Annotated in this window: 98 protein-coding genes; 41 read left to right on the plus strand and 57 right to left on the minus strand. The window is 65.9% G+C overall.

Going from position 1 to position 112,411, the window contains the following annotated elements:
* Nucleotides 1-57: 57 nt before the first annotated feature.
* Nucleotides 58-1,686 (minus strand): methyl-accepting chemotaxis protein, encoded by a 1,629-nt coding sequence (locus PSK12I2_RS0108850; RefSeq protein WP_027598111.1) that lies wholly within the window; start codon nt 1,684-1,686, stop codon nt 58-60.
* A gap of 188 nt (nt 1,687-1,874) precedes the next feature.
* Nucleotides 1,875-2,399, minus strand: a complete 525-nt coding sequence (gene gloA, locus PSK12I2_RS0108855) for a lactoylglutathione lyase (RefSeq protein WP_027598112.1) — start codon at nt 2,397-2,399, stop codon at nt 1,875-1,877.
* A gap of 246 nt (nt 2,400-2,645) precedes the next feature.
* On the opposite strand from gloA, the gene PSK12I2_RS0108860 reads away from it, so the two are divergent.
* Complete coding sequence (locus tag PSK12I2_RS0108860; protein ID WP_027598113.1) at nt 2,646-2,837, plus strand: CsbD family protein; 192 nt, start codon at nt 2,646-2,648, stop codon at nt 2,835-2,837.
* A 50-nt stretch (nt 2,838-2,887) separates the two neighbouring features.
* On the opposite strand, the gene PSK12I2_RS0108865 is transcribed toward PSK12I2_RS0108860, so the two are convergent.
* Nucleotides 2,888-3,619: a glutathione S-transferase gene (locus PSK12I2_RS0108865; protein ID WP_027598114.1), complete on the minus strand. Its 732-nt coding sequence runs from the start codon at nt 3,617-3,619 to the stop codon at nt 2,888-2,890.
* A 187-nt stretch (nt 3,620-3,806) separates the two neighbouring features.
* On the opposite strand from PSK12I2_RS0108865, the gene PSK12I2_RS0108870 reads away from it, so the two are divergent.
* The 4 genes from PSK12I2_RS0108870 (at nt 3,807) to PSK12I2_RS23875 (ending at nt 7,874) form a co-directional block, all read left to right on the plus strand.
* Entirely contained in the window at nt 3,807-4,883 is a 1,077-nt protein-coding gene (locus tag PSK12I2_RS0108870; protein WP_027598115.1) for a glycosyltransferase, read from the plus strand.
* On the plus strand, nt 4,876-5,928 hold the full coding sequence (locus tag PSK12I2_RS0108875; protein WP_256203960.1) for a hypothetical protein: 1,053 nt from the start codon (nt 4,876-4,878) through the stop codon (nt 5,926-5,928). Before PSK12I2_RS0108870 ends, PSK12I2_RS0108875 begins: the two co-directional genes overlap by 8 nt.
* The gene (locus PSK12I2_RS0108880; protein ID WP_027598117.1) at nt 5,925-6,767 is read left to right on the plus strand and encodes a glycosyltransferase family 2 protein; all 843 of its coding nucleotides are present in this window, start codon (nt 5,925-5,927) and stop codon (nt 6,765-6,767) included. The genes PSK12I2_RS0108875 and PSK12I2_RS0108880 overlap by 4 nt, the downstream gene beginning before the upstream one ends.
* A gap of 126 nt (nt 6,768-6,893) precedes the next feature.
* Entirely contained in the window at nt 6,894-7,874 is a 981-nt protein-coding gene (locus PSK12I2_RS23875; protein WP_044341143.1) for a YihY/virulence factor BrkB family protein, read from the plus strand.
* A gap of 221 nt (nt 7,875-8,095) precedes the next feature.
* On the opposite strand, the gene gpmA is transcribed toward PSK12I2_RS23875, so the two are convergent.
* The 5 genes from gpmA to PSK12I2_RS0108910 form a co-directional block, all read right to left on the minus strand.
* Complete coding sequence (gpmA, locus tag PSK12I2_RS0108890) at nt 8,096-8,842, minus strand: 2,3-diphosphoglycerate-dependent phosphoglycerate mutase (protein ID WP_027598118.1); 747 nt, start codon at nt 8,840-8,842, stop codon at nt 8,096-8,098.
* A 128-nt stretch (nt 8,843-8,970) separates the two neighbouring features.
* Nucleotides 8,971-9,198, minus strand: coding sequence for a hypothetical protein (locus tag PSK12I2_RS0108895; RefSeq protein WP_027598119.1), 228 nt, complete (start codon nt 9,196-9,198; stop codon nt 8,971-8,973).
* A 413-nt stretch (nt 9,199-9,611) separates the two neighbouring features.
* Nucleotides 9,612-10,976 carry a cytochrome c gene (locus PSK12I2_RS0108900; RefSeq protein ID WP_027598120.1) on the minus strand — a complete coding sequence of 455 codons (1,365 nt, stop codon included), beginning with the start codon at nt 10,974-10,976 and terminating at the stop codon, nt 9,612-9,614.
* An 11-nt stretch (nt 10,977-10,987) separates the two neighbouring features.
* On the minus strand, nt 10,988-12,775 hold the full coding sequence (locus tag PSK12I2_RS0108905) for a GMC family oxidoreductase (RefSeq protein ID WP_027598121.1): 1,788 nt from the start codon (nt 12,773-12,775) through the stop codon (nt 10,988-10,990).
* Nucleotides 12,775-13,506 (minus strand): gluconate 2-dehydrogenase subunit 3 family protein, encoded by a 732-nt coding sequence (locus PSK12I2_RS0108910; RefSeq protein WP_027598122.1) that lies wholly within the window; start codon nt 13,504-13,506, stop codon nt 12,775-12,777. Before PSK12I2_RS0108910 ends, PSK12I2_RS0108905 begins: the two co-directional genes overlap by 1 nt.
* A gap of 568 nt (nt 13,507-14,074) precedes the next feature.
* Here PSK12I2_RS0108910 and gabP point away from each other — a divergent pair.
* On the plus strand, nt 14,075-15,463 hold the full coding sequence (gene gabP, locus PSK12I2_RS0108915) for a GABA permease (RefSeq protein ID WP_007161434.1): 1,389 nt from the start codon (nt 14,075-14,077) through the stop codon (nt 15,461-15,463).
* Nucleotides 15,464-15,817: 354 nt separating this feature from the next.
* Nucleotides 15,818-16,027, plus strand: coding sequence for a DUF1127 domain-containing protein (locus PSK12I2_RS0108920; RefSeq protein ID WP_007161433.1), 210 nt, complete (start codon nt 15,818-15,820; stop codon nt 16,025-16,027).
* 124 nt (nt 16,028-16,151) lie between these two features.
* Here the strand turns inward: PSK12I2_RS0108920 and PSK12I2_RS0108925 are convergent, their stop codons facing one another.
* Nucleotides 16,152-16,379, minus strand: a complete 228-nt coding sequence (locus PSK12I2_RS0108925; RefSeq protein WP_027598123.1) for a hypothetical protein — start codon at nt 16,377-16,379, stop codon at nt 16,152-16,154.
* A 307-nt stretch (nt 16,380-16,686) separates the two neighbouring features.
* On the opposite strand from PSK12I2_RS0108925, the gene PSK12I2_RS0108930 reads away from it, so the two are divergent.
* From PSK12I2_RS0108930 to garD, 10 genes are all read left to right on the plus strand, one after another.
* Nucleotides 16,687-17,790 carry an efflux RND transporter periplasmic adaptor subunit gene (locus PSK12I2_RS0108930; protein ID WP_144945752.1) on the plus strand — a complete coding sequence of 368 codons (1,104 nt, stop codon included), beginning with the start codon at nt 16,687-16,689 and terminating at the stop codon, nt 17,788-17,790.
* Nucleotides 17,787-18,857, plus strand: a complete 1,071-nt coding sequence (locus PSK12I2_RS0108935) for an efflux RND transporter periplasmic adaptor subunit (RefSeq protein ID WP_027598125.1) — start codon at nt 17,787-17,789, stop codon at nt 18,855-18,857. Before PSK12I2_RS0108930 ends, PSK12I2_RS0108935 begins: the two co-directional genes overlap by 4 nt.
* Complete coding sequence (locus tag PSK12I2_RS0108940) at nt 18,854-21,904, plus strand: efflux RND transporter permease subunit (RefSeq protein WP_027598126.1); 3,051 nt, start codon at nt 18,854-18,856, stop codon at nt 21,902-21,904. Before PSK12I2_RS0108935 ends, PSK12I2_RS0108940 begins: the two co-directional genes overlap by 4 nt.
* Before the next feature lie 232 nt (nt 21,905-22,136).
* Nucleotides 22,137-23,078, plus strand: coding sequence for a LysR family transcriptional regulator (locus PSK12I2_RS0108945; RefSeq protein ID WP_027598127.1), 942 nt, complete (start codon nt 22,137-22,139; stop codon nt 23,076-23,078).
* Between the two features lie 118 nt (nt 23,079-23,196).
* The gene (locus PSK12I2_RS25055; protein ID WP_007161427.1) at nt 23,197-23,367 is read left to right on the plus strand and encodes a hypothetical protein; all 171 of its coding nucleotides are present in this window, start codon (nt 23,197-23,199) and stop codon (nt 23,365-23,367) included.
* A gap of 120 nt (nt 23,368-23,487) precedes the next feature.
* Nucleotides 23,488-25,299, plus strand: a complete 1,812-nt coding sequence (locus tag PSK12I2_RS0108955; RefSeq protein ID WP_027598128.1) for an aminopeptidase P family protein — start codon at nt 23,488-23,490, stop codon at nt 25,297-25,299.
* Entirely contained in the window at nt 25,296-26,336 is a 1,041-nt protein-coding gene (locus tag PSK12I2_RS0108960; protein WP_007161425.1) for a low specificity L-threonine aldolase, read from the plus strand. Before PSK12I2_RS0108955 ends, PSK12I2_RS0108960 begins: the two co-directional genes overlap by 4 nt.
* A gap of 263 nt (nt 26,337-26,599) precedes the next feature.
* The gene (locus PSK12I2_RS0108965; RefSeq protein WP_027598129.1) at nt 26,600-27,637 is read left to right on the plus strand and encodes a LacI family DNA-binding transcriptional regulator; all 1,038 of its coding nucleotides are present in this window, start codon (nt 26,600-26,602) and stop codon (nt 27,635-27,637) included.
* A gap of 166 nt (nt 27,638-27,803) precedes the next feature.
* Nucleotides 27,804-29,162: an MFS transporter gene (locus PSK12I2_RS0108970; RefSeq protein ID WP_007161423.1), complete on the plus strand. Its 1,359-nt coding sequence runs from the start codon at nt 27,804-27,806 to the stop codon at nt 29,160-29,162.
* Nucleotides 29,163-29,183: 21 nt separating this feature from the next.
* Nucleotides 29,184-30,740 carry a galactarate dehydratase gene (gene garD / locus PSK12I2_RS0108975; RefSeq protein WP_027598130.1) on the plus strand — a complete coding sequence of 519 codons (1,557 nt, stop codon included), beginning with the start codon at nt 29,184-29,186 and terminating at the stop codon, nt 30,738-30,740.
* 84 nt (nt 30,741-30,824) lie between these two features.
* Here garD and PSK12I2_RS0108980 read toward each other — a convergent pair whose 3' ends face one another.
* The 4 genes from PSK12I2_RS0108980 to rph all read right to left on the minus strand — a co-directional run bounded on the left by PSK12I2_RS0108980 (nt 30,825) and on the right by rph (nt 35,480).
* Complete coding sequence (locus tag PSK12I2_RS0108980) at nt 30,825-32,729, minus strand: acyltransferase family protein (RefSeq protein WP_027598131.1); 1,905 nt, start codon at nt 32,727-32,729, stop codon at nt 30,825-30,827.
* A 48-nt stretch (nt 32,730-32,777) separates the two neighbouring features.
* The gene (locus tag PSK12I2_RS0108985) at nt 32,778-34,076 is read right to left on the minus strand and encodes a membrane protein (RefSeq protein WP_042135246.1); all 1,299 of its coding nucleotides are present in this window, start codon (nt 34,074-34,076) and stop codon (nt 32,778-32,780) included.
* Nucleotides 34,077-34,382: 306 nt separating this feature from the next.
* Nucleotides 34,383-34,745 carry a DUF4870 domain-containing protein gene (locus tag PSK12I2_RS0108990; RefSeq protein WP_007161419.1) on the minus strand — a complete coding sequence of 121 codons (363 nt, stop codon included), beginning with the start codon at nt 34,743-34,745 and terminating at the stop codon, nt 34,383-34,385.
* A 12-nt stretch (nt 34,746-34,757) separates the two neighbouring features.
* On the minus strand, nt 34,758-35,480 hold the full coding sequence (gene rph / locus PSK12I2_RS0108995) for a ribonuclease PH (protein WP_017639344.1): 723 nt from the start codon (nt 35,478-35,480) through the stop codon (nt 34,758-34,760).
* A gap of 172 nt (nt 35,481-35,652) precedes the next feature.
* Between rph and PSK12I2_RS0109000 the strand changes: the two genes are divergently transcribed.
* From PSK12I2_RS0109000 to PSK12I2_RS0109020, 5 genes are all read left to right on the plus strand, one after another.
* Nucleotides 35,653-36,513, plus strand: coding sequence for a YicC/YloC family endoribonuclease (locus tag PSK12I2_RS0109000; RefSeq protein WP_027598133.1), 861 nt, complete (start codon nt 35,653-35,655; stop codon nt 36,511-36,513).
* A 10-nt stretch (nt 36,514-36,523) separates the two neighbouring features.
* Entirely contained in the window at nt 36,524-37,144 is a 621-nt protein-coding gene (gmk, locus tag PSK12I2_RS0109005) for a guanylate kinase (RefSeq protein WP_007161416.1), read from the plus strand.
* 588 nt (nt 37,145-37,732) lie between these two features.
* Nucleotides 37,733-38,227 carry a hypothetical protein gene (locus PSK12I2_RS0109010; RefSeq protein ID WP_139346894.1) on the plus strand — a complete coding sequence of 165 codons (495 nt, stop codon included), beginning with the start codon at nt 37,733-37,735 and terminating at the stop codon, nt 38,225-38,227.
* 12 nt (nt 38,228-38,239) lie between these two features.
* Nucleotides 38,240-38,845 (plus strand): hypothetical protein, encoded by a 606-nt coding sequence (locus tag PSK12I2_RS23880; protein ID WP_042135254.1) that lies wholly within the window; start codon nt 38,240-38,242, stop codon nt 38,843-38,845.
* Nucleotides 38,846-39,108: 263 nt separating this feature from the next.
* Nucleotides 39,109-40,161, plus strand: a complete 1,053-nt coding sequence (locus PSK12I2_RS0109020) for a hypothetical protein (RefSeq protein ID WP_027598135.1) — start codon at nt 39,109-39,111, stop codon at nt 40,159-40,161.
* A gap of 43 nt (nt 40,162-40,204) precedes the next feature.
* On the opposite strand, the gene PSK12I2_RS0109025 is transcribed toward PSK12I2_RS0109020, so the two are convergent.
* The 20 genes from PSK12I2_RS0109025 to PSK12I2_RS0109120 all read right to left on the minus strand — a co-directional run bounded on the left by PSK12I2_RS0109025 (nt 40,205) and on the right by PSK12I2_RS0109120 (nt 68,181).
* On the minus strand, nt 40,205-41,698 hold the full coding sequence (locus PSK12I2_RS0109025) for an aldehyde dehydrogenase (RefSeq protein ID WP_027598136.1): 1,494 nt from the start codon (nt 41,696-41,698) through the stop codon (nt 40,205-40,207).
* Between the two features lie 103 nt (nt 41,699-41,801).
* Complete coding sequence (locus tag PSK12I2_RS0109030) at nt 41,802-42,413, minus strand: hypothetical protein (RefSeq protein WP_027598137.1); 612 nt, start codon at nt 42,411-42,413, stop codon at nt 41,802-41,804.
* Between the two features lie 80 nt (nt 42,414-42,493).
* Nucleotides 42,494-43,864 (minus strand): exopolysaccharide Pel transporter PelG, encoded by a 1,371-nt coding sequence (gene pelG, locus PSK12I2_RS0109035; RefSeq protein WP_027598138.1) that lies wholly within the window; start codon nt 43,862-43,864, stop codon nt 42,494-42,496.
* Nucleotide 43,865: 1 nt separating this feature from the next.
* Nucleotides 43,866-45,389, minus strand: a complete 1,524-nt coding sequence (gene pelF, locus PSK12I2_RS0109040; RefSeq protein WP_007161412.1) for a GT4 family glycosyltransferase PelF — start codon at nt 45,387-45,389, stop codon at nt 43,866-43,868.
* Entirely contained in the window at nt 45,386-46,375 is a 990-nt protein-coding gene (locus PSK12I2_RS0109045) for a hypothetical protein (RefSeq protein ID WP_027598139.1), read from the minus strand. The genes pelF and PSK12I2_RS0109045 overlap by 4 nt, the downstream gene beginning before the upstream one ends.
* Nucleotides 46,353-47,726: a PelD GGDEF domain-containing protein gene (locus PSK12I2_RS0109050; RefSeq protein WP_037007624.1), complete on the minus strand. Its 1,374-nt coding sequence runs from the start codon at nt 47,724-47,726 to the stop codon at nt 46,353-46,355. Before PSK12I2_RS0109050 ends, PSK12I2_RS0109045 begins: the two co-directional genes overlap by 23 nt.
* Nucleotides 47,726-48,241 (minus strand): hypothetical protein, encoded by a 516-nt coding sequence (locus PSK12I2_RS0109055; RefSeq protein ID WP_027598141.1) that lies wholly within the window; start codon nt 48,239-48,241, stop codon nt 47,726-47,728. Before PSK12I2_RS0109055 ends, PSK12I2_RS0109050 begins: the two co-directional genes overlap by 1 nt.
* Nucleotides 48,242-48,263: 22 nt before the next feature.
* Entirely contained in the window at nt 48,264-51,860 is a 3,597-nt protein-coding gene (locus PSK12I2_RS0109060) for a tetratricopeptide repeat protein (RefSeq protein WP_027598142.1), read from the minus strand.
* Nucleotides 51,841-54,564: a bifunctional glycoside hydrolase 114/ polysaccharide deacetylase family protein gene (locus PSK12I2_RS0109065; protein WP_037007644.1), complete on the minus strand. Its 2,724-nt coding sequence runs from the start codon at nt 54,562-54,564 to the stop codon at nt 51,841-51,843. Before PSK12I2_RS0109065 ends, PSK12I2_RS0109060 begins: the two co-directional genes overlap by 20 nt.
* Nucleotides 54,565-54,925: 361 nt before the next feature.
* Nucleotides 54,926-56,038, minus strand: coding sequence for a polysaccharide biosynthesis/export family protein (locus tag PSK12I2_RS0109070; RefSeq protein ID WP_027598144.1), 1,113 nt, complete (start codon nt 56,036-56,038; stop codon nt 54,926-54,928).
* Nucleotides 56,039-56,321: 283 nt separating this feature from the next.
* A complete protein-coding gene (locus PSK12I2_RS0109075; RefSeq protein ID WP_027598145.1) occupies nt 56,322-57,356 on the minus strand; it encodes a glycoside hydrolase family 5 protein in 1,035 nt (344 codons plus the stop codon).
* 57 nt (nt 57,357-57,413) lie between these two features.
* The gene (locus PSK12I2_RS23885; protein ID WP_042135263.1) at nt 57,414-58,685 is read right to left on the minus strand and encodes a flippase; all 1,272 of its coding nucleotides are present in this window, start codon (nt 58,683-58,685) and stop codon (nt 57,414-57,416) included.
* A gap of 55 nt (nt 58,686-58,740) precedes the next feature.
* Nucleotides 58,741-60,018 carry a hypothetical protein gene (locus PSK12I2_RS0109085; protein ID WP_027598146.1) on the minus strand — a complete coding sequence of 426 codons (1,278 nt, stop codon included), beginning with the start codon at nt 60,016-60,018 and terminating at the stop codon, nt 58,741-58,743.
* 84 nt (nt 60,019-60,102) lie between these two features.
* Nucleotides 60,103-60,843 (minus strand): WecB/TagA/CpsF family glycosyltransferase, encoded by a 741-nt coding sequence (locus PSK12I2_RS0109090; RefSeq protein ID WP_027598147.1) that lies wholly within the window; start codon nt 60,841-60,843, stop codon nt 60,103-60,105.
* Complete coding sequence (locus PSK12I2_RS0109095; protein WP_027598148.1) at nt 60,836-61,711, minus strand: glycosyltransferase family 2 protein; 876 nt, start codon at nt 61,709-61,711, stop codon at nt 60,836-60,838. The genes PSK12I2_RS0109090 and PSK12I2_RS0109095 overlap by 8 nt, the downstream gene beginning before the upstream one ends.
* 200 nt (nt 61,712-61,911) lie before the next feature.
* Nucleotides 61,912-64,128: a polysaccharide biosynthesis tyrosine autokinase gene (locus tag PSK12I2_RS0109100; RefSeq protein ID WP_027598149.1), complete on the minus strand. Its 2,217-nt coding sequence runs from the start codon at nt 64,126-64,128 to the stop codon at nt 61,912-61,914.
* 15 nt (nt 64,129-64,143) lie between these two features.
* On the minus strand, nt 64,144-64,584 hold the full coding sequence (locus PSK12I2_RS0109105; protein WP_027598150.1) for a low molecular weight protein-tyrosine-phosphatase: 441 nt from the start codon (nt 64,582-64,584) through the stop codon (nt 64,144-64,146).
* A gap of 157 nt (nt 64,585-64,741) precedes the next feature.
* Nucleotides 64,742-66,151 carry an undecaprenyl-phosphate glucose phosphotransferase gene (locus tag PSK12I2_RS0109110; RefSeq protein ID WP_007161398.1) on the minus strand — a complete coding sequence of 470 codons (1,410 nt, stop codon included), beginning with the start codon at nt 66,149-66,151 and terminating at the stop codon, nt 64,742-64,744.
* A 470-nt stretch (nt 66,152-66,621) separates the two neighbouring features.
* Entirely contained in the window at nt 66,622-66,834 is a 213-nt protein-coding gene (locus tag PSK12I2_RS0109115; RefSeq protein WP_027598151.1) for a hypothetical protein, read from the minus strand.
* Between the two features lie 138 nt (nt 66,835-66,972).
* Entirely contained in the window at nt 66,973-68,181 is a 1,209-nt protein-coding gene (locus PSK12I2_RS0109120) for a methyltransferase (RefSeq protein ID WP_037007627.1), read from the minus strand.
* Nucleotides 68,182-68,479: 298 nt separating this feature from the next.
* Between PSK12I2_RS0109120 and PSK12I2_RS0109125 the strand changes: the two genes are divergently transcribed.
* Nucleotides 68,480-69,343 (plus strand): oxaloacetate decarboxylase, encoded by an 864-nt coding sequence (locus PSK12I2_RS0109125; RefSeq protein ID WP_027598153.1) that lies wholly within the window; start codon nt 68,480-68,482, stop codon nt 69,341-69,343.
* A 3-nt stretch (nt 69,344-69,346) separates the two neighbouring features.
* Here PSK12I2_RS0109125 and PSK12I2_RS0109130 read toward each other — a convergent pair whose 3' ends face one another.
* The 17 genes from PSK12I2_RS0109130 to PSK12I2_RS0109210 form a co-directional block, all read right to left on the minus strand.
* Nucleotides 69,347-70,546: a glycosyltransferase family 4 protein gene (locus tag PSK12I2_RS0109130; protein WP_027598154.1), complete on the minus strand. Its 1,200-nt coding sequence runs from the start codon at nt 70,544-70,546 to the stop codon at nt 69,347-69,349.
* Nucleotides 70,547-70,591: 45 nt separating this feature from the next.
* Nucleotides 70,592-70,906, minus strand: a complete 315-nt coding sequence (locus PSK12I2_RS0109135) for a hypothetical protein (protein WP_037007628.1) — start codon at nt 70,904-70,906, stop codon at nt 70,592-70,594.
* 37 nt (nt 70,907-70,943) lie between these two features.
* On the minus strand, nt 70,944-72,032 hold the full coding sequence (locus tag PSK12I2_RS0109140; RefSeq protein ID WP_027598156.1) for a glycosyltransferase family 1 protein: 1,089 nt from the start codon (nt 72,030-72,032) through the stop codon (nt 70,944-70,946).
* A 31-nt stretch (nt 72,033-72,063) separates the two neighbouring features.
* Nucleotides 72,064-73,311 carry a glycosyltransferase family 4 protein gene (locus tag PSK12I2_RS0109145; protein ID WP_027598157.1) on the minus strand — a complete coding sequence of 416 codons (1,248 nt, stop codon included), beginning with the start codon at nt 73,309-73,311 and terminating at the stop codon, nt 72,064-72,066.
* The gene (locus PSK12I2_RS0109150; RefSeq protein WP_027598158.1) at nt 73,308-74,306 is read right to left on the minus strand and encodes a glycosyltransferase; all 999 of its coding nucleotides are present in this window, start codon (nt 74,304-74,306) and stop codon (nt 73,308-73,310) included. Before PSK12I2_RS0109150 ends, PSK12I2_RS0109145 begins: the two co-directional genes overlap by 4 nt.
* Nucleotides 74,307-74,339: 33 nt before the next feature.
* The gene (gene rfaH / locus PSK12I2_RS0109155; protein ID WP_027598159.1) at nt 74,340-74,870 is read right to left on the minus strand and encodes a transcription/translation regulatory transformer protein RfaH; all 531 of its coding nucleotides are present in this window, start codon (nt 74,868-74,870) and stop codon (nt 74,340-74,342) included.
* Nucleotides 74,871-74,917: 47 nt separating this feature from the next.
* Nucleotides 74,918-77,131, minus strand: a complete 2,214-nt coding sequence (locus PSK12I2_RS0109160; protein WP_027598160.1) for a polysaccharide biosynthesis tyrosine autokinase — start codon at nt 77,129-77,131, stop codon at nt 74,918-74,920.
* 57 nt (nt 77,132-77,188) lie between these two features.
* A complete protein-coding gene (locus tag PSK12I2_RS0109165; protein ID WP_007161387.1) occupies nt 77,189-78,124 on the minus strand; it encodes a glycosyltransferase in 936 nt (311 codons plus the stop codon).
* A 1-nt stretch (nt 78,125) separates the two neighbouring features.
* Nucleotides 78,126-79,661, minus strand: coding sequence for a lipopolysaccharide biosynthesis protein (locus PSK12I2_RS0109170; RefSeq protein WP_007161386.1), 1,536 nt, complete (start codon nt 79,659-79,661; stop codon nt 78,126-78,128).
* Nucleotides 79,662-79,680: 19 nt separating this feature from the next.
* Complete coding sequence (locus tag PSK12I2_RS0109175; protein ID WP_007161385.1) at nt 79,681-80,853, minus strand: DegT/DnrJ/EryC1/StrS aminotransferase family protein; 1,173 nt, start codon at nt 80,851-80,853, stop codon at nt 79,681-79,683.
* Nucleotides 80,854-80,897: 44 nt separating this feature from the next.
* The gene (locus PSK12I2_RS0109180; protein WP_027598161.1) at nt 80,898-82,277 is read right to left on the minus strand and encodes a hypothetical protein; all 1,380 of its coding nucleotides are present in this window, start codon (nt 82,275-82,277) and stop codon (nt 80,898-80,900) included.
* Between the two features lie 990 nt (nt 82,278-83,267).
* The gene (locus PSK12I2_RS0109185) at nt 83,268-83,960 is read right to left on the minus strand and encodes an HAD family hydrolase (RefSeq protein ID WP_027598162.1); all 693 of its coding nucleotides are present in this window, start codon (nt 83,958-83,960) and stop codon (nt 83,268-83,270) included.
* A complete protein-coding gene (gene xerC / locus PSK12I2_RS0109190) occupies nt 83,957-84,850 on the minus strand; it encodes a tyrosine recombinase XerC (RefSeq protein WP_027598163.1) in 894 nt (297 codons plus the stop codon). Before xerC ends, PSK12I2_RS0109185 begins: the two co-directional genes overlap by 4 nt.
* A gap of 15 nt (nt 84,851-84,865) precedes the next feature.
* Nucleotides 84,866-85,552 carry a DUF484 family protein gene (locus PSK12I2_RS0109195; RefSeq protein WP_007161381.1) on the minus strand — a complete coding sequence of 229 codons (687 nt, stop codon included), beginning with the start codon at nt 85,550-85,552 and terminating at the stop codon, nt 84,866-84,868.
* Complete coding sequence (gene dapF, locus PSK12I2_RS0109200; RefSeq protein ID WP_007161380.1) at nt 85,549-86,379, minus strand: diaminopimelate epimerase; 831 nt, start codon at nt 86,377-86,379, stop codon at nt 85,549-85,551. Before dapF ends, PSK12I2_RS0109195 begins: the two co-directional genes overlap by 4 nt.
* Before the next feature lie 10 nt (nt 86,380-86,389).
* On the minus strand, nt 86,390-87,637 hold the full coding sequence (gene lysA, locus PSK12I2_RS0109205) for a diaminopimelate decarboxylase (RefSeq protein ID WP_027598164.1): 1,248 nt from the start codon (nt 87,635-87,637) through the stop codon (nt 86,390-86,392).
* A 9-nt stretch (nt 87,638-87,646) separates the two neighbouring features.
* Entirely contained in the window at nt 87,647-87,772 is a 126-nt protein-coding gene (locus PSK12I2_RS0109210) for a lipoprotein (RefSeq protein WP_007161378.1), read from the minus strand.
* A gap of 169 nt (nt 87,773-87,941) precedes the next feature.
* On the opposite strand from PSK12I2_RS0109210, the gene cyaY reads away from it, so the two are divergent.
* Together cyaY and rnk are read left to right on the plus strand one after the other, a co-directional pair.
* Nucleotides 87,942-88,271 carry an iron donor protein CyaY gene (gene cyaY, locus PSK12I2_RS0109215; protein ID WP_027598165.1) on the plus strand — a complete coding sequence of 110 codons (330 nt, stop codon included), beginning with the start codon at nt 87,942-87,944 and terminating at the stop codon, nt 88,269-88,271.
* 192 nt (nt 88,272-88,463) lie between these two features.
* On the plus strand, nt 88,464-88,847 hold the full coding sequence (gene rnk / locus PSK12I2_RS0109220) for a nucleoside diphosphate kinase regulator (RefSeq protein WP_027598166.1): 384 nt from the start codon (nt 88,464-88,466) through the stop codon (nt 88,845-88,847).
* Here the strand turns inward: rnk and PSK12I2_RS0109225 are convergent.
* Complete coding sequence (locus PSK12I2_RS0109225; RefSeq protein ID WP_027598167.1) at nt 88,844-89,122, minus strand: hypothetical protein; 279 nt, start codon at nt 89,120-89,122, stop codon at nt 88,844-88,846. The two genes, rnk and PSK12I2_RS0109225, sit on opposite strands and share 4 nt — an antisense overlap.
* Before the next feature lie 55 nt (nt 89,123-89,177).
* Here PSK12I2_RS0109225 and PSK12I2_RS0109230 point away from each other — a divergent pair, with 55 nt between their 5' ends.
* Together PSK12I2_RS0109230 and PSK12I2_RS0109235 are read left to right on the plus strand one after the other, a co-directional pair.
* Nucleotides 89,178-90,164, plus strand: a complete 987-nt coding sequence (locus PSK12I2_RS0109230; RefSeq protein ID WP_007161374.1) for a magnesium transporter CorA family protein — start codon at nt 89,178-89,180, stop codon at nt 90,162-90,164.
* A 36-nt stretch (nt 90,165-90,200) separates the two neighbouring features.
* On the plus strand, nt 90,201-91,076 hold the full coding sequence (locus PSK12I2_RS0109235; protein ID WP_027598168.1) for an NAD(P)-dependent oxidoreductase: 876 nt from the start codon (nt 90,201-90,203) through the stop codon (nt 91,074-91,076).
* A 160-nt stretch (nt 91,077-91,236) separates the two neighbouring features.
* On the opposite strand, the gene PSK12I2_RS0109240 is transcribed toward PSK12I2_RS0109235, so the two are convergent.
* Together PSK12I2_RS0109240 and argH are read right to left on the minus strand one after the other, a co-directional pair.
* Nucleotides 91,237-91,965 carry an endo alpha-1,4 polygalactosaminidase gene (locus PSK12I2_RS0109240; RefSeq protein ID WP_027598169.1) on the minus strand — a complete coding sequence of 243 codons (729 nt, stop codon included), beginning with the start codon at nt 91,963-91,965 and terminating at the stop codon, nt 91,237-91,239.
* A gap of 328 nt (nt 91,966-92,293) precedes the next feature.
* Nucleotides 92,294-93,688: an argininosuccinate lyase gene (argH, locus tag PSK12I2_RS0109245; RefSeq protein ID WP_027598170.1), complete on the minus strand. Its 1,395-nt coding sequence runs from the start codon at nt 93,686-93,688 to the stop codon at nt 92,294-92,296.
* Nucleotides 93,689-93,816: 128 nt separating this feature from the next.
* On the opposite strand from argH, the gene PSK12I2_RS0109250 reads away from it, so the two are divergent.
* The 8 genes from PSK12I2_RS0109250 (at nt 93,817) to PSK12I2_RS0109285 (ending at nt 100,980) form a co-directional block, all read left to right on the plus strand.
* Nucleotides 93,817-94,893 carry a sensor histidine kinase gene (locus tag PSK12I2_RS0109250; protein ID WP_007161370.1) on the plus strand — a complete coding sequence of 359 codons (1,077 nt, stop codon included), beginning with the start codon at nt 93,817-93,819 and terminating at the stop codon, nt 94,891-94,893.
* A 4-nt stretch (nt 94,894-94,897) separates the two neighbouring features.
* On the plus strand, nt 94,898-95,644 hold the full coding sequence (locus PSK12I2_RS0109255; RefSeq protein ID WP_007161369.1) for a LytTR family DNA-binding domain-containing protein: 747 nt from the start codon (nt 94,898-94,900) through the stop codon (nt 95,642-95,644).
* 93 nt (nt 95,645-95,737) lie between these two features.
* Nucleotides 95,738-96,676, plus strand: coding sequence for a hydroxymethylbilane synthase (gene hemC, locus PSK12I2_RS0109260; RefSeq protein WP_037007646.1), 939 nt, complete (start codon nt 95,738-95,740; stop codon nt 96,674-96,676).
* On the plus strand, nt 96,673-97,431 hold the full coding sequence (locus PSK12I2_RS0109265; RefSeq protein ID WP_027598172.1) for a uroporphyrinogen-III synthase: 759 nt from the start codon (nt 96,673-96,675) through the stop codon (nt 97,429-97,431). The genes hemC and PSK12I2_RS0109265 overlap by 4 nt, the downstream gene beginning before the upstream one ends.
* 17 nt (nt 97,432-97,448) lie before the next feature.
* A complete protein-coding gene (locus PSK12I2_RS0109270) occupies nt 97,449-98,615 on the plus strand; it encodes a uroporphyrinogen-III C-methyltransferase (RefSeq protein ID WP_042135286.1) in 1,167 nt (388 codons plus the stop codon).
* On the plus strand, nt 98,612-99,820 hold the full coding sequence (locus tag PSK12I2_RS0109275; protein WP_027598174.1) for a heme biosynthesis HemY N-terminal domain-containing protein: 1,209 nt from the start codon (nt 98,612-98,614) through the stop codon (nt 99,818-99,820). The genes PSK12I2_RS0109270 and PSK12I2_RS0109275 overlap by 4 nt, the downstream gene beginning before the upstream one ends.
* Before the next feature lie 88 nt (nt 99,821-99,908).
* Nucleotides 99,909-100,394, plus strand: coding sequence for a disulfide bond formation protein B (locus PSK12I2_RS0109280; RefSeq protein ID WP_027598175.1), 486 nt, complete (start codon nt 99,909-99,911; stop codon nt 100,392-100,394).
* A gap of 109 nt (nt 100,395-100,503) precedes the next feature.
* Entirely contained in the window at nt 100,504-100,980 is a 477-nt protein-coding gene (locus PSK12I2_RS0109285) for an Rsd/AlgQ family anti-sigma factor (RefSeq protein WP_007161363.1), read from the plus strand.
* Here the strand turns inward: PSK12I2_RS0109285 and PSK12I2_RS0109290 are convergent.
* Nucleotides 100,977-101,441: a TIGR02444 family protein gene (locus PSK12I2_RS0109290; protein ID WP_027598176.1), complete on the minus strand. Its 465-nt coding sequence runs from the start codon at nt 101,439-101,441 to the stop codon at nt 100,977-100,979. The two genes, PSK12I2_RS0109285 and PSK12I2_RS0109290, sit on opposite strands and share 4 nt — an antisense overlap.
* 47 nt (nt 101,442-101,488) lie before the next feature.
* On the opposite strand from PSK12I2_RS0109290, the gene PSK12I2_RS0109295 reads away from it, so the two are divergent.
* From PSK12I2_RS0109295 to PSK12I2_RS0109305, 3 genes are read left to right on the plus strand one after another with little or no spacing between them, the layout of a single operon-like run.
* A complete protein-coding gene (locus PSK12I2_RS0109295; protein ID WP_027598177.1) occupies nt 101,489-103,402 on the plus strand; it encodes an ATP-binding cassette domain-containing protein in 1,914 nt (637 codons plus the stop codon).
* Nucleotides 103,402-103,980 carry a mechanosensitive ion channel family protein gene (locus PSK12I2_RS0109300; RefSeq protein WP_027598178.1) on the plus strand — a complete coding sequence of 193 codons (579 nt, stop codon included), beginning with the start codon at nt 103,402-103,404 and terminating at the stop codon, nt 103,978-103,980. The genes PSK12I2_RS0109295 and PSK12I2_RS0109300 overlap by 1 nt, the downstream gene beginning before the upstream one ends.
* Before the next feature lie 4 nt (nt 103,981-103,984).
* Nucleotides 103,985-104,620, plus strand: a complete 636-nt coding sequence (locus tag PSK12I2_RS0109305) for a LysE family transporter (protein WP_027598179.1) — start codon at nt 103,985-103,987, stop codon at nt 104,618-104,620.
* A gap of 8 nt (nt 104,621-104,628) precedes the next feature.
* Here the strand turns inward: PSK12I2_RS0109305 and PSK12I2_RS0109310 are convergent, their stop codons facing one another.
* Nucleotides 104,629-105,393: an SDR family NAD(P)-dependent oxidoreductase gene (locus PSK12I2_RS0109310; protein ID WP_027598180.1), complete on the minus strand. Its 765-nt coding sequence runs from the start codon at nt 105,391-105,393 to the stop codon at nt 104,629-104,631.
* Between the two features lie 100 nt (nt 105,394-105,493).
* Here PSK12I2_RS0109310 and PSK12I2_RS0109315 point away from each other — a divergent pair, with 100 nt between their 5' ends.
* Complete coding sequence (locus tag PSK12I2_RS0109315) at nt 105,494-105,955, plus strand: YaiI/YqxD family protein (RefSeq protein WP_017639406.1); 462 nt, start codon at nt 105,494-105,496, stop codon at nt 105,953-105,955.
* A 9-nt stretch (nt 105,956-105,964) separates the two neighbouring features.
* On the opposite strand, the gene PSK12I2_RS0109320 is transcribed toward PSK12I2_RS0109315, so the two are convergent.
* The gene (locus PSK12I2_RS0109320) at nt 105,965-108,085 is read right to left on the minus strand and encodes a bifunctional diguanylate cyclase/phosphodiesterase (RefSeq protein ID WP_081347913.1); all 2,121 of its coding nucleotides are present in this window, start codon (nt 108,083-108,085) and stop codon (nt 105,965-105,967) included.
* Between the two features lie 118 nt (nt 108,086-108,203).
* Complete coding sequence (locus tag PSK12I2_RS0109325; RefSeq protein ID WP_027598182.1) at nt 108,204-108,758, minus strand: DedA family protein; 555 nt, start codon at nt 108,756-108,758, stop codon at nt 108,204-108,206.
* A gap of 263 nt (nt 108,759-109,021) precedes the next feature.
* Between PSK12I2_RS0109325 and hemB the strand changes: the two genes are divergently transcribed.
* Both hemB and ppk1 read left to right on the plus strand, forming a co-directional pair.
* Nucleotides 109,022-110,044 carry a porphobilinogen synthase gene (hemB, locus tag PSK12I2_RS0109330; RefSeq protein ID WP_007161353.1) on the plus strand — a complete coding sequence of 341 codons (1,023 nt, stop codon included), beginning with the start codon at nt 109,022-109,024 and terminating at the stop codon, nt 110,042-110,044.
* A gap of 9 nt (nt 110,045-110,053) precedes the next feature.
* Nucleotides 110,054-112,276, plus strand: a complete 2,223-nt coding sequence (ppk1, locus tag PSK12I2_RS0109335) for a polyphosphate kinase 1 (RefSeq protein ID WP_007161352.1) — start codon at nt 110,054-110,056, stop codon at nt 112,274-112,276.
* Nucleotides 112,277-112,411: the final 135 nt, after the last annotated feature.

Genomic DNA, 112,411 nt, shown 5'->3' on the forward strand with positions numbered 1-112,411 from the left:
GGGTAAAGCCGCCCCTCCCCCCGGGGCGCCTGTATCCGGGGGGAGGGGCGCGCCGGGTCAGACGCGGAAGCGCGCGGCCAGGCCGTGGATCTCGTGAGTCAGCGCGGCGAGTTGGCGACTGGAGGTCTCAATCTGGTCGGCGCCGCGCTTGGACACGCCCGCCAGCTCGCGGATGTTGATCAGGTTGCGATCCACCTCGCGCGCCACCTGGGCCTGTTCCTCGGCGGCGCTGGCGATGACCAGGTTGCGCTCGTTGATGTCGCCGATGGCGACAAAGATGTGCTCCAGGCTCTGGCCGGTGCGCTCGGTGGTTTCCAGGGTGGTGCCGGCCAGGGTATTGCTGCGCTGGATGGCGGTCACCGCCTGACCGGTGCCGGTCTGGATGTTGCCGATCATCTGCTCGATCTCCAGGGTCGACTGGCGGGTACGCTGCGCCAGGCTGCGCACCTCGTCGGCCACCACGGCGAAGCCACGACCGGCATCGCCGGCGCGGGCGGCTTCGATGGCCGCGTTGAGCGCCAGCAGGTTGGTCTGCTCGGAGACGGCGCGGATCACGTCCAGCACCTTGCCGATCTGGTTGGCCTGCTGCGCCAGGCTGGCGATGACGGTTTCGCTTTCCTTGACCGTGCTCTGCATGCTCTGCAATTCGCTGAGCACCTGGGCCACCTGGCCGCGACTGCCGGCGGCCAGGCGATCGGATTCGCGAGCGGTATCCGAGGTGGACGCGGCATTGCGCGCCACCTCTTCCACGGCGGCGGTCATCTCGGTCACCGCGGTCACGGCCTGTTCCAGTTCCTGTTGCTGCTGATTGAGGGTGCGATTGCTCTGGGCGGTGACCTGACCCAGTTCCTGGGCGGCGCCGTCGAGTCGTTCGGCGGTGCGATTGAGCTGGGCCAGGGTGTCGCGCTGGCGACTCTGCAGGGTGGCGAGACCGGCGAACAGCTGGCCGATCTCGTCATGGCTGCGCACCTCGATGCGGCGGGTCAGATCACCTTCGCTCATGGCGGCGAAGTGCTCGCCGGCTTCGTTGAGCGGGGCCAGCACGCGGCGGGCGATGAACCAGCCGGAGAGCACGGCCAGCAGCAGGGTCAGGCCGACCAGCAGCAGACTGCCGACCTGGGCCTGGGACACGCGGCTGTCGGAGGCGGCGAGCGTGGCGTCGATACGGCTGGTGATCTCGTCGGTAAAGGCCTGGCGGGTGTCGGCGAAGGCCGTACTGGCCCCTTTGGCACCGTCGCTGATCCGGATGTAGCCAGGCAGGTCGCCGGCGCGGCAGGCGGCGATCTGCCCTTCGACGATGGCCTTGTAGGCGTCGAAGGCCTTGAGCATGGCTTCGATCTGGCTGACCAGTTTGGGATCGCTGACGTTGGCCTGCATGTCGGTGATCAGCTTGCGGGCGATGTCCAGCCGCTCTAGGGCCAGCTTCACGCCTTTCTCGGCCTTGGCCGCATCGCCGTTGACGCGGTCGAGCATGGCGGTATGGGAGTTGGCGCTGGCGCGACTGATCCAGGTGGCGGCGTTGTTGACCCGGTCCAGCTGCTCCATCGTCAGGCTATCCAGGTCGCGGATCTGTTGGGCACTGGTCCGGGCGCTGATCCAGCCGTACAGGCAGGCGAGCAGCAGGCAGGCGACGAACAGGCTGAGGACGCTGTACATCCCGGTACGGATTCTTGTTGTTTTTTTCATGGTGGGCTCTCTGGCGACGTCGCTGGCTGGGGTGCGCAATACGACTTTGGTAAGGCTTTTCGCCAGCAGTACGCCAAAGGCCCGGGCAGGCGTCGATGGCCTGGAGCCGGTCGGTATCAGTTAAGCGCTGAAAAGTCGTCGGATGTCTTCAGCAGGACGGGGCCCGGCGGACGCCGGGCCCGCGGGGATCAGGACAGGGGGGTGAACTGGATGACTTCGACCCAGTAGCCGTCGGGATCCTTGATGAAGGCGATTTCCTTCATGCTGCCGTCGGTCAGGCGCTTCTGGAAGGCGACGCCCAGTTGCTCGAACCGCTCGCAGGCGGCGCGGATGTCCGGGACCGCTACGCAGGTGTGGCCGAAGCCGCGCGGATCGCTGTTGCCGTTGTGGTAGCTGAATTCGGCGTCGTTCTCGGTACCGTGGTTATGGGTTAGCTCGAGGATGCCCGGGGTCGACTTGCGCCAGCGCTGGCGGGCCTCCGGCTCTTCCGGCACCTGGTTGCGATCGACCAGGGCGAGAAAGGTCAGGCTGAACTTGGCGTCCGGGAAGTCCTTGTGATCGACCACGGTGAAACCCAGCACGCGGGTATAGAAGTCCAGCGAGGTCTCGAGGTTCTTGACCCGCAGCATGGTGTGGTTGAAGACGAACTCGCGGGTGGCGGCGTCGGGCTGGGCGGTCACGCCCGGCAGGTTGTCGAATTGGCTCAGCGACATCAGGATTCTCCTGTGTAGGGTGTGGCAATTGGAGAGACGGCCCCTGCGCAACGTTCCCGCGAGGGGTGGCGCCTGGGCGGTCGCTCACGAAAAAGGGCGGGAAGTCTAAAGGCTTCCAGCGCCGCTGCCCAAAGCTTCCTGGCGCGGCTTGCCGCTGCGCTGTGCGACGAATGGTCGAAACCACCCGGCTAGAGCCGCAGTCGGATTTTACAAGCGCACTGCCTGTGCGATCCCAAGGAGACTGATATGAGCAGCACCAGCGACAAGATCAAGGGTACCGCCAAAGAAGTGGCCGGCAAGGTCAAGCAAGGTATCGGCGAAGCCACCGACAACTCGCGCATGAAAGGTGAGGGTCGTGCCCAGGAAGCCGAAGGCAAGCTGCAGAAGAACGTCGGCAAGGGCAAGGAAGCGGTCAAGAACACCATCGACCGCGCCTGAGTCCAGTCGTGACGAAAAGGCCGCCCCCGGGCGGCCTTTTCTTTTGCCCGTCAGGCCGGATCCAGCTCCGGATAGTGACGGAAGATGCCGTTCTCGCTGAAGGGCAGGCGTCGGGGCGAGGCCAGGTAGGCGGCGATGTTGGGTCGCGCGGCCACTCGCTCGGCCAGGGCCAGCACCCGCGGGATTTCCGGTGCCAGACGGCGCATGGCGTTGGGGAAGGCATAGGTCAGGCCGGCTACCACCTGGAACAGCGACAGGTCGACATAGGAGCGCTGGTCGCCCACCAGCCAATGGTCACCCGCCGGGTTGTAGCCCAGCACCCGCTCGAAATAGCTCAGGTAGGTACGGATCCGTTCGCCGGCAAAGGCCTTGGCGCGGCGCCGGGCTTCATCCTGCTGCTCTTCGTAGGTCAGGGAGATGGCCACCGGATGATGGACGTCATGGGCCTCGGCGGTGAGGTCGGTGATGGTCAGCTGCAGACCGTGCACCCAGAAGCGGGCTTCCTCGTCGGCCGGTACTAGGTCCAGGCGCGGCCCGAGGAAATGGAGGATGTTGGCGACATGGGAGACGACCTCGTCGCCGGCCTTGAGAAAGGGCGGGGCGAAGGGCGGGCGGCGGGTCTTCCTGCCTTGCAGATAGTCTTCCAGAGCGGGTACGCCCAGGCCTTCGCCTTCCGGGGCGTTGCCGACGTCCAGATAGGGTGCGCCGGCTTCTTCGAGCGCCAGGCGGACGAATTCGCCGCGGCCCTGGATGCTGGGCCAGTAGTGCAGTTCATAACGCATGGAAACCTCCGTCGTCTGCTGGGAATACGGGTCCAGGAAGGCTGACCCCCGGCAGGGTTCCGAGGTTTGCCCGCCGTGCGGCTTTCACGACGAAGCGCACAACCAATTCCCGTCGCTGAGACTCCTATCAACCAGCGGCTCGCGATAAGGACGGTGGGATGACAGGCAACAGCAGGCGGACGGTTCCATGCGCATAGGCATTCTTACCCACGTGAAACACCCGGTACGCCAGCCGTTCGCCGGCGGTCTCGAAGCCTTCACCTACGACATCACCCTGCAGCTGCGCGAGCGTGGCCATGCGGTGACGCTGTTCGCCAGTTCGGCCTCGGCGCCAGAGCTGGAGGTGGTGCCCATCCTCGACGACGGCAACTACGGCGCGGACGGCTGCCGGCGCAAGCGCAACGTGCTCAGCTCCGAATACCTCGACGAGCACCATGGCTATCTGGACTGCATGCAGCGCATCGATGGCTACGGCTTCGACGTCATCTTCAACAACGCCCTGCATTATGTGCCGGTGACCATGTCCGGGCTGATCCGCACCCCCATGCTCACGGTGCTGCACACCCCGCCGTTCTTCGAACTGATCAACGCCCTCGGCGAATTGCACAAGCGCGGTGGCGGCCATTACTGCACGGTGTCCCAGGCCAATGCGGACAACTGGGCGCACCTCGCGCCGGCCTGCCACGTGATTCCCAATGGCATCGACCTCGACGCCTGGCGCCCGCGCGATACGCCGATCGGCAACCATGCCCTCTGGTTCGGCCGCCTGGTGCCGGACAAGGGGCCGCACCTGGCGCTGGATGCCGCACGCGAGGCCGGTGTGGCCCTGCGCCTGGCCGGCCAGGCCACCGACGAGCGCTATTTCCGCCAGGAGATCGAACCCCGCCTGGGGGACGGCGCCGTCTACCTCGGTCACCTGGACCGTACCGCCCTGGCGGCCGAGGTCGCCCAGGCCCGTGCCTGCCTGGTCACGCCCTGCTGGGACGAACCCTTCGGCCTGATCGTCGCCGAGGCCCTGGCCTGTGGCACACCGGTCGCCGCCTTTGCCCGCGGCGCCCTGCCGGAACTGCTCACCGCCGAGACCGGCGCCCTGGCCCCGCCGGGCGATGTCCCGGCCCTGGCGGCGGCCCTGCGCGAAGCCCTGTCGCTGTCCCGCGAGGCCTGCCGGGCGCGGGCCGAGGCCCAGTGGAGCCACCAGCTGATGATCGACCGCTACGAGCGCCTGCTCGCCGATGTCGCCGCCGGCCGAGTCGCCCGTGGCTAGACTGCCCGTGACTGAGCTGAACGTCGGCTACTACGCCCACCATCACGGCGCCGGCCACGTGACCCGCGCCCTGGCCATCGCCGCGGCCTTCGACGGTCCCCTGACCCTGTTCGGCAGTCGCCTGCCCGAACGGGTGGCGCTGCCCAACGTGCAGCTCTGCCCGCTGCCGCCCGACGTGGCCGCGGGCGTCGAAGGCGAAGCCTTCGCCTGCCTGCACTATGCCCCGCTGGGAGTGGCAGGGCTGCGCGAGCGCATGGGCCTGCTGGTGGACTGGTTTCGCCGCGCCTGGCCCTGCCTGCTGGTGGTCGACGTCTCGGTGGAGGTGGCGCTGCTGGCCCGGTTGTGCGGCGTGCCGACGATCTATCTGCGCCAGCGCGGCAGTCGCTTCGATGCCGCTCACGAACTGGCCTACGCCAGTGCCAGTCGCCTGCTGGCACCCTATCCGGACTGCCTGGAAGAACCTGATACCCCGGCCGCCTGGCGGGCCAAGACCTGCTATGCCGGCAGCCTGTCGCGCTATGCCGGGCACGGGCCCGATTGTGGGCGCGAGCCCGGCACGGTCACCGTCATCGCCGGCCATGGCGGCACCGCCTTCAGCCGCGCGCGCCTGGTGGCGGCCGCCCGCGCCTGTCCCGCCTGGCACTGGACGGTGCTGGGTCCGGTGCTGGACGACGCCACCGAGGCACCGGCCAATCTGACTTTTCTGGGCAGCGTGGCCGATCCCGCACCCTGGCTGACCCGCGCCGAGCTGGTGGTCGGCTCGGCGGGTGACAGCCTGGTGGCGGAACTGGCCGACCTGCGCTGCCGCTTCCTCTGCCTGCCGGATGCCCGGCCCTTCGACGAGCAACTGTCCACCGGGCGCCTGCTGGCCGCCCAGGACCTGGCGATCACCTGTGAAAGCTGGCCCGCCGACGAGGACTGGCCGGGGCTGCTGGCCAGGGCGCGCGAACTCGATCCCGAGCGCTGGGCGGCGGTAAGCGATGGCGAGGGCGCCCGGCGCGCCGCTGCCTGTATTCGACAGGTCGCCCACGAGGTGCTGGCATGATCGTCCTGACCCTGGTCCATGGCCGCGAGCGGCAACTGGCCAATCTCATCCGTGGCCTGGAGCGGGCGCCGACCCCGCCTGCGGCCCTGGTGGTGGTGCAGATGAACGAGGCACCGCGCGCCTGGCACAGCCCACGCTTTCCGATCCAGGTGCACGGAGTCGAGGGCGACGGCATCCTGCCCCTGGCCGCTGCGCGCAATGCTGCCGTAGTCGCCGCGCCAGGCGAGGAGCTGGTGTTTCTCGACGTGGACTGCATTCCCGCGCCGGAATTGCTCGACGCCTACCAGGAGGCGCTAATGGCCCACCCCGAAGCCCTGCACCAGGGCTTCGTCCACTACCTGCCGGCGGGCGTCGCGGAAGGTGACTGGACGCCGGAAGAGCTGCGCGCCAGCGGCGTCGTCCATCCCCTGCACCGGGATCGTCCGCCTGGCGAGGCGATTCCCCACCCGCTGTTCTGGTCGCTCAACTTCGCCTGTACCCGCGCCACCTTCGGCCGCATCGGCGGCTTCGACGCGGGTTATCGCGGCTATGGCGGCGAGGACACCGACTTCGCCTTTCGCGCCCGCGCCGCGGGGGTGCCGGTCTACCAGGCCGAGGCGCGGGCCTTCCACCAGTACCATCCGACCTATAACCCACCGCTCAACCATTTCGCCAGCATCCTGGAGAACGCCCGGCGCTTCCAGGCGCGCTGGGGACTCTGGCCCATGGATGGCTGGCTGCGCGAATTCGCCGCCGCCGGCTACATCGAATTCGACGAAAGCCGCGGGATAGAGGAAATCCGCCCGCCTACCGCCGCCGAAGTCGCTGCCTGCCGGGATGCCTCGGGGTCCGGCTTCTGACGTCAGGGCGCAACCAACCCGGCCGCTGCCACTCTGAAGGTAGGGCGGGCTTGCAAAGCCGCCGGGCGCAGGCCGTGCAGGCCGGCCCCAGGAATCCTTCGTGAGGAACGTTCGTCAGGAGCCGTTATGTCCTTGTTTGCCTTCAGCCTGCGCGGCGTTTCGCCGTTCACCCTCATCAAGCGTGCCGTCCAGGAATTCGTGGCCGACGACATGCCCACCTATGCCGCAGCGCTGGCCTATCAGATGCTGTTCTCGCTGTTTCCCTTCCTGCTGTTCCTGATCGCCCTGATCGGCTTCCTGCACTTGCCGGACTTCTTTACCTTCCTGCGCGAACAGGCCGCCTATCTGCTGCCGGTCACGGCGCTGGATACGGTCAATCCCATCATCGACCAGTTGCAGACACAGAAGGGCGGGCTGCTGTCCTTCAGTATCATCGTCGCGCTCTGGTCCGCCTCCGGTGGCTTCCGCTCGCTGATGACCGCCATGAACAGCGCCTATGACGTGGTGGAAAGCCGTCCGGCCTGGAAGCGCATTCCCCTGTCGGTGCTGCATACCATCGGCCTCGCCGGAATCCTGCTCAGCGCCGCCGCCCTCATGGTGCTGGGGCCTCAGGTGATGAACTGGCTGGCTGCCTATGTGGGGTTGGAAGACTACATGGTGACCCTCTGGGCGCTGATCCGCTGGCCGCTGGCGGTGGCCCTGCTGATGATCGCCGTGGCGGCGCTCTACTACGTCACCCCGGACGTGAAGCAGGACTTCCGCTTCATCACCCCCGGCTCGGTGCTGGCGGTGGTGGTCTGGATCCTGGCGTCCCTGGGCTTTGGCTACTACGTGCAGAACTTCGCCAACTACAACGCTACCTACGGCAGCATCGGCGCCATCATCGTGCTGTTGCTGTACTTCTATCTGTCGTCCGCGGTGCTGCTGTTCGGCGCGGAGATCAATGCGGTGATCGAGCACCACAGCGACGACGGCAAGGAAAAGGGCGAGAAGACCCCGGGCGATGGCGGGGTGGAAGGTGACGAGGAAATCCAGGCGGCCCAGGCGGAAGAAGAGGGCGTGCTGGGCGAGGCGCGCGTGGTAGGGCGCCCGAACGGCCAGGCGTGAGGTAGGGTGGATGACGGCGCAGGCCGTAGGGTGGATAACGGCGCCAGCCTTATCCACCGCTCACCGGCGACCCTTGGTTGTGGAAAACGCTACAGGTCTCGTCTTGAAAACGATCCGGTTTTCTCGCTAAGAAAATCGCGGCCATGGGCCGCTCCTACAGACTCCTAGGTAACCGTAGGAGCGGCCGCATCGGCGGACCGCCATGGCCGCGATGAAACGCCTTACTTCGCCTTGCCCTGATTGGCCACCGCGGCCATCTTGGCGGCGACCTCGTCCGGGTCGGCCAGGTAGTAGTGCTTGGTAGGCTTCAGGTCTTCGTCGAACTCGTATACCAGCGGCACGCCGTTGGGGATGTTGAGGCTGACGATGTCGCTGTCGGAGATGTTGTCCAGGTACTTGATCAGGGCGCGCATGGAGTTGCCATGGGCGACCACCAGCACGCGCTGGCCGCTGCGAATGGCCGGCGCCAGGACTTCGTTCCAGTAGGGCAGGACGCGTTCGACGCAATCCTTGAGACATTCGGTGCGCGGTACCTGATCCAGCGACAGACCGGCATAGCGCGGATCGGCGGCCAGCGCCTGCTGCTCCTCGACGCTCTGCTCGGGCGGCGGCACGTCGTAACTGCGGCGCCAGACCAGCACCTGTTCCTCGCCGTACTTGGCGGCGGTCTCGGATTTGTTCAGTCCGGTCAGGCCGCCATAGTGACGCTCGTTGAGGCGCCAGTCGCTCACCACTGGCAACCACATCTGGTCCATGCCTTCCTGCACGTGCCAGAGGGTGCGCACGGCGCGCTTGAGCACCGAGACGTGGGCCACGTCGAAGAGGAAGCCGGCGTCCTTGAGTGCCTGACCGCCCTCGTGGGCCTCGCGGATCCCCTGTTCGGTCAGATCCACATCCGCCCAGCCACTGAAGCGGTTTTCCAGGTTCCACGCCGACTGGCCATGGCGGATGAATACGACTTGCGACATGCGACCTCCATCTTGGGATTCATTGTTTGGCTCACGCCTACGCGAAGCTGTGCCAAACATACCGCAGATGGAGGCGGCCGGCATGGGCATCACGGAATCCGTGATGCGTCCGGCACTCGTAGCGCGTCTCAGGCGGCCAGGGCGCGGCGGGTACGGGCGATGACGCGCTCCAGTCCGTCGGCAGCGCTGTACTGCTCAGGGTAGAGGCGCTCGCTGCGACAGGCCACGCCGCGCTCGTCGACCACGGTGAAGCTAAAGCCGCCCTTGCGCGAAGCCGGGGTGGTGATGCAGTGGAACGGCGCAAAGGCCGCCTGGAGATGTTGCATGGCCGCGATGGCCTGATTTTGAATGTTCATAAGACTATCCTTGGGATCCACGCTCAGTCGGCGCGGTGAAATAACTCCAGCAACCTCGTACCCATGACGGCCGACGGCTGAATCTCTGGCTGGAGGAAGGCAGCGTGTGGGCGAAACGCCCAGGCATGCAGGTAAGTACTTGGGAAGGCAGGCAACCGGCCGGGCACGAGATTCAGAGGCCGCGGCGGCAGATCCTGAGCAATCGAGGGATCAGTCGATCCGGATGACGCTGATTTCGCGCTGCTACAACGAGCGGAAAGGCGTCCAGCGATTGGGGTCAGCTTGGTACTAACCCGATCAAGCTAGCAGGATCGATGCCAACCGCGCAAGCCCGTCGGTCGGCGATGGGCTTGATGGTCGTTGGCACTCGACGAGCTGCTGCCAGACTGACCGAGCGTCAGTCTGGCAGGGACTCAGTGCGCCCCTGCCGGGGTGTCGCCGCCAGCGGGCGACGGAGCGGGTTGCTGGTGACCGAAGGCCTGGCCCAGGTCATCGCCGGACGTAGTGCGGTTGTCATCGGTGCGCCATTTGGCGACGTCGGCGGCGCTGACCGGGGCGGCAGCGTTGCCCCAGCTGGCGCGGATGAAGCTGACCACGTCGGCCACCTGGGCATCGTTCAGCCGCCAGCCGAAGGGCGGCATGACGATCATCGAGGGCGCCGTGTGCAGGCCGGGCAGGGTGCCGCCCTTGAGCACGATGTTGATCAGCGAACTGGCGTCGGCCGTGCGCAGCACCGGATTGCCGGCCAGCGCGGGGAACACCCGGTCGTAGCCCTGGCCATCGGTGCGGTGACAGGCGGCGCAGTTGTCCACATAGACCTGGGCGCCACGGGCGCTGTCGTCGCCGCGCCAGAGCGCTGCGGCGGCCCGTCCGTCGGCCTGGAAGGGCGCGTCGTGCGGATCCTTGGCCGGCAGGGTCTTGAGGTAGCGGGCGATGGCCTGCAGATCGGCGTCGCTCAGGTACTGCAGGCTGTGCTGCACCACCTCGGTCATGCCGCCGAACACCGCGCTGTCGGCGGAGCGCCCGGTCTTGAGGAATTGCACCAGCTGAGCTTCGCTCCAGCTGCCCAGGCCGTCGCGGTGATCACCGCGCAGATTCTTGGCGATCCAGCCTTCCAGGGGCGCGCTGCCGGCCAGGAAGTCCTTGCCGTCGGCGGGGGAGAGCGCCTTCTCCTGCATGGTGAAGGCACGCGGGGTGTGGCAGGCGCCGCAGTGGCCGAGGCCTTCCACCAGATAGGCGCCGCGGGCCACCACCGGATCCTGGTTCGGCGCGGGCTGGAATTGCACCACTTCGGGGGCGAACAGCTGGCGCCAGATCGCCAGCGGCCAGCGCATGGACAGCGGCCAGGGGATGTCGCTGTCGCGATTGACCTGCTCGACTGGCGTCACGCCGTGCATGAAGTAGGCATAGAGGGCGCGCATGTCGCCCTCGCTGACCCGGGCATAGGAGGGGTAGGGCATGGCCGGATAGAGGGTATGGCCCTCCTTGGCGATACCCTGGCGGATGGCGGCGTCGAAGTCGGCATAGCTGTAGTCGCCGATGCCGGTCTGCCGATCCGGGGTGATGTTGGTGGAATAGAGGGTGCCGATGGGCGTCTGCATGGGCAGGCCGCCGGCGAAGGGCTGGCCACCCGGCGCCGTGTGGCAGGCCACGCAGTCGCCGGCGCGGGCCAGGTATTCGCCTTGCTTGACCAGCGCCGGGTCAGTGTCTTCGGCGGCCTGGGCCGCCAGCGCCAGGCCGCTGCCCAGTAGCAGGGTCGCGAGGGTACGAAGGATCATGGGCGCGCCTCTCATGCCTGCACCAGCGGGCCGGGATTTTTCAGGTACTGCTCGCGGATGGCCCGCGCCGACCAGTAGGTCAGGGCCGCCACCAGGCCGGTGGGGTTGTAGCCCAGGCCCTGGGGAAAGGCCGAGGCGCCCGGTACGAAGACGTTGTGCACGTCCCAGCTCTGCAGGTAGCGATTGACCGCGCTGGTCTTGGGGTCGGTGCCCATGATGGCGCCACCGTTCAGGTGGGTGGTCTGGTAGCTGGCGGTGTTGAAGTGACCGCCGAAATCCTTGACCGACACGCTGATGTGCTCGGGATTCATGGCCTCGGCGATCTTCTTCATCTTGGCGGCCATGAAGCGCGTCATGCGGATGTCGTTGTCCTTCCAGTCGAAGGTCATGCGCAGCAGCGGCTGCCCATAGGCGTCGCGGTAGGTGGGGTCCAGGTCCAGGTAGTTGTCGCGATAGGACTGGTGCGCCCCGTGGGCGTCCATCGACAGCTGGTGGTTGTAGTAGCCGGCCTGGGCCTTTTTCCAGGCACTGCCCCACTGGGGCGTGCCGGGCGGATTGGCCGCGCCGGCGATGGGCCGGGTGCCGGCCTGGTTGACCCACATGGGCGAGCCGCCGACGAAGCCGTGGGGGCCGTGGTCGAAGTTGTCGGCGTTGAAGTCGTCCACCGCCACGCCATTGCCACCGGCGCCGATGAAGGGGTTGGTGTGGTGCTGATCCTGGCGGAAGAAGGCCTTGATGGTGGCCATGTTCTGGTAGGCGAAGTTGCGCCCGACCACGCCTTTGCCGGTCTTGGGGTCATAGGGCTGGCCGATGCCCGACAGCAGCATGAGGCGCACGTTGTTGAACTGGAAGGCGGCGAGGATGACGATGTCGGCCGGCTGCTCCAGCTCCTGGCCCTGGGCGTCCAGGTAGGTCACCCCGGTGGCCTTCTTGCCGGTGCTGTCGAGATTGACCCTGAGCACATGGGCCTGGCTGCGCAACTCGAAGCGCGGCTCCTGCTTGAGCGCCGGCAGGATGTTGAGATTCGGCGAGGCCTTGGAATACATGTAGCAGACGTAGCCGCTGCAATAGCCGCAGAAGTTGCAGGGGCCCATCTGGCAACCGTAGGGGTTGGTGTAGGGCCCCGAGGTGTTGGCCGAGGGCAGGTTGTAGGGGTGATAGCCCACCTCCCGCGCGGCCTTCTCGAACAGCTGCGCCGAGACGGTGTTCTTTTGCGCCGGCAGCGGGAAATCGCTGGAGCGATCCGGCGCATAGGGATTGCCACCCTTGCCGTCGCCCACCACCTGGCCCTTGATGCTCCAGGCGGTACCCGAGGTGCCAAAGACCTTTTCCGCGAAATCGAAGTAGGGCTCCAGCTCGGCGTAGCTGACGCCGAAATCCTGGATGGTCATGCCGTCGGGAATGAATTTCTTGCCGTAACGCTCTTCATAATGACTGCGCAGGCGCAACTCCACCGGGTCGACGCGGAAGTGCACCCCCGACCAGTGCAGGCCGGCGCCGCCCACGCCATCGCCAGGCAGGAAGACGCCGAGCTGGCGGTTGGGCAGGGCGACGTCGTTGACGCTGTGGCGGATGGTGACGGTTTCCTTGGAGACATCGACGAACAGCTTCTTGCGGATGCTGTAGGTGAGTTCGTCGATCACCTGCGGGTAGGAGCCGTCGGGATAGGTGTCGCGGTAGCTGCCACGTTCCAGGGCCACCACGTCCAGGCCGGCCTCGGTCAGTTCCTTGGCCATGATGGCCCCCGTCCAGCCGAAGCCGACGATCACTACCTGCTTGCTGGGCAATACCTTGGCCATCAACCGCGCTCCCCGCGAATGGAGACCGGGGGCAGCGGATAGCGCTCGTCGCGCTCCACCCAGTCCATGAAGTCGGCGCGGGCACCGGGAAAATTCACCAGCTTCCAGCCGACCAGTTCCTTGTTGCCGCCATGCAGCGGGTCGCAATAGAAGCCTTCCCGGGTGTTTTGCAGCAGCTGGGCGAAGAACAGCTTGGCCGGTACGCCGTCCAGGCTGGCGTCACCGCTTTCCAGCGCCTTGAGGGCCGCGTCCTGCGCGGCGGGTGCCAGCTCGGCGAAGACCTTGCCGTGCTGCTCGCGGGTCCAGCGATCCACCGCGGCGATGCCCAGGCGATAGAGGTCCTGGGGTACCAGGCGACTCTGGTAGCCCATCTCCGGCGCGGCATCGGCGGCGAAGGGGCCCTGCATGTACCAGAGGCCGCCACGGGCGTAGGGGGTCTGCATCTGCCGGTCGATGAATTCCGGCGCACCGGCTTCCAGCGCGCCCGGGCCCAGGTCGTCCGCCGGAATCAGCCGGGCCACCGCGGCCTGCACGAAGGCCCATTCCTCGGCGGTAAAGAACACCGGTTGATAGTGGTCGGCGCGCGGACTGCTGCCCGGCTTGCTTTCCGGGGTGGGCGCGGCGAGGGCCAGGCCCGAGGGGGCACCGCTCGCCAGGGCGACCACGGGAATCAGGCTCAGGGACTTGCGCAGGAAGTCGCGGCGGGCCGGGACGGAATCGTCTGCGGACATGGTCAGGGTCTCATCAGGTGCCCGACGTGGAACCGCAGGGCTTATGGTTAGCTAGCTAATATGTTGGAATATTACCAACATCTGCCGGTCGCGGTTACATTTTGTCGCAGGTGTGCAGAGCCCTGGCGGCTCGGCAAGTTCCCACTGCTGCTGCATCGGCATGGGAAAGCGCTCAAGCCGCGGTCCTGGGCGGTCCCTGCCACCCAGGCGAGCCAACAGCGGATGCCAGGTAAGGCGGTCGCTTCCGTCGTGTCCTGGTTCTGCGGTCAGGTAGCGAAGGGCGTGGCGGCCAGCTCCAGGCCTGGGGTTACCTAAGGTTCCACCTGTACAAGCACCATAAGAGTGCAAGTTGCACAAGGTGATACCTAACGAAGCAAGCCGATGGGGCGCGCATACCTGAAAGAAATCGCTTTTCACATCAGATGGTTAGCGCGATAGCTCGACGGAACGCCGCTTTTTCGCCGCTTTCCGCGAGGCGTTGCACCCTTTGCGTTCATTTTATGCCGATTTCAGCCCGGGTGGCGCGCAAGTTGCACTTGGGAGGCTTTCCGTTGTCAGGTAACACCTTATGTCCAACGTAGAATGCAACCTCTCTCCGGCGCTCAAACCGCGCCATGTGACCATGTTGTCCATCGCCGGGGTGATCGGTGCCGGTCTGTTCGTCGGCTCCGGTCATGCCATCGCCGCGGCCGGCCCGGCCGTGCTGCTGGCCTACGCCCTGGCCGGTACCCTGGTGGTGCTGGTCATGCGCATGCTGGGTGAAATGGCCGTCGCCTCGCCCGATACCGGTTCCTTCTCGTCCTATGCACAGCAGGGCATCGGCCGCTGGGCCGGCTTCACCATCGGCTGGCTGTACTGGTGGTTCTGGGTGCTGGTGATCCCGCTGGAGGCCGTGGCCGCCGCCGCCATCCTCAATGCCTGGTTCCCGGCGATCGCCACCTGGCAATTCGCCCTGATCATCACCGGCATCCTGACCGTGACCAACCTGTTCAGCGTCGCCAAATACGGCGAGTTCGAATTCTGGTTCGCCCTGCTCAAGGTCATCGCCATCGTCGCCTTCATCGCTCTGGGCGCGGCCGCCCTGGTCGGCGCCCTGCCGGGTCGCGAGGTCAGCGGCCTGAGCAATCTGATGGCCCATACCGGCGGCTTCATGCCCAATGGCTTCGGCGCGGTGCTGGGCGCCCTGCTGACCACCATGTTCAGCTTCATGGGAACCGAGATCGTCACCATCGCCGCCGCCGAGTCCAAGGACCCGTCGCGGCAGATCAGCAAGGCCACCAACTCGGTGATCTGGCGGATCGCGCTGTTCTACCTGGTCTCCATCTTCCTGGTGGTGTCCATGGTGCCCTGGAACGATGCCCAGCTGCCGATCGTGGGTTCCTACCAGCGCGCCCTCGAGGTGCTGTCGATCCCCAATGCCAAGCTGATCGTCGACTGCGTGGTGCTGGTCGCCGTGGCCAGCTGCCTGAACTCGGCGCTCTACACCGCTTCGCGCATGCTCTATTCGCTGGCCCGCCGTGGCGATGCCCCGGCCAAGATGGGTCGTGCCTCCAGCAGCGGCGTGCCGCGCGCGGCCGTGCTGGCCAGTACCGCCGTGGGCTTCCTCACCACCATCGCCAACTACACCATGCCCGAGGCGGTGTTCAGCTTCCTGCTGTCCACCTCCGGCGCCGTGGCTCTGCTGGTCTATCTGGTGATCGCCGTGACCCAGCTGCGCCTGAGACGCAAGCTGATCGCCCGCGGCGAAACCCTGGAGTTCCGCATGTGGCTGTTCCCCTGGCTGACCTGGGCGGTGATCGTCTTCATCGTCGGCGCCCTGACCGTGATGCTGTTCAGCGAAGCCCATCGCTTCGAGATCCTGGCGACCGGTCTGCTGGCGCTGCTGGTCGTGGCCATCGGCACCTGGGTAGGCCGGCGTCAGCCCGCCACCCCGAGCCTGGCCGCTGCCGCGCGCTGATGACCAGAAGCTTCCGGCGCCACCGGGCGTCGGAAGCGCTCCTTTCTGGAGCACGGAGTTCCTTCCAGGCTGGACAGCGGCCGCGGTAACAGGTAGAACAGCACTCCTGTTTCCTGGCCCTCCGGCCAACTGTACAGCTCAAATTCTCGCGATGTTCCCTCTGGTAACCAAATTTTGCACTGCAATGGTGCAAGACGTTACAGAATGACCCAAATTGCAGCAGTACAGTTGCAATTGTGTGCCGAGTGATCCGCGAACCTTTCCCTGGACTGTTACTGGTGGTAGCACTCGCCTGGCGAGACAATGGCGCCATTCGATGACCAGTACCCGTCACAAGCGGGAAGGAAAGCCACCATGGAACGCACCTTCAGTTCCTCGCTGTACAACGCCAAGCCCAGCAACCGTGTGCCCGCTGCCCTGCGCGTTATCTCCACCCTGTCCACCTGGCAGCGTCGCATCGCCAGCCGCAACGAACTGGCCCGTCTGGACGCCCGTATGCTGGCCGACGCCGGTATCACCGAGGCCCAGCGCTACCAGGAAATGCACAAGCCGTTCTGGCGCTAAGCCCGGCTGCTGCACAGCTTCCACAGACCCCGCTTCGGCGGGGTTTGTTTTGTCTGCAGGCTGAACGGCAGACAGCAAAAAGCCCCGGTATGCCGGGGCTTTCTGTTACCGCCAGGGACGGTGATTACTGCATGTTGTTCTGGTTGCGAGCGTCGACCTTGTTGGGCTTGTCGCTCTTGAAGGGCACTTCGGCAGCGCCATCGGCACCGCCCTTCACGGTAGTCTTGCCCGGCACCTCGGTGGTGGCGGATCCATTGACGGCCGTGGCGCTCTTGGAGGTTTCGGCCGCGAAGACACCCGTGGCCATCGACAGCATCACAGCAGCGGTAGAGGTGATCAGCAGCTTTTTCATGAGTTCGGCCTCGTCGAAATAAACCTGTGAATCTGATGGGGCCCGCGCCGGAACGGTGGCGGGCATCAGCTGCGGACGGGCAGGTCCACAGCGCACGTCTCAGTTGACTGCGGCCTGGAATGCCGGGTTCCAGGGCATTTGTGAACATTTGTGGGCGAATGGCCGCTCCGCTGCCGGGCATTTGCCCAGCGCCCTCGTCGTAGCGCTTCCCAAGCATCGCCAGGCGCCTGACAATTCGTCAGACGAACCCCCTGCGCCGCCTGTGGTCAGTTCGCAGATCGCGCCTCTTCCACCGATAAGGACAATCATGAGGGCTCTCCGCCTTGCTCGCCTCTGCCAGGTAACGGCTGCTCTGACCCTGGTAACACTGTTACCGGGCTGCTCCCAGGAGCAACCGCCCACCGAGGAACTGGCGCGGGTGGTGGTGGTGCAGCTGAGTCCGATAAAGGACAGTCAGCGCATTCCCTTTACCGGAGATATCCAGGCGCGGGTGCAGGCGCCGCTCGGTTTTCGCGTGAGTGGCAAGATCAGCGAGCGGCTGGCGGATGTCGGCGATCGCGTGCGCGAGGGTCAGGTCCTGGCCCGGCTGGATCCCCAGGATCTGCGCAATAACCTGGCCGCCGCCCAGGCCCAGGTGGAGGCCCAGGAAGCCCGCACCCGGCTGGCGCGGGTCGATTTCGAGCGCCAGGCCGCGCTGCTGCCCAAGGGCTATACCAGTCGCAGCCAGTACGACCAGGCCCAGGCCACCCTGGACGGTGCCCGCAGCGCCCTGCAGACCGCCGTCGCCCAACGCGACGATGCGCGCAAGCAACTGGGCTATACCGAATTGCGCGCCAGCGCCGCCGGGGTGCTGACCGCCCGCCACGCCGAAGCCGGGCAGGTGGTGCAGGCCGGCACGGCGATCTTCGACCTGGCGGTGAGCGGCGACCTCGACGCCGTCTTCGATCTCTATGAATCCCTGGCCCGCGAACTCAAGGTCGGCCAGACCCTGCCCGTCGCCCTGCAGGCGCAACCGGCCGTCACGACCCGGGGTACCCTGCGCGAGATCGCCCCGACCGTGGCGAGCAGTGGCACGGTGCGCGTCAAGGTACAACTCGATAGACCCCCGGCGGCCATGACCCTGGGGGCGGTGGTCAATGCCCAGCTCGAGGGCGCGACGGAGCAGGGCTTCGCCTTGCCCTGGACGGCGCTGAACGGCACCACCGAGCAGCCCGCCGCCTGGCGCCTCGGCGAAGACGGGCGGGTCAGCCTGCAGCCGCTGCGCATCGAGCGCTTCACCCGCGACAGCATCATCGTCAGCGAGGGGCTCGCGGCTGGCGACCGCATCGTGGTCGCCGGCGGCCAGGCGCTGAGTCCCGGGCAGAGGGTCGAAGTCGCCGAGCGCTCGGCCTTCAACGAGGTGCGCCCATGAAGCCGCTGCTGCCGCTGTGTCTGCTGCTGGTCCTGGCGGGCTGCTCGGATGACGAGGCCCCGCCACCGCCGATCCGGCCGGTGGCGACCCTGACCTTGAGTGCCCCGCCGCCCGGGCGCGAAGTGTTTGCCGGCAGCATCCAGGCGCGCTACGAGAGCGTGTTGGGCTTTCGCGTCGGCGGTCGCATGACCCGGCGGCTGCTGGACGTGGGTCAGCCGGTGCGCCGTGGCCAGTTGCTGGCGGCGCTGGACCCCACCGATCAGGACAATGCCCTGCGCAGTCGGCAGGGCCAGACTGCCGATGCCGAAGCCCAGTGGCGCGATGCGCGCAACGATGCCCGGCGCCAGCAGCAGCTGTTCGACCAGGGCGTCGGCTCACGCTCCCAGCTGGATCAGGCGCTGACCCGCCTGCACACCCTGGAAGCCGCCCGCGAACAGGCCCAGAGCGCCGAGCGCCAGGCCCGCGATCAGCGCGACTATGCCGAGCTCTACAGCGATTTCGACGGGGTGATCACCGCCTGGCAGGCCGAGGTCGGCCAGGTGGTGTCCGCCGGTCAGCCGGTGGTGCGAGTCGCTCGCCCGGACGTTCGCGAGGCGGTGCTGGACCTGCCGGCCCAGGCCATCGGCCAGCTGACCCCGGGACGCGTCCTGACCGTGCGCATGGCCCTGGATCCCGAGGTGGCGGTCGCCGGTCGGGTGCGCGAGATCGAGCCCCAGGCCGATGCCACCACGCGCACCCGGCGGGTGCGCCTGACCCTGGACGAGCCACCGGCCGCGCTGCGCATCGGCAGCCTGGTGCAGGGCGAGCTGGAGTCGCCACCGGCGGCGGGCCTGCCGCTGCCGACCCAGGCGCTGCGGCGTCAGGACGGCCGGACCTCGGTCTGGGTGGTGGAAGGCCAGGGCGAGCAGGCGCAGGTGCGCCAGCGGCCGGTCGAGGTGCTGCGCGAGGCCGAGGGCCTGGCGTGGATCGGCAACGGCCTGAAGGCGGGTGAGCGGGTGGTGATAGCCGGGGTCAACAGTCTCGAGGAGGGACAGCGGGTGAAGGATCAGGAGGGCGCTCGGCCATGAAAGGCTTCAACCTGTCGGACTGGGCGCTGCGCCACCAATCCTTCGTCTGGTACCTGATGTTCGTCGCCCTGCTGATGGGCGTCTTCTCCTACATGAAGCTGGGACGCGAGGAAGATCCGTCCTTTGCCATCAAGACCATGGTCATCCAGACCCGCTGGCCGGGGGCGACCACCGAGGAGACCCTGCGCCAGGTCACCGAGCGGGTGGAAAAGAAGCTCGAAGAGCTGGACTCCCTCGACTACACCAAGAGTTTCACCCGGCCGGGGCAGTCCACGGTGTTCGTCTATCTGCGCGACACCACGCCGGCCAAGGCGATTCCCGACATCTGGTACCAGGTGCGCAAGAAGGTCTCGGACATCCAGGGCGAATTCCCCCAGGGCATCCAGGGCCCGGCCTTCAACGACGAATTCGGCGACGTCTTCGGCAGCATCTATGCCTTCACCGGCGACGGCTTCAGCATGCGCCAGCTGCGCGACCAGGTGGAGCAGGTGCGCCGCGAGATCCGCAGCGTACCGGGCATCGGCAAGGTGCAGCTGATCGGGGCGGAGAACGAGGTCATCTATCTGGACTTCTCCACCCGCAAGCTGGCCGCCCTGGGGCTGGACCAGCGCCAGGTGATGCAGAGCCTGCAACAGCAGAATGCGGTGACCCCCTCGGGCACCATCGAATCCGGCGCCGAGCGCATCAGCGTGCGCACCAGTGGCGAATTCCGCTCCACCGCCGATCTGGCCGCGGTCAATCTGCGCATCGACGACCGCTTCTACCGCCTCACCGACCTGGCCGACATCCGCAGCGGCTACGCTGATCCGCCCAGTTCGCTGTTCCGCTACAACGGCCAGCCGGCGATCGGCCTGGCCATCGCCATGAGCAGCGGCGGCAACATCCAGACCTTTGGCGCGGCCCTCACCGAGAAGATGCAGGAGCTGACCGGCGCCCTGCCGGTGGGCATCGGCGTGCACGTGGTCTCCAACCAGGCCCAGGTGGTGGAAAAGGCCGTCGGCGGCTTTACCCGGGCGCTGTTCGAGGCGGTCATCATCGTGCTGGTGGTGAGCTTCATCAGCCTCGGCGTGCGCGCCGGCCTGGTGGTGGCGCTGTCGATTCCCCTGACCCTGGCGCTGGTGTTCGTCTTCATGGAATACAGCGGCATCACCATGCAGCGGATCTCCCTGGGCGCCCTGATCATCGCCCTCGGCCTGCTGGTGGACGACGCCATGATCACCGTGGAGATGATGGTGACCAAGCGCGAGGAGGGCGAGTCGCTGCACCGCTCGGCGACCTATGCCTACGAGTCGACCGCCTTTCCCATGCTCACCGGCACTCTGGTGACGGTGGCCGGCTTCGTGCCCATCGGCCTCAACTCCAGCAGCGCCGGCCAGTACACCTTCACCCTGTTCGCGGTGATCGCCGTGGCCCTGCTGCTGTCCTGGATCGTCGCGGTGTTCTTTTCGCCGGTGATCGGCGTGCACATCCTGCCGAAGAAGGTGAAGCCCAAGGATCATGACCAGCCCGGCCGCCTGGCGCGCTGGTCCGACGGCCTCCTGCTGGGCGCCATGCGCCACCGCTGGCTGACCATCCTCCTCACGGTGCTGCTGTTCGCCGCGGCGCTGTTCTCGATGAAGTTCGTGCAGAACCAGTTCTTCCCGTCCTCGGATCGACCCGAACTGCTGATCGACTTCAACCTGCCGCAGAACGCCTCCCTCGACGCCACCCGGGCGCAGATGGACAGATTCGAGAAGACCCTGGCCGACGATCCTGACGTGGCCCACTGGAGTTCCTATGTCGGCCAGGGCGCGGTGCGCTTCTACCTGCCGCTGGACCAGCAGCTGGAGAATCCCTTCTATGGCCAGGTGATCCTGGTGGCCAAGGACCTGGAGGCGCGCAATCGCCTCCTGCCCAAGCTCAAGCAGCGGCTGCGCCAGGACTTCGTCGGGCTGTCCGGCTACGTCCAGCCGCTCGAGATGGGGCCGCCGGTGGGCCGGCCGATCCAGTACCGCATCAGCGGTCCGGACGTCGCCGAGGTACGCCGCCAGGCGCTGGCGCTGGCCAGCGTGCTGGGCAAGAGTCCGCAACTGGGTGACTTCCTCTACGACTGGAACGAGCCGGCGCGGATGCTCAAGGTCGAGGTCAACCAGGACAAGGCGCGGCAGCTGGGCTTCTCCTCCCAGGACGTGGCGCAGATCCTCAATGGCGTGGTGACCGGTACCCCGGTGACCCAGGTGCGCGACGACATCTACCTGGTCAACGTGGTGGCCCGCGCCAGCGAGGCCGAACGGCGCTCGGTGGAGACCCTGGAGAATCTGCAGATCATGACGCCCCAGGGCGTCGCGGTGCCGCTCAAGGCCTTCGCCCGTATCGACTACGCCCTGGAGCAGCCGCTGGTGTGGCGCCGCGATCGGCTGCCCACCATCACCCTCAAGGCCTCGATCCTCAGCGAGATCCAGGCGCCGGATCTGGTCAAGCAGCTGCAGCCGGACGTGGATGCCTTCATCGCCAAGCTGCCGCCGCGCTACGAGGTGGCGGTGGGCGGCACGGTGGAGGAGAGCAGCAAGGCCCAGGGCCCGATCGCCGAGGTGGTGCCGCTGATGCTGTTTCTCATGGCCACCTTCCTGATGATCCAGCTGCACAGCATCCGCAAGCTGTTCCTGGTGGCGAGCGTGGCGCCCCTGGGCCTGATCGGGGTGGTGCTGGGGCTGATCCCCTTCGGCCAGCCGCTGGGTTTCGTTGCCATCCTCGGGGTGCTGGCGCTGATCGGCATCATCATCCGCAACTCGGTGATCCTGGTGACCCAGATCGATGCCTTCGAGCAGGCCGGTCGCTCGCCCTGGGACGCCGTGGTGGAAGCCACCCAACACCGCCGCCGGCCGATCCTGCTGACCGCCGCCGCGGCCAGCCTGGGCATGATTCCCATCGCCCGCGAGGTGTTCTGGGGCCCCATGGCCTACGCCATGATCGGCGGCATCGTCGCGGCGACGCTGCTGACGCTGCTGTTCCTGCCGGCGCTGTACATCGCCAGCTATCGCATTCGCGAGCCGGAGCGGCGGGACTGATGGCCGGGGCCTAGTCGGAACGCCAGGCAAAAAAAACGGCCCTCCGGCTGAGGTCTCCAGGGGAGACGTCTGCCGGAAGGCCGCAAGGAGCTATCCAAGGAGCCACTACCGGAGGGAAGGATTCGCGCGGTCAGCAAGTCGAATCCACAGCAGCTCACTGCACCACTATCGGGCGTCCGACTTTTTCAATAAAGTGACGACTTGACGAAACTCCATTGCGAAAAAGGCAATAATGGATATTTTCCAAGGCATGCGCATCTTCGTCCGGGTGGTGGATCTGGGCAGTCTCACGGCTGCTGCCCACACCCTCGACCTGTCCACCGCCCAGGTGTCGCGCCTGCTGGCGGAACTGGAAAGCCATCTGCAGACCCGCCTGCTGCACCGCACCACCCGGCGGCTGGCGCTGACCGAGGCGGGCGAGCGCTATCTCGAACGCTGCCGGCGCATCCTGCAGGACGTCGGCGAGGCCGAAGCCGAGGCCAGCGGCGCCCATCTCAAGCCCCATGGCCATCTGCGCCTGCATTCCATGACCGGTCTGGGCACCCAGTTGCTGGCGCCGCTGGTGTCGCGCTTCTGCGCGCGCTATCCCCATGTCGAGATCGTCATGAATCTCTCGCAGAACCACCCGGCGCTGCTGGAGGATGGGCACGACATCGCCATCACCCTGGACACCGAACTAGCCGACTCGGATTTCGTCGCCCAGCGTCTCGGTGGCGTCTACAGCGTGGTCTGCGCGGCGCCCAGCTATCTGGCGCAGCGCCCGGCGCCCAAGGTGCCGGCCGATCTCGCCGCGCACGACTGCCTGCGCCTGCTGGATCCGAATTTCTCCGAACGCTGGGTCTTCGCCGGTGAAGACGGCGAGCAGCAGGTGGCGCCGCGCTACGTCTTCCAGGTCAATGTCGCCGAGGCCCTGGCCAGCGTGGCCCGCCAGGGCATGGGCATCTGCCTGCTGCCCAGCTACATCGCGGTCAACTACCTGCGCGATGGCAGCCTGGTGCGCCTGCTGCCCAACTTCCGCCTGCGCGAACGCAACATCCATGCGCTCTATCCCTCGCGGCGCTTTCTCGACGCCAAGATCAAGACCTGGATCGACTTCCTCAAGGAAGAGTTGCCCGAACGTCTGCAGCTGGAGAATCGGGTGCTCGAGGACCAGCGCTACTGGGCCAAGGACTAGGCCAGGGCTTGTTGCAATCCTTGCAACAGTCATTTAATTAGCATGCTATTTATTAGGCGGCGTTCTTTTCCTAGAATGGTCCTGTACCCCAATGAACACGACCTTTGAGGAGTTCGCCATGAAACGTTCTCTGTCCGCCCTGTTGCTGACCCTTGCCGCCCTGACCGCCACCCAGTTCGCCGCTGCCGACGACAATCCCAGCCTGAGATACAAGCTGGTCGATCAGAATCATGCCGCCATGCAGCACTACGGCGATCAGGCCGCTCCCGCCGCCGACGCGCGTCGCTGAGCCGCTCCGCTTTCGAAAGACCACCCCTCCTTGCTCCTTTGGTCTTTCTCCGCCGCACCCTTTGGGTGCGGCTTTTTTATATCTGCGGCACACTGAGCCCCTGACCTTGTCGAGGTGCTCATGACCGCCACTTCCGCTCAACGACTTGCCGACCTGCGCGCCTTCCTGGCCGAGCAGGGCGCCGATGCCTGCCTGATCCCCAGCGCCGATCCCCATCTGTCCGAATACCTGCCGGAACACTGGCAGGGCCGTGCCTGGCTGTCCGGTTTCACCGGCTCCGCCGGGTTGCTGCTGGTGACCCGCGAGGCCGCCGGCGTCTGGACCGACAGCCGCTACTGGGAGCAGGCCACCCAGGAGCTGGCGGGCAGCGGCATCGACCTGATGAAGCAGGTCGCCAGCCAGCCCCAGGCCCACCTGCAGTGGCTGGCCGACCAGGTGCCCGCGGGCGGCACGGTACTGGTGGACGGCCAGGTGCTGTCGCTCGGCGCAGCGGCGGCCCTGCGCCGCGCGCTGGAGCCCAAGGGTATCCGGCTGCGGACCGATCTCGACCCGCTGGCGGCGATCTGGCGCGAGCGCCCCGCGCTGCCGGCGGCACCGGTCTATGCCCATGCCGCCCCCCAGGCCCCCCATCCGCGCAGCGCCAAGCTCGCCCAGGTGCGCGAGAAGCTGAAGGACGCCAAGGCCGACTGGCATTTCATCTCCTCGCTGGACGACATCGCCTGGCTGCTCAACCTGCGCGGCGCCGACGTGCCCTACAACCCGGTGTTCCTCGCCCATGTGCTGCTGGGTAGCGACAGCTGCCAGCTGTTCATCGACCCGGCCAAGGTGCCGGCCGAGATCCGCACGGCCCTGGTGGCGGACGGCGTGACCCTGGCCGACTACCACCAGGCGGCCGCCGAGCTGGCCCGGCTGCCGGCCGGCAGTCGCCTGCTGGTGGACCCGGCGCGGGTCACCCTCGGGCTGGCCGAGGCCGCGCCCCAGGGGGTCGAGCGGCACGAGCAGATCAATCCCTCGACCCTGCTCAAGGCCTGCAAGACCGCCGAGGAGGTGGCCCAGGTGCGCATGGCCATGGAAGAGGACGGCGCCGCGCTGTGCGTCTTCTTCGCCCGTTTCGAGGCGGCCCTGGCCCGTGGCGAGCGCCTCACCGAGCTGACCGTGGACGACTGGCTGAGCGAGGCCCGCGCGGCGCGCCCCAACTTCGTCTCCCTGAGCTTCGCCACCATCGCCGGCTTCAACGCCGGTGGCGCCCTGCCGCACTACCGGGCGACCGAAGAAGCCCATGCCGAACTCCAGGGCGACGGCCTGCTGCTGATCGACAGTGGCGGCCAGTACCTGGGCGGCACCACCGACATCACCCGGGTGGTGCCCATCGGCACCCCCAGCGCCGCCCAGAAGCGCGATTTCACCCTGGTGCTCAAGGGCATGCTGGCGCTGTCGCGGGCACGCTTTCCGGCCGGAGTCGCCGCGCCCATGCTCGACGCCCTGGCGCGCGAGCCGATCTGGGCCGCCGGCATCGACTACGGCCACGGCACCGGCCATGGCGTGGGCTACTTCCTCAATGTGCACGAGGGGCCGCAGTCGATTTCCTTCTATGCCACGGTCACCCCGCACCATGTCCTGCGCGAGGGCATGATCACCTCCAACGAACCGGGTATCTATCGCCCCGGCCAGTGGGGCGTGCGGCTGGAGAACCTGCTCCTGTGCACCCGCGCGGAAACCACCGAATTCGGCGATTTCCTGACCTTCGAGACCCTGACCCTCTGTCCGCTGGACACCCGCTGCCTGGATCTGGCGCTGCTGCGCAGCGACGAGCTGGACTGGCTGGATGGCTATCACGCCGAGGTCCGCCGCCGCGTGCTGCCGCTGGTCGAGGGCGCCGCGCGCGACTGGCTGCTGGCCCGCACCGAACCCGTCGCGAGGACTGCCCGATGAGCAGCAACGCCCAGCAATTCGCCAGTGACAACTATTCCGGTATCTGCCCGGAAGCCTGGGCCGCCATGGCCGCGGCCAACGTCGGCCACGAGACCGCCTACGGCAACGACACCTGGACGGCGCGCGCCGCCGATCGCTTTCGCCAGCTGTTCGAGACCGACTGCGAGGTGTTCTTCGCCTTCAACGGCACCGCGGCCAACTCCCTGGCCCTGGCGGCGCTGTGCCAGAGCTACCACAGCGTGATCTGCTCCGACACCGCCCACGTCGAGACCGACGAATGCGGCGCGCCGGAATTCTTTTCCAACGGCTCCAAGCTGCTGCTGGCACCGGCCCACCAGGGCAAGCTGACCCCGGGCGCCATCCAGCAGATCGCCACCAAGCGCGCCGACATCCACTTTCCCAAGCCGCGGGCAGTGACCGTCACCCAGGCCACCGAGGTGGGTACCCTCTATGGCCTCAACGAATTGCAGGCCATCAGCGCCACCTGCCGCGACCTCGGCCTGCACCTACACATGGACGGCTCGCGCTTTTCCAATGCCGTGGCCGGCCTGGGCTGCACCCCGGCCGAGGTGACCTGGAAGGCCGGCGTCGACGTGCTCTGCTTTGGTGGCACCAAGAGCGGCATGGCGGTGGGGGAGGCGATCCTCTTCTTCAACCGCGAGCTGGCCGAGGACTTCGAATACCGCTGCAAGCAGGCCGGCCAGCTGGCGTCCAAGATGAGATTCCTCTCCGCGCCCTGGCTTGGCGTGCTGGAAAATGACACCTGGCTGCGCCACGCTCGCCACGCCAACGCCATGGCCCAGCTGCTCGCCGAGCGGGTGCGCGGGGTGCCCGGTGTGGACTTCATGTTCCCGGTGGAAGCCAACTCGGTGTTCCTGCAGCTCTCCGAACCGGCGCTGGAATTCCTGCGCGCCCGCGGCTGGCGCTTCTACACCTTCATCGGCAGCGGCGGGGCGCGTTTCATGTGCTCCTGGGATACCGAAGAGGCGCGGGTACTGGAGCTGGCGGCGGACATTCGGACGGCGATGGGCGGGTAGGGCGCAGCGCGGCCGTGGCGGTGCGATGGCTGCTTAAACTGTAGGAGCGGCCGCATCGGCGGACCGCCATGGCCGCGATCAGACCTGGCGCTGGCTTTATCGCGGCCATGGGCCGCTCCTACGGGTTTCGATGCTCTCTCATCCATCGCTGCCCATTCCCAGGTGGAAAACGCTGCGCGGTTTTCCACGCTCCGGTGTTCTCCGGGGACGCCGCCCGCACCAACCGTTACCATGGCCGATCTCTTCCTCGTCTCCAGCGATTCATGGCCAAGAAGTCCAGCAAAGCCCTCTCTACCGCGGTCAATTCCGCTGCCCCCACGCTCATCGACGTGGCCCGGGTCGCCGGGGTGTCGCCGATCACCGTCTCGCGGGCGCTGAATCGACCGGAGATCGTCAGCGAGGCGGCGCGGGAGAAGGTGCTGGCGGCGGTGCAGGCCACCGGCTACGTGCCCAATCTGCTGGCCGGCGGCCTGGCCTCCAATCGCAGTCGCCTGGTGGCGCTGTTCGTGCCGACCATCGTTCACTCCATCTTCGCCGAGACCGTCCAGGCATTGATGGCGCGCCTGTCCCAGGCCGGCTACCAGACCCTGCTGGGCCTGACCGGCTACAGCGCCGAACAGGAGGAGCAGCTGCTGGCCGCGGTGCTGGGGCGCAAGCCCGATGGCATCGTGCTGACCGGTACCCTGCACACCGCCGCCAGTCGGCAGCGCCTGGCCCAGGCCGGCATCCCGGTGGTGGAGTCCTGGGACCTCGGTGAAGACCCGCTAGACATGCAGGTGGGTTTTTCCCATGAAGCCGTGGGGCGCGCCCAGGCCGAGCATCTGCACGCCCGTGGCTATCAGCGCTTCGCCGTGGTCTCGGTGGACGACCCCCGCGCTCTGCGGCGCTGTCGCAGCCTGGTCGCGCGGCTGGCCGAGCTGGGCGTGGCGGAACCGCCGCTGGAGATCCTGCCGGCGCCGGCGCTGGTGGAGTCCGGACGGGCGGGCCTGCGCCAGCTGCTGGCCCGTGACGAGGCCTTCGACGTGGTGGTGTGCAGCTCGGACACCGTCGCCCAGGGCGTCATGGCGGAAGCCGCCAGTCGTGGACTGCGCCTGCCCGAGGACCTGGCGGTACTGGGCTTCGGCAATCTCTCCAGCGCCGCCCAGATGCACCCGGCGCTGTCCTCGGTCAGCGTCGAGGGCGATCGCATGGGTACCCTGGCGGCAGAGGCGTTGCTGCGGCGGTTCGACTTGGGCGATGGTACCCGGGAGGCGGTGCGCATCGACACCGGTTTCCATATCATCGACCGCGCCACGACCTGACCATCGGCGCTCAAGTTGTTAGACGTCATACTTGTATGGTTGCGCAATCATGCCTTAGTCTTGGGCAAACGCCAGGGCTGAGTCAGGTTGTCGCATCAGGATATGATTGCGCAATCATCCGGTGACTCGCACCTTCAATAAAAACAATCACGCAAGAGGGATCCCCATGGATGCCACAAGACCCACCCGGGTGCGCTACCTGATCCTGTTGATGCTGTTCGTGGTGACCACCATCAACTACGCCGACCGCGCCACCATCGCCATCGCCGGCTCCAGCCTGCAGAAGGACCTCGGCATCAGCGCCGTCACCCTCGGCTATATCTTCTCCGCCTTCGGTTGGGCCTATGTGGCCGGGCAGATTCCCGGCGGCTGGCTGCTGGATCGCTTCGGTTCGAAGAAGGTCTATGCCGGCAGCATCTTCTTCTGGTCGCTGTTCACCCTGCTGCAGGGGCTGGTCGGCGGCCTGCCGGTGGCCTGGGCGGTGACCACCCTGTTCATGCTGAGATTCCTGGTCGGTCTGGCCGAGGCGCCGTCCTTCCCGGGCAATGCGCGCATCGTCGCCGCCTGGTTTCCCACCGCCGAACGCGGTACCGCCTCGGCCATCTTCAACTCGGCGCAGTATTTCGCCACCGCGCTGTTCGCGCCGATCATGGGCGGCATCGTCTTCCACTTCGGCTGGGAGCACGTCTTCGTCATCATGGGCGCCCTGGGCATCCTCTTCTCCGGGGTCTGGCTGAAGTACATCCACAACCCCAAGGAGCATCCGCGCATCAACGCCGCGGAGCTGGCGCACATCCGTGACAACGGCGGGCTGGTGGACATGGACAACGGCGCCCGCCAGCAGGGCGGCGGTCCCAAGTGGCACTACATCACCCAGCTGCTGACCAATCGCATGATGCTCGGCGTCTACCTGGGCCAGTACTGCATCAACGCCATCACCTATTTCTTCCTGACCTGGTTCCCGGTGTACCTGGTGCAGGAGCGCGGCATGACCATCCTCAAGGCCGGTTTCATCGCCTCGCTGCCGGCCATCTGCGGCTTCATCGGCGGGGTGCTCGGCGGGGTGATCTCCGACTACCTGCTGCGGCGCGGCCATTCCCTGACCTTCGCCCGCAAGCTGCCCATCGTCTGCGGCCTGCTGCTCTCCACCAGCATGATCTTCTGCAATTACGTCGACGCCGACTGGATGGTGGTGGGCTTCATGACCCTGGCCTTCTTCGGCAAGGGCATCGGCGCCCTTGGCTGGGCGGTGGTGGCGGACACCTCGCCCAAGCAGATCGCCGGGCTCTCCGGCGGCCTGTTCAACACCTTCGGCAACCTGGCCTCCATCACCACCCCCATCGTCATCGGCTATCTCATCGCCGCCACCGGCTCCTTCAAGTGGGCGCTGGTCTATGTCGGGGCCAATGCCCTGGTGGCGGTGTTCAGCTACCTGTTCATCGTCGGTCGCATCCAGCGCGTCGAGCTGCGTACCGCCGATGGCGAGATCCTGGGCGCGACCCAGCCTGACCCGGCCCGGGCCTGAGCCCCGGCAGAGGATAAGAACATGAACCTGATCGATCACCGTGATTCGCCGCGCTACATCAAGCTCCACCCCCAGGACAACGTCGGGGTGGTGGTCAACGAACCCGGCGTGGCCGCCGGCACCGCCTTCGCCGATGGCCTGACCACGGTCGAGGCCATTCCCCAGAGCCACAAGGTCTCCCTGGTGGCTCTCGCGGCGGGCGCCGCGGTGGTGCGCTATGGCGAGGTCATCGGCTACGCCCTGCAGGACGTTCCCGCCGGCAGCTGGATCACCGAAGCCCTGCTGCGCATGCCGGAGCCGCCGGCGCTGGACAACCTGCCCAAGGCCACCGCGCCCGGTCAGGTCGGCGAACCTCTGGAAGGCTACACCTTCGAGGGCTTTCGCAATCCGGACGGCAGCGTCGGCACCCGCAACATCCTGGCGGTGACCACCACCGTGCAGTGCGTGGTGGGGGTGCTGGACCATTGCGTGGAGCGGGTACGCAAGGAGATCCTGCCGCGCTACCCCAATGTCGACGACGTGGTGCCGCTGTCCCACAGCTACGGCTGCGGGGTGGCCATTAACGCCCCGGATGCGGTGATCCCCATCCGTACCCTGCACAACATCAGCCGCAACCCCAACTTCGGCGGCCAGGCGCTGGTCATCGGCCTGGGTTGCGAGAAGCTGCAGGCCAGCCAGCTGATGCCGGGCGATGACCTCACCGCCGGGCAGAACGAAGAAGACTGGCTGTTCCGCCTGCAGGACTCGGCCAATGGCTTCGCCGGCATGGTCGAGCAGATCATGGGGCTGATCGAAGCGCGTCTGGAGGTGCTCGATCAGCGCCGCCGGGAAACGGTACCAGCGTCCGAACTGGTGGTGGGCATGCAGTGCGGCGGCAGCGACGCCTTCTCCGGCATCACCGCCAATCCGGCCTTGGGCGTGGCCGCCGACCTGCTGGTGCGGGCCGGCGCCACCGTGATGTTTTCCGAGAACACCGAGGTGCGCGACGGCATCCACCTGCTGACCCCGCGCGCCGCCACCCCGGAGGTGGCCGACGCCCTGATCCGCGAGATGGACTGGTACGACCGCTACCTGGAGCGGGGCATGGCCGATCGCAGCGCTAATACCACCCCTGGCAACAAGAAGGGCGGGCTGAACAACATCGTCGAAAAGGCCATGGGGTCGATCGCCAAGTCGGGTACCAGCCCCATCGCCGGGGTCATCGCGCCCGGCGAGAAGATCCGTGGCAAGGGCCTGTACTTCGCTGCCACCCCGGCCAGCGACTTCATCTGCGGCACCCTGCAACTGGCCGCGGGCATGAACCTGCACATCTTCACCACCGGTCGCGGCACCCCCTACGGACTGTCCATGGTGCCGGTGATCAAGGTCTCGACCCGCACCCAGCTGGCCGAGCGCTGGCCGGACCTGATCGACATCGATGCCGGTCGGGTGGTGAGCGGGCGGCTGTCGCTGGAGGAGATGGGCTGGGAGATCTTCCAGTGCTACCTGGACGTGGCCAGCGGCCGCCGCCAGACCTGGGCCGAGCGCCATCGCCTGCACAACGACCTGGCGCTGTTCAATCCGGCGCCGGTGACCTGATCCTGCCACGGCAATAAAAAAGGCCGACCCCGATGGGGTCGGCCTTTTTTCATGGAGCCAGGAAGCTGGCGTGCGGTCGGCGCCCTAGCGCTGGGCAGTGGCCGCCGTCAGTTGCAGACTGGGCAGCAGGTAATGGCCGACGATGAACAGCGAGCCCTTGTCGCTCAGGTGACCATCGTCGATCTGCAGCAGGGTGCGGCCATCCGCAGCCCGTACCCGGCAGGCATCCTCGACGCAGAGTCGTTGCACCAGGGAGATGTACTCCAATCCTGCCGGGAGCCTGGCCTGGCGCATGGCCTGGTCGGTGGCGAGGACGTGGCGATCCAGGGCGGAGTCGGCGATGTGGTCATCGGTGCTGCCCCAGTGGCGGATGGCGATGACGCTGGGCAGCGACGGACTCCACTGGGGAACGGGGCCGAGCAGCACGATGCGCTTGACGCCATAGCTGTGCAGACGCTCGGTGATGGCGTTCCAGTCGGTCTTTTCGTGGTCGGCCTTCTGCGCCATGACCACCACCTCCGGACGCAGGCGCTGAATGGCTTCCAGGGCGGTGCGATTGGAGTAGTTGCAGGTCACTCGCGTCTCGGTTTGCCGACCCATGTCGTCGGTGAGGCGCGGCTTGCAGCTCGCCGAGGCCACCTGGTAGTAGGGCAGGCCGGCCGGCAGCAGGCTGCGCAAGCCGAAGGACAGGGCCTGGGCATGGGAATCGCCCCAGACGAAGAGACCACCCTTGCCCTGACCGTGGGTGCAGCTGGGGTCGATGGCGTCCTGGTGGCGTTGGGTAAAGGCCGAATAGGCGTCGCACTTGAGCCAGTAGAGGTCATGGAGATTCTTCTGGCGATCCAGGTATTCCTGCACGAATTGCGCGCGGTCCGACTGGCTGATGCTGCGCAGCGGCGTGATGGCACCGTCGGTGGCGTTCACCGCGCCCGCACTGAGGAACAGGGTGGCGAGCAGGCCGGTGCCGGTGGCCAGCGCCGCACCGCTCTGGCCCTTGCGGCGCGAGGCACGGGTCTCCACCAGGGTGTAGGAAGCCCAACCCAGGGCGAAGGAGGCGGCGATGCCCAGCAGCAGGTGCGGCGTCTTGTCGAGCAGGCCGGCATAGCTCATGAACACCACCACCGGCCAGTGCCAGAGGTAGAGCGAGTAGGAGAGGGTACCGGTCCACTGGGAGAAACCGTTGCCGGTGACCAGCGAATCCTGGCGGGCGGCCAGGATGATGGCGGCGGTGCCAAGCACCGGGATCAGCGCCAGATAGCCCGGCCAGACATCGCCTTCGGCGAGCGTCAGGAAACCCACTGCCAAGGCGATCAGCCCGGCGCCTTCCAGCAGCCGGCGCGAGCGGGCGGCGAGTTGCAGCGGGAAGAGATAGGCGACGCCGCCCACCATCAGCTCCCAGGCACGGGTCGGCAGCAGATAGAAGGCCGCTTCCGGCCAGAGCAGGGAGGCGGTGACGGCGAAGGCGAAGCCGGCCGCGGTGGCGAGCAGGATCAGCACCCGCAGGGTCTTGAGCGACACCAGCTTGGACAGCAGCACCAGGATCAGCGGATAGACCAGGTAGAACTGCCATTCCACCGACAGCGACCAGGTGTGCAGCAGCCATTTCTCATGGGCCGCGGCGGTGAAGTAGCCGGCTTCCTTCCAGTAGACCAGGTTGGAAACGAAACCCAGGCTGCTCGCCACGTGCTTGCCCAGTTCGCCATAGGCGTTGGGCAGCAGGAAGAACCAGCCGGCAATCAACAGCACGGCGCAGAGTACCGCCAGCGCCGGTACGATGCGGCGGACGCGGGACAGGTAGAAGGCGGACAGGCGGAAGCGCTGCTGTTCGAGGGCGCGAAAGATGATCCCGGTGATCAGGAAGCCGGAGATGACGAAGAAGACGTCGACCCCGGCGAAACCGCCCGGTAGCCAGTCGGCATTGAAGTGGAAGAGGACGACGGCGATCACGGCGATCGCGCGCAGCCCATTGATATCTTTCCTGAAGTCCATGAGCGGCATCCGGGCAGCAAGGGGAAGGCGAGAGAAGGAGGCGTCGGGCTAGGCGTGGGGGGCCAGGGTTTCCGGTGCCGGGCGGACCAGGTGCAGGCCGGGGTCGGTCTTGGGCTTGAGCAGCAGATAGCCCAGGGTGATGCCGATGAACAGGTTGGCCACGCCGATCTCGAAGAGGTCGGTGGTCCAGCCGATCAGGCAGAGACAGAAGGCGATGGCCAGCAGAGTGTGGCTTTCACGGTCGCGATTGAGGTACAGACGGATGAACAGCGGCAGCTGCAGGCAGTATAGAGCGATGCCGACCACGCCGAACACGCACCACAGATAGACCACGCTGCTGTCGCAGTTGACCATCAGGTCCAGGCCTGGCACCGGGAAGGCGGCCATGGTGCTGCCGAACATGCCGAAGCCGGCGCCGGTCAGGGTCCAGCCGGGTTCGCTCATGACCTCGACCACGTTGGGCCAGGTGTTGACCAGGCGGTCGTAGAAGGAGGCCAGGCCGCTGTCGCTGGTGACCACATGGGGATCGAAGTCGCGGATCAGGCTCAGGATCGGCAGCAGCAGGCCGCCCACCACGCCGAGCAGCAACAGCAGGTAGGTGGACCACGGGAAGCGCCGACCCAGCATCAGCATCAGGGTGAAGGCGAAGGCCGCAGCCGGGGCCTTGCTGGTGGTCAGCAGGATGCCGAACAGGCCGGTCAGGGCCATCAGCAGCCAGAGCGTGTAGGAGCGCGCGAAATAGGAGAGATAGAGGCAGTAGACGGCGATCAGGGCGGCCAGGACGTTGGACACGCGGGCGAAACCGGCGATGCGGTCGGCCTCGCCGGCCATCCAGTTGGTGTTGCCGGCGATGTCGTTGCCACCCAGGGTGTAGCTGTAGCCCTTCCAGGGGACGGAGGTGTACTTGTCCAGCAGGATGCCGATGAGCGAGGCGATCAGCAGACCCAGCACCACCCGGCCAAGCAGGCGTCGCTGCTCCAGCAGCTCGCGGCCGCAGAGCAGGCCGAACAGCAGTGGGCTGTAGACGAACAGCGAGAAGAAGACGTTGTTGATGCTGGCGCCATGCAGCAACGCCAGGGCCGCATAGGCCGGGATGCTGAGCAGGGCCACCCAGAGGATGCGCGGTAGCTTGGCGGTGGCCAGTTGCAGGGCGAAGAGCGCCAGGCAGGCGATCTTGGGCAGGTAGATCAGTGCCGAGGCACCGGCCATGTCGAGGTAGTAGCGCAGGGCGCCGGAAAAGGTCTCGACGAACAGCAGCGAGATGGCGGTCCAGACCGCGAGGGTCGAATAGCGCCAGGACAAAGCCTGCTGGAACGCCGATTGCGGGGGGGCGACTACGGCCGACATGATCATCATCCCTGGGTTGATGCCGAGGCAGCGGGCCGTGGGCGGCCGCTGCGCTGACGTGAAAGGCGCGAAAGCGATAACCAGCGCGAGGGCTCGCCACCTTGGCGTTGTCCCTGGGCTGGATGAGGTCTGCAAGCGAAAGGCAGGCACGCTACCGCCCATGGCGGTCAGGAACGGCCACGGGCGACAGGTGGAAAAAGGTACGACGCGGGGATGATAGCGGAGGGCTTCCGGCGCCTGTCAAACGGCGCCGGGCCGACCGGAAATCCTCAACGCGGATATCAGAAGCAGGCCACAAAAAGCCCGCTACTTCACCATCCGCCAGGTCAGGGGATAGCGGTAATCGCGGCCCTGGTTGGCCTTGATGCCGGCGATCACCGTCAGCACGAAGGCCACGCAGGCCACCAGCAGCATCAGCGGAAAGCCGATCAGCACCCACACCAGCAGCCAGCAGATCATGTGCAGCAGGGTGACGGTGAGCTGGAAGTTCAGCGCCTCCTTGCCCTGGCGGTCGATGAAGGGGTCGTCCTCGCGCTTGAACTGCCAGACCACCAGCGGACCTATGACGTTACCGATGAAGGGCACCACGAAGCCCAGGAAGGCGGCGTAGTGGCAGAGCATGGCCCAGCGCCGGGCTTCGGCGCTGGGGGCGGGGACGAGATCGTGCATGAGCGGGCTTCCTTACTCGCCGCGCAGGGCGGCTTGCTGGAGCTCGAATAGGTCGCGCAGGCCACCCTGGGCCAGTTCGAGCATGGCGTTGAGTTCGGCCGGCTGGAAGGGCGCGCCTTCGGCGGTGCCCTGCACCTCGATGAAGCCACCGGCGTCGGTCATGATCACGTTGAGATCGGTCTCGGCGGCGGAGTCTTCCAGGTAGTCCAGGTCGAGCACCGGGGTGCCCTGGTAGATGCCCACGGAGATGGCGGCCACCATCTGCTTGAGCGGATTGCCCTTGAGGTTGCCGCGGCGCTTGAGCGCGCCCAGGGCATCGACCAGGGCCACGCAGGCACCGGTCACCGAGGCGGTGCGGGTACCGCCGTCGGCCTGGATCACGTCGCAGTCGATATAGATGGTGTTCTCGCCCAGCTTGGACAGGTCGACGGCGGCGCGCAGCGAACGACCGATCAGCCGCTGAATCTCCAGGGTCCGACCGCCCTGCTTGCCCTTGGCGGCTTCCCGCTGGTTCCGCTCGCCGGTCGCGCGCGGCAGCATGCCGTACTCGGCGGTGAGCCAGCCCTGGCCCTTGCCCTTGAGAAAGCGCGGCACCCCGGCCTCGACGCTGGCGGTGCAGATCACCTTGGTATCGCCGAATTCCACCAGGACCGAACCCTCGGCGTGCTTGGTGTACTGACGGGTGATGCGGATGGGGCGCAGCTGATCGGCGGCGCGGCCACTGGGACGCTTCATTGCGGGCTTCCTGTAAGGCGTAGATATCAGGTCCATAGTATAGGGAGCGTCCGGCTCATGCGACACGGATGCATTGGGTCGCTCCGATCAGGTGCGCTAGAATCGTGCGTTTTACATGCGTGGTCGCTTGGGATCGCCCCAGATCTACGCATCGTCAGACGAGGATCCTGCCATGGTGCACAGCATGACGGCGTTCGCCCGGGTCGAGCGGCCGGGGCCCCAGGGCACCCTGAGCTGGGAGTTGCGCTCGGTCAATCACCGCTATCTGGAGCCCCACCTGCGGCTGCCGGAGACCTTTCGCGATCTGGAGTCCGGCGTGCGCGAGGCGCTGCGCCGGCGCCTGTCGCGGGGCAAGCTGGAGTGCGTGCTGCGCGAGGAGCGCGACGAGAGCGTGGCCCTGCGCGTCGATGCCCGCCGCGCCGCGCAACTGGTGGCCGCCGCCGAAGACGTCGCCGCGCTGATCGCGCGCCCGGCCAAGCTCGATCCCCTGGCCGTGCTGGCCTGGCCCGGGGTGCTGGCGGGCGCCGAGGTGGATGGCGCCGAACTCAAGGCCCAGACCCTGGCGCTGTTCGAGGCGGCGCTGGATGAATTGCTCGACGGCCGGCAGCGCGAGGGCCGCGAACTGGCGCGCCTGATCGAGGAACGCCTGGACCAGGTGCTGGCGGAGGTGGCGACCCTGCGCGCGCTGCTGCCCGAGATGCTGGCCCTGCAACGGCGCCGTATCCTCGAGCGCTGCGCCGAGGCGGGGGTCGAGTTCGAACCGGCGCGGCTGGAGCAGGAACTGGTGCTGCTGGCGCAGAAGAGCGACGTGGCCGAGGAACTGGATCGTCTGGAGACCCATGTGGCCGAGGTGCGGCGGGTCCTGGCGGGCAGCGGCGCGGCCGGCCGGCGGCTGGATTTCCTCATGCAGGAACTCAATCGCGAGGCCAATACCCTGGGTTCCAAGGCCATCGACGCCCGGGCCTCCCAGGCGGCCATCAATCTCAAGGTGCTCATCGAACAGATGCGTGAGCAAGTGCAGAACATCGAATAGGCGGACCTTCATGACAGCCCTTCCCGGCACCCTCTACATCGTTTCCGCGCCTTCCGGCGCCGGCAAGACCAGCCTGGTCAAGGCCCTGCTGGATGCCCTGCCCGACATCCGCGTGTCGGTCTCCCACACCACCCGCGCCATGCGCCCGGGTGAAGCCGACGGGGTGAACTACCACTTCGTCGATTGCGCGACCTTTACCAACCTGCTCGAACACGGCGACTTCCTCGAGCACGCCGAGGTGTTCGGCAACTACTACGGCACCTCCCAGGCCGCCCTGGAGCGCACCCTCGCCGAAGGCCACGACCTGATCCTGGAAATCGACTGGCAGGGCGCCCAGCAGGTCCGTCGCAAGCTGCCTCACGCCCAGTCGATCTTCATCCTGCCGCCGAGCCAGGCCGCCCTGCGCCAGCGCCTGGACAATCGCGGCCAGGACAGCGCCGAGATCATCGAAAGACGCATGCGCGAGGCGGTCAGCGAGATGAGTCACTATGTCGAATACGACTACCTGATCATCAACGACGACTTCGCCAGCGCCCTGGAAGACCTCAAGTCGATCTTCCGCACCCGCCAGCTGCGCCTGGATCGTCAGCAGCGCCGCCACGACGATCTGCTGGTGGATCTGCTGGGCTGATACCTGCCTCGCGGCCCGCGCCTTCAGCGCGCGGGCTGTCCGCTCCCCGCGTCGCCGCCGCAGGACGTCCGGCGCCCTTCCAAAGCCATGAAATATCTCGTTACATTTTTTCTGGGCCTTGGCTTGGGCGGCTGGCGCCTGTCGATGTTTTGGCAGTCGCGCTATTTATCTGGTTTTACACAAAAAATATTGATCATCGGCTGACGGTTATTGGCTCTGCTCTAATGTAAGGCCGCTTTTTATATGCTTATTTAAAAGCATTAAAACAGCGACTTTCTACCGGCTTTCGCCTGCTCGCCATTCGTTACTATTTGTTTAAAGAAACTTTGGCTAGGCTTTTTCCGGACGACTAGCGAAGTTGCCCGTGGGCTAAAGGCGGGCATTTAGCTATCAAGGTCGTTGCTGTTAGCGGTTGTCTGATTACCTGAGCACTGTCAGGGAAACAATTATCGGAACTGACTTCGGTAAAGGGTTTCCTGCTGTCCGCTAGAACTGCCAGAGCCGCGTAGTTGAACATTTCGCGGGAGCTTTCGGTATTTCAGTGGGACTTTCATTTTTGACATGACTGTCGTAACAGGAGCGTTCGATATGAAATTAAAACCTGTGGCCACGCTGATGTTGGCAACGCTGTTGGGTACTACCGCCCAGGCAGCAGAGTCCTTGAGTACGGGTCCTTACTTGCGGCTCAAGGTGCTGGGCAATACCGGATTCGTCCTCAATAGATTGAAGGCGGAAGACACCAAGATCGTCACGGGTGGTGAATACGACTATCTGGTGGTCGGGCCCAATGTGCAGGTCGACGGCAACGTCAAGAAGGAGATCAACGACGCCCTTGATCAAGGCAAACGCGTGATCTTCGACAATCAACCCGGTCAGCACCTCGCCAGTGAGAACGCGGCCCTGGCGCTGGGCATGACCGTCGAGGCAGATGCCCTGATGGTGAAGAAGCCGGAGAAGGACACTGGCCTGCTGATAACCCCCGTCGATCGGCCCACGCGCGCCGATGCCCTGTCCGCGAGCAAGGCCCAGAGCAACAAGCAGGATCAGGCGAGCAACACCATCGAAAACGTCTTCGGACTTTGAGGGACCAAAGTTATGAATACCTTTGCGAAATCCACCCTGGTTGGCGCGCTCGGCTTCCTGCTGTCGACCGGTCTGGTGCAGGCCGGCGAGTGCTTCACCGACCACACCGAGCCCGCCATCCTGGGTGACGGTTCCCGGGCCTTCGCCACCCAGCAGGCAGGCAAGACCTGGGAGGACTGGATCTGGCGCGGGCCGATCTTCCGCTGCTCGACCAGAGGAACCATCGACTGCACCTACACCTGGGGCGAGACCAAGACCTCCAGCTACGGCTGGTCGGTAGGGGTCAAGATCAATCCGGAGAAGCTGCCCTTCATCGGCAAATACCTGAGCATCCTCGGCGTCGATGGCAGCTACAAGCAGGATCGCACGATGAGTACCGCCTTCACCTGGGGCGTGAGGATAGAGCCGGGCTACAAGGCGCAACCCATTCAGGTGGTGGAGCGACGCTGGAAAAGCGGCAAGTTCCGCGGCGCCTGGGTCCGCACCGGCAGTTGTTCGCGCGGCATCGGCAACCCACCCGGGATGCACTGGTACGACTGGGATTCCAAGCGGGTGATCAGCAGCTGGAGCGGTAGCGTGGAGGTGAGCAGATACGCCACCTACCACGTCTATCGCTAGGCCTGCGCCCGCGCCAAGGCCGGGTCATGGCGCCCCGGCCTTGGCCGTCGCGGTGGCTGCTGGTCGAGTACCCAGGCAGTCCGCCGCCAACGCTCGTCAAAACCGCTCTTTGGATGGATGGCGATGGGGGCCCGGCTGATCACACTCAGCACGGGCCGTCCGTGCGCGACGCCCTCCTTGCAGTACGGTCGATTCCGCCATCTCGCCGGGGTCGCGGCTAGTCGTCCTGTCCTCGGTAGATTCCACTGGAGCGGAAGACCGTCATGAAGACCCCTACCTTGCTGGCGGCGCTGCTCGCTGGCCTTGCAGCGCCGGCATTCGCCGTCGAGCAGAGCATCACCCTGACTCAGACCGGTAATGACAACCAGGCCACCCTGAACCAGAGCGGTGGTCGCGCCAATAGCGTTGAGCAACTGCAAAGCGGCGATGACAATCGCACGACCCTCGAACAGCGCCAGGCCTTCGGCGCCCAGGCGCGGATCGCGCAGACGTCCAGCGGCAATGGGCTGCAGATTTTCCAGGAAGGCAGTAATCAGCAGATCGTCGTGACCCAACTGGAAAACGGCAACCACTACGCCGAGATCACCCAAACCGGCGGTGGCGCGGGCAACGGCCTGGAGCTGGAGCAGCGCGGCAATGCGGCATCGGCCTACCTGAGCCAGGCGGGCGATCTCAATGTGTACAGCGTGCGCCAGGCGGGCTTCGGCGGCAACGACCTGCGGGCGACCAGCACCGGCGATGGCAATCGGGTGACCGTGGAGCAACGCGGCGGCGGCCTGGCAGAGGTGGTGCAGACCGGCAACAACAACGCGGCGCAGCTGACGCAAAGCGTGTCTTTCGCCGGTGGGCGGGCCACGCTGCGTCAGCAGGGCAACGGCAATCAGGTGCAGGCCGAGCAGGAAACCAGTCGCTACAGCAGCGCCCTGGCGCTGAGCCAGGGCGGCGATGGTAACCAGGCCCAGTTGTCACAACGCGCTGGCTTCAGCGACATCACCTTCACCCAGCAGGGCAACGCCAACGAACTGAGCGCCACCCAGACCGGCTTGGAAGCCCGAATCGCCGGCATCAGCGCAGGCGATGCCAACCAGGCGACCTTCGTTCAGAGCGGCGTGCGGGTGGAGGCGGAGATCCAGCAGCAAGGCAATGGCAACCTGGCGTCCATTACCCAGGACACGGTGCCGGACAGCTTCAGCGGCGCCAGTGCCTTCATCGGCCAGACCGGCGACTCCAACTCGGCGATGATCGACCAGGTCGGTTCCACGGCGCGCATCACGCAGAGCGGCTTCGGTAACCAGGCGACGATCTACCAGCGCTGAAGGGAGACGGGCTGACCCCGACCGGGATCAGCCTGCCGATGGCTTACAGCTTGATCCAGGTCGCCTTGAGCTCGGTGTACTTGTCGAAGGCGTGCAGGGACTTGTCGCGACCGTTGCCGGACTGCTTGAAGCCGCCGAAGGGCGCGGTCATGTCGCCGCCGTCGTACTGGTTGACCCAGACGCTGCCGGCGCGCAGCGCGCGGGCGGTCTTGTGGGCCTTGGAGATGTCGCGGGTCCAGACCGCAGCGGCCAGGCCGTATTGGGTGTCGTTGGCGATCTGCACGGCTTCTTCGGCGGTGTCGAAGGTGATCACCGAGAGCACCGGGCCAAAGATCTCTTCGCGGGCGATCTTCATGGCGTTGCTCACGCCGTCGAAGATGGTCGGCTCGACATAGACGCCGCCGGTTTCTTCCAGGGTGCGCTTGCCACCGGCCACCAGGGTGGCGCCTTCGGCATGGCCGGCTTCGATGTAGCGCAGCACGGTGTCCAGCTGGGTGGTGTCCACCAGGGCGCCGACGTTGGTCTCGGGGTCCAGCGCATGGCCGGGCTTCCAGCCCTTTAGGGCCTCGACCACCAGCGGCAGGAATTCTTCCTTGATGGAGCGCTCCACCAGCAGGCGCGAACCGGCGGTGCAGACCTCGCCCTGGTTGAAGGCGATACCGCTGGCGGCGGCCGCAGCGGCGTCCTTGAGGTCGGGGGCATCGGCGAAGACGATGTTGGGGCTCTTGCCGCCGGCTTCCAGCCAGACGCGCTTCATGTTGGATTCGCCGGAATAGGCCAGCAGCTGCTTGGCGACCCGGGTGGAACCGGTGAAGACGATGGTGTCGACGTCCGCATGCAGGCCCAGGGCCTTGCCGACGGTATGGCCGTAACCCGGCAACACGTTGAACACCCCGGCCGGGATGCCCGCCTGCTGCGCCAGCTGGGCGACGCGGATGGCGGTCAGCGGCGACTTCTCCGAGGGCTTGAGTACCACCGAGTTGCCGGTGGCGAGCGCCGGGCCGAGTTTCCAGCAGGCCATCATCAACGGGAAATTCCAGGGCACCACGGCGGCGACCACGCCGACCGGCTCGCGGGTGACCAGGCCGAGCTGGTCATGGGGCGTGGGCGCGACCTCGTCGTAGAGCTTGTCGATGGCCTCGGCGCTCCAGCGGATGGCGTTGGCCGAGGCCGGCACGTCGATGGTGAGGGAGTCGGCGATGGGCTTGCCCATGTCCAGGGTTTCCAGCAGCGCCAGCTCTTCGGCGTTGGCCAGCAGCAGGTCGGCGAAGCGGATCAGCACGCGCTTGCGCTGGGCCGGCGCCAGGTGCGCCCAGGTACCCTTCTGGAAGGCGGCGCGGGCGGCGGCCACGGCCAGGTCGGCATCGGCGGCGTCACAGCTGGCGACCTTGGCGAGGAAACGTCCGTCCACCGGACTCAGGCAGTCGAAGGTGGCGCCGGCGGTGGCGTCGACATAGGCGCCGTCGATGAAGGCGCGACCTTCCAGGGTGAGACCTTGGAAGCGCTGCTCCCACTCGGCGCGGCTGGGCAAGCTCATGGGTGACTCCTCGCTAATGGCGGTGAGCAGCCACCCTAAACCGGCCCGGAAGGGTTATCAATATATTTGACACTCGGCCGCCAAAGGCGCCGAAACGTGCGTTTTATCGAACGCTGCGCTGGCGTTGCCGACTCAGGGTCAGGGCCGGGCGGGTCGTGGTCAGGGCGCCACGCCGTTGCCGCGGCTGGAAGCACTGCTGGGTGAGCGGCGCCTCGACGCTGGCGTCCAGATCATCCAGCCAGCCCTCCACGGCGTCTTCCAGGGCGGCGACGGTGAGCTGCCCCAGGACCTGGTGGGCGATGAGATTGCCCAGGCTGGGCGCCGCCGGCGCGCGGGTGGCGCCCCACCAGGCGGCCAGGCGCTCCTGCAGGCCTTCGAGCAGGCGATGAAGGCGATAGGCCGCGGCCAGCAGGGCCAGGCTGGCCGAGGGTGCCTGGGCCAGCGCCGCCGGGGCGAAGCCGGCCAGGGCGCGTTCCAGCACCCCGGTCAGGGGCGCCTCGAAGGCCACCGCTCGCGCCTGCAGCAGCAGGGCTTCGAGGGCATCGGGCACCTTGTCGACATAGGCGCTGGCGAAGCGCTCCAGGGCCGGCCCGCGGGTGGCGTCGGCGCTGGCGGTACGCGCCGCCTGGTCGGCAAAGGTACGGCTGGCCTCGCCACTGTCCCGAGCGCGCCCCTGGGTGGTCTGGATCACGAGGCGCAAGGCGGCGGTATTCATGGCAGGGTCCTGCAGGGATGAGCTGTGTTGGACGCCTCCAGAGGGAGCGGGTCACACCGTTCGTCCGGTGCCGGCGGCCTTCAGTGCCGGAGCATGAAGGTATCGTATTCCAGGTCGTCCAGCACCCGGTCCAGGCGGTGCAGGCCTAGCAGCACGCAACAGGCCAGGGAGACGGTGAAGCCGTAGCCGAAGAAGCTCGGACCCAGCTCGATGCTCAGCAGGGTCAGCGCCAGGTTGAGGCCGAGAAACAGGGTGCAGAGCATCAGCACGGTGTCGCGCCGGTCCAGGTAGAAGAAGACGTTGAGCAGCGCCATGAACACCACCTGGATGCTCACCCCTACCACGTCGATATAGAACAGCGGTAGGTAGTAGTGCGACATGCCGAGCCAGGCCAGCAGTTGGGGCGCCAGCAGGAACACCAGCACCAGGGTCAGGCCCTGGACCTTGCAGATCTCCAGCAGCCCCTGGCGGATGGCCAGGATCATCTGCTCCTTGAGCTGGCTGATGTGCTGCAGGGTCTCGCCGCCGCGCACGGCGTTGAACACCCGCTCGTACCACTCGGCGAAGTCGGTCTCGATGCGCACCAGGAACACCGCCATGCCAGGGATGATGGCCAGGTAGGCGAGAAAGATCGGCAGGTCGTAGAGGATGGAGGCGCGCAGCGGACCGATGACGGCATCGGAGGTCAGCGGATTGAACCAGAAGACGAATTTGTCGACCCAGATGCCCAGGTTGTAGAACAGCCCGGTGACCAGCAGGCTGATGAAGATCTGCTTGCGGTCGAGGAAGTCGAAGGCCACCAGGCGGTCGGCCGGGTATTCGCGGATGATGTCGTAGAGAAACATGAACAGCAGGGCGGCGTGGCCCAGCAGCAGCGCCATCAGCAGGCCGTCCATGCCGAGGAAGCGCAGCACGAAGGCGGCGGCGATCATGATGGCGTAGCCCAGTGTCATCACCACCAGGATGCGGTTGTAGGCCTTCATCCCCGACAGGAAGATGATCACCAGCCAGAGATCGCAGAGGGTGACGAAGTTGGCCAGCACCAGCAGCCGGTAGGCGAAGGGCTGGTCGAACAGGGTGGCCAGCAGCAGGAAACCCAGGCCGCCGGCGACCAGCGTGACCAGGAGCAGGATGCCCACCAGATTGGGCAGGATGCTGGTCTGTTTCTCCTCGAACAGCCGGTCCGAGACGAAGCGGGTGAAATACAGCTGCAGGCCGCCGGTGAGGATCAGCGAGCTGGCCATGAGGTAGGTCACCGTGACCAGGAACTGGCGGATCAGCACGCTGGGGGTGACGATGCCGGTGGCCAGCACGCCGATCAGCATGACGCTGATGATCGACAGCACCCAGGGCCCCGAGCTGATCAGGCCGGCATAGACATAGGCGCGCAGGGTAGCGGTGTAGGAGTCGCGCGCGAGGATCTTGCGCAGTTCGAAGCCGATGCCGGCCATGTCAGACGACCCTCCCGATGGCGTCCTGGTAGAGCTCGCGATAGCGTTCCAGCATCAGCGGCTCGGTGTAGTAGCGATTGACCCGGGCGAGGCCGGTGCGCTGCGCGGCCTGCCAGCGGCCGGGATTGCGCAGCAGGGCGAGGATGGCGCGGGCGGTGGCCTGGGGATCGGCGATGGCGACCACGCTGCCGCCGGTGCCCAGGGCGCGGTCCTCGGGGATGGAACCCTCGATCAGCTCGCGGCAGGAGCCCACGTCGCTGCTCACCACCGGCACCCCGGCGGCCCAGCCTTCGAGGATCACCAGCGGTTGGGCCTCGCTGATGGAGGTCAGCACCATGAGGCCGAGCTTGGGCAGGATGTCGCCGATCTTCTGGAAGCCGAGGAATTTCACCTTGCCCTCCAGGCCCAGGCTGGTGACCAGGCTGTGGCATTCGGCGGCGTATTCCTCGTCTTCGTCTTCCGGGCCGACCACCCAGGCCTCGGCCTCGGGCATGGCGCTGATCACCCCGCGCATGGCGCGGATGAAGGTCTTGACGTCCTTGATCGGCACCACCCGGCCGAGCAGCCCGACCACCGGCGGCACCCCTTCCGGGCGGCGCTCCAGGGCGTCCTGCCACTGGGTGAGGCTGATGCCGTTGGGGATCACCCGGCAGCGCGCGGGATCGGCGCCGTCCTGGATTTGCCGGCGGCGGTTGCCGTCATAGAGCGAGATGATCGGATCGGCGGCCTTGTAGGTGAGCAGGCCGATGCGCTCGAAGAAGCGGATCCACAGCCGGCGAATGTAGCTGACGTCCACGTCCAGCCCGGTGCGCAGGGCCTCGTCGGGGCCTTCGGCGATCCACTTGGCCTGGGCCAGGTCGATCTTGCGTTCCTTGGTGTAGATGCCGTGCTCGCTGAGCAGGAAGTTGCAGCCCCAGCGCCGCTGCAGGATGGCGCCGAGCATGCCGGCGTAACCGGTGGAGATGGAGTGGATCATCCGCGGACGCGGCAGGCGGCGCGCGGCCTCGGCCAGCATCAGCAAGGGCGCCTGCATGGCGCGCAGGGTCCAGAGGTAGTCGACGAAGGAGGGATCGGTGCAATAGCGCTCGTAGCCCTCGGTGATGGCCTCCCAGCTGGCGCGGCTGTACATGAAGTCGTCCAGGGTCACGCTGCCCTGGGCGAAGGCGTCCACCAGGGCATCGCCCTGGGCGGCGCTGGGTTCGTCGGGGTGGTGCAGGAAGGCGTGCAGGTCGCGCAGCAGTTGCACCGGCGCCTGGCGTCTTGGACTGATGGGCGCCGCCTTGGGCACCCAGGAGCCGGCGAGGAAATGTTCCTCGATGTGCACCACGTTGGGCGGGATGGCGTAATGGCGCTTCTCGTAGTTCTCGCGCTGACCGCCGATGAAGAACACCGAGAAGGTCAGCTCCGGCAGGCCGAGGATCAACTGGTTGACCCAGCTCGACACCCCGCCGCGCACATAGGGCCAGGTGCCCTCCAGCAAGAGGCAGACATCGGGGGTGACGGTGGCGGCGGGGGCGTCTTTCATAACCAGTACTTCACCAGGGCGGCGAACGGCGGCCGCTTCTTCAGATCCGCCGGCAGGCTGTCGAGCAACGCCGGGATGACCGCGTAATCGCGGCGCAGAAAGGCGATTTCGGCGCGAAAGGGCGCCAGCTGGGCCAGGGGCACGCCCGCCGCTTCCGCGGCCTGGAAGAATTCCAGGGCGCGCTCGGGCTCGCCCTGCTCCAGGGCGATGCGGCCGGCGAGGATGCGCAATTCTTCGTTTTCTTCCCCGGCCAGGGCCAATTCGATGTGTTCGCGGGCCTGGCCGAGCACATGGCGCAGGACGCTGCCCTGGGCCAGACCCAGATAGGCCAGTTCCCAGTAGCCGCGGGCCAGGGTGCCGTGCAGCGCCGGCTGGCGCTCGGCGGGGGTGCTGGCCAGTTCGCCGAGCTGGGTCTCGATGCGCTGGTTGATCTGGCTTTCCTGCTGGTCGAGCATCGAATAGGCGAGCAGCCGCACGTCGTCGGCCGGATCGCGCAGGGCCAGCTTGAGGATGGGGATGGCGTCGCGCCCCGGCATGCGGCGGGTGGCGAAAAGCGCGGTCAGGCGCTTGTCGGTGCTGGGCGCGTGGCGCAGGACGTCCTGCAGGCCGCCGTCGCTGAACAGCATCTCCTCGCGCCGTTCCAGCGGGCGGAACGGCAGATTGGGCACGCTGCGCGCCTCCCAGGCGATCTCGCGATGTTTGCGCGGCAGATAGAGCGCTGGAAACACCGCGGCGATCACCCCGGCCGCGCCCAGCAGCGGAATGAAGAAGGCCAGGGCAAAGAGAAACAGCGGACTCCAGGGCAGTGGGCGCTGGTAGCGCCGGGGCAGCAGCAGCCAGGCGCCCCCTGCCAGCAGGGCGCTGCCGGCGGCATGGGCGGCGGCGAAGGCCAGGGCCGCCGCCGCCACCGGCAGGTTGGCGAACAGCAGCGCCCAGCTGCTGGCCTCGAAGGCGAAGGCGCCGCTAAACAGCCACTTGCTGTTCATGCAGGCCACACTCGTTGAACAGGAAGACGCGCAGCTCCTGGGCGCGGGTCTTGGGCAGCAGCTCGTGCTCATGGCTGCGCACGCCCAGGCTTTCCAGGGTGCTGTCCTGGCCATGGCGCTCGGCCAGCAGCTGGCGCAGCCGGCGGCGATAGCCTTCCAGGCCGTCGGAGGAGGTCAGCGGCAGCAGGACCAGCAGGCAGGGGTGACCGGCCTGATTGGTCAGGCGCAGTTGCAGGTCGAGGCCGCGGCGACTGCCTTCCAGCAGCGCCAGGGCCCGCTCGCCACCGTCGGCCTCGGTCATCTCGAAGCAGAACAGGCAGGCGGGCAGGGCGTGCTGCTGGGCGTCGCGCAGCGAGCGCTTGAGGTGCTGGGAGAATTGCTGGGCGTCATCGTCGGCCAGGGCCAGCGCCTGGGGATCGCTGCCGAGCAGGTCAGCGATGTGGCCGGTGAGGATGGTCAGCAGGTTGAGGGTGCGTTCGTTGAAGGAAAAGAACGGCATCTGCTCGATGGCCAGCACCGCCAGCAGGCGTTCCTCGGTGTCCAGCAGCGGCACGCAGGCCTGCAGCGCCGAATGCTGGGTCTCGCCGCGTTCCAACAGCGCCTGGCGGATACTCAGGGTCTCGCCACGCTCCAGGGTCAGGCGCACCAATAGATCGTCGGGATCTATGCCGGGCATCTCGCCCTGGCTGGCGAGGGCGCGACGATCCACCCGGCCGTTGCCGTCGACCCGGTACAGCCCCGCTACCCGCAGCGAACCGTACTGGGTCAGCAGACCGACGATGGGTTCGGCCAGGGCCTGCAGGGCATCCTGCTCGCGCGGCACCTCGCGCAGCTGGCGACGCAGGTCCAGCAGGGAGCTGCGCAGGCTGAGATCGTTGCCGGCGACGCGCTGCTCCAGGCGATCGTGGGAGATGCGCAGCAGGTGGTGGGCGCGGGTGAATTCATCCAGGCGCAGCTGGCGATAGTCGTTGGCCAGGTCCAGCCGTTCCAGGCGCCGATCCCAGAGATCGCGGAATTCGCCCACCAGCATGGCGCAGAGCAACACGCCGACGATAAAGGACGGCGGGATCTCCTCGTAGGCCGGATAGCCCTGGCGGTGCAGATAGAGCAGGGCCACAACCAAGAGGCTGGCGCTCACCAGGCCGCGCATGAAGCCATAGCGCACGCCCATGAGGATGGGCGCGAACACCACCCAGGGAAAGGCCAGGCCGACCATCAGGGGATCTTCCGGTACCAGCCAGAAACCCAGCCCCAGGGCGGCCGCCGTGACCAGCAGGGTTTCCAGCCAGGACAGGCGGCCACTGGCGCGGGGCGCCAGGGTGTAGTCCTTGTGGACGGATTGCAGGGCCATCAGCGCAGCTGCAGCTCTTGCGCGGTGCCGCGCAGGACCTTTTGCGCGGTGGCGGCCAGGCTCTCGCGCGACCAGCCGGAGCGGGCGCCGCTGTTGCTCCAGACCACCCGGCCGCTGGCCGGCTCGATGACCTGCAGGGTCACGCCCACCGCCGGTTCGCCGTCCAGGCCGTTCTTGTACTGCCACTCGTCGACGCTGCCGGTGAGCACGTATTGCAGATTCTGTTGCCGCGCCCAGTCCAGGGCCGCGCGCTGGCGGGCCTTCTCGTCGTCGGTGGGATTGCCACCCTGGCTGTCGTCATAGACCTGCGGACGGATGCCGCGCTCGCCGAGCACGCTGACCAGAATCTGCGCCGCGCGATCGCCGGCCATGGGCGCCTGGGCATAGTTGGCCAGGGGCACCAGGCCCCAGCGGGCATCCTTGGGCAGGGCTTCGCCACTGGGTCGGGTAAAGCTCGAGCAGCCGGCCAGGAGCACGGTGGCGACACTGGCGACGAGCAGACGCGTGATGTTCATGAGGTCTCTCCCTTGAAGCGGCCTAGCGACCGATTCGATTGCTGTATTGAATGCCCAGGGTGCTGCCGGCCTGACCGCCGCTGCCCTGGGGCGCGGACTGGTAGCCGGCGGTGAACGCCAGTTCGTCGTCGCCGAGCACTACCATGCCCAGGCCGACATTCAAACCGTAGTTGAATTCGCGCTCGGTCCACTGCCAGCCGACCAGGGTGTCCACCAGCCAGCTGTACTGCGGATGGGTGCGGTTGAGCGAACCGGGAATGCCGCGTCGCCAGCTGCTGCCGACATAGAGCTGGCCATAGCGATCCTGCAACAGCTGGGTGCCGCCCAGGGCTTCCAGGTCGGCCACGGTGACCTCGCCGTTCTCGCCACTGCCGGCCAGCGGCTGCAGGTAGCGGGTGACGCTGGCGGGCAGGGTGCTGCGCGCACTGTTCTGCTGATAGGTGATGCCACTGCGTACCTGCCAGGTGGGACCTTCGAAGAAGATCATGTGGCTCAGCTCCAGGTTGAAGGCGAAGCCGCTGCCCAGGGCATCGCCGTCCCGACTGGAATAGCGATTGTGCGCCGCTCGCCAGCTCAGCTGGTCGCGTGGCGTGAGGTTGTGGCGCCCGGCCAGGCTGACGCTATCCCGCCGGCCGAGGGCGCGCAGATAGCCGCTCTCGTCGGGTTGCCGGTGCCAGTCCAGGGCCGCTTCGATCTCGGTGTTGCCATCGATACGCCAGGTGCGGGCGACGCCCAGGCCCAGGCGATTGCTGTCCGAACGCTGGCTGGCGTCGACGGTGGTTTCCAGACCGCCATCGGCCAGGTTCTTCAGCACCTTGAGCAGCATCTGGTGTTCGTTGCCCAGGGCATCGGACTTGAGGCCACTGCTCTCCACGCGATTCTGCTTGAGCTGGACATCGGCATAGATGTCATCGCTGAGTCGCCGGGCGGCGCGCACCTCGGTGCCCTGTTCGATCAGACCGCCATAGTCGCGGCGTTCCCAGCCGGCCTGGACGCCGTTGGGGGTGCGCTCGGCCTGCTCGGTGGCCTGGCGCAGCAGCTGCCGCTGGATGACCTCCGGCGGCTCGTCACCGGCGGCCGTCAGGGCCGCGGCCTGGGCGTCGCCGGCATGGCCGAGGCGCTGCAGCACCTCGACGCGCTGCGCCGGATCCAGGTCGCCGGCTGCCAGCAGCTTTTCCAGCTCGCCGCGATTCTGCCGGCGCAGGACCTCCTGCAACTGCTCGTACTGGCGCACCTTCAGGCCACGGCTCTTGGCCCAGGCCAGCCATTCGCCCTTGAGGCCGTCGTCGTTGTTCTGGCTGAGGGCGTCGAGCCACTGATCGAACCAGAGTTGCAGCATGCTCGGCGAGCCATCCTGCCAGGCACGCGCCTGGGCCAGCGCCGCCTGGGGACCGCGCAGGCTGGAGAGCAGGCGCAGGTAGGTGGCATAGCGCTCGGGGGTGGCCGGCACCTCGTCGTTGGCCAGGTGCGGCGTGACGGCCTTGCGCAGCCGCAGCGCCGCGTCCTGGTGACCGGCGGCGTCCAGGGCGTCGGCGTAGGCGGCCTGCACCAGCCAGTCCTGGGGATGGGCGTCCAGGTAGCGGCGATACCAGCCGAGCGCCTCTTCCGCCTGGCCCAGCAGCACCAGACCGCTGCCGAAGGGCAACCAGAGCACGTCGCTGTCTCGGGCCCGACCCTTCCAGTCGCGCAGCAGGGTGGCCAGTTCGGTCTGGCGATTCTGATCAATGAGCAGCCACAGCAGCCGTTCGCGGAAGCGGTCGTCATCCGGAAAGCGCTGCAAGGCCTGGCGATAGCCCTCTTCGGCCTGGGCGATGCGCCCGCGCTGGAAGTCCAGCCCCGAGCGCGCCAGCCAGACCGCGGGATTGTCGGCCGAAGCCGGCTCGCGCGCGGCACTGGCCAGCAGCCGCTCCAGCGCCGCCGTGTCCTTGAGTTGCTCGGCCCATTGCAGGGCGTCGGTCAGGCGCTTCTGGTTCTTGCTCTTTTCCCAGCTCTTTTCCAGCAAGGCCAGGGCCTTGCGCGGCGCCGTGCGCAGATAGATCGCCAGCAGTCGATCCTCGTCGTTGGCGGTCAGGCCCTTGTCGATCGTGGCCAGGCGTTCGAAGGCCAGCTGAGCCTCGCCGTCGCGCTCCAGCTCCCAGGCCAGCTCCGCCCGCAGCCGCCAGTAGTCGACGCCCTGCCGCTGCTTGGCCGGCATGCCCTCGAGCACCTTCCAGGCCTCTTCGGGCTTGAACAGCTCCCACAGGGTGCCGGCCCAGGTCAGATACTCCGCGTTGGTCAGCGGGAATCTCTTGCCGAACGCGGCCCAGCCTGCGGCTTCGGCGTCGCCCTGCTCGGTACGGGCCAGCAGCTGCTGCAGCCGCTCCCAGGCCAGGCGCTGCTTCGGCTGACGCCGGATGTAGTCCCGCAGCCAGCGCTCCTCGGCGGCGGGATCTCCCAGGGATTCGTAAGCGAAGATCAGCGCATCCAGTTCGGTCTTGTCCAGTTGCCGTTGCCGCGACGCCTCGGCCAGCAACTCGACCACGGCATCGAAGCGAAACGCCCGGGCGGCCAGCTTCCAGGCATGATCGCGCCGTTGCGGATCGTCCTGGCGCGCCAGCAGGCGCAACCAGAGGTCGAGGGCTTCGTCCATATGTCCGGTCCACTCGCCCAGCTGGGCCAGTTCCGCGAGCAGTTTTTCATCGTCCGGACGCAGTGCCAGCAGCTGATGACCCTCTTCCCAGGCACGTTCGGTGTCGCCTCGGCCCAGGGCCAGTCGGTAGCCGGCCTCCAGGGCGGCCGGGTTGTCCGGTTGCCACTCGCGCCAGCGATCGACCAGGCGCTGGGCCAGGTCCAGGCGCCCGCTGCCCTGGGCGGCGGCCACCCCGGCCTGCAGCCAGGCCAGACCGCTGGCATCGGCCTGCAGCCGCGGCAGTTCCTGTTCCAGCAGGGCGGCGGCCTCGGCGCCCTGGCCGGCGGCAAGCCAGGCATCGAAGGCCTGGTGCCGGTAGCCCTGGCGTTGCTCGACCGAATCGGCGAGATCGGCCAGGCGCAGATAGAGGCGGGCGGCCTCCTGCTGACGACCGCCGGCCAGGCTCCAGCGCGCCGCCTGCTCCAGCCATTGCTGGCGCCGGGGCGGATCGCGGCGCGCCAGTTCGACATAACGCTGCGCCGCCGTGGCCGGATCGCCCAGTTGCAGGGCGCGCTCGGCGACCCGTTGCAGCTGGGGCGTGCTCAGGGTCGCCACGTCCAGGGCGCTCAGCTGTTGGGCCAGGCGCTCGCGCTCGGCATCGGCCAGGCCTTGCGGCTGGGCTTCAGCCTGCAGGATGTCCAGCTCCAGGGCATAGAAGGGCGTCGACGCCAGCGGTTTCGGCAGCAGCTGCAATTGCCGCCGCGCCTCGTCGATGCGCCCGAGGGCGATCAGCTGGTCGATCAGCTTCATGCGCAGCCCGGTGTCGTCCGGGGTCGCCTTGAGCAGCACCTGGGCGTAGCTGATGGACACCTGGTCGGCCGGCTCCTCGCCGGGCAGGAAGACCTGCTTGCCATGAAAGGTCAGCACCAGCACCAGTGCGGTGAGGAGCGCGACCCCCAGCAGCGTCCAACCACTCAGGAGCCGGGTTTTCTTAGCCGCAGACGATCTCACCGTCACTCACTCGTGTTAGCGGAAGTTTGAACGTCTGGAGTCCGGCCGCAGCCGGCTGGCTCTTGTAGCGCTCGCGACCGACCCGCACCTCGCAGGCCGAGGACGCGCGCAGGGTCAGCTCCAGCGGGAATTGTCCGGCGAAGGCGAAGCGGATGCGCGTCGGCGACAGGTAGTCCCACTGCTGCAGCGGAATGTTGGCCTCTTCGAGGGCGGGGGTGGGGTCGCGGCTGTCACGCAGGACCAGCCGCGCCTGAGCGCCGGCCAGGTGGACATAACGCCCCTGCGGCAGGTCGCGGACCCCAGCGATGCCCCTGGAGCGCTGCAGATCCGGCCAACCCAGGCGCGGATCCAGGCGCAGGGTACGCAGACCGTCGAGGGCCTTGATCGACCAGCTGCCGTCGTCTTCCCGGGCGAGACTGGCGGTATAGAAGCCGCGCAGGCGACTCAGGTAGTCGCTCATCCACAGCGAAATGGGATGTTCGGCGGCCATGCCCTGGTAGATCTCTTCCATGACCTTGAGCGACGCCTGCTTGGTGCCCGAGTAGAAGTGGTAATAGAGATGCAGGCCGCGCAGACGCCGGGGGTGCTCGGTCCGTTCGAAGGTATAGAGCAGATCGCGAAAGCCGTAGTAGGGACCGCGCCAGAGATTCGTGTAAACGTTCTCGTTGATGATGGGCGCATAGAACTGCAGGCCGCCCGGGGTGGGGCGGATGAAGGGATAGAGTCCGCTCACCGAAGGCTGCGACCGGGTGATGTGCGAGTTACCGCCGTTCACGTTGAGCAGGCCATTGTCGTAGGCGAGCTTGAGGGTGGCGGCATCCGGCTGGGCGTCCCCGGACCAGAACACCATCTTCACCGGCTTTTGCGGGGTGGTCAGGCGCTCGTTGATATAGCGGGTCGAACCCACGATCTCCCGGGTGAAATCCACCTTGTCGTAGCCGGGAATCTGCATCATGTAACCGTACTGGGCTTCGAAGTTCTCGCTCTGCTCGGCCACCGCCGGTTGCCAGAAGAACGGGTGGCTGAAGGTGTGGGTGGCCACCTCCACCTTGGGATCGGCGAACAGGCGACGGGCGATGGGCTCCAGTTGCGCGGTCAGCTCCGGATAGCGGCCCTTGGGGCCGACCTCGCCTTCGATGATCGACGCCGAGGTCAGAAAGGGATGCGGCTGGATGAACTGCTCCAGCACCACCTGGCCGGAAAAGGGCGCACCGGGAATCTCCGCCTTGGAGGCGAAGGCGTCGCCGTCGATGTGCACGGTGGCGATGCGTCGACCGTTCTCTGTGGTCGGATCGGGTACCGGCAGGGGTGGCAGTTGCAGGGTCTTCGCGGTGAAGGCGAAGGGATCGATGATCCAGCGACTGGCTTCGGGACCGTCTTCCATGACATAGGGGCCCAAGGCGAAGCCGCCCCAGGAGGCCACGCCCATGGGCACGAAGGTGCCGCCCGGACCGCTCAGGCTGACCACCGGGGTCGGCCCACCGGGCAGCGTCTGCACGGCGGGCAGGTCACGCGTGCGCAACTTGACCGGTGCTTCGAAGTTGCCGGCCAGGGCAGGGTCCAGCACCTTGAGGGTCAGGCCGTCGGGCAGCGGCTTGCGACTGACGCCCAGACCCAGGCGCTTGAGCAGGGCCTCGTTGTCCAGCGGCAGGCCGCCGAGAATCAGCAGGGGGGTCTTTTCGTCCAGGCGCAGGCCGATCCAGTCGCTGAATTCCCGGGAATGAGGGGGCGGACCGCTGGTCATCCACACCACCACCCCGGCGTAGAGAGCACTGGGCCAGGCCGCGGGCAGCGGCTTGGAGGCATCGAAATAGTCCAGGCGATAGCCCTGATACTCCAGGGCACTGCCCAGGAAACGGTGCACCGCCGACTGGCGCAGGGCGCCTTCGCGGCCGTCGTAGAGCAGCGCCAGCCGCCGTGGCTGCAGGGCCACCGAGCTGATGCCCAGGGTATTGAGATCGGGCGTGGTGATATAGGGCACATAGCCTTCGTCGCGCAGCCGCTTGGCCAGGCGCCAGGCTTCCTCACGCTGCTCCGGCGGCAGGTACTCGATGGCGATGACCGGGATACCGGCACTGCGCGCCGCCTCGATCCGCGGCTTCAGCCACTCGCGGTCTTGCTCGCTGACGGGACGATAGGTCTTCTTGCCGGCATCCCAGCCGGCGTAGAGGGATTCCACCGCCATGGCGGCAGCCACCCCGGGCAATTCCGGTTGCACCTCGAAGCCACGGTTGAAGAACAGCTTGAGCGCTGGCTGGCTGCGGTGCAGCTCGGCCAGCAGGCTCTTCAGCGCCAGGCGCTGGGTTTCCCGCTGGTCTTCGGCCACCAGTTGGAAACTGTCGAGGGTGTCGAGGAACAGCCCCGTGTAACCGGCTTTGGCCAGCTGGGCGGCGCGTTCGAGCAGGTGGGTTCGCCATACCGGCGATGCCAGGTTCATCACCTGGCTGCCCCAGGCCTTGTTGGCCACCGGGCTTGCACCCGCGCTGAGACCGGCCTTCTCCAGCGCCGCCGCATCGCCGGCGAATTCGCCGATGGACAGGTAGGCGAAGGGCTGGGCACCGCCGTCGTGCAGCGCGCGGACATCGGCGGCACTGGCATGGCCGGGTTCGAGCACCACCCAGTCGAACTGGGCGAGTTCGGCCACCGGTGGCTTTTCCGCGTACCAGAAAGCCACGCTGGCAGGCGCGGCCAGGGCCGTCCCCATGAGGGACAGGGAGCCCAACAGCCATACCGTCAGCCGGCGCCACCAACCGAAGCGGGACCCTGCTCTAATTGCCTTGCCTGACGCCACACCCAGTCCTTAAACGTGCCCAACTTCGGTATCAGGTTAGCTACATTACGCAAAAGCGTGACGAAAAACTGCCTGCGCCAAGCCGAGCGGCAGCAATTACCGGGTTAATAGGTATCGAAATAATTAATCGTCTGCTGGAAAGCCTGTCTAGGCAGCGGGTTTCAGACGTGTGGGCGAGGAGGTGTAGCGCGGGAAGGCAGGAGGGGTGTCGCAGAACATCAGAGGAATTGCCGTCATGCGCGGCGGTAACCGGCATGACGGCAAGCGAGCGCTGTTACTTGAAGCTGCTGTTCAGGTTGGCGCTGGTGGAGAGGATGTTGGTCGAGCCCAGCAGCTGGCTGACGAAGCGGTTCCAGCGGGTGATACCGGCCGGGCCGACGAAGACCACGTCCTGCGGCTGCAGATGGAAGTTCTGCGCCAGCACATAGGCGGTGGGGTTCTTGGCCGCCAGGTGGAAGACCTGGGCGGTGGCACCCGGGGCCTTCAGGTCTTCCGGGCCACGGATGACGTAGACGGCATCGGCGTTGGCGGTTTCCTGCTGGATGCCGCCGGCCTGGCTCAGGGCTTCCATCAGGTTCAGGTTGGTGATCTTGTAGCTGACCGCTGCCGGAGCGCGGACTTCACCCACCACATAGACCTTGCGGGCATCGTTGTAGGGCAGGTGCAGGCTGTCGCCGTCCTTCAGGTAGATGCCGTACAGCTTGGAATCCTTGCGATTCAGGCTGTCGGTGTCCAGGCGGTATTCCTTGCCGTCACGCACCAGGGTCACGCCGGTCAGATCGGCGCCACCGCTGTTGGCCACGCCGGCCTGACCCAGGGCTTCCACCAGGGTGATGGGCTTGGTGGTCAGGGGAATGGCATCGCCCTTGTTCACGGCGCCGGAGATGGTGACCTTCTGGCTGCCGAACTTCAGCACGCTGACGTCGACCTGGGGATTGTCGATGAAGGTGGCCAGACGACGGGAGATATCGGTACGGATCTCTTCCAGGGTCTTGCCGGCGGCGCGCACGGTGCCGACGTAGGGGTAGAACAGGGTGCCATCCGGACGCACCAGGCGACCGTTGGCTTCCAGCTGCTGCTGGGCGCCGGACGGAGCGGTCAGTTCGGGGTGATCCCAGACGGTGATGTAGAGCAGGTCGCTCGCACCGACGCGGTAAGCCTGCGGCTTGTAGTCCAGCAGGGGCTTGAGGTCGGGAGCCTTGGACAGGGCCGCGGAATCCTGGCTCATCAGCAGCGAGCTGGTGATCGGGATCAGCTGGACCTTGGTGCCCTGGATGCTCGGATCGCTTTTCAGGTCGTCCTGATCCAGGTACTGACCCGGGGAGTAGGCACAACCCTGCAGGACGATGCCAGACAGCAAGGCCAGAGCGGTAAATTTGGTTTTCATGTCATTCGTCCTTGATTGCTGATTGAGTGTGAGCAAGAGGAATAAATCGGAAGGTAGAAGCAACGAGCCGGTTATTCATGGTGTTCCTTCGCGAGACATAACGGTCCTCGACAGGGGACTGGATTCCATGCGGCCAGCCTATCCAGCGGCGAGAGAACTCGGGTCTCAGCTTTTAGTTGTACGAGCACCTGAGTCTGCTGGTCTAGGACTGGCCCTTGGCCATCGAGTTCAGCGCCACCGGAGCAGAAAAAGGTGACGCCGTTCGAAATCTGTCATATCTCCGCTAACGAGGTCCTATGACTTCGCAGTCATGTTTGTTCAGGTGTTTTTCCAGCAGGGCCGTCTGCGGCTTCTCCGCGCCATTCTTCGGTTCGATGGCCAGAGGATAGTCGCCCCAGCCCGGACCCGCCGCCCAATAGGCGCTGGGTACGCACTGCTCGCCCAGATAGCTGAGCAGATTGTCCATGGCTTCCAGCCATTGCGGGTGTGCAGGTATCCCATATTCGCCAATGAAGCCGCGCAAATTGTGCTTTTTCAGCCACTCGATGAAGGGGCGGGTTCTTTCCACGCCGATCATGGGATGGACGCCCTTCATGCCCGAGGCGTAGTTGCCACTGGAGTCTTCGTCGAAGTAGATGTGCGCCTCGTAGATCAGGTTGTCCGCCGGATCCTTGATCAGCAGATCGCCATTCACCTGCGGCCAGCGCTGGGCACTGGACCAGCTGTCGCCGGCGATGAAGATCGGCGTCTTCATGTCCACCGTGCGGATGCTGTCCACGGCCGTCTGCGCCGCCCGCGGCCAGAGGCCCTGGGTGTCATGGGGTTCGTTCATGACATCGTAGCCGTACAGCGCCGGATGCTTCTGGAAGGTCAGCGCCAGGCGCTTCCAGACATCGGCGTAGCTGGCATAGGACACCTGGGGCGAGCCGATCAGCTGGCCGCGATAGCGCGCGTAGTTGTGCAGGTCGAGGATCACCCGGATGCCGTACTTGTCGGCGAAGTCCAGGGTGCGCTGCAGCAGGGCGACCTGGGCCTGATCCAGTTCACCGCCCAGCTGGGGCTGCACCCGCTCCCAGAGGAAGGGGAAGCGGATGAAGCGGATGCCCTTGGCCGCGTAGCGGCGGAAGTAATCCTCGGTGGGATAGAAGTAGTTGGTGCCTTCCACACCGGGCAGCACCTGGCCGGCGAAGCCGGCGGCCGACAGGTTGATGCCGATGAGATCCACCTTGGCTGTCGCCGGCTGTGGCTGAGCCTGGCCATAAAGCGCCGCGGACAGTAATACGGTGGCCAGCAGGCCACCACCGATACGACGTTTCACTCGTGACACGGACAGCACCTCTCGTGTGTTGCGTAAGTTCGTCTGGACAGGGCTCCCTCAGGAGCTCTGCTGGTAGACCGGCGTGGGTTGCAGCGGCGGCGTGCGCCGGGCGAAGTATTCCAGCGCCAGGTAGTCCACTGTCACCCGGATGGTCCAGGCGATGGCGGCGCCCATGATGGAGAAGTGTTGGATGCACACCACCAGCAGACCCAGGTAGGGCAGCAGCTCGGCGAGATGGATCATCGCCGTGGTCCGCGAATGGCCGCGGGCCTGGATCTTGGCGAAGGGAATCTGCGCCAGGGCGTTGAAGATGAAACCCACCGCCAGGATGCGCAGGATCTGCGCGGCATCGCCGCCGTACTCCGGACCCATCCACACGGTCATGATCCAGGGCGCCAGGATGAGGATCGGCAGCACCATCGCCAGGCTGATCAGCAGCAGGCCCCAGAAGGCCTTGTTGGCTTGGCGCGCGGCGTCGTCGCCGCTCTTGCTCAGCAGCGGGAACACCACCCGGGCCACGGCATTGGGGATGATCAGCATCCGCGAGACCGCTTCGGCCGGAGCGGTATAGAAGGACACGCGGCTGGCGCCGACCATGTGCGACAGCACGAAGCGGTCGAAGTAGACCATCAGCGGACTGATGATGTTGCTCACCGTCATCCAGCTGCCGAATTTCAGCAGCTCCTTGAACACCTCGACCTTGAAGGTGCGGATGCCCTCCGGGAAGTCCTTGTGCAGCGGCCAGTAGGCCAGCGCCATGGACACCACCCGCGCCAGCACCAGACCGATCACCGTGGCGGAAAAGCTCGGTTCGATCAGCACCGCGATCAGCGGCGCGATCGCCAGCAGGCTGTTGGAGAAGGTCCGCAGGATGTTGAATTCACCGAAGCGCTCGTTGCCTTCCAGGTAGGCGAACCAGACCGTCGCCAGCAGGAAGGGCGGCACGCACAGGCTCAGCCAGCGAAAGCCGGCCACGGCATTGTCGAAATGTTCGGGTGAGACGTGCAGCAGACTCACCACCTTGCCCGCGCCGAACCACAGCAGCAGCGTCGCCAGCAGGCTCAGGCCGATGACGGCGCCGGTGGCCGTGCCCATGACCAGCCGGTTGAGTCCCTTGTCGCCATGGTGCATGGCCACGGCGCGGATGACCGCCCGCGACAGGCCGGCATCGAACAGGGTGGCATAGCCGACGATGGCGAAGGCCAGGGTGAACAGGCCGAACTGCTCGACACCGAGCAGGCGCGACAGCACGCCCATGGTGGGCAGCGCGATGGCACTGGGAATGACGACACCCAGGATGTTCCAGGTGCTGTTTTTGATCATCGACATCGTGGGGGTGAAAACTCCTTGAGGCCGCCCGACCGACGTCGGGCGGCACGCGGGATCAGACCGGGCGAGCCAGCTGGCTGCTCGGACGCGGGTAGGGACTGCTGACGTAGGTCTCCTGGACGGATGCGGAGCTGTAATGGTGCAGCGCACGCAGCGCCTGGATCACCAGCAGGTAGCAGATGGTGGCCTGGAGGTACTCGAAGAAACCGGCCAGCGGCCAGATCACCAGCTGCGCCAGGGTGGCGGTCACCACGAAACCGGTATCGGGGTGCAGCATCTTCGCCCAGCGATAGTAGAGGAACAGCGACACCGGGATGATGATGAAGGCCAGGAAGCCGAAGCGGAACAGGGTGCCGAACACGCCGACGTCGGAAAGGAAGAAGTACTCGCCGAAGTAGGGGATGAAGCCGTTGTTCCACATCAGCGACAGCGAGCCGCTCGGCAACCAGTGGTTCTGACTGAGGTGGGAGAAGATGTAGCCGATGGTCTGCTCGCGCACCCCGTCGGTGGGGCCGTCCTGCACCGACTGGGCATAGAAGTCCAGGTTCAACCCCAGCACCTTCATCAGGTCCGGGAAGATGAAGAAGGGCGATAGCAGCAGCGCGGAGACGCAGATCCAGACGATCGACTTGCTCTTCAGGCAGAACACGGTGAACACCAGCGCCAGCACGATCAGCTGCCGGGTCTGGGTGCCGAACACCAGGGTCAGCAGGAACACCATGGCCAGCACGATGTGCACGGTCTTGCTGCGCGCCGAGCCATCGATCGGCGAGATGCCCTTGTTCCAGGTCTGGATGCAGTAGAAGTAGGCCAGGCACAGCGCCGGCGCACCGATGGAGGAACGGTCCGGGCGGTCGAAGGAGGACTGCTTGTCCCGCAGGTCCGGCAGCACGCCGAACTTGAACATCCAGGCCATGACGGCGGCCAGCAGCGCGGTGATCAGCAGGGCCTTCTCGAATTGCGAGGCGCTCATGTTGCGCCCCAGGAACATCAGGGTGGCGAAGCCGAAGCTGAACAGGATCCGCCGCTCCTCGATCAGGCCGTAGACCAGCGGCTGGCCGTAGAACAGGAAGGAAAAGATCGCTGGCAGACCGATGAAGACCACCGACGAATAGACGGCGTAGGTCATCAGGATCTTGAATTCGCGCTGCTGGGTACCAATGCTGGTCAGCAGGTAGAAAAAGGTGAAGGCCATGCAGATGGCCAGGTACAACTCGTTCAGATAGAGGATGCCGACCGGGTTGTGCGGGCTTTCGCCGAACACGTCCAGGTGCAGGATCAGCAACGGAACCAGGAGAACGAAGGAAACGGTACTTTTACGGAGAATGCTCATAGACCTACCCATCCAGACGGGACCACCGGACTGGGTGTCCGGTGGTCATCTTCCTTGCGGCTGAGAACGCTGCGGGGCAGCCCCTCAGGTGCGTCGACTGCTGCGTTCCTTGAGATAGATGGGCAGGATGCTCACCGCATCGTGCACGTAACGCTTGGCCAGCCGCTTGGGCTCCGAACACATCCGGTGCAGCCACTCCAGCTTGGCCTTCTGCATCCAGCGCGGCGCCCGCTTGACGGTGCCGACGGCAAACAGGATGGACGCGCCGATGCACAGGCCGACGCCGGTGCGCTTGCTGCTGTCGATCTGCCGCGCGAGCTTTTCCTGACGCGGCGCCCCGACGGCATAGAGGATGAACTCCGACGGATTCTGCATCACGAAGTCGACGCATTTCTGCGTTTCCAGCGGATCGTTGATGAAGCCCATCGGCGGGTTGTAGTGCGCCAGCTGCATGTGCGGATACATCCGCCGCAGCTTGCCCACGTCATTCTCGCTCGAACCAATCAACACCACCGACAGGCGTTCGTCGTTGGCCTTGCGCAGGATGCTCAGGGTCAGATCGCTGCCGGTGATGACCTCGGGTACGGCCACCCCCAGCGACTTGAGGATGGGCATCAGGATCCGGCTGTCGCAGATGCGCTTGCCGGCGCGCTGGTAGGACTCGCGCATGTCGGGGTTGCTCTGCAGCTGCACGACATGGTCGATGTTCGGCGTGACGATGTAGCTGTAGGGCCGGTGGATGTCCTGGCTGATCGAGCTCATCAGCTCGTCCTTGGTACCGGTGAAGAAGTCGATACCAAAGGCTTGGGTGCGTAGGTTAGACATGCATCGTCGCTCCCTTGAAGGCGCCCTTCACGCCGGACCAGGCCAGTTTCGGATTCTTGAATTCCTTGAGCACGGTGATGCCGGACAGCAGCACGGCGGAGACCAGTGCGTAGGGCGTGCCATGGAATTTGCGATTGAAGCGGGTCGCGGCGCGATTGCGGAAGTAGTGATAGAAGGCACTGCGTCCGCCCGAGCTCATCGAGCCGTAATGATAGAGCTGGCTCTCCCGCAGCACCTTGAGGGCGACGCCCTTGCGCTTGGCCTGGTACTGCCAGTCCACTTCTTCGGAGTACATGAAGTAGGCTTCGTCCATGAACCCGATCTCGGTCAGCAGGCTGGCGCAGAAGGCCATGCTGCAACCCATGATGTAGTCGGGTTCACGATCGAGCTTGGCGATGTCGCTGACCGCGATGTCCTTGCCCAGCAGCTTGGACTTGCCCAGCAGCGGGTAGAGGATGCCGCCGCCATAGCATTCCAGGCGACCGGTCTGGGAGCTCAGGATCACCGAGCCGACGATGGTCTTGGGCGCGCGCTGCAGCTCGGCCAGCAGCGGGGCGAAGGCATCGTCCTTGACGTAGGCGTCGTTGTTTACGACCCAGAAATGCTTGACCGCCAGGTTGTCCAGCGCCCAGCGCATGCCGTAGTTGTTGCCACCGGCGTAGCCGTCGTTGCGTGGACTGGCGAGCACGGTGACCTGGCTCAGGCCGTTATCGGCCTGCCAGCGTTGCAGGACGTCGATGGAGCCGTCCTGGGAATCATTGTCCACCACCACCGCGTGATCGATGGACGGGCAGTGCTTGAGGATGCTCTCCACACAACTGATGGTTTCGTTGGGGGCCTTGTAGTTGAGCACCATGACTACGTTCATTGGCGTGTTCCTATTCTTCAGAATCATCAATCCGGTACAGCGTCGAGATCCAAGGCTGCCAAGCGTGGCCGGGTTCAGGAGCGAACCCTTCGAAATCGCTGTGTGAGGTAGTTTCTTGTTCGATGCGCCTGTACGAATACTGCCGCGATCCCTGAAGGGATTGGCTGGACGGCGCTCGGGCCGTCCAGCCGGGTCGTGCATCAGCTCTTGGCGTTCTGCTCGTAAGAGTAGTGATAGTTGCCGTAAGAGCCGTAGTTACTAGCCTTGCGCTCCACGGCGTTGAAGATCACGCCCTTGAGCGGAATGCCGTTGAGGTCGAAGCGGCGCTTGGTCGCCTCAAGCTCCTTGACACTGTTCACGCCGAAACGTGCGACGATCAGGCTGGTACCGGCGTGGCTGCCGATGATGCCGGCCTCGGTCACCGCCAGGATCGGCGGGGTGTCGATGATCACGATGTCGTACAGCTCGCTGAATTTCTTCAGTACGGTGGTGAATCTCAAGCTCATCAGCAGTTCCGACGGATTCGGCGGGAACTGGCCGCAGGAGACGAAATCCAGGCTGCCGACTTCGGTCTTCTTGATGGCGTCGTTCAGGGCGATGCGGCCACTCAGCAGATCGGACAGACCGTCCTGCTGCTTGGTGTTCATCAGCTTGTGCAGATAGCCCTTGCGCATGTCGCCATCGATCAGCAGGACGCGTTGACCGGACTCGGCGATCACCGCGGCCAGGTTCGAGGACACGAAGGACTTGCCGACGCCCGGGCTGGGACCGGAGATCATCAGGATGTTGTTCTTGGCCTCGATCATGGCGAAGTGCAGGCTGGTACGCAGGCTGCGCAGCGCCTCGGTGCTCAGATCGGTCGGATGGGTGAGGGCGGTCAGCGAGGACTCGCCCGGCTGCTTGGTGCCCAGTACCTTGGTGGTGTCCGCCTGGTTCTTGCTGTAGGGGATCGAGGCGTAGACCGGCAGGCCGATCTGCTCGATGGCTTCCGGGGTCTCGACACCGCGACGCAGGGTGTGACGGGTGTAGACGATGGCCAGGCCGACGATGCCGCCCAGGATGATGGCGACGGCGATGATCAGCGGCTTGTTGGGGGCAGACGGATCGTCGACGTTGGCATTGGCGTTGTCGATGATGCGGACGCTACCCACGGTACCGGCGCGAATGACTTCCAGCTCCTGGGCCTTGTTCAGCATCAGCGCATAGGTCTGACCGGTCACTTCGATGTCGCGGTTCAGGCGCAGCAGTTCCTGCTGGGTTTCCGGCAGCACTTCAACGCGCTTCTGCAGCTTGGCGCGCTCGGCCTGGAGTTGGCCCAGCTGGCTCATCAGCGCCTGATAGGCCGGGTGCTGGCGAGTGAACTTGCGGTCCATCTCGGTGCGCTTGAGGTTCAGCTCGGAGATCTGGTTATCCAGGGCAACGGTCTGTTCCAGGACACCCTTGGTCTCGCTGTCGATGTCGACCGACTTCTTGTTGGTCTGGTAGTAGTTCAGCGCGGACTGGGCCTTTTCCAGATCGGATTTCACGACCGGGATCTGGGCGCGCAGGAATTCCAGGCTCTGGGTAGACTCGGCGGCGTTGCGATCGATGTTCTGCTGAACATAGATGTCCGCGACTTCCTGGACGATGGCCTGGGCCTTCAGCGGATCCGCGTCTTGCAGACCGACACCGATGATGCCCGACATCTTGCCGCGTTCACCGGCGACGATGCGGCCCTGGTATTCCTGGATGGTCTTGGAGAAACGCTTCTTCATGATGGTGAATTCGGTGCCGGGGCGAGCCTGCAGCGTAGTCACCTTGATCTGGTAACCGGCATTGCTCACCGGCTGGCCGAGGCCACCGTGCAGTACCACTTCGTCGTCGGCGTTGAAGACGGTGAAGTTCTGGTTGTCCTCGACCTTCAGCTTCATCGGCTTATCGAGGTTGCTGTCCGGCACTTCCAGCTGGTCGATGACCAGTTTCTCGCCGCCCCAGGCGAAGCTGTTCAGGCCGAGCAGGGGAGAGGCGACGTCGGTTTCATTCTGCGGCTCGAAACGGCGCGCGACGAAGTTGCCGATCAGCGGGAAATAGCGCGGCTTGACCTCGATATCCAGCTTGAGGTTCTCGATCGCCTTGCCGATCACCGAGCGCGACTTGAGCAGCTCGATCTCGGTCACCGCCTCAGGCATAGGCGGCGGCATGCCGCTGGTCTGGTCGGTCAGTCGGGTAACGCCCTTCTTCTCCATTTCGATCTGGATCATGGCGTTGGACGAATACATCGGCGTGGCCAGGATGGCGTAGCCAATACCGAGCGCAGCGAAAATGCCGATTACCGACAGCAGTTGCCATTTGTAATCGATCAACATTCCGAAGAGTGCGGAGAAGTTGATATCCGACTCATTTTTAACTTCGGGAGTAAAGCGAGGCATCGTGGTCATGAAATTCCTTCTTCCCTATTTGATGTATGGAAGCCAACTGTCTACACAGCGCGTCAAAAGTATTTGGACATTTTGAAACATCTCTTTAGAAAGGCGATAAGGGTCTGGTACTTCTTGATTGCTCAACCATTTCCCGATCAGAAAAACCTTACCCCTGACTTCAGGAGCAATACTTTCGACGGAGCGTGAGTGGAACTCTTCCATGGTCAAAATCAAATCCGCCTTGCGCAGCATCTCTGCATCCGCCTGGCGAGCTTTGTGGGTGGTGAAATCGATGCCGTTCTCCCGTAGCAATACCTCCTGAGCGGTCTTTTCCATGCCGTGGCCCACCAGCGCCCTGATGCCGGCCGAACCGACCTGGACGTCACGGCCTTCCAGCGCCTTGGCCAGTAGTGCTTCTGCGACCGGGCTGCGACAGATGTTCCCTTCGCATACAACCAATATCGACTTGATCATTCTTCAAAAACCTTCCTGTTGTCCGGACAACAGGTATCGACGGCAGATAGCCCAGCAAAGCCCGTACAGGAGTTGCTCGCTGCCGATGTAATTAGAGTCGGGAGTCCAGGCTCCAGATCGTCGTGCTGAGTAGTGGGGCCAACGGCCCCGGCCAGACTCAGTATGCGTTCTTATTGATGAAGCCTTTGAACAGCGTGAGGAAGATGATCTTGACGTCCCACCAGAAGGACCAGTGGTGGATATAGTCCAGATCGAACTCGACGCGCTTCTGCATCTTGTCCAGAGTGTCGGTCTCGCCGCGCCAGCCATTGACCTGAGCCCAACCGGTAATGCCGGGCTTCATCTTGTGGCGGAGCATGTAGCCCTGCACCAGCTTGCGGTATTGCTCGTTATGAGCGACGGCATGGGGACGGGGACCCACGATGGACATTTCGCCGCGGAGTACATTAATGAATTGAGGCAATTCATCGAGAGACGTACGTCGTAAAAATGCACCAAACGGGGTGATGCGGGAGTCATTCTTGGTCGCCTGGGTGACCTTGGCGCCATTTTCCATGACCTTCATGCTGCGGAATTTCCACACTTCGATCGGCTTGCCGTCCATGCCGTAGCGCTTCTGCTTGAAGAAGATCGGACCGGGCGAGGTGATCTTGATGCCGATGGCGATGGCCAGCATGGGCAGGGAGATCATGGCCAGGATGATCGAAGACAGCACGATGTCCTCGATACGCTTGACGATATGGCTGGCGCCATCCATCGGGGTATCGAAGATGCTGATGCTGGGCAGGCCGTCCAGGCTCTCGCTACGGGCATGCAGCAGGTGGAACATGAAGATGTCCGGGATGATGTAGACGGACGCGGTGGTATCGCTCAGCTCCTGGACCAGCCAGTTGATCTTGCTCTGATCGGCCATGCCCAGGGTGATGTAGACCTTGTCGACCTGGCCGGAGCGAACGTCCTGCATGAGGCGATCCAGACCGCCATTCAGCGCCGGGCTGGGCACGCCTTCTTCACCGGTGTCCTGGTTGTCGCTGTAGAAACCGGCGATGCGCAGGCCCATCCAGGGGGCGGTGCTGATGGTGTGCGCCAGGCGCTGGGCGACCATGCCGTTGCCGGCGATGGCGACGTTGCGGGTGTTGATGCCGGCCTTGCGCAGGGAATGCATGATCGAGCGCAGCAGCACGCGATAGCCGCACAGCGTGCCCAGCGTCAGACCCAACCAGCCCTGCATCACGCCAGGCGAGAGATAGGACTGATCGAAGAAGAAGTAGTCGACCATGAACACGGTCGCGAAGGTCAGCACCCAGTAGGTGGCGATCTTGAGCAGTTCGTCGGTGATGCGCTCACCCCGCCAGGAACCATAGACGTGGTTCAGCTCGGTGAGGAAATGGAAGATCAGCAAGGACAGGAAGATGACGACCCAATGCTCGGGACGCATGCCGGTTTCCGACGCCCAGGTGCCTGCCACGTAGGCGCTCAGCGTGATCACGGCGAGGTCGAGCAGGCGGTGTGCGAGCGAGATTGCCGAGGAATTCGTATGCAAAATGCCGCGTTCTTTCAAATTCATGGTTCCATCCTTGTGCGTATACCGTGCACGAACTTTCAACTGGGCGAGGCAGCTACCAGCGTATGAAATGTTCACTATGGCGCTCTAGGACCGATGACTGACCACCGATCGCTAAATGCCATGATGGCTGTAGCGACGTTAGGACTCGGCACTGATAAAGAGGTTCACACGGTAAAAAGGCGGGAAGGCGCTGTCGAGTTGGCCCAGATCAGGGCAAATAGCACGCCAGTCGGGCTACGGCGGAGGAGGGGAAGTGAAGAAGGGGGGAGTGCGTCACAGCGCGGGCGGACGGCTGACACACTTCTCTCGCATCAGGGTGCGATGAGTGGCTTGCCCGGGCAGCGGAAGGCAGGAAAACGTTCCGTCGGACTTTAACGCGGGATGTGGGAATTGTGAGCTGCTTCACCAAACAATGAGACAGCCAGACCGGTCAGGTCGGGTGTAGGCCAGTCCCTGGCCTGAAACACGCCTCAATGGCGATGATGGGACTGAAAACTCAGGGGGGAATTGACGGGAAGGTTGGAAATCTTGGAGTGCCAGGCTGAATTTCTCGAGTTGTCGTGGGAGAACAACAGGAACGACCAGCTGACGAGGAGCGAGGCCACCGCAAGCCAGGGCAGCTGGGCTTGGGCGAAGACGAGGCAACCGGCAACGCCGGTCCAAACGGGCAGGTAGTAGCGCATTTTTGTTATTCCTGCTTTTTTTGCGAGATTGCAACCTAACTATTGTGCAGACTTTGTGAGAAGTCCATCACCAAAAGGTATTTTTTACACTCCTCAGCTCAGATTCCGACAAACGTGCAGGATAGAGCGGCTGTAGGCCTATGCCGGGCAGGGTTTTTCCGCGCTCAGCAGCAGATTCCGGGGTGTCAGGCTGGCCGGACAGAAGGTCCCCAACGTCACACTGTAACCTTGTTCCTGTAGGAACAGCGCCTGGTCCAGCACCAGCCAGAGTTCCAGCGGACGGCGGAACAGGCCGCGCAGCAGTTCGAGATTACGAACTTCTGCCAGCCGCTGGAAGCCCCGACGTTCCCACAGCGGCCAGTCGATCGCCGCGGGAAGCTTCAGCGCCTTGCGCCGCGCCAGCTCCGCACCGAACGCCGAGAAGGGCTGGCGCAGCCAGTGGCTGGGTAGCGGCGGCGTATTGAGATAGACGTCGCGCCCACTGAGTTCGCGTTGCAGGAGATCGAATCCCAGGCGTCGCGCCATGGACAGGTCCCTGTCCCGCCGCACCCGCTGCCCGCCGGTGACGGTTTCGCAGAGCGCCAGGCGCAGGGCTTCGCGGTCCAGGCGCAGCGCCGAGGCCTGCGCCGCGGTGGACAACGGGTCATACATCTCGGTGGAGATGCGGTCATAGCAGCAGGGCGCCAGGGCCAGTTGCTGACAGCCGCGCGCTGCCGTCACCCTGAGCAGCCGGGTGTGCAGGTCGCCGCAGGCGTGCAGGGCGACGGGCGTGTCGCGACTGCCGAGCTGGTCGCCTGCCAGCGGTTGGAGCACATCGGCCTGATAATGGTGCACCGGGGCCCGGCCCCGGTGGCTGAGCCTTTCGCCCTCCTCGACCAGGGCCGCGTCGAACTCCAGGCAGACGGCTGGCGCACCCTGATGGGTCAGGTGCCTGGCCAGGTGGCCCTTGCCCGCGCACCAGTCGACCCAGCGCTGCACCGGTTGCCGGAAGTCCAGCTTGCGACTGAAGGCTTCGATCTGCAGCCACTTGCGCCCCGGCACGTCGACGTCTTGCCTGCCGGACAAGGTGCGGCCAGGAGCGTCTGGGTAGGCGTGGACCTGGCTGAGCGCCAGCGAGGTCTCTGCCAGGGAGCGGAAGGGCTCAGGTGCAGCCAGCAGCTGAGGGGTATTATGGGCGGCCTCGGCTTCCTCCAGACTGCGGGCCCGCAGCCAGCGGGCCAGCTCCGCATGGCTCGATTCCCAGGCCAGCTCCCGTTCGACGAAGGGTCTGGGTCGCCACAGGTGCTGATGGCGGGTCAGAAAGAGATCCAGGGCGGTGAAGCGTTCGAGGAAAGCAGCGGCGAGCATGATGGCATTATGCAGTGACGGGATTGGCAGGAAGGCAAGGCCTGGCCACTATTGTCACTTCGCCCGGGCATGCTTGGGTATCGAAATTTCCCGCGCCTGGCCAGGTGGCTGGCTGCGCTGCCGATCCGCATTCATTTGACGTTCGACGCGGGGCCTGCGGCTCTCGAAGAGCGAGGCCAGGCGACGACCGTGGGTCAGTTGGATGAATCGATTTATCTCAAAGCCGGACATCCGGTCGTGTGACCAGTACTTGTCGCGCTAACATTGTCTGTTCGGTATATCCCAGAAGGAAAATCCTATGAAGCCAACCTCCCCGCACAAGCTGCGTCTAGCGTTCAGAGCCCTGCTCAAATCGGACAGCTGCTATCACACGGCGTCCGTCTTCGATCCCATGTCGGCGCGTATCGCCAACGACCTGGGTTTCGAAATGGGCATCCTCGGCGGGTCGGTGGCTTCCCTGCAGGTGTTGGCCGCGCCGGACTTCGCCCTGATCACCCTCAGCGAGTTCGTCGAGCAGGCCACGCGCATCGGGCGGGTCGCCCGGCTGCCCATCATCGCCGACGCCGATCACGGCTACGGCAATGCGCTGAACGTGATGCGCACCATCACCGAACTCGAACGCGCCGGGGTGGCTGCCCTGACCATCGAGGACACCGTGCTGCCGGCCGGCTATGGTCGCAAGTCCACGGATCTAGTGAGCGTCGAAGAAGGCATCGGCAAGATCAAGGGTGCGCTGGAAGCCCGTATCGACGAGGCCCTGAGCATCTTCGCCCGCACCAACGCCACCGAATTGAGCACCGAGGAAGTCATCTCCCGCACCAAGGCCTACGAGGCCGCGGGTGCGGACGGTATCTGCATGGTCGGCATTCGCGATTTCGCTCATCTGGAAGAGATCACCCAGCACCTGAGCGTGCCGGTAATGCTGGTGACCTACGGCAATCCCCAGTTGCGCGACAACGCCCGCCTGGCCAAGGCCGGGGTCCGGGTGGTGGTGAACGGGCATGCGGCCTACTTCGCGGCGATCAAGGCGACCTACGACTGCCTCAGAGAGCAGCGCGACATCACCGCGTCCGACCTGTCCGCGTCCGAACTCTCCACCAAGTACTCGACCCTGCAGGAGTATCGAGTCTGGGCGCGGGAATTCATGGACGTGAAGGAGTAACCATCAGGCGGTGCTCAGCGAACTCGGTTGCAGAGCCTTGCTGGGAAAGGGTGTCACGATCTCCAGATCCAGATCGGCGGGCAGATGCAGCGCAGCGACCCGGGCCTCGACAAAGGCGCGCATTTCCTGACGGAAGCGCTTGGTGGCGAAGCGCTCGGCATTCTGCCGGCACGCCTGCTGGCTGATCGGCGTTTCCAGGGCCTCGAACTGGCGCACGGCGGCGCATAGCGAGGCAGCGGTCTGCTCCGGATAGAAGACGCCGGTGGGGTGTTGCGCATCGAGGCCGCGCACGGTTTCCAGGACGCCACCCCGGCCATAGGCGATGACGGGGGTACCGCAGGCCTGGGCTTCGATGGGGGTGATGCCGAAATCTTCCTCGGCGGCAAAGACGAAGGCCCGCGCTCTGCGCATGTGGTCGAGCAGGCAGTCGAAGTCCTGGTAACCGAGCAGGGTGACGTTGGGGCCGGCGACTTCCTTGGCCTTCTCGAATTCGGGGCCGGCGCCGATCACCACCAGCTTCTTGTCGGGCATCGAGCTGAAGGCCTCGACGATCATGGGCATGCGCTTGTAGGGCACCATGCGCGACGCCGTGAGATAGAAGTCCTCCTTGCCGCCGCTGGGGGTGAAGCGACTGATGTCGACCGGCGGATAGATGACCTTGGCTTCGCGGCGATAGGCCTTGCTGATGCGCCGGGCGATGAAGTGGGAGTTGGCGACGAAGGCGTCCACGCCGGCGGCGGTGCGCTGATCCCAGATGCGCACGTAGTGCAGGATGACGCGCGCCAGCTTGCCCTTGAGGCCGCGGTCGAGACCGGCTTCCTTGAGGTACTGGTGCTGCAGGTCCCAGGCATAGCGGATGGGCGAGTGGACATAGCTGATGTGCAGCTGGTCCGGACCGGTCAGGACGCCCTTGGCCACCGCATGGCTGCTGGAGATGATCAGGTCGTAGCCGGACAGGTCGAGTTGCTCGATGGCGTGCGGCATCAGTGGCAGATAGGTCTGATAGCGCTTCTTGGCCTGGGGCAGGCGCTGGATGAAGGTGGTGGTCGCCTGCTTGCCTTGCAGCTGCGCCCGATCCTCGTCCGAGAGGAAGTCGATCACGCTGAACAGGTCGGCCTCCGGCCAGATGTCGAGCAGTTCGGCGAGCACGCGTTCGGCGCCAGCAAAGGTTACCAACCAATCGTGAACGATGGCGATTTTCATGTCGTCTTCCTTAAGCGTGAAATGAAATCAAGTGCTGGTGCTGAATCATGGAGTGCGGGTCTTTCTGGTCACTGCATATCCCCAGGGCAGCCGGGTAATCTCGATCTCGTCCGAAGCGCTGTCGAGTTCGTGCAACTTGATGGTTGGGCTTGGTGCAAAGACGGCGTCTGTTGCAGGCGTTTCGAAACATTCGGCGTTTTCCGGGCGCTCCACGGTCTCTGCCGCGGTGGCGTCCGAGCTGCTGGGCAGCCGGTGGCAATCAGCGACCTGAAGGACGCGCCCGGACACACTCGAGTCGTCGAGCGTCAGGGGTACAGAGGAACGGCTCTGGCCTGCCATGGCGTTGCTTGTCTCTTCCATGAGTTCTTGATCGCTGAATTGTTGTTGTGGGGTCGTTTCAGGCGGCTCTGGCCGTGGCCTTCGTGGTGGTCGCCAGGGCGCTGTCCAGCAGGTCGGAGACCTTTCTCGCCGAGGTCTGCCAGTTGAAGCGCTGGATGTTGGCCAGGCCCTTGGCGCGGAGCGCCTCCCTGAGCGGTGCGTCCTGGAGGATGGTGCGCATCGCCTGGGTGATGCTGGCCGTCTCGTAGGGATCGAAGTAGAGGACGCTGTCCTGCAGCACTTCCGGCATGGAGGCGGTGTTGGCCGAGATCACCGGGCAGCCGCAGGCCTGGGCTTCGAGGGGCGGGATGCCGAACCCCTCGTAGAGCGACGGAAAGACGAAGGCGGTGGCCTGGCGATACTGGCGTGCCAGTTCGGCATCGTCGATGCGGCCGAGCAGCTTGACCCGCGAATCCCGGGCGGCCAGGGTCGCCAGGTCGTTCTGACCGAACACGGCGTGGCTGTCGCCGACGATGCGCAACTCGACCTTCAGATCCCGCGGCAGGGCGGCGAAGGCCTCCAGCATCCGCGAGAAATTCTTGTGGTAGCTGGGCGAGGACACCGCCAGCAGATAGGGGGTCTCGGCGCGATCGATCCGCGGCTCCAGGGTGAAGGCATCGGCGACGGCGTTGGGCACCACCGTGATCGAGTCGCTCGGATAGCGATAGAAGCGCGAGATCTCGTCCCGGGAGAATTCACTCACGGTGATCAGGGCGTTCGAGCGCTTGAGCAGCATGGGGATCAGGCAGCGGTACGAGGTGCGGAATTTCCACGAATAGCTCTCGGGAAAGCGCACGTAGTTGATGTCGTGATGGGTGGCGATCTGGTTGGTGTAAAGCAGCGGCGCCGTGCTGCACAGCGACAGCAGCAGGGGGCTGCCCTGGCTCTTCAGCCAGTTCGGCAGATCCCATTGCTCCCAGCGCTGCCCCTGGCGGGTGCCGATGACTTCGATGCCCAGCCGTTTGGCCACCTCGGGCCTGACGGCGCCGGGCGGCGCGACGAAGCGCAGGTCGGATCTCAGCTTCGCCAGCTCCAGCGAGATGCATTCCGCGAAGCGCTGAACGCCGCGAAGATCCTGGGTGATGAAGCGGGAATTGACGATGATCATGATTCTGCCCGTTGCCGTGACCTGGGGTGGATCAGTTGGAAAGCTGTGTGTGAGGTACGAGAAGCGGCTTGGTGGAGCCGTGTTGCGCCTTGCCCAGGACGTCCTCGAAGAGCGCCTGGTACTGGTCGAGCATGGTGTCCATGCTCAGCAGATCGGCCACCGCGGTGCGGCTCAGCAGACTCAGCCGCTGGCGCAGCTCGGTATCGTCATGCAGGCACTGCAGGGCGCGGCCCAGGGAGTCGCGGTCGTCGGGGTTGCAGAGCAAACCGTTGACGCCGTCGCGGACGATCTCCGGCAGGCCGCCCATGCGGCTGGCGATGACCGGCTTCTGGAAGGCACAGGCCTCGACGGCGACCATGCCGAAGGGCTCGGCCCACAGCGACGGCGCCACGAAGACGTCGATGTTCCGGTAGAAGGCTTCGGGCTTCTGATAACCGACGAAGCTGACCTTTTGCGGATCGGCCATGGCCTTGAGCTGGGCTTCGTAGTCCAGCTGGCCCTTGCCGGCGATGGTCAGGGTCGCGTTGAGCGACAGCCGCTGGAATTGCTCGATCAGCCAGCCCACACCCTTGTTTTCCGACAGGGTGCCCATGTAGCCGAAGCGGACGACGCCGTCCGGACTGGGGGTCGCGGTCTCGGCATTGCTGCCGGCGATCAGGCTGGCGTTGTGGATGACCTGGCGCGGAACGCCGCTGAAGTAGCCCTTGTTCACGATGGTATCCAGCAGGTACCGGCTGACGCCGACGACGGCATCCACCTTGGCGGACTGCTCGGCATGGGGCCGGCGCAGCGCCGCGCAGCTGCCACAGAGTTTCTGGCAGCTCTGGCCCTTCTTGAACAGGGTGTTCTTCGGGCACAGCAGGTACATGTCGTGCAGCACCTGCACGATGGGCACGCCGCTGGCGCGGATCTCGTCCCAGGCCGCGACCGACCAGCCGGACAGGTTGTGGCATACCACCAGGTCCGGCTTTTCCTGTTGCAGCACCTGGCGCAGGGGCGCCCGCATCGCGCTGTTGTACTGGTCGCGAAAGTGCCAGCCGAAGCGCGCCAGCGGACCGGGGCGCTGCTGGGTCAGCGGCCAGTAGAAATTCTTCAGCCCGGCGCGATAGACGCGAACGTCGTTCACCGTCTCCTGCCGCACACCCTGCTCGGGACCGGTCACCAGCACGGCCACGTCGTGACCGCGCTGCTGGAAGCCTTCCACGCTGCGTTGCAGGATGAGCTCCGCACCACCGCCCACATGGGGCGGATAGAAGCTGTTGAGAAAGAGCAGTTTCATAGCGGATAGCTGCGGTTTATCCCCAGCGCGCCGGTTTCGCCGTCCTGGACCGCCTGCCGGATCAGCGCCAGGCGCTGACGGCTCTTGTCGTCACGGGCGAACAGCTTGAGCAGGGTGTGGAAGACATAGCGGTTGAGGCTGTACATCGGCCGGGAGCTGGCCCAGACGTTCTTGTCGAACCAGGCCTGGTTGCGCGCGGCGTAGTAGGCGCGGAAGTCCGAGCCGGCCTGCAGATAGTTCTGGTAGACGTTGCTGGTGCCTTCCTTGATGTTCCAGGAATGCTCCAGTTCTTCGAGTTCCGCCTCGGTGACCATGAACAGCTTTCCGCCGGCCTGGGTGATGCGGTAGGTGTACTCGGTGTCGTCGGAATAGAGCACCAGCTCGCGCAGGGGCAGGCCGATGCGCTCATAGAGGCTGCGGTGGGCGAGCATGCCGCCATAGGGGGCGAAGGGCAGCTCGACCAGGGCTTCCGGCTGGCCACCGCGCGGACGGCCCCAGGGCAGGCGGCGCCAGATCTTGTAGGGGATGCGGGCCACGTGGAAGCCGAAGTAGCTCGAACGTGGCTGGGTGATCATCTTGGTCGGGATGCACTGGGCGATGTCGGCCTGCTGGGTCGGCCGGTAGCCGAGCACGGCGACCTTGTCGTGGCCATGGGCGGCGCCGAGTTCGCCGAGGCGCCGGTGCAGGACGTCGAGGGCATCGCCCAGGGGGGCGTTATCGTCGTCCATCATCCAGATATGGGTGGTGTCGGTGGCCAGGGCCGCTTCCAGGGCCACGGCGTAACCGTTGGCGGAACCGGTGTTCTCGCTCAGGGCGATCACCTTGACCTGACCGGGCCAGCGGGCTTCGAGGCTATCCAGCGACACCGTCGCCGCATTGCTCACCACGATGACCTGGTGAATGGTGCGCTCGGCCAGGGCGCGGGTGACGAGCTGCTCCAGGTAGCAGAGGCGATTGCCGTAAGTGACGGTAACGACCGTGGTTTTGCATTGCATGAAGAGACTCTCCAAAGGGCCTTGGGTACTGGGTCAGGCGCGCAGCCGTTGGCTGACGGGGGCCGCTGCCGACAATTGATCGAGAGCGACGCTGACCCGCTGTTCGCGTTGCAGGATGCGCAGCAGGATGATGGCCCGCTCGTTGCCATCGGCACTCAGGAACACGGCGTCCATTTCCAGCTCCTGGCTGTATTGCATCCGCACGGCCGCGCCGGGCTGGTGGGCGGGTGCAGGCTCCGCCAGGGCGGCGAGCCGCTGGCGGATATCGTCGATGATGGCTTCGCTCACCGCCGTCGGCTGGGTGCCGAAGCTGACGATGCGATTGACGCCGCGCGTCGAGCGGATGGGGTACCAGTTGTCGTTCACGTCATTGAGCTGGATGAACAGGTACCCCGGGAACAGCGATTCGCTGCCGGCCGCGCGACTTCTGCCGGACGCCTTGCGCTCGCGCTGGGGCCGGAAGCAGACATAGCCCTGTCTGCTCAGGTTTTCTTCGGCGCGGGCCTCCTGATTGGGCTTGGTCTGCACCAGGTACCAGTGACCGGCGGGATGGGCGAGCGTCATGGGCGAGTTCCTTCTCTTGGGGCTATCGGTCGCGACGGAGCGGCGTATCAGGTACGGGGGCCGTATTCGTAGTAGCCGTAGACGCCATCGTCTTCCATGGACGTCGAGGCCTTGCGCTGCACGCCGTTGAGGATGGCGCCCTTGATGGTGATGCCGTTCTGGGCGAAGCGGCGACGGGAGTTCTCCACCGCCTTGAGGGTGCTCTGGCCGAAACGGGTGACCAGCAGGGTGGTGCCGGCGAGGCGACCCACCAGGGCGGCATCGGTCACCGCCAGGATCGGCGGGGTATCGATGATCACCAGGTCGTAGAGGCTGCCCACTTCGTCCAGCAGACGGGAGAAGTTGGCGTGCATCAGCAGCTCCGAGGGATTCGGCGCGGCCTGACCACAGCTGATGATGTCCAGCTGGGCGATACCGCTCGGCACGATGGCTTCACGCAGCTTGCTGCGACCGGTCAGCAGCTCGGACAGGCCGGCTTGCGGCTGCAGGCCGAACACGCGGTGCAGATAGCCCTTGCGCATGTCGGCGTCGATCAGCAGCACGCGCTGACCCGACTGGGCGACCACCGCGGCGAGGTTGCTGGAGACGAAGGATTTGCCGACGCCCGGGGTCGGGCTGGAAATCATGATCACCCGGTTCTTGGCTTCCAGCATGGCGAAGTGCAGGCTGGATCTCAGGCTGCGCAGGGATTCCACCGCCAGGTTGGCCGGCTGCACCACGCTCAGCAGATTGGGTTCGCCGGTACGGGTCTTCTTTTTCAGGCGACGATTCAGGCGCTCCTGGTCCTTGGTGAAGGGCAGGGTGGAATAGACCGGCAGGCCGATCTGCTCGACGGTGTCCGGATTCTCGATGCCCTTCTGGAAGGCCTGGCGGACGAAGACCACCACCACCGAGGTCACCAGACCCAGCAGCAGCGACAGGATCAGCGCGATCTTGCGGTTGGTGGCCGGCTCGTCGAGGTTGACGTCGGCGTTGTCGACCAGGCGCACGTTGCCGATGGTGCCGGCACGGATGATGTCCTGTTCCTGGGCCTGGTTGAGCAGCAGCTGATAGGTCTGGTTGGTGACCTTCATGTCGCGGTTCAGGCGCAGCAGCTCCTGCTGGGTGCTCGGCAGGGCCTCCACCTTGCGCTGCAGGCTGCGTTTTTCCACTTCCAGCTGGGCGAGCTGGTTCAGCAGGGTCTTGTAGCTGGGGTGATCGCGGGTATAGAGGCGATCGTATTCGGCCTGCTTGAGCTTGAGCTGGGAAATGGAGGTATCGAGGGTGACGATCTTGTCCAGGACCGCCTTGGTTTCCAGGCTGATGTCCACGGAGCGGCTGTTGGTCTGGTAGTTGTTCAGGGCCGCTTCGGCGCTTTCCAGGTCCTTGCGCACCGCCGGCAGCTGGCCACGGAGGAAGTCCAGGCGCTGGGCGGCTTCGGCCGAGCTGCGCTCGACGTTCTGCAGCACGTACAGGCGGCTGATCTCGGACAGGACGCTCTTGGCCAGATCGGGATTCTCGTCGGCCAGGGACAGGTAGATGATCCCCGACTCCTTGCCCGCTTCGCTGGTCTTGATGCGGTTCTGATAGAGCTGCGCGGTGGTGATGACGCGGTTGCGGGTCACCTTGAATTCGGTACCGGGACGCGCGGTCAGGGTCTTGATCTGCATGCGGTAGCCGTTACCGCTGGCCATCTGGCCGACCTGGCCGTCGAGCAGGGGCTGCTTGTCCTTGTCCAGCAGGCGGTAGCGACCATTGCTGCCGGCCACCACGGTGAGGGTTTCACCGTACATGTCGTCCGGCACGTCGAACTGGAAGACGTCGATCTGTTCGCCGCCCCAGGCGAAGCCGCGCAGTTGCGGCCAGCTGTCCGCCAGCTGACCCGGCTTTTCGGCTTCGTAGTGGCGCCACAGGTAGTGGCCGATCAGCGGGAAGAAACGCGGCTTGGCCTCGATGTCCAGGCGCAGGTTCTCCACGGTCTTGGTCAGCACCGCGCGTGACTTCAGCAGCTCGATCTCGGCTACCGCCGGCGAGGCGGAGTTGGGTCGCACCACGGTCTCGGCGACCGCCGTGAGCGCATTCTTCTTGGGTTCGATCTGGATCATCGCCCCGGCGACGTATTGCGGAGTCGACAGCACGGCATAGGTGATGCCCACGGCCAGAAAACCCGCGGTGATGCCCGCGATCAGCTTCTTGTGATCAAGAAGCGTGAGGGCCATCGTCTTGAGGTCCAGATGTTGTTCTTCGTGTTGTTCGAACGAAGAGCGCTGCATGACGGTCATTGGGGTCCCTTCCTTTTAGCTGGATACAGCGCAGCCGGAAAACTGCTCTGCGTAAGTTCAGTAGGTGACGCGCTTGGGGGCGAAGCGTCGGCCGATGTTGAGGGTGATGTTGCTTACCGCCCGCAGGAGCGCCTTGACCTTCTGCGTCGGCGGAATCGAGGACAGCGAAAGACTCAGGACCTGGCGCAGGAAGAACACGTGCAGGTCGCGTTCGCCCAGCCGGTAGTAGTAGTTGGCCAGGCAGTACTGGGTGTGGAGATCCATCTGCAGCCGCTTCTGGCTGGCGCGCATGGAAAAGATCCCGCCCTCGTGCACGCGGTAGGCGGCGGGGCGGATCTCGTCCATGAACTTGCCCTTGCCATGGGCCCCCAGCAGCGACCACCAGACGATGTCCATGAGCGCGGCGGTTTCCAGCTCCGGCGGCAGTTCGCGCAGGACGTTGCGGAAGCAGGCGGTCAGGGTCGACAGCGGCAGGGCCTTCTTCAGGTCGGTTTCGCTGCGATCGTAGTGATCCTGGCCATTGAACCGCTGCGGATTGACGATCCCCGTGCTGTTGAAGGCATAGGAGGCGTGGAAGGTCAGGGCGTAGTCCCGGTTGTTCTCCAGGAAGTCCACCTGCAGCTGCAGCTTGCGCGGATCGTTCCAGTAGTCGTCGCCTTCGCAATAGGCGATGTAGTCGCCGCGGGCGTGCTGGAACACCGGCATGCCATAGGGCTTGCCCTGGCTGTACTGGTTTTCCTTTTGCAGGATCAGGCGGATCAGCCGGGGGTAGCGGCGCTCGTAGTCCTGGAGGATTTCCCGGGTGCCATCGGTCGAGGCGTCGTCGTTGACGATGATCTCGAAGGGGAAATCGGTCTGCTGGCGCAGGAAGCCGTCGATGGCCTGGCCGATGTAGTCACGATGGTTGAAGGTCAGGCAGACGATGCTGGCGACCGGCCGACTGCAATTCGTCGGCCAGTGCTTCATGATCTCTGCTTCGGTCCGAGCGTCCATGTCAGATACCTGCTTTGTAGAGTTGGGAAAACAGGCGCGAGCGGGTCTGTTTCGGAGAACAGAGCACGTAGCTCAGCGCCATCAGCACCAGGGTCAGGCCACCGCCCAGGGCGAGGGTGGCCAGGATGGAGAACCGCTCCTGCGGTTGAATCTCTTGGTACAGCAGCTTGCTCAGGCCCACGCCGATGGCGGTCACCACCACGGCCACCAGCAGATCCTGGTTCCAGTAGCGCTGCAGATTCGGCGCGAAGCGGCCGTGGACGATCATCGGCCAGATCACGAAGGGGATCAGGCGCATGAAGAACCAGGCCAGCGCCGCGCCATAGGCGCCGTAGTGCAGGACCACCAGGATCACGATGGGCACCGAGATGGCCGCGGATACCAGGCTGTACCAGACGTGCAGGCGCAACTTGCCGTAGGCGTACTGCAGGTAGAACTGGAACTGGCTGAGGGCGAGCAGCGCCGAGCCCAGGGCGTACCAGAACAGGATCGGCTCGCTCCAGTGGGCGGAGACCTTGTCGCCGGTCCAGGCAAAGACCAGCGCCTCGCCATGGAAGGCCACCATGGCCGCCAGCGGCAGCAGGATGGCGAAGGCGAAGCGTGCCGCGTTGCGATAGAGCCGCTCCAGTTCGAGCGGCTTGTCCTGGGACACCAGCACCGTCATGCGTGGCAACAGCGCCTGCACCAGCGGATTGGTCAGGGTCACGATGCCGGTGGAGATCAGCGCCACCAGGCTGAAGTAGCCGTACTCGGCCAGGGGCAGCGCCTTGGACAGCACCAGCTTGTCGAGCTGGGTCAGGGCGATCCACAGGATCGAGGTAAAGGACATGCTCAGGGCGAAGGGCACGATGGGCTTGACCCGCTGCCAGTCGAAGCCGCTCCACCAGGTGGGGTTGGGCAGCAGGCGATAGGCCTTGAGCGCATAGACCAGCATCTCGAACACGGCGACGAAGGCCTGGAACACGAAGAAGTCCAACGGCTCCTGGGAAATCCACATCACCAGGACCAGGCCGCCGAAGTAGCGCACGGTGGCGATCAGCACGTTGACCATGTTCAGCCAGCCGTGCAGCTCGACCCCCTGGACGCCGCTCTTGTACAGCGTCGACAGCAGGCGGAAGGCGATCATCAGCCCCATCAGGCCGATGCAGTGGGCCACGGTCTCCGTGGGCAGGCCCTGGACGTTGAGCCAATGCCCCGCCATCCACTCCGCATTCAGCTCGATGGCGACGAAGGCCAGGGTCGCCAGGGGGATGAAGATGAATTCCAGCGAGCGCAGCAGCTGGCCGCGGGTACGCCCCGCGCCGGTCTGGCCGCGGCCGTGGGCGACGTCGCGGACCAGCGAGGCGGAAATGCCGACGTCGAGGAGTTGCAGCCAGGTCTGCAGCACGGCGAAGAAGCCGATCAGACCATAGGTTTCGGCACCCAGATGACCGAGATACATCGGCTGGATCAAGATGCCGATCAGCAGCGCATAGGCTTGGCCGGCATAGTTGATCAGGGTGTTGCGCAACACCGACACTTTCGCGGGACTGGTCATGGGAGATAGCGGGCCAGGGTCAGGTTAGAACAGGAGAGGAGTCGCCGGGAAAATCCCAGCTCGGCAGCAGCTGTGCCGGGGTGATGAGTGCCCGCAGGGATTCCATGCTGGTCTTTTTCTGCTGCGCCAGGAGCAGGGTGTCGATCAGCAGGTCCTGGGTCGCCTGCGGCAGGTCCGGATAGAGCGGCACGCAGAGGATGCGGTGACTCAGCTTGCGCGAGACCGGCTTGATCGCCTGGGGCTGCAGGTAATCCAGGGTTTCCAGCGACGGATAGAAGTAGCGGCGCGGATTGATGCCGACGGCGTTGAGCGCCTTCTTGGTGTCCAGCAGACTCGGCTCGTCGCGCAGGGCCACCGGGAAGTAGCTGTAGTTCAGCTGGGTCCCGTAGGTGGGGCGCTGCAGGTCGAAGGCGCCCTGCAGGCGTCTTTCATAGTGCTGACCGATGACGGCGCGGCGGGCCAGGATGTCTTCCAGCTCGTCGAGGATGCACAGCCCCATGGCCGCGGAGACCTCGTTGAGCTTGGCGTTGATGCCGACGCCCTCGATGCGCTCGGCATCGACGATGCCGAAGTTGATCATGCGGCGAACGCGCTCGGCGAGTTCGTCGTCCTCGGTGATGATCGCGCCGCCTTCGATGGTGTGGAACAGCTTGGTGGCGTGGAAGCTGACGGTGGTGATGTCGCCCCACTGCAGTACCGAGCGGCCTTCGAACAGGGTGCCGAAGGCATGGGCGCCGTCGTAGACGACCTTCAGGCCGTGGCGCTGGGCGACCTGCTGCAGGCCGCGGACGTCGCAGGGATTGCCGAACACGTGGGTGGCGACGATGGCCGAGGTGTCAGGCTCGATGGCGGCCTCGACGTTGGCCGGATCCAGGTTCCAGGTTTCCGGGTGGATGTCGGCGAACACCGGCCGGATCCCTTCCCAGTGCAGGGTGCTGGTGGTGGCGACAAAGCTGAACGGCGTGGTGATGGCACTGCCGGTCAGGCCCAGGGCGCGATAGGCGACCTGCAGGGCCAGGGTACCGTTGTTGACCAGGATGATGTTTCTGACGCCCAGATAGTCGCGCAGGCGCTCTTCGAGTTGCGCGTGCAAAGGGCCCTGGTTGGTGATCCAGTTGTTGGCGTAGATCTTGTCGATATACGCCTTGAAGCGTTCCTTATCGCCAAGGTAGGGCTTGGTCACATTGATCATGATCCGGTACCTGCTTATCGAGTCCTTGATACGTGTCGGTTCGGTCAAGCGTGCTCGGCGACCGGGCTGGCCGGTTGCCGGAAGGAGGCGCCGGGCTTGTCCAGGCGCTCCAGAACCGACTCCAGGGCCTCGCGACTGGCATCGTTGTGGAACTGCCAGACCCCGTAGATGCGTCCGGAAAAGGACGCTTCGCTTCCCAGGCGGGGATCCACCGCCAATCCCGAGCCCAGGCCGAACAGGTGCAGGCCCTTTAGGCGCTGGCCGTGCTGGTCCAGCGGACTGCCGGCGGCGTCGGAGTCCAGGCCGCCGCGCAGGGTGCGCAGGGTCAGCGGCCGGCCGTCCTGGCAGCGCAGCTCGGGCACTATGGGTTGGTAACCCATGCCCTGGACCAGCAGGGCGGCGCTGTCGAACAGCGTCTGGGCGCTGGCGAGCTGGTCGGCGCTGCCATCCAGCTGCAGCGTCCTGACCTTGACCGGGGTGCCGCCGATGCCCTGACCGGCAAGGACCTGGCGACCGATCTCGTGGGCGCGGTAGCGCAGTCCGCCGGAACGGTTGACCCGCTTGGAAATGGGGCAGATGTCCTGGATCGGGTCGAAGTCGTAGCCGGCGGCCAGGGCTTCGGCGGCGGTCTCGTAGAACAGCCGGATCGGCGAGCGATGGACCAGGGTCAGCTCGCGCAGACCATCGTGGTGCAGGGCGCTGGCCAGGTTGTCCAGGGCGGAAAAGGCACTGTGGGAGCCGCCGACCACGCAGATCGGACCGCCATCCTTGAGGCGCGCCCGATAGCGCTGGCGCAGGGCCTCGGGTTGCAGGCGCAGCAGATTGTCGGAGCTGTCGATCGAGGCGCTCTGGGGCAGCTGCAGGCCCATGGCCTGGATGCTTTCCTCGAAGCTGTGGCGGGTCTGCTGGCCACCCAGGTTGAGGACCAGGCTGGAGGTGCGCACGCGGCGGATGGCGCCGGCCTGTTCCAGCCAGACGACATAGCTCGAGCCTTCGCAGGTCACTTCGGTGATGCGGGTCTGGCGCCAGGTGGGGATGCCGTACTGGCGTTCGAGCCAGGGCAGGACCAGGCCGGCGGCCTGCTGGAAGAGCTGGCCGACGATGGGTAGCGCCGGCGCTTCCTGGGAATTCAGCTTGAGGTGGCGAAAGGTCGGCGAGGCCTGCAGCGGGGCCAGGATGGGCGCCAGCAGGGGATCGCGCAGGCAGTCCAGAAAGACGTCGCTGACCGAGTTGGCGATGATCTGATAGTCACCCAGCTTGCCGGCGCCGAGTTCGGTCCCGGCATCGACGATGATGGTGCCGGCCTGGGCCAGTTGCTCCAGGGCGCCACGCTTGATGGCATTGAACAGGAATCCCAGGCCCGCCGGACCGGCGCCGCCAATTAGACATCCTAATGTCGATTCCGATAGATCATTCCTTGCCATCGGGGCATCCTCTCTGTGCGCAATCAGGGCGCAATTAACGTGGTAGAAACTGGCTTTCGCAGTGCCCGGCAGTCAGCAAGAAATTCAAGAGATCGTTTTAATCTTTATTGATTGAGTGACCGTCTGATGAACGTCGGTCAGTACCGGTCCCAGCCATTGCCGGTAATTAATTCGAAAGTATCGGCGCCGGGTGTACAGCAACTTGCTCACGGCCATCTGCCGAAGACTTTGCGATCTTTACCCGCTGATTCCGGCCACACTGCGTGCCGCCTTAAGGGTGCTGAAGTTCGTTTGGCTGGGCAGCCACTCGCCCGCCTGTTGCAGGCAAGACCGAAGTGGCATGAGCGAAAAGAGTTAAGTCCAGTTCAGGTGACATCCATGTAGTCCTGCAGGTGCTCGCTGGCACGGTGATCGTCCCCTGCTGTCCAGTGCCTGGGCATGGCTACCGCACAGGTTTGCCGTGTCTTGGGTGGTAACCGGTCCGGTCGGGACATGGCTACCGCACGGGTTTGCACCTGGACGGGATGAACAGAGGGTTATTTACCGATATCAAGACCCGACAACGCAGAAAACAGGAACTTGAAAAGCCATCGGCGAGACGCAGAGGAGGGGGAGGTAATGCTGTCTTCCCTGACCTGTACGGCAGCAGGTTCAGCGCGCAATCCCAGCGCTACTTCGAACCTGGGGCAATGATTGTCAAAAGGGTTTGGACTGTCAACGCGAGGTCCGAACGGCAAATCCGGCCAGCGAGACGGCTATCAATGCCGTTGATCCGGGTGAATCGGCGGCCAAATGAGGTGTGCTTGGCAAAAAAACGGCCGAGGCCGAAGCTTTTGGTGAAGGGAGTCGCAAAGCCTCTGCCAGACAAGGCAATAAATGTGACGAATATTTTGGCGATTGGTTAACAGAACCCAGGGGTCTAGTAGACGGCTGGCGAGCGGAAATAAATCAGCTTTTCGCTATTTAGTATTGCTAATGTTTTCCGCTGGCTTACCAGCCTGCCAGTACGGCTGGAAGCTCGCTCAAGCTGCGGACCTCCGCATCCGGTTGGCCAGGCCCCTGCCAGGGATGCTGCAGGGGATTGAACCAGACGGCGCGAATGCCGGCGCGCTGGGCGCCCTGGACGTCATCCACGGGGTTATCGCCCACGTGCACGGTGGCTTCGGCGGGAATGCCGGTGAGGCGCAGCGCTTCGCGAAAGGGCGTGGGATCGGGTTTGCCGATGCCCAGCTGCTCGGCATTCAGGGCAAAGCGGAAATAGTCGGCCAGGCCGATGGTCTGGACGTCCGCATTGCCATTGGTCAGCACCCCCAGGGTGTAGCGATCGGCCAGCTGCTCCAGGGTGGGATGGACGTCGTCGAACAGGGTGACCTGCTGGCGGGCGGCAAGATAGACCGCGAAGCCCGCTTCGGCCAGCTGCGCGGCCTCAGGTTCGCCATAGCCGGCATCGAGCAGCGCCTGATGGATGACCCGGCGGCGCAGCTCGCTGACCCGGTGCCTGAGACCGGCGTCCTCTTGCAGCAGGCGATCGCGAATCGCCCAGAGGTGCTCGACCGGCACGCTGCCCAGCCGCGGCGCGGAGGCGGCGAACCAGTCACGCAGCAGGGCTTCGGCGGAGTGGATGACCGGGGCGATTTCCCAGAGGGTGTCGTCGAGGTCGAAGGTCACGAGGCGAATCGTCATCGGCTGGCCTTGCGCTTGGCGCGGGGGTGCGCCTTGTCATAGACCTCGGCGAGCTGGCCGAAGTCCAGGTGGGTGTAGATCTGGGTGGTGGCGATGTCGGCGTGGCCGAGCAGCTCCTGGACCGCGCGCAGATCGCCGGAGGCACTGAGCATGTGGCTGGCGAAGCTGTGCCTGAGCATGTGCGGATGCAGGTGCTGGCCCAGCTCGCGCACGCCGGCCTCGCGCACCCGCAGCTGTACCGCGCGGGGCGTCAGGCGCAGACCGCGCTGGCCGATGAACAGGGCGTCGTCACGCGGTGCGGCCTGGAGCCGGACCTTGAGCCAGGTCTCCAGGGCGTCGCGGGCCTTGCTGCCGATGGGCAGCACCCGCTCCTTGTTGCCCTTGCCGCGCACCTGGACCAGGCCCTGGGCCAGGTCCACATCCGCCAGGTCCAGCCCCACCAGCTCGGACAGCCGCAGCCCGGAGCTGTAGAACAGCTCCAGCAGGGCCTGGTCGCGCAGGGCGAGGAAGTCGTCCTCCACGGCGCCGTCGAGCAGCTGCATGGAGCGGTCGACATCGAGCACCTTGGGCAGGGCCTTCTGCGCCTTGGGCGGCGAGAGGCCGTGGGCCGGGTCCTGGCTGCAGTGGCCTTCGCGGATCAGATAGAGATAGAAGCCGCGGCAGGCCGACAGCAGCCGCGCCAGGCTGCGACTGGAGGCGCCGGCCCGGTGCAGCTGGGCGATCAGGGCGCGCAGGCGCCGACTGTCCAGGCCGCCCCAGTCGCTCAGGCCTTCGGCTTCGGCGAAGCTCAGCAGCTTGCGCAGGTCGCGCCGGTAGCCGTCGAGGGTGTGGGGCGAAACCTGGCGTTCCAGGCGTAGATGATCGAGATAGGCATCGAGCTGGACCTGCATGCTCCGCTCCCGGGCTCAGCGCACCGTACGCAAGGGGACGGGAAAGCGCGGCAGGACCCGCGCCAGGACTTCCGCCACATGGCTGAGGAACAGCGTGCCCAGGCTGCTGCGATAGTGCTGGGGATCGGGACTGCCGATCGCCAGGACGCCATGCAGGCCCTGGTGGGAGAGGGCGGCGACGGCGGCGGAGCCGACCTCTTCCTTGGCCGAGTCACCGAACAGGAAAGCCAGTTCGTGGGCGCGCAGGACGCCGCTGGTGGTCTTCTCGCCGCCCAACAGGCCACCGATCACCTTTTGCGCCTCGGCGGGGGTGACGCTGCGGCCGACCGGCAGGGGATGCTCGTGGAACAGGATGAGGCCGACGTAGGGCACCTTGAATTCATGACGCAGGCTGTCTTCGACGGTGCCTATCACCTCTTCGAGGCTGTTGGCGTCGAGCAGGCCGATGATCAGCCGACGGGTCTTGTCGAACAGCCGGTCGTTGTCCCGCGCCACGTCCATCAGGTGGGTCAGGCGATGGCGCATCTCGCCGTTGCGATCGCGCAAGAGACCGAGTTGCCGCTCGACCAGGGAGATGGCGGTACCCCGCTGATGGGGCACGCGCATCTCCGCCAGCAGCTCTTCGCGATCGGCGAAGAAGTGCGGATGGTCCAGCAGCCAGTCGGCGACCTGGTCCGCGGTCAGTTCGGGGGTGTCGCTCATACTCTTACCTGGCCTTCGTAGACACGGGTGGCCGGACCGGTCATGAGCACCGATTGACCGACGCCGTCCCACTCGATGTTGAGCAGGCCACCCGGCAATTCGATGCTCACCGGCGATTTCAGCCAGCCCTGGCGGATACCGGCTACCGCGGCGGCGCAGGCACCGGTGCCGCAGGCGCGGGTTTCGCCGACACCGCGTTCCCAGACCCGCAGGCGGGCGCGCTGGGCGTCGATGACCTGCAGGAAGCCGATATTGGCCTTTTGCGGAAAGCGCGGATGGCATTCCAGCTTGGGCCCGAGCGTCAGTACCGGCGCCTGGTCGACGTCGGCGACCCGCAGCACGCCATGGGGATTGCCCATGGAGACCACCGCCAGCTCGACCGTCTCGCCCTCGACCTGGACGGCATGACTCAGGGTCTCCGTCTCGGCGATGAAGGGGATCTCGGCCGCCTGCAGGCGCGGTGCGCCCATGTCCACGCGGACCTGGCCGTCGCCCTTGAGCAGCAGCTCGATGATGCCGCCCTTGGTCTCGACGCGGATCTGCTTCTTGACCGTCAGGCGCTTGTCGAAGACGAAGCGGGCGAAGCAGCGGGCACCGTTGCCGCACTGTTCGACCTCGGAGCCATCGGCGTTGAAGATGCGATAGCGAAAGTCCACGTCCGGGGTGCTGGGGGTCTCGACGATCAGCAGCTGATCGAAGCCGATGCCGGTCTTGCGGTCACCCCACAGACGGACGTGCTTGGGCTGGATGTGCGCGTGCTGGCTGATCAGGTCGAGGACCATGAAGTCGTTGCCCAGACCGTGCATCTTGGTGAAGCGCAGTTGCATGGAACTCCCCTCAGGCCGGCAGCCGGCTCTCGCCCGCGAAGAGTTCTTCCAGCGTCTCGCGCCGACGGACCAGGTGCGCCTGGTCGCCATCCACCATCACCTCGGCGGCACGGCCACGGGTGTTGTAGTTGGAACTCATGGTGAAGCCATAGGCCCCGGCGGAGCGGATGGCCAGCAGATCGCCTTCGGCCAGGACCAGCTCGCGGTCCTTGGCGAGGAAGTCGCCGGTCTCGCAGATGGGGCCGACCAGGTCGTAGCGGCGGGCATCGCCCTGGCGCGCGGTCACCGGCTCCACCGCCATCCAGGCCTGGTACAGCGCCGGACGGATCAGGTCGTTCATCGCCGCATCGACGATGGCGAAGTCCTTGTGGGCGGTGTGCTTGAGGTATTCCACGCGGGTCAGCAGGACACCGGCGTTGGCCACGATGAAGCGGCCGGGTTCGAACACCAGGGTCAGGTTGCGCCCGGCGATGCGCTCGCGGATGGCCTGGATGTAGTCGCCGGCCAGCGGCGGCTGCTCGTCGCGATAGCGCACGCCCAGGCCGCCACCGAGGTCCAGATGGCGCAGGATGATACCGCGCTCGGCGAGGCGGTCGATCAGCGCCAGCAGGCGGTCGAGGGCGTCGAGGAAGGGCGGCAGGGTGGTGAGTTGGGAGCCGATGTGGCAGTCCACCCCGAGGATGTCCAGGTTGGGCAGTTCGGCGGCGCGGGCGTAGACCGCCTCGGCGTCGGCGATGTCGATGCCGAACTTGTTTTCCTTGAGGCCGGTGGAGATGTAGGGGTGGGTCCCGGCGTCGACGTCGGGATTGACCCGCAGCGAGATCGGCGCGACCACACCCAGCTCCGCGGCCACCTGCTGCAGCCGTTCCAGCTCGTCGGTGGATTCGACGTTGAAGCAGTGCACGCCCACTTCCAGGGCGCGGCGCATGTCGTCGCGGGTCTTGCCGACCCCGGAGAACACCACCCGGTGCGGATCGCCACCGGCGGCCAGGACGCGCTCCAGTTCGCCGCGGGAAACGATGTCGAAGCCGGCGCCGAGACGGGCCAGGACGTTGAGCACGCCGAGGTTGGAGTTGGCCTTCACGGCAAAGCAGACCAGGTGCGGCAGACCGGCCAGCGCATCGGTATAGGCGCGGTACTGGCCCTCGATGTGCGCTCGCGAGTAGACGTAGGCGGGGGTGCCGAATTCCTGCGCCACGGCGCTCAGGGCTACCCCTTCCGCATGCAGTTCACCTGCACGGACAGCGAAGACTTCCATGGTGGCTCCTTAGAACACGTCGTGGCGGTGTTCTTTGGCGGCTTTCTGGTCGTCGGGCAGGTACAGCGGGCCTTTCTGACCGCAGCCGGCCAGCAGGCAGGCGCAGGCGATGAAGAGAAGAGACAGGCGCTTCATGACGCTAAACCTTTATTCAGGCGAATATTGCCCGGAGTATAACGGGGTTGAACGACTCTTTGACACGCCCGGATGGCTGAAGCGCAGCTGCCGGCCGCCGTCGCGACTGGACGTCATCTGGGCGGCCCGCTACCGTGCGGCGATTCTTTCCCTTCTTTCGAGGATCGTCATGAGCCGGCTCAGCGAAGCGCAATTCCATCACCTCGTCGACCAGACCCAGCGTCAGGTCGAGGACGCCTATGACGACAGCGGTCTGGACCTCGATCTGGAAAATGCCGGTGGCGTGCTGACGATCAAGTTCGACAACGGCAGCCAGGTCATTCTCAGCCGCCAGCCTCCGCTGGTGCAGCTCTGGGTGGCGGCGCGCTCGGGTGGCTATCACTTCGACTGGGATGGCCAGAACTGGATCTGCGACACCTCGTCCGAAACCCTCGGCGCGCTGCTGGTGCGGGTGACCCTGGAGCAGACCGGCGAGAGCGTGGCCCTGCCGGGGCTGTAACGACCTGCGGTCGGTGCGGCTTGACCGCTGCCGAGACCCCTGTGCTAGCGTGACCTGACGGCGCCTTTCGAGCGCCGTTTTCTTTTGCCGCCTCAGGCGGCTTCCCGCTGGGCGCCTGCCGCCCGTCATCCCCGGTGGTCCGGCCGCCTCCCGCGGCGGGGATCGCACCGTCTCGCCCTCCAGGAGTCCGCCATGCGCCATGCATCGCCCATTACCGTTTCCGCCGTCGACCTGCCCCGTCTCGAACGCCTGCTCGATGCCCTGCCCGAATTCGGCCCCGTGGCCGAGGCCCTGGACGAGGAACTGGCCCAGGCCCGGGTGGTGGCGCCCGACGAGATCGGCGCGGTGGTGACCATGAATTCGCGCGTACGCTGCCGCGAGACCGATACCGGCAAGGAGTACCAGGTGGTGCTGGTCTATCCGGAGGACGCCGGTGGCGAGGGACGGGTCTCGGTGCTGGCGCCGGCCGGCAGCGCGCTGCTCGGAGCCACGCCCGGCGAGCACCTGAGCTGGCCGGTGCCGGGTGGCAAGGAGCAGCAGGTGGAGCTGCTGGCGCTGGAGCCGGCCGAGGCCTAGTCGTCCGCGACCTCGGGCAGGTCCGGCAGGGCTCGCAACAGGCGCTCGTAGTGGGCGCCGTCGAAGGGCCTATCGGCATCGAGCATGGCGGCGATCTCGCAGGACAGCGCCTGGGCCATCAGCAGCACCGCTTCCTCGCGGTCATAGCCGACCAGGGTCAGCTTGTTGAGTACCGCCTGCACATAGCTCGGCTCGCCGGCGGCAAGCTGATTCTCCACCGCTTCGATTAGATGCGAGGAGACAAAGGATTCTTCGTCATCGGCGTGGTCAATCATGTCTGGATACCTTTTGTTACAGTGCGACCCCTGATGCCGGCCTGGAGTCTTCTCGATGATCACCTGCTATCGCCTGTCCGCCGACGAGCTGGTCGCCCAGCCCCTGTCGCCGGGAGACCCGCTGCCCGCGGATCTGCTCTGGGTCGATCTGCTCGACCCCAGCGAGGCAGAGGAACGCTATCTCGAACAGGCGTTGGCGATGGACATCCCCACCCGGGAAGAAATCGCCGAGATCGAGGAATCCTCGCGACTCTATCAGACCGACCAGGCCCTGCACCTGACCACCACGGTGGTCAGCGGCTTCAGTGAGCATCAGCCGCAGGCCTCGGTGGTCAATTTCGTACTGACCCCCGACTGGCTGGTGACGGTGCGCTACGCCGAGCTGGCCGCCTTCAAGGCCTTTCTCGGCAAGGCCCAGCAGCAGGCACGGCAGCACTGTCGCAGCGACGTCATCTTCGCCTCGCTGCTGGACAGCCTGGTGGACCGCGTGGCCGACATCCTCGAATCGGTGCAGGCGCACCTCAATCGCCTGGCCAAGGCGGTGTTTCGCGAACCCCTGGATCCGCAACAGGAAAAGCAGCAGCCCAAGACCGACCTGCAATCCATCGTCAAGCAACTGGGCCGCAGCAACCAGCTGCTGGCGCAGCTCAGCGAGAGCCTGCTGGGCATCAATCGCATCGTCTCCTACCTGCGCCGGGCCGGGGCAACCTGGATCTCCGGCACGGCCAAGACCTGGTTCAAGACGCTGGAACGCGACGTCCGCTCGCTGAGCGACTACCAGGCCAAGATGAACGGCGAGATCGGCTTCCTGCTCGACGCCACCCTGGGCCTGATCAGCGTGGAGCAGAACAACATCGTCAAGGTGTTCACCATCGCCTCGGTGCTGTTCCTGCCGCCCACCCTGGTGGGCACCATCTACGGCATGAACTTCAAGGTCATGCCGGAGCTGGACTGGCATTTCGGCTATCCGCTGGCGCTGGGCGCCATGGTGGTCTCGGCGCTGATTCCCTATGCCTGGTTCAAATTTCGCCGCTGGTTGTAGCCGGCGGCATCCATCGCACCTCGAGGAGGCAAAGCTATGCGTATCGGATTCATCGGCCTGGGCGGCATGGGCCAGGGCATGGCCGCCAATCTGCTCAAGGCCGGTCATGAGGTGGTGGTCTGGAATCGCTCCCCGGAGCCGGTGCAGGGCCTGGTCGCCCAGGGTGCCCGCGCGGCGGCGTCGCCCGCGGAGGCCTTCGAGACCGAGGTGGTCTTCAGCATCCTGGCCAATGACGCCGCTACCCGCGAAGTGATCCTCGACAGCGGCGCCCTGCAGCGGGCGCAGGCCGGGCTGGTCCACGTCAGCATGGCCACCCTGTCGGTGGCCCTGGTCGACGAACTGGCCGCGCGCCATGCCGAGGCCGGCGTGGGCTACGTGGCGGCGCCGGTGTTCGGGCGCACCGACGTGGCCGCCAGTGGCCAGCTCAACATCGTGGTGGCAGGGGATCCTGAGGCGATCGCGCGGGTCCAGCCACTGCTCGATGTGCTGGGGCGCAAGACCTGGCCGGTGGGCGCGGAGCCGCGGCAGGCCAATGTGGTCAAGATCGCCGGCAACTTCATGATCGCCAGCGCCATCGAGACCATGGGCGAGAGCACCGCCCTGGCGCGCAGCTATGGCGTGGAGCCGGCGGCGCTGCTGGAGATCCTCACCAGCACCCTGTTCGCCGCGCCGGTGTACCAGAACTACGGGCGCCTGCTGACCGAGCGAAAGTTCTCGCCGGCGGCCTTCAAGCTCAGCCTGGGACTCAAGGACGTCGGCCTGGCCCTGGCGGCCGGCCAGGAGAAGGCGGTGCCGCTACCCTTCGCCAGCGTCCTGAGGGACAACCTGCTGGAGGCCGTCGCCCAGGGCGAAGGCGATCTGGACTGGATCGCGCTGGGGCAGCGGTCGCACAAGAAGGCCGGCCTCGACTGAGAGCCCGCTCAAAGTCTGCTGCGCGTCGGCCAAACTACGTTGAAAAGGTCTTCGGAATGCTCATTTACCACTCGTAAACTCCGCTTCCTCAGGCCTTTTCGCGGGGCCGCCTAGGCCTTGTTTGGCTCTAGCTCGCGAGCCTTTGAATAGGCTCTCGCGGCTACTTGCAGGCGGTGCCCAGCGCCGCCAGCGACAGCGGGTAGAATTGCAGGTTGTAGCCCGAGGTCTTGGCCTGGCTGCAGCGCTTGGTGCTGTAGAGGCCGTAGTCGATGATCATCACCGGCTTCTTCTGGGTGCGGAAGTAGCTGTAGGCGTTGCACTCGGCGTAGTCGTAGCAGCTCTCGTTGAGGGCGAAGTCGAACTTGGTGTAGAGGCTCGGCACCAGGTCGACGGCGTTCTTCAGGCCCACCAGCAGACTGCGCTTGTGCGCCTCGTCGGCCAGCCAGTTGAGGAAATCCAGCTGCTGGGCCCGGGTCAGCTTGAGGCCGTTGGGGTTGCTGAAGCCATCGACGTTGTCCGGGTCCACCCCCTGGCAGCCCTTCTGCACGGCCAGGTCCAGCCGCTTGGCCAGCAGCACGCGGACGTCGGCGCGACGGATGTCCAGCCAGCGCTCGCCCGGCCAGGCGTCCAGCGCCTTGCCCAGGGCGGCCTTGGGATAGAGGGCGGCGTCGGGCCGCCAGTCTTCCCAGGTGCCGGCGCTGAAATAGCAGATCACCGTCTTCCCATTGCCCTTCAGGTTGGCGATCACCGCCTTGCTGGTGTCATAGAGATCGATGTCGTAGAGGGTGCGATTGGGCTTTTGCAGCACGCCGTTCAGCTGGACATGCCAGGTGAGCGTCTGTGGCAGCGGCGGCGGCAGGGCGGCCTGGCTGGAAGCCGCGGCGAACATTCCGCAAAGCAGGAGGGAACAGGCTGAAAGGCGCATGAGACTTGACTCGAACGGCTGGTCAAGCCTCCAGTATCGGCTGCCGGGTCTCCTTCCTGAGCACCAGTCGTCGTACCTATCAACGGCTGGTCGGCGCTCGTTCGACCGGCTTTCAGGCCTCCTGCGCGGAGACCCCTGGCCTAGAGCCCTTGCCGTCGGACCAGGCGCCTGCGGTGCGGTGGAAGGGGCCTTGCGCCCTTTCGCGCGGCCGATGAACGGCAGGGATAGTGTCTTCGGCCGGCGGCGTTCTCGCCGCCCGCGGAGGGGTAGGCGAGAGGCGCAGTGGCAGGCGTTAGCGCTGGGCCAGCAGCGCGCGGCCGCGCTGCACGGCGGCGCGGACCTGGGCCGGGGCGGTACCGCCAATGTGGTCGCGGGCGTTGACCGAGCCTTCCAGGGTCAGGACGGCGAAGACGTCCTGCTCGATCTGGTCGCTGAAGCGCCGCAGTTCGTCCAGGCTCATCTCGGCCAGGTCCTTGCCGCTGTCCACGCCGTACTTGACCGCATGGCCGACGATCTCGTGGCAGTCACGGAAGGGCAGGCCCTTGCGCACCAGGTAGTCGGCGAGATCGGTGGCGGTGGAGAAGCCGCGGCGGGCCGCCTCGCGCATGATCTCGCGCTTGGGCTTGATGGCCGGGACCATGTCGGCGAAGGCGCGCAGGGAGTCGCGCAGGGTATCGGCGGCGTCGAACAGCGGTTCCTTGTCTTCCTGGTTGTCCTTGTTGTAGGCCAGCGGCTGGCCCTTCATCAGGGTCAGCAGGCCGGTGAGGGCGCCGAACACCCGGCCGGTCTTGCCGCGTACCAGCTCGGGCACGTCGGGATTCTTCTTCTGCGGCATGATCGAGGAGCCGGTGCAGAAGCGATCGGGCAGGTCGATGAACTGGAACTGGGCGCTGGTCCAGAGCACCAGCTCTTCGGAGAAGCGCGACAGGTGCATCATCGCCAGGGAGGCCGCGGCGCAGAATTCGATGGCGAAGTCGCGATCCGAGACGCCGTCCAGGGAGTTGCCGCCGATGGCCTCGAAGCCCAGCAGCTCGCAGGTGACCTGGCGCTGGATGGGGTAGGTGGTGCCGGCCAGCGCCGCGCTGCCCAGGGGCATGCGATTGACGCGCTTGCGGCAGTCGACCAGGCGCTCGTGGTCGCGGGAGAGCATCTCGAACCAGGCCAGCAGGTGGTGGCCGAAGGTCACGGGTTGCGCGGTCTGCAGGTGGGTGAAGCCGGGCATGATGGTGTCGGCTTCGGTCTCGGCCAGTTGCAGCAGGCCTGCCTGCAGGCGGTCGAGCTCTGCGAGGATGGCGTCGATCTCGTCGCGCAGCCAGAGGCGGATGTCGGTGGCCACCTGGTCATTGCGGCTGCGACCGGTGTGCAGCTTCTTGCCGACCACGCCCAGGCGCTCGGTCAGGCGCGCCTCGATGTTCATGTGCACGTCTTCCAGGTCGACGCGCCACTCGAAGGTGCCGGCCTCGATCTCGCCACGGATCTCGTCCAGTCCGGCGACGATGGCATCGCGCTCGGCTTCGCTGAGCACTCCGGCCTGGGTCAGCATGCGGGCATGGGCCTGGCTGCCGAGGATGTCGTGGCGGTAGAGACGCTTGTCGAAGTCCACCGATGCGGTGAAGCGGGCGACGAAGGCGTCGACGGGTTCGCTGAAGCGTCCGCCCCAGGACTGGTTGGTTTTTTCGCTGCTCATGGATCGGCCTGCTGCTGGGCTTGTCGGTAAGGAAAGGAGGGGGCCGATGATAGCAGTCCTGAGCGGGTGCCGGCCCGATTCAACGGAGCCGACTTGCCGACGAGTGGTATCTGACCCACACTGCCTCCATGATACTCGAACGCCGCAAAACCCCCCGACCGGTCAAGGTCGACGACTTCTTCGTCCCGGCGCTCTGCGAACCGGAGGCCCTGCTCGTGCTGGTGGTGCTGGCCGAGCTGCTGGTGCTGGTCCTGGTGCTGGCAGAACCCTTCACCCTGCAGTTCAACTGGATCCGCCTGGCGCTGGTGTCGCTGTTCGTGCAGTGGATCGTGCTGCTGTCGGCGGCGCTGCTCTGTCGCCTGCGGCCCTGGCTGGCACGCCATAGACCGGTGGTGGCGGGTGGCTTCTGCTGCGCCATCGTGGTGGCCCTGACCCTGCTCTGCACCCTGGTGGCCGACTGGCTGCAGCTGGCCGGACCCCTGCAGCGGGTCGGCGAGGTGCGGCTGTACATGAGGCACGCGCTGATCGCCCTGATCATGTCCATGCTGCTGCTGCGCTACTTCTGGCTGCAGAGCCAGTGGCGCCGCCAGCAGCAGGCCGAATTGCAGGCGCGCATCGAGTCGCTGCAGGCGCGCATCCGCCCGCATTTCCTGTTCAACAGCCTGAACAGTATCGCCAGCCTGGTCGCCCTGGACGCCGACAAGGCCGAGCGCGCGGTGCTGGACCTGTCGGCGCTGTTCCGCGCCAGCCTCGCCCAGCCCGGCACCAAGGTGCGCTGGGTCGAGGAGCTGGAGCTCTCGCGGCGCTATCTGGAGATCGAACGCCTGCGCCTGGGCGATCGCCTGCAGTTGCAGTGGGACGTGGACGGGGTGCCGGCGGATCTGCCGATTCCCCAGCTGACGCTGCAGCCGCTGCTGGAAAACGCCCTGATCTATGGTGTGGCGCCGCGCATCGAAGGGGGCCTGGTCACCATCTTCGCCACCTACCGGGAGGGGGTGTTCGAGCTGGTCATCAGCAACCCCTATGACCCCGAGGTGGAGCAGCAGCCACGCCCACCCAAGGGCACCCGTCAAGCTTTAAGCAATATCGAGGCGCGATTGACGGCACTTTTCGGACCAGCTGCGAGTCTCAAAATCGAACGCCGCGACCAGCGGCATACAACGTCTCTTCGCTATCCATGCGAGCGACTCATGCGGGAAGCCTGAGCTTATGAATGTCCTGATCGTCGATGACGAACCCTTGGCGCGCGAGCGTCTGGCCCGTCTGGTGGGGCAACTGGACGGTTACACCGCCCTGGAGCCAACAGCCACCAACGGTGAGGAAGCCCTCGCTTTGGTTGAAAACCTCAAGCCCGATATCGTCCTGCTCGACATCCGCATGCCGGGTCTGGACGGTCTGCAGGTGGCCGCGCGTCTCTGCGAGCGCGAATCGCCGCCCGCGGTGATCTTCGTGACCGCCCACGACGAATACGCGCTCGACGCCTTCCAGGTCAGCGCCGTGGGCTATCTGGTCAAGCCGGTGCGGCAGGAGGACCTGGCCGCTGCCCTGAGCAAGGCCCAGCGACCCAACCGGATGCAGCTGGCCGCCCTGACCAAGCCGCCGGCCAGCGGTGGCCCTGGCCCGCGCAGCCATATCAGCGCCCGGACCCGCAAGGGCATCGAGCTGATCCCCCTGGATGACGTGGTCTATTTCATCGCCGACCACAAGTACGTGACCCTGAGACACTCTGGCGGCGAAGTACTGCTGGATGAACCGCTCAAGGCGCTGGAAGACGAATTCGGTGAGCGCTTCGTGCGCATACACCGCAATGCGCTGGTTTCCCGCGAGCGCATCGAGCGCCTGCAGCGCACGCCCCTGGGCCACTTCCAGTTGTTCCTCAAGGGCATGAACGGCGACGCCCTGACCGTCAGCCGCCGTCATGTGGCCGGTGTGCGCCGCCTGATGCACAGCATCTGACGTCGCTCGCGGGTTGGCGACCGGCGCGCAGCGGGGGAGGGGCGCCGGTCGACCTGCTATCATGGCCGGCAATCTGACGTGCCGGTAATGTCCATGCTCCGCGAAATCCGTATCGCCACGCGCCAGAGTGCCCTGGCACTCTGGCAAGCCGACTATGTGAAAGCCCGCCTCGAAGCGGCCCACCCGGGCTTGCGGGTGAGTCTGCTGCCCATGACCAGTCGCGGCGACAAGCTGCTCGACGCGCCCCTGGCCAAGATCGGCGGCAAGGGTCTGTTCGTCAAGGAACTGGAAAACGCCCTGCTCGACGGCAGCGCCGACATCGCCGTGCACTCCATGAAGGACGTGCCCATGGAATTCCCCGCAGGTCTCGGGCTGTATGCCATCTGCGAGCGGGAAGACCCGCGCGATGCCTTCGTCTCCAATCGCCATTCCGGTCTTGCCGAATTGCCCCAGGGCAGTGTGGTGGGCACCTCCAGCCTGAGGCGTCAGGCCCAGTTGCTGGCCCTGCGCCCGGATCTCGAGATCCGCTTTCTGCGCGGCAACGTCAATACCCGCCTGGCCAAGCTCGATGCCGATGACTACGACGCCATCATCCTGGCCGCGGCCGGGCTGATCCGCCTGGGCTTCGCCGAGCGCATCCGCGAATACCTGACCGTCGAAGACAGCCTGCCGGCGGGCGGCCAGGGCGCCGTGGGCATCGAATGCCGGACCGACGATGCCGAGGTCCATGCGCTGCTCGAACCCCTGCACCATTTCGACACCGAACGCCGCGTCGCCGCCGAGCGCGCCCTGAATCGGCGTCTCAATGGCGGCTGCCAGGTGCCCATCGCCTGCTATGCGGTACAGGAAGGCGAACTGCTCTGGCTGCGCGGCCTGGTCGGCCAGCCCGATGGCGGGCTGCTGCTGCGTGCCGAGGCCCGCGGCCCGCTGAACGACCCGGCCGGGCTGGGCGTGACCGTGGCCGAAGACCTGCTGGCCCAGGGCGCCCAGGGCATTCTCGATGCCGTCTATGGGGTCTCCGGCGCATCATGAGCGCCTGGCGACTGCTGCTGACCCGGCCGGCGGAGGAGAATCCACCCCTGGCCGCCGCCCTGGACACGGCGGGCATCGCCACGGCCAGCCTGCCGCTGCTGGAATTGCAGCCCCTGGCGGAAACCCCCGAACAGCGCTCACTCTGGCTCGATCTCGATCGCTATGCCGCCGTGCTGGTGGTGAGCAAGCCGGCGGCCCGCCTGGGCCTCGCCGCCCTCGATCAGTACTGGCCGCAACCGCCGCTGCAGGCCTGGTTCGCCGTGGGCGCGGCCACCGCCGCCGTGCTCGAAGACTATGGACTGCAGGTGCACCATCCCCAGCGTGAGGACAGCGAAGGCCTGCTGGCCCTGCCGGCCTTGCAGGAAGCCCTAGAGCGCCCGGCGCCCGAGGTGCTGCTGCTGCGCGGAGAGGGCGGCCGCGACCTGCTGGTCGACACCCTCACCGCCCGCGGCGCCCGCGTCGAGGTGCTCGAACTCTATCGCCGCCAGTGCCCGGACTACCCCGCAGGGCAGGTCCTAGAGACCCTGGCAGCGGAACGCCTGAATGCCATCATGGTCAGCAGTGGGCAGGGTTTCGCGCATCTGCAGGCCTGTGCGGGTGCGGATTGGCCCGCGGTGCGCCGTTATCCCCTGCTGGTACCCAGCGCCCGTGTGGCCGAACTGGCTCGTGCCAGCGGCTGCGAGCTCATCATCGAGTGCCAGGGCGCCAGCGCCGGCGCCCTGATCGCCGCGCTTGCCCATCACCATCCGGATTGACCCTACAAGGAATTCCCGTGAGCGAAACTCAAGCCCCCCGCGCCGACGACGTCTCTCCCGATCCTGTCGTGACTCCCGCCTCGCCGCCGCCGGCCCCCCCCCCGGCAAGCGTGCGCCGCAAGGGCTCGGGCAAGGCGTCCGGTCTGGCGCTGCTGGCCCTGCTGGTGGCCGCCGGTGGCCTGGGTGTCGGCGGCTGGAGCGTCTGGCAACTGCAGCAGGTGCGTCAGGCCGAGCAGAGCCAGGCCGCCCAGGCCGAGGATCTGCGCAGCCAGCTGCGCCAGCTGGAAATGCGCAACCAGGCGTTGAGTGCCGATCTGGGCCGCCTGCCCTCGGCCAACGAGCTGGAAGAGCGCCGCCGTCAGCTCGGTGAGCTGCAGGGCGACCAGCAGCACCTCGCCGAACAGTTCAAGGAGGTGGTCGGCCAGAGTCGCCAGGCCTGGCGCCTGACCGAGGCCGAGCACCTGCTGCGCATGGCCACCCTGCGCATGACCGCGCTGCAGGACGTGCCCAGCGCCCAGAATCTGCTGCAGGGTGTCGATGACATCCTCAAGGCCCAGAACGATCCGGCCGCCTTCGCCGCCCGCCAGCAACTGGCCAATGCCCAGCAGACCCTGCGCCAGCTGCCCGACCTGGATCGCACCGGGCAATTCGTCCAGCTGGCATCGCTGCGCAATCAGGTGCAGAGCCTGGAACCCCTGCCGCCGCGCTTCTCCACCACCGTGGCCGACCAGCCCGGCGTCGAAAAGGCCGCGGTACCGCCGAGCAATGCCCTGCAGCAGTGGTGGCAGGATTTCCGCCAGCGCATCTCCAGCTACTTCCGCATCGACTTTTCCGCCGACCAGCCGATTCGTCCGTTGCTGGCCGAGGAGTCCCTGGCCCAGGTGCGCCTGGCCATGAGCCTGGCGCTGGAGCAGGCGCAGTGGGCCGTGCTCAATGGCAATCAGGAGGTCTATCGGCTCTCCATCGAGCAGGCCGAAGACGTCCTCGCCGCCCACTTCAACAACCAGAATCCCGACAGCCGTGCGGTCAAGCTGCGCCTGCAGGAGCTGGCCGAGCGGCCGGTCACCTTCGAGGCCCCTGACCTGACGCCTGCCCTGACCGCGCTGCAGGCCTACATCGCCCAGCGTCAGCAAATCCAGCCGAACAATGCCGCCGCCGGCGCGGCTCAGGAGAATCGCCCATGAAGCGCCTGTACCTGCTGTTCCTGTTCGCCCTGCTCGTCGGCCTGGGCGTTGCCGTGGTGCTGGCCAAGGAGCCGGGCTACGTGCTGCTGTCCTACAGCAACTTCCGCTACGAATCGAGTCTCTGGGCCTTCCTGGCCCTGCTGGTGGCAGTCTGGCTGGCGCTCTACATCCTCAAGCTGGTGCTGGGCGCCCTCGGCCTGACCGGCAAGGTGCTCAACCCCTGGTCGCGGCACAATCGCCAGCGCCGCCTGGAGCAGGCGCGCCACAAGGGGCAGCTGGAACTGGCCGAAGGCAACTGGAGCGGTGCCCTCAAGCACCTGAAAGGCGCCGCCGAGCACGCCGACCAGCCGCTGTTCGTCCTGCTGGGCGCCGCCCGCGCCGCCAACGAACTGGGCGACCTCGAAGAACGCGACCGCCTGCTGCGCCAGGCCCGCGAGCGCGAGCCCCAGGCCGACCTGGCCATCGGTCTGCAGCAGGCCCGGTTGCAGATCGACCGCGGCCAGTATCTGGAAGCCCGTGACAGCCTGGCGCCGTTGCAGGCCAAGTATCCGAAGAATGGCGAGGTGCTGCTGCAACTGCAGCGCCTGCAGGTGACCCTGCGCGACTGGCCGGCGCTGATCGCCCTGCTGCCGCAACTGCGCAAGCAGCAGGTGCTGCGCCCCCAGGAGCAGGACGACCTGGAGCGCAAGGTATGGATCGCGACCCTCGACGAGGTGCCCGCCCAGGGCGCGGAATCGGCGGTGGATGCCCAGTGGCAGCAGGTGCCCACGGCGCTCAAGGGCGATGCCTCGGTGGTGCTGGCCTATGCCCGTCAGCTGCGCGCCATCGGCCGCGACGACCTGGCCGAAGAGGTGCTGCACATCACCCTGAATCGCCAGTGGGACGAGCGCCTGGTCGAGCTCTATGGCCAGCTGCGTCCGCGCGATGCCAGTCGTCCGCTGCACCACGCCGAAGGCTGGCTCAAGGATCGCCCCCAGGATGCGGTGCTGCTGCTGGCCCTGGGCCGGTTGTGCATGAACAACCAGCTGTGGGGCAAGGCGCGCGAATATCTGGAGCGCAGTCTGGCGCAGCGGCCGTCCGCAGTCACCGCCGGCGAACTGGCCAGGGTGGCCATCCAGCTGGGCGATGTGGACCGCAGCCAGCAGCTCCTGCAGAGCCAGTGGCGCGAGTCCGACACCACTTCGCTACCGACGCCGCGGGTCTGACGGCGCGGCTCGTCTGCCCGGGTCCTTGAAAGGTGCCCGGGCTTTCTCTACCGTAACGTCCCAATTCCCTGTTGGAGACGGCGCGTCCGTGACTAGTCCCCGCTTCATCTTTCTGTTCATGGCCGCCACCTGTGCGGTGCTCATGGGCGTCGGTCTCTATCTCGAACACGTGGTCGGCCTCGAGCCCTGCCCGCTGTGCGTCATGCAACGGATCTTCTTCATTCTGGTCGGGGTGGTGGCGCTGATCGCCGGCATCCAGGCGCCGGGCAAGCGCGGACGACGCATCTATGGCGTGGTCCTGCTGCTGCTGGCCGCCGCCGGCGCCGCCACCGCGGGCCGCCAGGTCTATCTGCAGACGGTCCCGGCGGAAGAGCTGGCGGCCTGCCTGCCGAGCCTCGACTACATGATGCAGGCGCTGCCCTTCCAGGAAATCATCCGCCTGGTCCTGCACGGCACCGCCGACTGCGCCGAGGTCAACTGGACGCTGTTCGGTCTGAGCATCCCGGAATGGAGCCTGCTGGCCTTCGTGCTGCTCATGGCCCTGAGCCTGGTCAAGATCTTCCGCCGTCGCTGAGCTTTCTCCGAGCAACGGCACTCGCCTGGCGAGGCGATGTCGGTATAGTTCCTGATAACAGCCGGGCGCCTGCGCCCGGACCGTCTCGCCCGTATAGAGAGCTGCCGTCATGCTAGAAACCTGCCGCAATGCCCAGGAACGCTGGGGTGGGGTCCACCAGCTGATCGACCGCTGGCTGATTGCCCGCCGCGAGCTGGTGACCGCTTACGAAACCCTGGACATGGAGCCCCTGCTGGGACCGGTGCGCGAGGTCAGCGAACTGGAGCGGCTCTGCGACATGCTGGTCGACTACATGTCCACCGCGCATTTCGAGATCTACGAGCAACTGGTGGCCGAAGCCCGGGAATTCCAGGACGAGCGCGCCATCGAGTTCGCCGACAGCGTCTATCCGCGCCTGCAGGCCCTGACCGACGCCGCCCTGAACTTCAACGACAGATTCGAGCGCGGGGCCTATCGGGACCCGGGTCTGCTGACCATCGAACTCAAGCTGCTGGGCGAAACCCTGCGCGAGCGCTTCGAACTCGAAGACTGCCTGATCGAGGTGCTGCACACCTCGCACCAGCAACCGCGGCTGGCGTCGGTCTAGCCCCGGTTCCCCCGCGCGGCCTCGGCCAGCAGGTCGAGGTCCGCTGCGGCTGCCTCGCGCGGTGCCAGCGCGTGCAGCCAATCCCCCGGGCCCTGTGCCCCGCGACACGGCCAATGGCCCGCGAGTCGTGCCAGACGCGCGAGCTGTTCACGTTCCGCGGCCAATTCCAGTCCCTTGAGCTGCTCCCGCAGGGCCGCCAGGCTCTCGTCCGCGCTGGACGCGGCCTTCCAGGCCTGGCGCAACTGGCGCAGGGGGCGTACCACCGTATCCTGCCAGTGCTGCGAGGCGCGCTGCAGCCGGGCCAGGCCCTCGGCATCCAGGGCGCAGTTGCGGCGATCCAGCCAGAGCGCCGTCAGCACCAGACAGACGTCGGCGCCGGCCTCTTGCAGACGCAAACAGGCGCCTTCCACGCCGGGCCGGGCGTATACTGCCAACGCGAATTCCCACAGGTCCTCTTGCATGTCCGCCTCCCCGTTCGTGGGTGGTGGAGCTGCTACACTCCGCCGCCATGATCCGACTACAGAACCTTACTCTACAGCGTGGTCCCCAGCGTCTGCTCGAAAGCGCTGAACTGACCCTGCATCCCGGCCAGAAAGCCGGTCTGATCGGTGCCAATGGCGCCGGTAAATCCAGTCTCTTCGCCCTGCTGCGCGGGCAGCTCGGGGCCGATGCCGGCGATTGCCACATCCCGGCGGCCTGGCGCATCGCCCACATGCGCCAGGAGGTGGATACCCTGGAGCGGCTGGCGGTGGACTATGTGCTGGACGGCGACATCGACCTGCGCCGCATCCAGCGCGAACTGGCGGCGGCCGAAGCGGCCCAGGACGGCAACGCCCTTGGCCGGCTGCATGCCGACTTCGAGGCCGCCGACGGCTATACCGCCGATGCCCGCGCCCGCAAGCTGCTGGCCGGTCTGGGCTTTACCGCCGCGCAGATGGAGCGCCAGGTCGGCGACTTCTCCGGTGGCTGGCGGATGCGTCTCAACCTGGCCCAGGCGCTGATGTGCCCCTCGGACCTGCTGCTGCTCGACGAACCCACCAACCACCTGGATCTGGACGCCATCCTCTGGCTGGAAGACTGGCTCAAGGGCTATCCCGGCACCCTGATCCTGATCTCCCACGACCGCGACTTCCTTGATGCCGTGGTTGATCATGTGGTGCACCTGGACCAGCAGAAACTCGTGCTCTATCGCGGCGGCTACTCCAGCTTCGAGCGTACTCGCGCCGAGCGCCTGGCGCAGCAGCAGCAGGCCTACGACAAGCAGCAGGCCCAGCGCGCCCACATGGAGAAGTACATCGCCCGCTTCAAGGCCCAGGCCACCAAGGCCCGTCAGGCACAGAGCCGGATCAAGGCCCTGGAACGCCTGGAAGAGCTGGCGCCGGCCCATGTCGATTCGCCCTTCGAATTCGTCTTCCGCGAGGCGGACAAGCTGTCCAGTCCGTTGCTCGACCTGGCCGAAGGCCGACTCGGCTACGGCGAGACCACCATCCTGCACCCGGTCAAGCTGCAGCTGACACCAGGCGCCCGCATCGGCCTGCTCGGCCCCAACGGCGCCGGCAAGTCGACCCTGATCAAGACCCTGGCCGCCGAACTCGAACCCCTCGGCGGCCGGCTGCAGCGCGGCGAGAACCTGGCCATCGGCTACTTCGCCCAGCACCAGCTCGATTCGCTGGACGCCAAGGCCAGTCCCCTGCTGCACCTGCAACGCATCGCCCCCGGCGAGCGCGAACAGAGCCTGCGCGACTTCCTCGGCGGCTTCGATTTCCGCGGTCCGCGCTGCGACGAGGCGGTGCTGAATTTCTCTGGTGGCGAGAAGGCGCGCCTGGCCCTGGCGCTGATCGCCTGGCAGAAGCCCAATCTGCTGCTGCTGGACGAACCCACCAACCACCTGGACCTGGACATGCGCCTGGCCCTGACCCTGGCCCTGCAGGAATTCGCCGGGGCGGTGCTGGTGGTCTCCCACGATCGTCATCTGCTCAAGAGCACCACCGACGAATTCCTGCTGGTGGCCGATGGCAAGGTGCAGGCCTTCGACGGCGATCTGGACGACTACAGCCGCTGGCTGGTGGACTTCCGCGCCCGCCAGGAGCCGGGCCTCGCCGCCGGTGAGGGCGCCGCGGTCGACAAGACCGATCGCAAGGCCCAGCGCCAGGCCGCTGCCGCCCTGCGCCAGCAGCTGGCACCGCTGAAGAAGGCCACCGACAAGCTGGAAGCCGAGCTGGGCAAGCTGCAGGAAAGGCTCGCCGCCCTGGAAGCCCGTCTGGGTGACAGCGGCCTCTATGACGCCGCGCGCAAGGAAGAACTGCGCCAGGCGCTGGCCGACCAGGCCGCGGCCAAGACCCGCGAAGCCGAGCTGGAAGAGCAGTGGCTGGAGGCCCTGGAACGGCTGGAAAGCCTGCAAGCCGAACTCGAGGGGGCCTGATGACCGAGTGGCTGCACACCTGGCTGCCGGGGTGGGGCGACTACCTGCTGGTGGCCGGCCAGGTCGCCCTGGTACTGCTGATCGGCTATGTGCTGCAGCGCATCGTCGCCCGCGCCGTCACCGGCCTGGGCGAACGCTATCCGCTGCCGCCGCAGATCGTACTCGGCCTGCGCGGCACCCTGCGCTGGCTGATCATGGGCAGTGCCATCCTCATGGCCCTGGAGCGCTTCGGGGTGTCCGCAGCGGTGCTCTGGACGGCCATTTCCGGTTTCGTCGCCGTGGCCGCGGTGGCCTTCTTCGCCATCTGGAGCGTGCTCTCCAACCTGTTCTGCGCGGTGCTGATCTTTACCGTCGGCCCCTTCCGCCTGGGCGATCGCATCGAGGTGCTGGACGCCTCGGACAAACCCGGCATCAAGGGCCGGGTGGTGGCGATCAACATGCTCTTCGTGACCCTGCAGGAACTGGACGACAACCAGGAAGGCGCCCTGGTGCAGATTCCCAACACCCAGTTCTTCCAGAAGTCGGTCCGTCGCTGGCGCGATGCCGACGGCTCCTTCGATTTCCATCTCGACAGGTGAACCCATGAGTCTGCAGGTCTGGACCGGTTTCTTCATCGCCTGCTGGATGATCAGTCTCTCGCCCGGAGCCGGGGCGATCGCCTCCATGAGCGCCGGCGTGACCCTGGGCTTCCGCCGCGGCTACTGGACGGCCATCGGTCTGCAGCTGGGACTGGCGCTGCAGATCGCCATCGTTGCCGTGGGCGTCGGCGCCCTGCTGGCGACCTCGCAGCTGGCCTTCACCCTGATAAAGTGGTTCGGTGTGGCCTATCTCGCCTACCTGGCGCTCCGCCAGTGGCGCGCGGCGCCCATGGATCTGGGTAAACAGGTGGTCGGCGAGCGTCTGCCACCGCGGATCGGCGCCCTGGTCATGCGCGGTTTCCTGGTCAACGTCAGCAATCCCAAGGCGCTGATCTTCATGCTCGCGGTGCTGCCGCAATTCGTCGATCCCCATGCGCCCCTGACCGCGCAGTACCTGATCATCGGGGCGACGATGGTCAGTGTCGACCTGATCGTGATGGCGGGCTACACCGGGCTGGCTGCCCGGGTGCTGACCCTGCTGCGCACCCCGCGCCAGCAGCGCATCACCAACCGGGTATTCGCCAGCCTGTTCCTCGCGGCGGCCGCGTTGCTGTCCACGGTGCGCCGCGCCGCGGTCTGAAGCCGGGGCTACCAGACCACCGACTGCCCCTGCCAATCCCAGAAACTGCCGGTCTCGGCCGGCGTACGGGCGGCCAGCACCGCCAGCAGGCGCTCTGCCGCGTAGGCGGGCGTGAACAGCTTGTCCGCCGGCACCCGCGCCTGGAAGGGCCGGGACAACGCCGTGTCCGTGGTGCCGGGATGCAGGGCCAGCACGCAGCTCTGGGGATTGAGCCGGGTCAGCTCGATGCTGGCGCAGCGCAGTCCCTGATTCAGCGCCGCCTTGGCCATCCGATAGCCATACCAGCCACCCAGCTGGTTGTCGCCGATGGAGCCCACGCGTGCCGACAGCGCCGCGATCTGACAGGGATGCTGGCCCTTGAGCAGTGGCGTCAGCTGGCGGATCAGCAGCAGCGGCAGCACGGCATTGGCCAGATAGCTTTCCAGCAGCCCGGCCTGATCCACCTGCGCCAGACTCTTCTCGGCGCGCGCCCGTTCGCCCTGCAGCAGCCCCGAGGCGCACAGCAGCAGATCCAGACGGGGCGTCTCGTCCGCCAGCCGGGCTGCCAGATCGACTGTGGTCAGCGGATCAACGTCGAGGCGGCGCAGGCGCGGGCCATGCTGCCGCTCCAGCGCGGCCAGGCCGTCATGCGTCTCGGCGTGGCGCGCGCAGGCCCAGACCCGCGCAATGTCATCACGCGCCAGCAGCTGTTCGCACAGGGCCAGGCCGAGGCCGCCGGTGGCGCCATACACCAGGGCCTGGGCGGGCTGCGCCAGGCGTTGCCAGAAAGTCATGGGGGACTCCAGTCAGGTCGCTATCCCTGTCCGACCGCGCCACTGCGCTGGGGTGCGCCGGCGTAGCGCGGTATCCTGGGCTTTTGCCGGAGAAATTCCCGTGATCCTGTGGATCGATGCCGATGCCTGTCCACGCGCCGCCAAGGAGCTGGTCTGCAAGTTCGCTCTCAAGCGTAAGCTGGAGGTGGTACTGGTGGCGGGGCAGCCGCAGATCAAGCCGCCCTTCGCCTGTGTCCGCCTGGTGGTGGTCCCCAGTGGCCCCGACGCCGCCGACGACCACCTGGTCGAGCAGGCTCAGCCGGGTGACCTGGTGATCTGCAGCGACATTCCCCTGGCCGATCGGCTGGTGAAGAAGGGCGTGGCCGCCCTGGATCCGCGTGGTCAGGAATTCGACGAGCGCAACATGGGGCAGCGGCTGGCCATGCGCAATCTGATGACCGATCTGCGCGACCAGGGACAGATGGGTGGGGGCCAGGCCGGCTACGGCGAGCGTGATCGCCAGGCCTTCGCCAACGCCCTGGACCGGCTGATCACCCGCCTCCAGCGCAGCGCCGCCGGCTAGGGCGGCCTGCTAGGCGGGCACGGCGGCGAGGGCGGGTTGCTGCAGCCAGGTACGCAGCTGCGGCAACGGCATGGGCCGGCCGAACAGATAGCCCTGCATGAAATTGCAGCCGTTGGCCTGCAGGAACTGGCGTTGCTCGCTGGTTTCCACCCCCTCGGCGACCACATTGAGGCCCAGTTTGTGCGCCATGGCGATGATCGCCGCGGCGATGGCCATGTCGTTGCTCTGCTTGGGGATGGTGCGGACGAAGGCGCGATCGACCTTGAGCGAATCCACCGGCAGCCGGCTCAGGTAGGCCAGCGACGAGTAGCCACTGCCGAAATCGTCGATGGATACCCGCACGCCCAGGGTCCGGATCTCGCCGAGCACCTCGACCGCCACGTTGAGGCTGTGCATCAGGGCGTTCTCGGTCACCTCGAGAATCAGCGCCGAGGCCGGCAGATCTTCGGCCTGCAGCGCCCGGGCGATGGACTGGGGCAGGAGGCGATCGCTCAGATTGAGCGCCGAGCAATTCACCGAGACGCGCAGAGCCGCGTGACCTTCGCGGTGCAGCTGGGCGAGGTCCGCGCAGGCCTGGCGCATGACCCAGCCATCCAGGTCGGCGATCAGCCCGGTTTCCTCGGCGACGCGGACGAAGCGCTCGGGACTCAGCGGACCCAGGACCGGATGCTGCCAGCGGACCAGGGCTTCCAGGGCCACCGGCGCACCGGCGGGGTCGACGATGGGTTGGTAGGCCACGTGCAGGCCGCCCTGGGCTAGAGCCTGGCGCAGGTCCATCTCCAGGCTCAGCAGGTCGTCGGCGTCGCGCTGGAGTTCGGTGGTGAATCTCTGGCTGCGATTGCGCCCGCTGCGCTTGCAATGGCCGACCGCGAGGCCGGCGCTGCGCAGCAGCTGGCCGGCGTTGGCGCCGTCCTGGGGATAGTGGGCGATGCCCAGGCTGAAGGTCATGGCAATGCGCTGCCCGGCCAGCTCGAAGGGCGGTCGCAACTGCTCCAGCAGGCGCATGGCCAGGGGCTGGCTGTCGCCGCGCTGGCCGAGCGGCAGCAGCAGGCTGAACTCGTCGCCGGCATAGCGGGCCAGCGGCAGGTCGTCATCGAGCACCGCGCGGATCCGCTGCGCCATCTGGATCAGCAGTTCATCGCCAAGGGCATGGCCGAGGCTGTCGTTGATGCGCTTGAAGTGATCGATGTCCAGCATCAGCAGGGCGAACTGCTCACCGGTGCGCGCCTGGCCGATGGCCCGATCGACGGTCTGGATGAAGCTGCCGCCATTGAGCAGGTGGGTGAGGGGATCGTGCAGGGTGATCTGGTCGAGGGTGGTCGAGACCCGCTCCAGCCGCAGGCGCTGGGCATTGAAGCGTTCGCCGGCCCAGGCGGCGAGCAGGCCGACCATGATGATGAACAGGGTGCCGAGGGCGATGCCCATGCCCAGTTCCAGGTGCTGATTGGCTTCCGCCAGACCGCCGGGTTCGAAACCGATGGGCACGGCAAGGGTGAGGGCGGCCATGCCGGTGAAGTGCATGGAGACGATGGCGAAACCCAGGACCAGACTGCCCAGCAGGCGCAGCCAGAAGGTCCTGAGGCCGGTCCTGCCGCGCAGGCGGAAGGCCAGCAGCAGGGCGCCCAGGGAGGCGAGGCTGGCGACCACCACCGAGACCACCACCAGCAAGGGATCATAGAGCTGCACGGCCACCGACTGCATGGCCAGCATGCCGGTGTAGTGCATGGTCGCGATGCCCAGGCCGGCGGCGAGGGCGGCGAGCCCGTATTGCGGTGCGGTCAGGGACTCGCGCCCGATCAGGTGCATGACCGTATAGGACACGGCGATGGCGATCAGCAGCGAGGCCAGGGTCTGCAGGGGCGCATAGTGCACATGGATGCCGATCTTGAACGACAGCATGGCGAGGAAGTGCATCGACCAGATGCCCCCGCCCAGGGCGACGGCACCGATCAGCTTGGCCAGCTCGCTGCCGCGGCGGGAGCGACTGTTGGTCACCCAGTCGGCCATGGCCAGGGCGGTGTAGCCGGCGGCGCTGGCGATCAGGTACGCCAGCACCACGAGCAGGCTTTCGTACTCGTTGGCAGCCAGGATCTGATGGCCGGGAGGCAGCAGGGTGGAGAAGTTCAGCATGCTCAATCGCCAGCGTGCACACGAGGTTTTGGGAGGGGTTGCTGCTCAGGGCATCGGCAGCGGCAGCCGGGCCTTTAATCCGTTCGATGGACGTACCGGGTGAGGGGCTGCCTGGCCATCAGGCCTTGGGTGTCCGGCTGCGACGCCACAGCCAGAGCAGCAGGCCGATCACCACGAGGCCGCCCAGCACCATCAATTCATACCGCTTGAGATTGCCCAGCACCCCTTCGAGGACGGCGCCGAAGTGATAGGCGGCATAACCCAGCACCGTCGCCCAGACGATGGCGCCGATGCCGTTGAGGATCAGATACCGCGCTGGCGGATAGCCCGACAGGCCGATCGCCACCGGCATCACCGTGCGCAGGCCGTAGACGAAGCGAAAGCTCAGTACCCAGAGGTCCGGATGGCGCCGGATGTGCGCCAGCGCCTTTTCGCCGGCGGCTTCCCACTTGGGTTTGCGCGCCAGCAGCTTGCGCCCGTGGCGCCGGCCGAGGAAGTACCAGAGCTGATCGCCGGCGTAGCTGCCGCAGAAGGCGACCAGGATGACGGTCTGGATGTTCATGTAGTCGCGGAAGGCCAGGAAGCCGGCCAATACCAGAATGGTTTCGCCCTCGAAAAAGGTGCCGAGAAAAAGGGCGAAATAGCCGAAATCATGGAGGAATTGTTGGAGCATTCGGCGCTACACGAGATGAATAAAGATGGCGCAGCCTACCCCGGTTGGCGTCTGGAAAGAAAGTGTGACGGACTTCCGTCCGCCGGGCGCCAGACGGTCAGGCAGGGATTTCACTGCGACCCTGTGTCACGCCGGGTCCAGCCGGCGTCTGCCTTGGATAGGACCTATAGGCACTCCATATTGTCATCTGCTGTTACCAATCGGTCATGATTGTGGCCTATAACCCATCACACTGACCCGTGATCCGGGTCTGGGAGTCGATCGTGAGTTTTACCCCCATCAACCGTAGCTACCCTGCCACTCGCATGCGCCGTCAGCGCCGCGACGAGTTTTCCCGTCGCCTGATGCGCGAGCATGTGCTGACGGTGGATGACCTGATCCTGCCGGTATTCGTGCTCGATGGCGAAGGCCGCCGCGAGGCGATCCCCTCGATGCCCGGCGTCGAGCGGCTATCCATCGACCTGCTGCTGGAAGAGGCCGCCGAGCTGGTGGCGCTGGGGATTCCCGCGGTCGCCCTGTTCCCGGTCACCCCCACCGAGCGCAAGTCGCTGGACGGCGCCGAGGCCTACAACCCGGACGGGATCGCCCAGCGCGCCACCCGCGCCCTGCGCGAGCACTTCCCCGAGCTGGGGGTGATCACCGACGTGGCCCTGGATCCCTTCACCACCCACGGCCAGGACGGCATCCTCGACGAGCGCGGCTACGTGCTCAACGACGTCTCGGTCGAGGTGCTGGTCAAGCAGGCGCTGTCCCATGCCGCTGCCGGGGCCCAGGTGATCGCCCCCTCGGACATGATGGACGGTCGCATCGGCGCCATCCGCGCGGCCCTGGAAGACGCCGGTTATCACAACGTGCAGATCATGGCCTACTCGGCCAAGTACGCCAGCGCCTACTATGGGCCGTTCCGCGACGCCGTCGGCTCGGCCGCCAATCTGGGCAAGGGCAACAAGGCCACCTACCAGATGGACCCGGGCAACAGCGACGAGGCGCTGCACGAGATCGCCGGCGACCTGGCCGAGGGCGCCGACTCGGTGATGGTCAAGCCGGGCATGCCCTATCTGGACATCGTTCGCCGGGTCCGCGAGGAATTCCGCGTGCCGACCTTCGTGTACCAGGTGAGCGGCGAGTACGCCATGCACATGGCCGCGATCCAGAACGGCTGGCTGTCCGACGCCGTCATCCTCGAATCGCTCTTGGCCTTCAAGCGCGCCGGGGCCAACGGCATCCTCACCTATTTCGCCAAACGCGCCGCCCAACAACTTCGCCAGGGGCCTTCGCGTTCCTAAGGAGCTTCAATGAGTAGCCAGGGTTTCGTCGAAACCGATCTGCAACAGCCCGTCACCGCCGAGTCCCTGGAGACCGCGGAAGAGACATTGGCGCTGGACGCCGAAGTACCGGCACCCGCCGCCGAGGCGCCGGCCGCGCCCAGCGTGCCGGCGGCCAACGTGGACGACAGCAGCCTCTACATCCATCGCGAGCTGTCGCAGCTGCAGTTCAACATCCGGGTGCTGGAACAGGCCCTCGACGAATCCTATCCGCTGCTCGAGCGGCTCAAGTACCTGCTGATCTTTTCCAGCAACCTGGACGAATTCTTCGAGATCCGCGTGGCGGGTCTGAAGAAGCAGATCACCTTCGCCCGCGAGCAGGCCGGCGCCGACGGCCTGCTGCCGCACCAGGCGCTGGCGCGCATCAGCGACATCGTCCACGGCCAGGTGGAGCGGCAGTACGCCATCCTCAACGACGTGCTCCTGCCGGCCCTGGCCGAGCAGCAGATCCGCTTCATCCGCCGGCGTTACTGGGACGTCAAGATCAAGGCCTGGGTGCGCAAGTTCTTCCGCGACGAGATCGCGCCCATCATCACCCCTATCGGCCTGGATCCGACCCACCCCTTTCCGCTGCTGGTGAACAAGAGCCTCAACTTCATCGTCGAGCTGGAGGGCATGGACGCCTTCGGCCGCGACTCGGGCCTGGCCATCATCCCGGCGCCGCGCCTGCTGCCGCGGATCATACGGGTGCCGGAGGAGGTCGCCGGGCCCGGCGACAACTACGTCTTCCTGTCCTCCATGATCCACGCCCATGCCGATGACCTCTTCCCCGGCATGAAGGTCAAGGGCTGCTTCCAGTTCCGCCTGACCCGTAACGCCGATCTCTCGGTGGACACCGAGGACGTCGAAGACCTGGCCCGCGCGCTGCGCGGCGAGCTGTTCTCGCGGCGCTATGGCGATGCGGTGCGGCTCGAGGTGGTGGACATCTGCCCGAAACACCTCACCGACTACCTGCTCAAGCAATTCGGCCTGGGCGACAGCGAGCTGTACAAGGTCAATGGTCCGGTCAACCTGACCCGGCTGTTCTCCATCACCGGGCTGGACAGTCACCCGGAGCTGCAGAACGCCCCCTTCACCCCGACCATTCCCAAGCTCCTGCAGAAGAAGGACAACCTCTTCAACGTGCTGGGCAAGCTCGATGTGCTGCTGCTGCACCCCTTCGAGTCCTTTACCCCGGTGATCGACCTGATGCGCCAGGCCGCCAAGGACCCCAACGTCCTGGCGATCAAGCAGACGCTCTACCGCAGCGGCGCCAACTCGGAGATTGTCGACGCCCTGGTGGATGCGGCGCGCAGCGGCAAGGAGGTGACCGCGGTCATCGAATTGCGCGCGCGCTTCGACGAGGAATCCAACCTGCAGCTGGCCAGCCGCCTGCAACAGGCCGGCGCCGTGGTCATCTATGGCGTGGTGGGCTTCAAGACCCACGCCAAGATGATGCTGATCCTGCGCCGCGAGAACGGCGAGCTGCGCCGCTATGCCCACCTGGGCACCGGCAACTACCACGCCGGCAACGCCAAGCTGTACACCGACTACAGCCTGCTGACCGCCGACGTGGCCCTGACCGAGGACGTGCACAAGCTGTTCAACCAGCTGATCGGCATGGGCAAGACCCTGCGCATGAAGAAGCTGCTGCACGCGCCCTTCACCCTGAAGAAGAACCTGCTGGAGATGATCAACCGCGAAGCGGTGGCGGCCAGCGAAGGGCGGCCGGCGCAGATCATGGCCAAGGTCAACGGCCTCACCGATCCCAAGGTCATCCGCGCCCTCTACAAGGCCAGCCAGGCCGGGGTGAAGATCGACCTGGTGGTGCGCGGCATGTGCTGCCTGCGGCCAGGCGTACCGGGCGTGTCCCACAATATCCAGGTGCGCTCCATCATCGGCCGCTTCCTGGAGCACAGCCGCATCTACTACTTCCTCAACGGTGGCGACGAGAAGCTTTATCTCTCCAGCGCCGACTGGATGGAGCGCAACCTCGACATGCGCGTCGAGACCTGCTTCCCGGTGGAAGGCAAGAAGCTCATCAGCCGGGTCAAGAAGGAGCTGGAAGGCTACCTCACCGACAACACCCAGGCCTGGGTGCTACAGGAAGACGGCAGCTACATCCGCCAATCGCCCACCGGCAACCAGAATGCCCGCAGCGTGCAGGCGACGCTCTTGGAGCGGCTGGCCAGTCCGGTGGTGAATACGCGCTGATGGCGTTTCGGGCCCATGCCGCCATGGGCCCTGGCCGGTTTCGTAGGTTGGGTTGAGCAGGAGCGAAGCCCAGCTGTTGCGTGTGCAGCTCTGCACCTTAGGTTTTGTGGGTGCCCTGGCTGTTCATTGAGCTTT

This window comes from Pseudomonas sp. MOIL14HWK12:I2 (genome assembly GCF_000510745.1).
Lineage (GTDB): Bacteria > Pseudomonadota > Gammaproteobacteria > Pseudomonadales > Pseudomonadaceae > Chryseomonas > Chryseomonas oryzihabitans.

Excerpts from the sequence above, each read along its gene's own strand:
- PSK12I2_RS0109100 (WP_027598149.1), bottom strand. The coding sequence starts at position 64,128 with ATGACCACGATGCCTCGCTTTACTCCCGAAGTTAAAAATGAGTCGGAT.
- PSK12I2_RS0108910 (WP_027598122.1), bottom strand. The coding sequence starts at position 13,506 with ATGTCCGCAGACGATTCCGTCCCGGCCCGCCGCGACTTCCTGCGCAAG.
- PSK12I2_RS0109255 (WP_007161369.1), top strand. The coding sequence starts at position 94,898 with ATGAATGTCCTGATCGTCGATGACGAACCCTTGGCGCGCGAGCGTCTG.
- PSK12I2_RS23880 (WP_042135254.1), top strand. The coding sequence starts at position 38,240 with ATGAATACCTTTGCGAAATCCACCCTGGTTGGCGCGCTCGGCTTCCTG.
- pelF (WP_007161412.1), bottom strand. The coding sequence starts at position 45,389 with ATGAAAGACGCCCCCGCCGCCACCGTCACCCCCGATGTCTGCCTCTTG.
- PSK12I2_RS0108990 (WP_007161419.1), bottom strand. The coding sequence starts at position 34,745 with ATGCACGATCTCGTCCCCGCCCCCAGCGCCGAAGCCCGGCGCTGGGCC.
- PSK12I2_RS0109120 (WP_037007627.1), bottom strand. The coding sequence starts at position 68,181 with ATGCTCGCCGCTGCTTTCCTCGAACGCTTCACCGCCCTGGATCTCTTT.
- xerC (WP_027598163.1), bottom strand. The coding sequence starts at position 84,850 with ATGCAGGTCCAGCTCGATGCCTATCTCGATCATCTACGCCTGGAACGC.
- PSK12I2_RS0108965 (WP_027598129.1), top strand. The coding sequence starts at position 26,600 with ATGGCCAAGAAGTCCAGCAAAGCCCTCTCTACCGCGGTCAATTCCGCT.
- hemC (WP_037007646.1), top strand. The coding sequence starts at position 95,738 with ATGCTCCGCGAAATCCGTATCGCCACGCGCCAGAGTGCCCTGGCACTC.
- PSK12I2_RS0109285 (WP_007161363.1), top strand. The coding sequence starts at position 100,504 with ATGCTAGAAACCTGCCGCAATGCCCAGGAACGCTGGGGTGGGGTCCAC.
- PSK12I2_RS0109225 (WP_027598167.1), bottom strand. The coding sequence starts at position 89,122 with ATGATTGACCACGCCGATGACGAAGAATCCTTTGTCTCCTCGCATCTA.
- PSK12I2_RS0109250 (WP_007161370.1), top strand. The coding sequence starts at position 93,817 with ATGATACTCGAACGCCGCAAAACCCCCCGACCGGTCAAGGTCGACGAC.
- dapF (WP_007161380.1), bottom strand. The coding sequence starts at position 86,379 with ATGCAACTGCGCTTCACCAAGATGCACGGTCTGGGCAACGACTTCATG.
- PSK12I2_RS0108985 (WP_042135246.1), bottom strand. The coding sequence starts at position 34,076 with ATGTCGGCCGTAGTCGCCCCCCCGCAATCGGCGTTCCAGCAGGCTTTG.
- PSK12I2_RS0109135 (WP_037007628.1), bottom strand. The coding sequence starts at position 70,906 with ATGGAAGAGACAAGCAACGCCATGGCAGGCCAGAGCCGTTCCTCTGTA.
- PSK12I2_RS0108905 (WP_027598121.1), bottom strand. The coding sequence starts at position 12,775 with ATGGCCAAGGTATTGCCCAGCAAGCAGGTAGTGATCGTCGGCTTCGGC.
- garD (WP_027598130.1), top strand. The coding sequence starts at position 29,184 with ATGAACCTGATCGATCACCGTGATTCGCCGCGCTACATCAAGCTCCAC.
- PSK12I2_RS0109070 (WP_027598144.1), bottom strand. The coding sequence starts at position 56,038 with ATGAAAACCAAATTTACCGCTCTGGCCTTGCTGTCTGGCATCGTCCTG.
- PSK12I2_RS0109085 (WP_027598146.1), bottom strand. The coding sequence starts at position 60,018 with ATGAGCATTCTCCGTAAAAGTACCGTTTCCTTCGTTCTCCTGGTTCCG.
- PSK12I2_RS0109195 (WP_007161381.1), bottom strand. The coding sequence starts at position 85,552 with ATGAGCGACACCCCCGAACTGACCGCGGACCAGGTCGCCGACTGGCTG.
- PSK12I2_RS0108930 (WP_144945752.1), top strand. The coding sequence starts at position 16,687 with ATGAGGGCTCTCCGCCTTGCTCGCCTCTGCCAGGTAACGGCTGCTCTG.
- ppk1 (WP_007161352.1), top strand. The coding sequence starts at position 110,054 with ATGAGTAGCCAGGGTTTCGTCGAAACCGATCTGCAACAGCCCGTCACC.
- lysA (WP_027598164.1), bottom strand. The coding sequence starts at position 87,637 with ATGGAAGTCTTCGCTGTCCGTGCAGGTGAACTGCATGCGGAAGGGGTA.
- PSK12I2_RS0109105 (WP_027598150.1), bottom strand. The coding sequence starts at position 64,584 with ATGATCAAGTCGATATTGGTTGTATGCGAAGGGAACATCTGTCGCAGC.
- PSK12I2_RS0109030 (WP_027598137.1), bottom strand. The coding sequence starts at position 42,413 with ATGAATACCGCCGCCTTGCGCCTCGTGATCCAGACCACCCAGGGGCGC.
- PSK12I2_RS0109185 (WP_027598162.1), bottom strand. The coding sequence starts at position 83,960 with ATGACGATTCGCCTCGTGACCTTCGACCTCGACGACACCCTCTGGGAA.
- PSK12I2_RS0109065 (WP_037007644.1), bottom strand. The coding sequence starts at position 54,564 with ATGGGGACGGCCCTGGCCGCGCCTGCCAGCGTGGCTTTCTGGTACGCG.
- argH (WP_027598170.1), bottom strand. The coding sequence starts at position 93,688 with ATGAGCAGCGAAAAAACCAACCAGTCCTGGGGCGGACGCTTCAGCGAA.
- PSK12I2_RS0109010 (WP_139346894.1), top strand. The coding sequence starts at position 37,733 with ATGAAATTAAAACCTGTGGCCACGCTGATGTTGGCAACGCTGTTGGGT.
- PSK12I2_RS0108850 (WP_027598111.1), bottom strand. The coding sequence starts at position 1,686 with ATGAAAAAAACAACAAGAATCCGTACCGGGATGTACAGCGTCCTCAGC.
- PSK12I2_RS0109025 (WP_027598136.1), bottom strand. The coding sequence starts at position 41,698 with ATGAGCTTGCCCAGCCGCGCCGAGTGGGAGCAGCGCTTCCAAGGTCTC.
- PSK12I2_RS0108895 (WP_027598119.1), bottom strand. The coding sequence starts at position 9,198 with ATGAACATTCAAAATCAGGCCATCGCGGCCATGCAACATCTCCAGGCG.
- PSK12I2_RS0109300 (WP_027598178.1), top strand. The coding sequence starts at position 103,402 with ATGACCGAGTGGCTGCACACCTGGCTGCCGGGGTGGGGCGACTACCTG.
- PSK12I2_RS25055 (WP_007161427.1), top strand. The coding sequence starts at position 23,197 with ATGAAACGTTCTCTGTCCGCCCTGTTGCTGACCCTTGCCGCCCTGACC.
- PSK12I2_RS23875 (WP_044341143.1), top strand. The coding sequence starts at position 6,894 with ATGTCCTTGTTTGCCTTCAGCCTGCGCGGCGTTTCGCCGTTCACCCTC.
- PSK12I2_RS0108870 (WP_027598115.1), top strand. The coding sequence starts at position 3,807 with ATGCGCATAGGCATTCTTACCCACGTGAAACACCCGGTACGCCAGCCG.
- PSK12I2_RS0109000 (WP_027598133.1), top strand. The coding sequence starts at position 35,653 with ATGGTGCACAGCATGACGGCGTTCGCCCGGGTCGAGCGGCCGGGGCCC.
- PSK12I2_RS0109210 (WP_007161378.1), bottom strand. The coding sequence starts at position 87,772 with ATGAAGCGCCTGTCTCTTCTCTTCATCGCCTGCGCCTGCCTGCTGGCC.
- PSK12I2_RS0109265 (WP_027598172.1), top strand. The coding sequence starts at position 96,673 with ATGAGCGCCTGGCGACTGCTGCTGACCCGGCCGGCGGAGGAGAATCCA.
- PSK12I2_RS0109145 (WP_027598157.1), bottom strand. The coding sequence starts at position 73,311 with ATGAAACTGCTCTTTCTCAACAGCTTCTATCCGCCCCATGTGGGCGGT.
- PSK12I2_RS0108955 (WP_027598128.1), top strand. The coding sequence starts at position 23,488 with ATGACCGCCACTTCCGCTCAACGACTTGCCGACCTGCGCGCCTTCCTG.
- PSK12I2_RS0108945 (WP_027598127.1), top strand. The coding sequence starts at position 22,137 with ATGGATATTTTCCAAGGCATGCGCATCTTCGTCCGGGTGGTGGATCTG.
- rnk (WP_027598166.1), top strand. The coding sequence starts at position 88,464 with ATGCGCCATGCATCGCCCATTACCGTTTCCGCCGTCGACCTGCCCCGT.
- PSK12I2_RS0109140 (WP_027598156.1), bottom strand. The coding sequence starts at position 72,032 with ATGATCATCGTCAATTCCCGCTTCATCACCCAGGATCTTCGCGGCGTT.
- PSK12I2_RS0109180 (WP_027598161.1), bottom strand. The coding sequence starts at position 82,277 with ATGGCAAGGAATGATCTATCGGAATCGACATTAGGATGTCTAATTGGC.
- PSK12I2_RS0109095 (WP_027598148.1), bottom strand. The coding sequence starts at position 61,711 with ATGAACGTAGTCATGGTGCTCAACTACAAGGCCCCCAACGAAACCATC.
- PSK12I2_RS0109325 (WP_027598182.1), bottom strand. The coding sequence starts at position 108,758 with ATGCTCCAACAATTCCTCCATGATTTCGGCTATTTCGCCCTTTTTCTC.
- PSK12I2_RS0109045 (WP_027598139.1), bottom strand. The coding sequence starts at position 46,375 with ATGAACAGCAAGTGGCTGTTTAGCGGCGCCTTCGCCTTCGAGGCCAGC.
- rfaH (WP_027598159.1), bottom strand. The coding sequence starts at position 74,870 with ATGACGCTCGCCCATCCCGCCGGTCACTGGTACCTGGTGCAGACCAAG.
- gloA (WP_027598112.1), bottom strand. The coding sequence starts at position 2,399 with ATGTCGCTGAGCCAATTCGACAACCTGCCGGGCGTGACCGCCCAGCCC.
- PSK12I2_RS0109290 (WP_027598176.1), bottom strand. The coding sequence starts at position 101,441 with ATGCAAGAGGACCTGTGGGAATTCGCGTTGGCAGTATACGCCCGGCCC.
- PSK12I2_RS0109230 (WP_007161374.1), top strand. The coding sequence starts at position 89,178 with ATGATCACCTGCTATCGCCTGTCCGCCGACGAGCTGGTCGCCCAGCCC.
- gpmA (WP_027598118.1), bottom strand. The coding sequence starts at position 8,842 with ATGTCGCAAGTCGTATTCATCCGCCATGGCCAGTCGGCGTGGAACCTG.
- PSK12I2_RS0109320 (WP_081347913.1), bottom strand. The coding sequence starts at position 108,085 with ATGCTGAACTTCTCCACCCTGCTGCCTCCCGGCCATCAGATCCTGGCT.
- PSK12I2_RS0109310 (WP_027598180.1), bottom strand. The coding sequence starts at position 105,393 with ATGACTTTCTGGCAACGCCTGGCGCAGCCCGCCCAGGCCCTGGTGTAT.
- PSK12I2_RS0108970 (WP_007161423.1), top strand. The coding sequence starts at position 27,804 with ATGGATGCCACAAGACCCACCCGGGTGCGCTACCTGATCCTGTTGATG.
- PSK12I2_RS0109115 (WP_027598151.1), bottom strand. The coding sequence starts at position 66,834 with ATGCGCTACTACCTGCCCGTTTGGACCGGCGTTGCCGGTTGCCTCGTC.
- PSK12I2_RS0109235 (WP_027598168.1), top strand. The coding sequence starts at position 90,201 with ATGCGTATCGGATTCATCGGCCTGGGCGGCATGGGCCAGGGCATGGCC.
- PSK12I2_RS0109020 (WP_027598135.1), top strand. The coding sequence starts at position 39,109 with ATGAAGACCCCTACCTTGCTGGCGGCGCTGCTCGCTGGCCTTGCAGCG.
- PSK12I2_RS0109090 (WP_027598147.1), bottom strand. The coding sequence starts at position 60,843 with ATGTCTAACCTACGCACCCAAGCCTTTGGTATCGACTTCTTCACCGGT.
- PSK12I2_RS0108920 (WP_007161433.1), top strand. The coding sequence starts at position 15,818 with ATGGAACGCACCTTCAGTTCCTCGCTGTACAACGCCAAGCCCAGCAAC.
- PSK12I2_RS0108960 (WP_007161425.1), top strand. The coding sequence starts at position 25,296 with ATGAGCAGCAACGCCCAGCAATTCGCCAGTGACAACTATTCCGGTATC.
- PSK12I2_RS0109055 (WP_027598141.1), bottom strand. The coding sequence starts at position 48,241 with ATGAACATCACGCGTCTGCTCGTCGCCAGTGTCGCCACCGTGCTCCTG.
- PSK12I2_RS0109170 (WP_007161386.1), bottom strand. The coding sequence starts at position 79,661 with ATGACCAGTCCCGCGAAAGTGTCGGTGTTGCGCAACACCCTGATCAAC.
- PSK12I2_RS23885 (WP_042135263.1), bottom strand. The coding sequence starts at position 58,685 with ATGTCGATGATCAAAAACAGCACCTGGAACATCCTGGGTGTCGTCATT.
- PSK12I2_RS0108865 (WP_027598114.1), bottom strand. The coding sequence starts at position 3,619 with ATGCGTTATGAACTGCACTACTGGCCCAGCATCCAGGGCCGCGGCGAA.
- gabP (WP_007161434.1), top strand. The coding sequence starts at position 14,075 with ATGTCCAACGTAGAATGCAACCTCTCTCCGGCGCTCAAACCGCGCCAT.
- PSK12I2_RS0108940 (WP_027598126.1), top strand. The coding sequence starts at position 18,854 with ATGAAAGGCTTCAACCTGTCGGACTGGGCGCTGCGCCACCAATCCTTC.
- PSK12I2_RS0108880 (WP_027598117.1), top strand. The coding sequence starts at position 5,925 with ATGATCGTCCTGACCCTGGTCCATGGCCGCGAGCGGCAACTGGCCAAT.
- PSK12I2_RS0108935 (WP_027598125.1), top strand. The coding sequence starts at position 17,787 with ATGAAGCCGCTGCTGCCGCTGTGTCTGCTGCTGGTCCTGGCGGGCTGC.
- PSK12I2_RS0108925 (WP_027598123.1), bottom strand. The coding sequence starts at position 16,379 with ATGAAAAAGCTGCTGATCACCTCTACCGCTGCTGTGATGCTGTCGATG.
- PSK12I2_RS0109295 (WP_027598177.1), top strand. The coding sequence starts at position 101,489 with ATGATCCGACTACAGAACCTTACTCTACAGCGTGGTCCCCAGCGTCTG.
- PSK12I2_RS0109130 (WP_027598154.1), bottom strand. The coding sequence starts at position 70,546 with ATGAAAATCGCCATCGTTCACGATTGGTTGGTAACCTTTGCTGGCGCC.
- PSK12I2_RS0109160 (WP_027598160.1), bottom strand. The coding sequence starts at position 77,131 with ATGACCGTCATGCAGCGCTCTTCGTTCGAACAACACGAAGAACAACAT.
- PSK12I2_RS0109275 (WP_027598174.1), top strand. The coding sequence starts at position 98,612 with ATGAAGCGCCTGTACCTGCTGTTCCTGTTCGCCCTGCTCGTCGGCCTG.
- cyaY (WP_027598165.1), top strand. The coding sequence starts at position 87,942 with ATGAGCCGGCTCAGCGAAGCGCAATTCCATCACCTCGTCGACCAGACC.
- PSK12I2_RS0109305 (WP_027598179.1), top strand. The coding sequence starts at position 103,985 with ATGAGTCTGCAGGTCTGGACCGGTTTCTTCATCGCCTGCTGGATGATC.
- PSK12I2_RS0108860 (WP_027598113.1), top strand. The coding sequence starts at position 2,646 with ATGAGCAGCACCAGCGACAAGATCAAGGGTACCGCCAAAGAAGTGGCC.
- PSK12I2_RS0109240 (WP_027598169.1), bottom strand. The coding sequence starts at position 91,965 with ATGTTCGCCGCGGCTTCCAGCCAGGCCGCCCTGCCGCCGCCGCTGCCA.
- pelG (WP_027598138.1), bottom strand. The coding sequence starts at position 43,864 with ATGGCCGGCATCGGCTTCGAACTGCGCAAGATCCTCGCGCGCGACTCC.
- rph (WP_017639344.1), bottom strand. The coding sequence starts at position 35,480 with ATGAAGCGTCCCAGTGGCCGCGCCGCCGATCAGCTGCGCCCCATCCGC.
- gmk (WP_007161416.1), top strand. The coding sequence starts at position 36,524 with ATGACAGCCCTTCCCGGCACCCTCTACATCGTTTCCGCGCCTTCCGGC.
- PSK12I2_RS0109050 (WP_037007624.1), bottom strand. The coding sequence starts at position 47,726 with ATGGCCCTGCAATCCGTCCACAAGGACTACACCCTGGCGCCCCGCGCC.
- PSK12I2_RS0108980 (WP_027598131.1), bottom strand. The coding sequence starts at position 32,729 with ATGGACTTCAGGAAAGATATCAATGGGCTGCGCGCGATCGCCGTGATC.
- PSK12I2_RS0109175 (WP_007161385.1), bottom strand. The coding sequence starts at position 80,853 with ATGATCAATGTGACCAAGCCCTACCTTGGCGATAAGGAACGCTTCAAG.
- PSK12I2_RS0109110 (WP_007161398.1), bottom strand. The coding sequence starts at position 66,151 with ATGAATTTGAAAGAACGCGGCATTTTGCATACGAATTCCTCGGCAATC.
- PSK12I2_RS0109125 (WP_027598153.1), top strand. The coding sequence starts at position 68,480 with ATGAAGCCAACCTCCCCGCACAAGCTGCGTCTAGCGTTCAGAGCCCTG.
- PSK12I2_RS0109150 (WP_027598158.1), bottom strand. The coding sequence starts at position 74,306 with ATGCAATGCAAAACCACGGTCGTTACCGTCACTTACGGCAATCGCCTC.
- PSK12I2_RS0109165 (WP_007161387.1), bottom strand. The coding sequence starts at position 78,124 with ATGGACGCTCGGACCGAAGCAGAGATCATGAAGCACTGGCCGACGAAT.
- PSK12I2_RS0108900 (WP_027598120.1), bottom strand. The coding sequence starts at position 10,976 with ATGATCCTTCGTACCCTCGCGACCCTGCTACTGGGCAGCGGCCTGGCG.